The organism is Kribbella sp. NPDC050241 (assembly GCF_044459685.1).
Classification (GTDB): Bacteria; Actinomycetota; Actinomycetes; order Propionibacteriales; family Kribbellaceae; genus Kribbella.
This window is the reverse complement of the sequence record NZ_JBITJE010000017.1, coordinates 1-114,601: the sequence shown is the minus strand read 5'-3', so window position 1 is coordinate 114,601 and position 114,601 is coordinate 1. Positions and strand designations below refer to the sequence as shown.

Sequence of the window (114,601 nt, the reverse complement as noted above, 5' to 3'; positions counted from 1 at the left end):
TCGTTGTTCATTCGTCGAATGCACGCGGAACTCGGGGGTACCGAAAGTGCTCACGGGGCAACAAGGGAATCTTGGAAGGAGCCCCGTGCGATCTGTCCATGTGCTTGTGCGCAAGCGCGAAGTCACACTCTTCCTCCTGATCGGTGGGAGCATCGCGGTGCTCGGCCACGCGTTGCTGATGATGCTGATCGGGCTCGGCATAGTGCCCGGGGTGGCGAACGCGATTCAGATCGTGGTGACGCTGCAGCTCAGCTTCGTGGCCCACGACGCCCTGACCTGGCGCTGGCTAGGGGGCCAGCGGCGGGGCCGCTGGCTGAGCCGGTGGTGGCGTTTTCAGGCCGCCCGTAGTGCCAGTGCGGTTTTGAGCCTGGCCTTGTTTCCGGTGTTGTCGCCTGTGGTCGGAACGACCGTGGCGTACTGGGGCCTCCTCGCCTGCGGGACAGTCGTCAACTTCTGCACCGACCGGTTCTGGTCGTTCACCCACCGAACCGGAGGCGACCGGGGTGGTGGACCTGTGGACGTTCCTGCCGCTCATCGCGGCGCACGTAGTCGTCCTGCCGTCCGGGTGTCGGCCGGTCTGGCGGTCCTGATCGTCGTGGTCGGGACGGCTGCCGTTTTCGTCGACGCGTTCCTTGTTGTGGTGTCGCTGTTCATGCTGCTCGTCGCGGTGACCACGTTGGCGTTCCAGCTGTACAAGTGGTGGCGGCCGCAGAACAACGATCCTGGACAGTATGGCGAACCGGACGCTCCTGAGCTGCCGGGTGTGATCCTGGTGCCGATGCGCGACGAGGAGGCGGTCGCGGGCCGGACGCTGGAGCGATTGGCCAACCTGGACCATCCCGAGTACCGGGTGATGCCGATCATCGATCACCCGGACGACCCTGGCACTGCGGCGATCGCGCACGCCAAGGCAGCCGAGTATCCGGGTCGGGTGCTGGTGGCGCGGTATCCGGAGGACACCGACGTCCACAACAAGCCGATCGGCTTGAACGCCGCGGTTCGGCTGCTCGAGGAAATGGAGATCGACTACGAGTGGATCGGTATCGCCGACGCCGAAGACCTGTTCCACCCCGGGTTGCTGCGCATGGTCGATTACCGGTTCCGCCGCACCGGCGCGGGCATCGTGCAGTGCGGGGTGCAGTTGATGAACTTCAGCGCCCACCCGAGCCAGGTACCGATGCCTGCTGGTCGGTTGCCGCGGCTGCGGCGCTGGCTGCGGGCCAACGCGTCCGGCTGGTGGCGGGCTGCGAACGTGCTGGAGTACTACAAGTGGTTCCAGTCCCGGCTCAAGCTGCAGGCCGTCGTCAAGGTGATGCCGTTGGGCGGGAACACCGTGTTCTTCCGGCGTCAGTTCCTCGACGCGCTGCGTGCGCGCCACGGTGCCTCCTGGGACGAGGACTGCCTGACCGAGGACTGCAAGATCGGCATCGCCGCGTCCGTGCTCGGATTCGCCGTCGACGTGGTCTACGTCGACGACCTGGTCACCCGCGAGGAGACTCCGGACACGCTCGGCGGACTGCTGCGGCAGAGGGTGCGGTGGATGCAGGGCTTCACCCAGGTCTTCACCGAGCGTGAGTGGCTCGAGCTGCCCCGCCTGTGGCAGCGGGTGCTGGCTGTGTACGTCCTGGGTTTCCAGTACTTCCAGGCCTTCGCCATCGTCTTTGCGCCGTTCGCCCTGGCTCTCGCGCTGGCCCACAAGTCCCCGGTCGCGGTGGCGTTGCTGGCCAGCGTGCCGCTGGGGATCAGCCTGCTCACGACCGCCCTGGACCTGCTGATGCTGCACCAGTTCGGCCGGACCTTCGAGCAGAAGGTGCGGTTACGCGACTACCTCGGCGTGGCCATCGGCGCCTACCCATACCAGGTAGTGCTGTCGGTGGCTGGGCTGTGGGCGCTGTTGCGGCACCTGCGGGGACGCACCAATTGGGTGAAGACCGCCCACTCCGGCGCGCACCTGACCAGCGTGCCCGGCGCCACCCACGGCGGCCAGGCCGCGGCGGCGCTGCCGGAGGAGGCCGCATGACCGGCGCAACCACGCTGGACGTCCCCGATCTCACCCCCGACGGCGGCGGAGACGCGCGAGCGCCGTCATTGCGGCGCCGGATCCGGCGCGGCGCTCAGGCGTGGATCGGGCGGCATCTGATCAGTCTGGTGATCGTGCTGCCGCTCCTGTCGGTCGTCGGGGCGGTGCATGGCATTGGCATGGCCACGTTTCCGCGGTTCGTCGATGACCCTGGGACCTACCTGTCGCAGGCGTGGTCGTTGCAGTACGAGCACCGGCTGTCGCCGTACTCCTATTTCTATGACCACGCCCCGGCGGGGTGGATCCAGATCGCGGCCTGGTCGGCGCTGACTAACGGCTTCAACCGATACGACTCGTCGATCGGGTTCGGCAACGAGTGCATGCTGATCGCCAAGGTGGTCAGCACCGCACTGCTGTTCGTGCTCGGCCGCCGGCTCGGTTTCGGCCGGGTCGCGGCCACCGGCGCCGCGCTGCTGTTCGGGCTGTGCCCCTTGGCCCTGGTCTACGGCAGGTGGACGTTCCTGGACAACCTGGTCACTCCGTGGCTGTTGCTGGCGTTCGTGCTGGCCTACTCGCCACGGCGCAGCATCGCCGCCGCGGTCGGCGCCACGCTGGCGTTCGGGATGGCCGCGCTGACCAAGGAAACCGCCCTGGTGGTGCTGCCGGCCTTCGCTTGGGCGCTGCTGCAGAACCTGGACCGGCGAAACCGGGCCCACCTGCTGGTCACATCGACCTTCGCCGGCATCCTGCTGATGGCGCTGTATCCCCTGATGGCCCTGTTCAAGGGCGAACTGTTGCCGGGACCTGGACACAACAGTCTCGTCGGCACGGCGGTGTGGCAGCTGGCCGACCGGGCCGCCAGCGGTTCGGTCCTGGACCCGCACAGCGCCACCGCCGACCAACTGCACGGCTGGCTGCAATACGACCGGTGGCTGCTGCTGCTCGGCCTGGCCGCGATCCCGGTCGCGTTCCTGGTACGCCGGCTGCGGCCCGTGGCGCTGGTCCTGGTCATCCAGTGGCTGGTCATGGTCCGCGGCGGATACGTACCGTTCATGCACGTCATCAACCTGCTGCCGTGGAGCGCGCTGCTGATCGCCGGCGCCGTTAGTACCGTCGCCGGAACTCCAGCGCTGGTACCGACCGGGTGGTTGCGGGCACGGGCATCGAGCGGCGCCGCTCACGGCGTACGAATCGCTGCCGCTGGGCTGCTGGCACTCGGCCTGATCGGTGTCACGACCGCGTCCTGGACGCCGCGACTGCAGCAGATGATGACCGTCAGCCAGGAACAGCCGCTGCGCTCGGCCACCACCTGGCTGGCCGGCAACGTCGCGCGCAACAACGTCGTCGTGGTGCACGACAGCATCTGGACCGATCTCGTCCACCGCTACGGCTTCAACCCCCACCCGATCATGATCTACAAGCTCGACAGCGACCCCGCGGTACGCGACAACCTCACGCGCATCGACTACCTGGTCCTGCCCGACTGGTACTACACCATCGGCGACGCGCCGCAGAAGTACCCCACCCTGATGGAGGCTCGCAAGCACGCGGTCGTGGTGGCGTCCTTCGGCACCGGTCCCGACCGGGTCCGGATCTACCGGGTCAGCGATCGCTGGAAACCGACGTGACCGGCCGCTACCGCCGACTGATCACCGGCGATCTCCGCTCAGGACGACGCAGAGGTCCAGGGATTGCTGGAAGGTGGAGGGTGGGGCGCCTGGTCACCGGGGCGGTCACTGTCGCCATGGTCGGCGCCGGGTGCGGCCACCAGCCCGACACATCACTGCACCCCGACCCACCGAACACCCACTACGCACAGCTGCGCCACCCGTTCAAGAACGCGACGCTGTACGTCGACACCAAGACCGCCGCCGCACGCTGGCAAGCCGTGCACCGCGCGGACTGGCTCGACCCGATCACCAGCCAACCGCAAGCCCGCTGGCTCAACGGCCCCAAGGACCTGGCCAAGGTGCCACGCCTGGTCAGCCACGCCCGGGATCGCGGCGAACTGCCGGTCTTCGTCGCCTACTACATCCCCAACCGCGGCTGCACCGATTTCAAGCAGGGCGCACCGGACACTACGGCGTACAACGCGTATGTCCGCGACCTGGTCGACGCCCTCGGCCCAGTCCACTCCGTGATTGTGCTCGAACCCGACGCGACCGCCGCCGATTGCTACAACCTCGGCCGCGGCAAACTCCTGACCCATGCTGTCCAGGCACTGTCCAAGGCCGGGCACTCGGTCTACCTCGACGCCGGGCATGCCCGCTGGCGCTCCACTGGCGAGATGGCTACTCGGCTCCTGCAATCCGGGATCGCCCACGCCGAGGGCTTCGCAGTCAACGTCGCCAACCGCCAAACCACCAACGAGAGCTACCGATGGGGCCTGGAACTGTCCGACCTGACCGGCGACCGCGACTTCGTCATCGACACCTCCCGCAACGGCACCGGACCGCCACCCGACGACCCAAAGCGTGACGACGAATGGTGCAACCCAGCCCGACAGGCACTCGGCGCCGCGCCGCAAACCACCCACCAGCCACACCTCGCCGCGTTCCTCTGGATCAAAGCCCCAGGCGAATCGGACGGGGAATGCGGCGGCGAACAGACCTATCTGTTCTCGCCCACACAGGCTCGCAACCTCATCGCCGCCACCCGACGGTTGACCCAGGCGCAACGCGCCGCCGCCGCAACTGCGTCCGTAGCAGGTCCCTAGCCGCCACCACCCAGCCTTGATCGGTTGCCGCGGCAGTTGTCCTTCCGCCATTGGTGGATTTGAACCTGCGGAGTGTTGCTTGACCCGCATGGTGGTGGGTACCGGCGCTCTACCAAATGCTCGAGACACCGGGTGCGGGTCTCGAGCCCGCACGCGTGTCACGGGCTCCCTGCTGGGCCACGGCCCACCTGCACCCGAAAGGCAGACCGCGATGTCGATGCACGCATTCGACCCCTGGACCTACCGAGCGACTTCCGGCTACACCGAGGGCAACGACCTGAACGGATACAAGATCGCCGCCACCGACGGCGACATCGGCAAGGTCGACGGAGCCACCGACCAGCCCGGCACCGCCGGGCTGGTGGTCGACACCGGGCCGTGGATCTTCGGCCGCAAGGTGCTGCTGCCGGCTGGCGTGGTCGAGCGGGTCGACCACGACGACGAGAAGGTCTACGTCGACCGCACCAAGGACCAGATCAAGGCCGCCCCCGAGTACGACCCGGACACCGGAGCCGATGACGACTACCGCACCCGGCTCGGCGGCTACTACGACGACACCTACCGCACCGGTATGTAGTCGGCTGCGCGTAAACGGCCGTTCGGCGGCCGGTGCCGCGGTCCCGCCCAACACGGTCCCGCGCCCACGGCCGCCGAACACACCCGCCAGATCGCCCGCCGCCCGGCGCTCAGCCCACAGCGCTCTCGGGACATGCGACGACCAGCTCCGCACCGAAGACACTCACGCCGGAGGCACGCATTGACCGACCAAACGTCGATCCGCAACAACACCGACTCGTGGAGCGACGACGAGATCACCCAACTGTGCGAACTCGCCGAATGCTCCACAACCGCACACATCATCGCGCTCAACCTAGGTCGCAGCGAGGACGTCGTGCAATCCAAAGCGCACGAGCTCGGGCTATCGCTGGACCCCTGACCGAAACCGCGCCACGGCACTGGCGCTTGCGGATTCCGCGTTTCGGCTCGGGTACCGAGCAGAGGTCGGCTGGGTCCTTTCTCGAGCAGGAACCAGCGTCGGGGACGCGGATCCTTCCGGCCAGCCAAGTAGTTCTGGGGCCTACGGGGGAGTTGGCCGGGAGGATTTGCGGTTGACCGTTAGTCAGTCTTTGCGGGGCGTAGCGTTGGATGCAGCTGGTTACGTGTCCCCCCCGATGCGGGCCAGTCAGGCTGACCCCGCGCCATCCCCCCGGCCGGTGGCCCCCACCAAGACGGCGCCTGTCGTGATCGCGCGGGCACCATCCGGAGGCGCGAAGGACGCCGAAGCGGTCCGGCAGCTTCCAGCAGGTCCTCGTCATCACCAACGGCGACAAGCCCGGCGACACGATCACCGTCACCGACCTCGAAGGCCAGATCCTCATCGAGCACACCCGCCCCGCACCCGCCACCGGCTACGTCGGCAACGCCAGACCACCCGGACCGCACACCAACAAACCCCGACCGTCACCGAAGTCCTGAGACATCAACTGTCACCGATGTCCTGAGGCAGAACTGTCACCCATGTCCTGAGATATCACAGACGTCTGACGCGCAGCAGTTGCAGGCAATCGAACATAGGTTCCCTTGAGCTCAGGACCTGGGATTGCGCGGTGACCTGCGGGTCTGCGTCCTGGACGATGTCGACGACGCAGGCGGCGCCGGACCGGGAGATGACCTGATCATGCCTCCGGAAACCGACGGTGGCCCAGATCACAACGGCGTCGTGTCGAGCGCCTGGAGGTCGGGGATCAGGGCGGCGATCCGGTCGAGCTGATCGTGCTGCGAGCGGAGATCCAGAGCAGCCAAGCGGATGACGAGATGCCGGGCGCCGGCGGCGACGTAGCGGCCGAGGCCGTCGAGGATCTGCTCGGCGGAGCCGCCGACGACAGCCTGGATCTTCTCGAGTTCCGCCAGCGGCATTCCGTAGTTGGCGCGGGCATAGTCGTCGAGCGATCCACGAGGGCTTTCGCCAACCCGAACCGACACGAACAGGGCCGGGGTGATTTGCTCGGCCAGACGCCCGGAGTCGGCCGCCGCCTTCCGCACGCTCAGCAGGCCGGAGGCGTAGTCGGACGGGGCGGGCGGGTACGGCAGCCACCCGTCGTACAGTCGGCCGGTGCGGTCGAGCGCGGCCGGGGTCGCGCCGCCGAGCCAAATCGGCGGGCCGTCAGCCCGATATGGCCGGGTCGCCGCCGGCAGGTCGTCGTACCGAAGGATCTCGCCATGGAACGACGTGGCGCCGGCCCACAACGCCCGCCACAGCGCAACGGTCTCGTCCAGCCGCGCGAACCGGTGCGCCCACGGGACCTCGGACAGCGTGTAGAACGGTCGCCCGAAGCGGCCGGGGAACCCGGCACCGACCGCCACCGCAAGCCGGCCGCCGGACAGCAGGTCGATCGAAGCCAGCGACTGCGCGACCTGGACCGGGCGGCGCAGGAACGGCAGCAGCGCGCCGGTCCCCAGCGTCACGCGCTCGGTGGCGGGCGCGAGCGCGGCCAGCATGGTCAGGGCCTCGATCCGCGGGCTGATCAGGGAGTCGTTGACGAAGAGCGAGGAGAAGCCCGACCGCTCGGCCTCGATGCCGAAGGCAACCAAGTCGCGGGGGTCGCCGTCCGCGCCCCACTGGGCTTTTCCGGTCGGGAGAAGTACGCCGATGTCCATGCCCCCGAGGCTCCAGTGCTGCGACACTGACCTCAATTCCCCCGGAGGAATATCGTGACTGGGATCACTTCGGAGTCAGATGTCCATCCGGCGCCGGCGTCCGTTCGACGCAGCGACGACAGCAGGTCACAACCACAACCCCGCGGAGCCACCACCATGCGTACCCTGATGGCCACTGCGTGGGCCTCAGTTACGCATCTTTCTGCCCTAGATCCTTTGATGACGCAGCGGTTATCGATGCTTCGGGATTTGGTTACGACTGTCGAAACAGGTTCAGAGCCGAATAGTATGCGTGTGGCATCTCAGGCTGGAGACCTACGGCCTAGCTGACCGAGGTTGTCCACGAGAGCCTAGCGGCCGGGTCCGGCGGTCAAAGGCTATGACTGGGTGGATCGCACAAGCTCGATCACGGAGGCGGCAAGCGGTGCCTCGCCGCCGAGAGACACGGTCGCGCGACGGCCGCGCGAGGCAGTGACCAATCCTGCTGCGACGAGCAGAGCCACAGCACGGTGCGCGGTGCTCGGCGCCACGCCGTACCGCTCAGCCAGAGACTTCTCGGTCGGCAGGGGATCGCCGGGGGAGAGGATGCCGGAGTCGATCGCGCCGCAGGTCTGCGGCGATCGGTTCGTATGGTTGGAGGTCTTTGTCCGAGGCACTTGGTGTTTGAGGCGTTGTCGACCGTGCGGCCGGCTCGGATGCCGTTGGCCTCGGTGGCACTCGAGTTGGCGTTGATCCGGCGGCGCGCTGGTCGGCCTCTGACCACCAGGCGGTGTAGACCCGCAGGGTCGTGGTCCCGCCGCCGGAGTGGCCGAGTCGTCCGGCGGCGGCGCGTACGTTGTAGCCGGCGTTGATCAGCTCGGTCGCGTTGTAGTGGCGGTGATTCTTGAGCGTGCTGTGGATCCCTAGGCGTTTCGCGAGCCTCGCATAGCGTTTGCTGAGTGTGTCTGGGTGGTGGGGCACGGTCCCGTCGGGAACGGGGGAGTAGATGAATCCGTTGGGGTTGAACGGGATGCCCGCAGCAGCGGCTCGCGCTCGGGCTCTTTGCACCTGTTCGTCTAGGATCGCGTCGGGTTCAGGGTCGAGGATGATTCGGCGCTGTTGATGGGTCTTGGTGTCCTTCTCCTCCAGTCCGCCGTCGTCGTTGATGAAGATCGACCGCTCGACATTCAGTACGGATGTTGCGCCTTGCGTGCGCTCGCGGTCGCTCCAGCGCAGTGCGCACATCTCGCCGCGGCGGATGCCTGTGGTGGTCTTGATCGACAGGAATGATCCCCAGTCTTTGTCTTCTTCCCAGGCCGCAGTGATCAGTCTTCCGACTTCGTCGACAGTCGGTGGCTGTGGATTCGGGGCTGGGAGCCCTGGCTTGTCTGCGTGTTCGGCTGGGTTCACCGAGATCCACTTCCAGACGACGGCGCGGTCGAGGGCGCCGCTCAGGATCCAGTGAATCTGCCGGACGGATGAGTCGGCGAGGCCCTTGCACACGTGGGGCTTGCACATCCGCCGGCATCGCCGGCATCCGTCCGGGTTGTTGCGGGGGCAGCGGTTGCCTTCGTGCTCATCACAATGGTGTGGCCGGGTCGTTCGGTGCTCGATGTCTTTCTTGCGGCCCCGGCAATGGATGCGGCACCGTCGCAGCTCGGAGTAGAAGGTGTCGAGTGTCTCGACATCGAGCCGCGTCAGTTGGGTTGCGCCGAGCAACGGCTTGATATGGGTGTTGTACTTCGAGAGGTAGCCGCGCCTCGTTTGAGTGTCGACGTCGAGAACCTTGAAGTACTTCTCCATGAGCTGGTCAACCGTCGCCCGTGTCTTTGGATTGCGCTTCTCGTCGACCTGGTTGAGGAGCCGGGTCCGCGTCTTGTCAGCTTCCTTCTCCTGCCGTGGGCCGACCGGAACTACCTCGTTGAGGTAGAGATCGTCCTTCGTGACGGGGTCGACGCCGGCGTACACCCGCACCTGAAGGGAGCCGGAGGGCAGGCGGCGAATGGAGCCGCGCTGACGGCTCGGCTTCCTCGATTGACCTGCCATGCACTGACCGCAACATGATGTTCATGGCATGAACCATGGCACGCGACTGCTTTGGGTCCACCACGCAGGAGGCCGAACGGCTTCCTGACCTGCGGTTTTACCTAGTAGGGCGGGCGGGACTCGAACCCGCGACCCAGGGATTATGAGTCCCCTGCTCTAACCAGCTGAGCTACCGCCCCGTGCTCGGCAGATGGTATCTGGTGGGTGTGGGGGAGTGGGGAAACCAGGGGTGCGTCAGGGGTTTGACTGAGGGGTAGGTGGGGCGGACCAGGCATGATGGAGGCAGGTCCGACGAAGGGAACACCGATGGGCTGGTTCATTTTCCTCATCCTTGTAGTGGGCGCGATCGCGGCGTACAAGTATCGGGTGCCGCTGCTGGCCAAGTTGACCGGTCAGCCGCAGGACCGGATTCAGCGCGCCATCGACCGCAAGAAGGGCAAATAACGCTGACTCCTGAGGAGTGCCGGGTGCAGATTGTGCTCTGAGGAGACGCGACCGCACGCCGGGCCTGCAGGCATGCAGAAAGCCGGTCCCATGGAGGGACCGGCTTCTTGTACTACGCCCGCGATCTGACATCTGACAGGTGGTTGCGGGTTGCGTCGATTCGCTCGGAGCTCTTCAGACTGTTGGTTCGTAGGGTGCCGGCGGTACGTCGTACCGAGACGCCGGCACGGCCACGGCAGTGTTCCTGCTGATCGTGACCAGCGCCATCAGCGTGTGTTCGAACCAACCGAACAGTGCCCACACGAACAGTGACCACACGGCCGTCCCAGCTGCTACGGCGAGCGCGACTGTGATCGAGTTCGCTCCGTCGTCCAGGACTGCCGCGAGCACACTGACCGCGCCGGTGGTGATCGCCAGCGCGATCAGGATCCATTTGATCACGCTGATCGCAGTCGCAACTCGTGCCCCCTGCGCCGCTGAATTCGACATCGGTTCCCCCTCTCATCCGCCCGAGCCCCCTCGGACATGCGCTCACGGTACGTCCGAGGCCGATGCCAGCCAACAGGCGAACCTGTCCACGATCGAGGGACGGAGATGTGATGCCGCATTGGGCGAGGAAGGTAGGCCGCGAGGGCACCGAGCAATGAAAAAAGCCGGCTTCTGGGGGAGGCCGGCTGGTGGGTTGCTCCCGCGACTGGACTCGAACCAGTAACCTGCCGGTTAACAGCCGGCTGCTCTGCCAATTGAGCTACGCGGGATCGGGATCGAACCTGTCCCCGAACCCCGAGGACCTGAGTAGGTTAGCAGGACGGGGCCGAACTACAAAAACGGGATTCGGCCTGCCCGGGCTTGCCTTCTGGGTCAGATTCCGAACTCGTCCCGGACCGACTTCAGGGCCTCTTCGGCGGCATCCAGTACGCCGGGTTGGTCCGGCTCCAAGCCCTTGTCCAGAACGAAGTTCCAGGTGACCGGGACGTCGGCGGTGGCCGGGTTGCGGCGGCCGATGATGCGTACGCCGCGCTTGCCGACGAGGGGGACGTGGCGCTGGATCACGATGCTCGCGTCGACCCGTTCGCGGAGCAGTTGCCCGAAGCGGCCTGGGTCGTCGACCTGGAGGTCGGTGGCGCGTAGCGGCGTACCGAAGGCGGTGGTCTCGTAGACATGCAGGACCGAGGCGTCGGAGTCCCAGCCGGCGCGCTCGATCTTCTCCCAGCCGACGCGACGGACGGACTCCGGCGAGTCGGTCGGCAGGTAGACGGCCGCGCGGGTGCCCGCGACCCATGTGCCGTTGGTCAGGCGGACGGCGGCCAGGATGTCTTCCTTGCCGACGGGTGAGTGCCGGGACGCGATGGTCACCGCCTCGGTCAGCTCACGGGGCCAGGAACTACGCCTGAGTCTCACCTGCTCATCATCCCAGCCGCCACCAACCCAGCCCGCACCGCCCACGTCCACGGAGGCGTTCAGGCGGCGTAGTCGCGGAGATGGTGGTGGGCTCGGCGGCGCAGCTGGCGGAGGGCTTCTCGTTCGAGGACGCGGATCCGGTCCGGAGGGAGGCTGAGTTGGGTGGCGGTTTCCTCGATGGTGCTCGGGATATGGCCTCTCAGCCCATAGCGGTGATGGAGAACGGCTTGATGCAGATCGTCAAGGAACTCCAGGTGGTAGGCGATGTCCCGGCGCAGGCCGGCGTGCAGTACGACGGACTCGTCGTCGATCACGGGTTCGGAGTCGTCCAGATCGAGGGTCTCCGGATGGATCCGCCACGCCTGGGCGCGTTCCACCCGAGCCACCGACAGACCGGTCTCCGTTGCGAGCTCCCGAGTGGTGGGATCGCGGCCGAGCGTCTGCGTGAGCTCATGCCGGATCGATGCCAGCCGGCCGGAGTCGGTATACGCCTGGGCAGGCATCCGCACCAGCCGTGAGCGGTCGGAGATCGCCCGGCCGATCGCCTGGCGGATCCACCAGATCGCGTACGTCGAGAAGCGGTGGCCGAGGCGGTGGTCGAACCGCTCGACCGCCCGCATCAGCCCGATGTTCCCCTCCTGAATCAGGTCGAGCAGCGAGATGCCTTTCCCGGTGTACCGCCGGGCCAGCGACACGACCAGCCGCAGGTTGCACTCGATCATCCGCCGCCACGACTGCTTGCCGAGCGCGACCACCTGCTGCAGGTCGGCCAGATCGTGCCGGCCGTGCTCGCCGGCCAGCCGCTCCGCCGCGAGCAGCCCGGCCTCGATCCAGTACGAGAGCTCCTTCACCTCCTCCAGAGTCAGTAGTTCGTGGTTCCCGATGTCGCGCAGGTAGGCGACCAGTGCGGTCCGGTCAGCCGGCTCGCAGTCCAGTTCAGCCATCCGTTCCCCTCTCTCCTGCCAAGAGCTGCTGCCCAAGAGCTCCTGCCCAAGAGAGTGCCGCGATTTCGCCGCGCTGAACGGATCAACTTTCCGTCGGTGGATAACTACCGGGCGTCACAACCCCCGCCTGTGGATGACGGCAGCCTCCACCTGAGCAAGCGCCGTATGATGCCCGCCAAAGGGAGTTCAGGACCAGGCCGGGTACGACGCCGCCACCTCGGCGTACCGGTCGGACCAGTTGGGCAACTCGGCCCCGGCCAGCCGCGCGTCGAGCCGATCGAAGAAGGCGTGCGTCCCAGGGATGAAGCCGCGCGCGTTGGTGACGGACAGCCCGGTGTGGGTGAAGGTCAGCAGGGTCCCGTCGCCGTCCACGGACAGTTCGTACCGCACGACACTGTCCTCGACGATGCGCTGGTGCCACTCGTGTTCGAACACATGCGGCGGATCCCAGACGAGGATGCGCCCGGTGAGGCGCTTGGCGTCGGGCGCGGCCGGCGGCTCGTCCGGCATCATCTCGATGATGCCGCCGGTGCGCCCGTCGATCACGGTCTCGCCGAACCAAGCCTTGCGCTCGAGCGGGTCGGTGAACGCGGCCCACACAGCGTCGATCGGATATGGCAGATGACGCCGGAACGTCATCGTGGCGCGGTCGCCGTCGATGATCAGGTCGCCGTAGTGGTCCTGCGTGGTCATTCGGTGGGCTCCTTCTGGTTTCGGGCCAAGTGGTTCTCGAGGGCGTCGAGGTGCCGCGGCCAGTACCTGCGGTAGCGGCTGATCCAGTTCTCGATCTCGATCAGGCGATCGGCGCGCAGCGCATAGATCCGGCGCTGGCCGTCCGGCCGGACCTCGACCAGTCCGACCTCGCGGAGGATCCGCAGATGCCTGGAGACCGCGGGCTGGGTGAGCTTGTGCAGGTGCGCGACCAACTCACCGGCCGGCCGCTCGCGTTCGGACAGCAGGTCCAGCAGTTCTCGCCGGCTCGGCTCGGCGATCGCCTCGAAGACGTCCATGACCAGAAGTATTACAAGAAGCGTATATACACTTCAAGTGATATGTCTCCGACCGCGCAACTAACGGGCTGAAATGGTCCGTCCTGAGGTCTACCGTTGGCCGGGTGCGAGTGGCTACCTGGAACGTGAACTCGGTCAAGCAGCGGTTGCCCCGGTTACTGGGGTGGCTGGACGAACGGCAACCGGATGTGGTGTGCCTGCAGGAGACGAAACTGGCGAACGACGCGTTCACCTCGTTGCTCGGTGACGAGCTAGCCGGCCGCGGCTACGAGACGGCGCTGTACGGCGAGGTGCAGTGGAACGGCGTGGCCCTGCTCTCCAAGGTCGGCCTGGAGGATGTGGTGACCGGCGTCGCCGGTGCGCCAGGCTTCCCCGATCCCGAGGCCCGCGCGGTCGCGGCGACCTGTGGTGGCATCCGGATCCACTCGCTCTACGTGCCGAACGGGCGCACTCCGGACTCCGATCATTACCACTACAAGCTCGCCTGGCTGGCTGCTCTCCGCGACGTGGTCGCCGCCGGACCGGCCGACCAGATCGTCTGTGGTGACATGAACATCGCCCCGACCGACGCCGATGTCTTCGACCCAGCGGCGTACGTCGGGCAGACCCACGTGACGCCACCGGAGCGACAGGCGCTGACGGACCTGATGAGCGCCAAAGACCTGCACGATGTCGTCCGCGATCGCTGGCCGGACAACCGCGTCTTCAGCTATTGGGACTACCGCGCCGGCATGTTCCACCAGGACCTCGGCATGCGGATCGACCTGATGCTCGCGACCGATCCGGTCGCCGGCCGGGTGAAGGCAGCGTGGATCGATCGCAAGGCGCGCAAAGGCACCGGTCCGAGCGACCACGCGCCGGTGATCATCGACCTGGACGTCGCGCCCGATGGCGATATCGGCCCGGTCGTGCCACCGCCGTCTGCGCCGCGGACCGGCCGCAAGTCCACCACCAAGCTTCCCCAGAACCGCTGATGCGTCGCCTGGTCGCGGCCATCGCGCTGATGGCAGTCCTCGCCGCGTGCAGCGGGGAGAAGAAGCAACCACCGGCAGCGCCCGCGGTGGCCTGGTCGAAGGTCGACGTCGGCGCGGAGCCCGTCGCGCTCCGGGCGTACGGCGACCAGCTGCTGATCGGCCTGCGGAATCGCGGAGCCGAGGTCGTCCCGGGTCTCGTCCTCCTCGACCAGGGGAAACAGACCCCGATCGCGATCAAGCCGAACCCGGCGAGCCCGTACGCCTACGAAGCGGTCTGGTACTCGATCGCGTACGACGGGAAGCAACTCCTCGCACTGGGCGGCGCATCAGGTGGTGCGCATTCGAACACCCGCTGGACCGTCTGGACAGGCTCGGTCGCCGGTGGCCTGATCGAGCGCCCGCAGGTGTTCTGGACCTTCGGCGGGCAGGACGCGGGCGATCTGTTCTCGGCCGTCATCACCTCCTCCGGCGGCCGGGCCCTGCTCGGTTCCTGGGGCGGGGTCGAGACCGGCAACGACGCGACCGTCTGGCTGCCGCAGGGCGACGCCAAGTGGAACCGGCTGAGCTCGGCGAAGACCGCCCTGCAGAGTACGCCGTCCCTCCTCGTCGGGCCGGGCTTCGGGACGACGCTCGGCAAGAGCGTCGTGTTCGTCGGCTCCCAGGTGCGGCTCGCGCCGAACGTGGTCGCGCAGGAGGCCGCGGTCTGGCGATCGGCCGACCTGAACCAGGGCTGGACCAGGATCGTCCTGCCGGATCCCGGCAACCGCAGTCAGGCCAACACCGCGACCTGCAGCAAGGACTGCGTGATCTCCGGCTACGTGGACGGGAAGCTGGCGATCTGGCGGCTCGGCGCCGACGGTACGGCGCAACGGCTCCAGGGTGTGCCGTCGATCCCGGTCGGCGACAAGGACAAACTGCCGCCGCCGATCGTCGACGGCGACAAGATCGTCCAGATCGTTGCTCAGGACAACAAGGTGAAGGTGGTCACCGGGAGCGGCGGCAGCTGGACGGTCCAGGAGTCGAGCGGTCCGCAGGGCCTGGTGACCGACGCAGCGATCACCCAGGATCACAAGGTCTATCTCATCGCCGGTACGACGTTGTGGGAGACCACGCTCAGCTGAGCAGCCCCCGGACGTACGCCGCCTGACCGATGTGCTCGAGGTCGTCGCCGATCACGCTCACCAGCCGCACGCCCATCGTCACCGGCGGCGTCCAGTTCCGGTCGACGATCTTGTCGAGATCGTCGTCGGTGACGAGCCGCAGGAACTCCAGCGTCCGCGCGTGCACGGCGTCGTAATACCCGGCCAGGAGCTCGGCCGACAGTTGCACCTGGCCGACCTGCTCGGAGGTGTGCCCGTAGCCGGTGTCGGCGGGATCGAACGGCAGCCCGAGGCGCTCGTGCCACCCGTCGGCGGTCAGGACCTGCTCGTATCCACCGACGCCGGCGAGGTGGTCGTCCTGGATCCGGGTCAGGTGCCAGACCAGCCAGGCGATCGAGTTGGCCGTGTCGCCCGGCCGGGTCGCGAGAGTCTTCTCGTCCAGCCCGTCGACCACCGCGTGCACTTCCTCCTGGATCCGGCTGTACGCGTCGATCAGCAGTTCTCTTGTGTTCATGGACAGCCACCGTAGTCCCCACTCCCGACAGTTCTAAGGTGGGTCGCAGCAAGTCCGGACAAATGAGGAGCAACTGTGGAATACCGCACTCTGGGCGCCAGTGGAGCGATCGTCTCGACCTACGCGCTCGGCACCATGACGTTCGGCAACGAGACCGACGAGGCCGGCGCGCACGCGCAGCTGGACCGGTACGTGGCCGCCGGCGGCAACTTCATCGACACCGCGGACGTCTACACCGGCGGTGTCTCGGAGGAGATCGTCGGCAGCTGGCTGGCGAAGAGCAGCGCACGGGACGACGTGGTGGTCGCCACCAAGGGCCGGTTCCCGACCGGCGACACCCCGAACGACGTGGGCACCTCCCGCCGGCACCTGCGCCGCGCGCTCGACGCCTCCCTGAACCGGCTCGGCGTCGACCACATCGACCTGTACCAGTTGCACGCCTGGGACCCGGTCACTCCGCTCGACGAGACGCTCGGTTTCCTCGAGGACGCCGTACGCGCAGGCAAGATCGGGTACGGCGGTTTGTCCAACTTCACCGGGTGGCAGTTGCAGAAGGCCTGCGACCTGATCGACCGCCGGGGCTGGTCGCGACTCGTCACGCTGCAGCCGCAGTACAACCTGCTGGTGCGGGAGATCGAGTGGGAGATCGTCCCCGCCGCGCAGGAGAACGGGCTCGGCCTGCTGCCGTGGTCGCCGCTCGGCGGTGGCTGGCTGACCGGGAAGTACTCGTTCGACGAGGAGCCGACCGGCGCGACCCGCCTCGGCGAGAACCCGGACCGCGGTGTCGAGTCGTGGCGCCGGCGCAGCACCAACCAGCGCGTCCGCGACGTGGTCGACGCGGTTCGCGACATCGCGACCGCTCGTGGCAACTCGATGGCGCAGGTCGCCCTTGCCTGGCTGGTCGACCGGCCCGCCGTCACCTCGGTGATCCTCGGTGCCCGGACGATCGAGCAGCTCGACGACAACCTGGCCGCGGCCGACCTGCACCTGACCGCGGAGGAGACCGAGAAGCTCAACCAGGCCAGCGATCCGGGCGCGGCGGATTACCCGTACGGCGGTCCGGGCGTCGCGCAGCGGGGTCGTCCGATCACGGGTGGGCGCGCCTGAACGGCGATCGCTCCACAGCCTTGCGGAGAGCGGCGTACGACGCGACCAGCGCGCGCCGCTCTGCCGCGAGGAGCGGGTCGTCGCGGTCGCATCCTGCCCGGACCCACCGATCGGACAGGGCCATTGCCTCGACACGGTGCACAGCTGCGGGCCGGACCGCCTCCGGATCGGCGTCGTACGCGTAGGAATAGAGGTCGACCAGAGCGGCCTCCAGTTGGTCGGCGATGACCGATTCGTCGTGCTGCTGCGCGCGATGGACGCGCCACCACTCGACCTCCAGCCGCGCCGCCCGTGCCGGGTCGAGCGGCAACTCGCCGTCCTGGGCGATGAGTTCGTAGAAGCGGCGCATGTACGCGCAGGCCGCGTCCGGCTGGTTGTCGGGGTACGGTGCCCATAACTGGTTGGCGCGCAGTACGTACCACGCTCCGGCCAGGGTCCGGCGGGGTGACATACCGAACGCGGCGGCGACCATCCCGACGGAGGCGCTGAGGAAACTCCGCCACTCATGGCGGTAGTACGCGGCCCAGGCGTCGGTCTCGCGATTGCCGACAACCACTGGGTCGAAGGACCGTGGACCTGTCGCAGGCATGACCCCCTCCTCCACAGGAGACCCCGATGAACGATGGTAGTCCCGTGGCCGGCGTCGTCGCCCGGATGCAGCAGCGGCTGGACGAGCTGCCGGACGACCTGGCCCACCGCCGGATCTTCCTCAGCACCTACCTCCGTACTACCCGAGCCGTTGGTGACGCCATCGATCTGGCGAGCTTCGAGGACCCGGCCTGGGTCGAGGACTGGGACGTGAAGTTCGCCGAGCTCTACCTGGATGCGCACGATGCCGCCTTGACGCCAGGCGCTCGAGTGTCGCGCCCGTGGCGGCTGGCCTTCGACGCGCCGGCCGACATCCCTGCGTTGCGTCACGTCCTGCTCGGCATCAACGCGCACGTCAACTACGACCTCCCGCAGGCACTCCTCGCGGTGATCAGCGACGCCGACTTCACCGATCCGTACCTGACGGAGCGAAGACGCCGCGACCATGAACGGATCGACGGTGTATTGGCCCAACGCGTCAGCGCGGAGGACGACGAGCTCGGTGGTGCGCGGAGTCTGCTCGATCAGGTGCTGACACCGCTCAACCGGCTGTCCTCGCGGCGGTTCCTGCGTGAGTCCCGTCAGAAGGTCTGGCACAACACCGTCGAGCTGCAGCACGCACGCAAACAAGGACCAGACGCCTACGCGACCCGTCTGGCGGAGCTCGAACTGCTCAGCGCCGCCAAGATCGCCGACCTACTACGTCCCGGACAAGTCCTGCTGCGTCTGGCCGTCACCGGCTTCGGTGTGACGCTGCCGCCACCGGTCTAGCCCGGCAGTACTCCGGACCACACCACTCCGAGCGCCAGACATCCCAACGTCACCAGGCCGAACACGCCGACCCACATCAGCGCCGGTACGCCGGTCAGCCGTCGCAGCTGATCCGCATCGGAGCTACGGCCTTGCCCGTAGCGGCGGGAGCGCTGCAACTCGAGTACGGCGCGAGGCGCGGCCAGCAGCAGGAACCAGGTCAGCAGATAGGCGAAGGCGGACTGGACCGACGGTGAGCCCCACCATGAGATGCCGAAGACAAGGGCGCCGAAGACAACGACCGACCAGAGGCCGTAAAGGTTGCGGATCTGCAGCAGCAGAATCAGCAACGCGACCAGGAGTCCCCAGAGCATCGCAACGGCGTACCCGCGGCTCAGGACGAAGGCAGCGGCGAGGCCGAAGAGGGCCGGTCCGGGGTAGCCGGCCAGCAGTACGGCGATCATGCCCGGACCGGTCGGGTGGCCGCGTGACACGGTGACTCCAGAGGTGTCGGAGTGCAGTCTGATCCCGGACAGCTTCCGTCCGACCAGTGCGGCGATCAGTCCATGCGCACCCTCGTGCGCGATCGTCACGACCTGGCGGGTCGACCGCCACAGCGGCCGGAAGCCGATCAGCACCAGTGCGACGACACCGGTCCCGATCACCAGTCGCAGCGACGGATCCGGCTGCGCCGACGTGATGCTGTCCCAGAACTCAGTCACCCGCCCATCCTTGCAGCACAGTGGTCAACTCCCGGCCGGGCGGGACGTTGACATCGCCAGATGAGCGGACGACGGTTGAGAGATCGCGGCCCGGGGAGGGGCCGCCGCATTGGGGGCGACATGTCACAGCCACGCAGCATGAAGGCCACGGGCAAGAAGGCGGCGGCGAAGAAGACCGCCGCACGCAAGAGCAGCGCCCGGCAGGAGCCGGCGAAGACTGCGACGGGGGCGAAGCGGGCCGCCCGTGCCTCCGTCGCGAAGAGGACCCGGGCAGCTGCGAGCTCCAGCAGGACGCAACGCGCCGCGACCACAGTCGCCGCGCAGGCGGCCGCCGTACCGCTGCCGGACTTCCTCGGTTCGGCCGGCACGTTGACCCTCGCGCAGCGCACACAGCTGGTCGAGCAGGCGTTGCTGCTGCTGGAGCAGAACTACGTGCACCTGCCGCTGAAGGTCGCGATGCACGCGGTGAATCCGTTGCAGCGGTTGCGAGTGATGCGGGCGCGGATGGAACGGCAGACCGCGGCCACGATGGGACCGGAGTGGATCTTCCACCGGGAGATGTCGAGCATCTTCCACTCGGTCCGCGACCTGCACACCAACTACCTGTTGCCGGTCCCGTTCGCCGGCAAGATCGCGTATCTGCCGTTCATGATCGAGAAGTGCTACGACGCCGACGTCGAGCACTACCTGATCACCCGGACGGTGACCGGCTACTCGGCTCCGCAGTTCGGGCCGGGCGCCGAGGTGACGCACTGGAACGGTACGCCGATCGCCCGTGCGGTCGCGCTGAACGGCGCCCAGTTCGCCGGCAGCAACGACGCGGCCAACCTCGCCCGCGGTCTCGAATCCCTGACCCTGCGGCCGCTGGTGATCCAGTCGCCGCCGGACGAGGACTGGGTGACGCTGTCGTACGTCGGTCTGGACGGCTCGGCGCAGGAGTTGCGCGAGCAGTGGAAGGTCACCACCAACCTGCCGCCGATGACAGACCTGGACGCGATCAGCGAGACGTCGGCCTCGATGGGGCTGGACCTGGATTCCGACGAGAAGGCCCGGGCGAAGAAGGCGCTCTACGTCCGCGATGTGGTCGAGCTGGAAGGCGGTCAGAGTTCGGCCGAACTGCGGACACCGGCGGCCGTCACCGGCGCCGATCTGCCGACCACGATGCCGGGCGTCTTCCGCGCCCGCGAGGTGGTCACGTCGTCCGGAACGTTCGGGCACGTTCGGATCTTCACGTTCAGCGTGCAGGACCCGGTCGCGTTCCGGAACGAGTTCGTCCGGCTCGCCGCCGCGCTGCCGCAGAACGGCCTGATCGTGGACGTCCGCGACAACGGCGGCGGGCACATCTTCGCCAGCGAGTTCACCCTGCAGACGATGACGCCGCGGCGGATCGCGCCGGAGCCGGTGCAGTTCATCAGTACGCCGGTCAACCTCAGGATCTGCCGCCGGCACAAGGACAATCCGCTCGGCATCGATCTCGGTCCGTGGTTCGACTCGCTCGACCTGGCCACCGAGACGGGCGCCGCGTACTCGGCCGCGAAGCCGATCACGCCCGAGGACGGGGCGAACGACATCGGCCAGACGTACCACGGCCCGGTGGTGCTGGTCACCGACGCGCGGGTGTACTCGGCGACCGACATCTTCGCCGCCGGGTTCGCCGACCACGAGATCGGCCCGATCCTCGGCGTCGACGACAACACCGGTGCCGGCGGCGCGAACGTGTGGACCCACGGCCTGCTCGCCGCGTTGCTCAACGAACCACCCCCACCGGACGAGACCTCGCCGTACATCGCCCTGCCCAACGGTGCGAACCTGCGGGTCGCGATCCGCCGGACGTTGCGGGTGGGTGCGCTGTCCGGCACGCCGGTCGAGGACCTCGGGGTCAAACCGACGGTGGTGCACAAGATGACCGAGGCGGATCTGCTCGAAGGCAACGTCGACCTGCTGAACAAGGCCGGTTCGTTGCTCGCGGCGCTGCCGCACCGGCGTCTCGACGTGAAGACGACCTTCAGCGGTACGACGCTCACGGTCGCCCTGGAGGTGGACGAGCTGGACCGCGTCGACCTGTACCTCGACGATCGCCCGATCAGCTCCGAGGATCTGACCGGCCCGGAGCTCAGCATCGACATCCTGGAGGTCACCCACGGCCAGCTCCTGCGGGCCGACGGATACCAAGCCGGTGCTCTGGTCGCCTCCCGCCGGACGAAGGTCTGAACGCTGTAGTTTCAACGCATGCAGACGCTGCGCCTGACCGCCGAGGAAGAAGGAATGCTCGGCGGTCAGGACGGTGACGGCGTCGCGCTCGCGATGCGCGTGATCGTGAGCCTGGCCCGGATCGCGGACGCGCCGCGACTGGTCGAGATCACCTCCGCGCACGTCGACTCGTGCCTGCACCACGGCCAGGTCAGCCTGGACTTCGCCCATCGCCTGGTCGACCTCGGTGCGAAGGTCCGCGTCCCGACCACACTGAACGTCGGCTCGATGGACCTCATCCATCCGGAACTGGTTCGTGACCGCGACCTCGCGGCGTCCGGTCGAGAGCTCATGTCGGCGTACGTCGCCCTCGGGTGCACACCGACGTTCACCTGTGCGCCGTACCAGCTGCCGAACCGGCCCGGACTCGGCGAGCACGTCGCGTGGGCCGAGTCGAACGCGATCGTGTTCGCCAACTCCGTCCTCGGTGCCCGGACCGATCGGTACGGCGACTTCCTCGACATCTGCGCTGCGATCACCGGACGGGCGCCGTACTCCGGGCTGCAAACGACCGAGGCGCGGCGGGGGACCGTGACGTTCGACTGCCGTCCGTTGGGTGATCGGTTTCTGCGGTCCGAGCTCGCGTATCCGTTGCTCGGGCATCATGTCGGGTCGGTCGTCGGCGGCGAGATCCCTGTGCTGGTCGGGATTCCGGCGTCTGCGGGCGAGGATGAGCTGAAGGCGTTCGGTGCGGCCGCCGCGTCGGCCGGGGGAGTGGCTCTGTTCCATGCGGTCGGGGTGACTCCGGAGGCTCCGACTCTCGATGAGGCGCTCGAGCTGCCGGTGCGCGAGATCGATCTCGACATGATGCGGCAGACGCGGCGAATGTTGTCGACCTTCTCGTCGGGTGAACTCGATGCGGTCAGCGTCGGCACACCCCACGCGTCGTACGCCGAGTGCGCCCGGCTCGCTGAGTTGCTGACGGACGGGCCTCCGTTGAAGATCGCGTTCTATCTGTCGACCGGTCGTGCCACGCGGGCGCTGGCCGAGGAGAGCGGCGTACTGCGGACGCTCGAGGCTGCTGGAGTCACAGTCGTTGTGGACACCTGCACCTACGTGACGGCGATCCTGTCGCCGGCGTGGAAGAACGTGATGACGAACTCTGGCAAGTGGGCGCACTACGCGCCGGGCAACATCAACGTGTCCGCCGTCCTCGGTTCGCTGGAGGAATGCGTGGCGTCCGCCCGCGCCGGTCGCGTGATGCTGGAAGACGCATGATCACGGCTCGCACACTCAATCCCGGCATCGCGACAGGTGAGGTGATCCGACTGACAGCACCCCTGTCCTTCTGGGGCGGCACCGACGAGAACGGCCGCATCATCGACGCACACCATCCCCAGTGCGGCGTCGTACTGGCCGGCCGCGTCCTGGTGATGGAGTCGGGTCGCGGCTCGAGCTCCGCCTCCAGCGTCCTCGCCGAACAGATCCGCGCCCACACCGCACCGGCCGCCATCATCCTCGCCCGCCCCGACACGATCATCGCCCTCGGCGCCCTGATAGCCCACGAACTCTACGACCTCACCACCCCCGTAGTCGTCGTGGACGGACCGCTCCCCGCCAGTGGTCGCTTACGGGTGGACGCCGGCCCGGCCGGCGCCACGATCAGCCCGCTCATGCATGAGTACGGCGGTTGCGGTGAAGAGGAGTGCGCAGGCGGTGAGGGCTAGGGGGAGGGTGGTGAGGCGGGCGATGGTGGCGATGGCTAGGCCGCAGGTGATCTCGCCGAGGTATTCGAGTTGGGCGAGGAACGAGTGGGTGGTGGCGCGGATGTCGGCGGTGGTGCGGGCGTTGACCCAGACTGTGCCGATCACCTGGGTCAGCGGTTTGACGATGCCGGAGATCAGTACGACGGCGATCGCGCCGACGACCGGATCGCGGGCGAACGCGAGCAGGAGCGTGCCGAGTACGCCGGCTGCAGCCGCGAGGGCGTAGTCGTTGCGGGCGTGGGCGCCGTCGATGCGATGGCCGGCCAGGCGCAGGGTGAGCGCGCCGACGAGCAGCCCGGCAACGCCGAGGCCGGTGAACCAGATGGTCGGGTCCGGGTCGCTGGGTAGGCCGAGATCGATCAGCTGGACCTGGAACAGCCGTCCGACCGACCACGCGCCGTTCACGAGGAAGGTCGCCGCGAAGATCAGGCGGATCGCGCGACTGCGCCGTACGAGAGTGACGCCGCGCCGGAAGATGGTCCAGGACGCCGACCAGCGGGCGGTCCGCACCGGCACGAAGTGGTGCTCGGTGAACCTCAGCGCAACGTAGAGCGCCAGCGAGAGCATCGCAGCGCCGGCGATGACGACGGTCAGATCGCGGCGAGTCGCCCAGGCGAGCAGACCGAGCACGATCAGACCGGTTGCGGCCCCGGTCAGCTGTGCCCGGGCGGCGTGGGCGAGTACGGCGGTGATCCGGTCCGGCTGGTCGAGCTCGTCGGTGATCCAGGCGACGTCGGATCCACTCGCGAACGTCCACGAGATGCCCCAGAGCACTTGCGTCGCGAGGAGCGCGGGGAACGAGTCGACGAGCCCGGTGGTGACCATCGCCGTACCCATCAGGACCTGCGAGATCACCAGTGACCACTTGCGGCTGATGGTGTCGGCGACCACGCCGGCCGGCACCTCGCAGACCAGCGCGAACCCACTCTGCGCCGCGCCGATCAGCACGAGCTGGGCCGGGGAGAGGCCGGCGTCCACGACCAGGTAGACGCTCGTGACCAGCCACCACCCGTTGTGCAGCACGGCCCGCAGCCAGGTCCAGCGGAGGAAGACCGTCACCATGCCCGCAGCGTCTCCCGCCCGATCGCGCGGGTCTAACGGATTTCTCCCACGGATGTGAGTTGGTTCATATCCTTCGCAACTATAAGCAAGTTGCGATAATTTGGAACGGTGGCGAAGCACGGCCGATGCGGCCGGGATCACAGTCGAAAACGAATGACCGTTCTTGATTTTCGGGCGGCCATCGACGCAGGGTGGAATCTCAGAGAACGAGCGTTCGGTTTGAGGTGGGGGTCGATGTGGCGCAACTGACTCTGGAACGGGTGGAGCACCGATCGGTGCCGGTCGCGGTGAAGCCGCACGGGATCTGGCGGATCGTGCGGGAGGTCGCACTGCTGGCCGTGCTGTTCGGGGTGTACAACCTCGGGCGGTTCCTGTCGGCGGACCACACGGGGTCGGCGTTCCGGCACGCCGACGACTTGATCCGGTGGGAGGCGTGGCTCGGCCTGCCGAGTGAGGCCGCGGTGCAGCAGCACGCCTTGCGGATCGACGGCCTGGCCGACGTGGCCAACGCGTTCTACGCGAGCGTGCACTTCCCGCTGACCGCGGTGGTTCTGTTGTGGCTGATGATCCGGCGGCCGGCCGAGTACGGGAAGGCGCGCTGGGCGCTGGCGTCGCTGACCGGGCTGGCGTTGATCGGCCACATGTTCTTCCCACTCGCGCCGCCGCGGATGATGCCGGGCTGGGTGGACACCGGCGTACTGCTCGGGCAGTCCGTCTACGGACCGAGCACGGATTCCGGGGTGGCGAACCAGTTCGCGGCGATGCCGAGTCTGCATGTCGGATGGTCGTTGATGGTCGCCGTCTTCCTGATCCGGGCGACGCGGTCACGCTGGCGCTGGTTGTGGACCGCGCATCCGGTGCTCACGTTCACGGTCGTCGTCGTGACCGCCAACCATTACTGGCTCGACGGGTTGATCGCGACCGCGTTGGCCGTGCCGCTGCTGCTGATCTTCGACAGCCGGCGGGTGCGCATCCCCGCCGATGTCGGTGAGCTTGCTCAGCGTTTGAGCGACGAGCCCGCGGTGGCGAGCTCCTCGTCGGCCCGGACCAGGTAGGGCTCGCGGTCGAGGACGAGCCGGGCCGCTGCTGCGCGGAGGTCGAACCACAGGCCGATCAGCTCGAGCCGTCCTTCGTCCTCGGCCTTGCGCACGCAGGCGAAGCTGCGCAGGTTCGCGAGCTGTACGCCGACGTTCGCGACGGACAGCTTGTCCGCCGGGGATAGCTTCACCCCGGTGGCCGGGTCGACGATGTCCGGCAGCCCGACCGCGCGTCGTAGCGACGGTTCGAGGTGGCGCAGCCAGTTCTGCAGGCCGGTGCCGGCTGGGGCGGTCGCCTCCAGCGCGGCCGCGGCGGCACCGCAGTGCGAATGACCACAGACCACAATCGATCTCACCCCGAGTACGTCGACGGCGTACTCGATCGCGGCGTCGACCGAGCTGCTGTTCGATCCCTTGGGGGGAACGAGATTGCCGACGTTCCGGACGCAGAACTGGTCGCCGGGGCCGGTGGCGGTGATCAGGTTCGGCACGATCCGCGAGTCCGCGCAGGTGATGAACAGCTGTGCCGGGCGCTGGCCGTCGGCCGCGAGCTTCGCCAGCATCGGCCGGATCGGGTCGGCCGACGCCTCGAACTCACGGATGCCGTCCAGCATCGAGACCCGTTGGTCCGGCTCGGGGATGACCTGGGGCTGCCAGGGCAACAACCTTCGCGCCGGGTCCGAACGCATCGCGGCCCGGAACGCCACCCGGTTCAGCTCGACCGAACCACCGCGCGCGATGTGTCCGCGCCGCCAGTCCTCGATCGCCTCGTACGCCGCATGGTCGAGATGGTGGACGTCGAGATCGACCCGAACCCGCGCACCTTCCGGGATCGACCGGAGCGTGCGGACCAAGGACGCAACGCCGAGGAACACCAGCGTGCCGCGGATCCGGATTGTCCACAGCCCGTCCTCCTCGATCGTGGTGACAGTGGCCCGCGCCAGCCGATAGAGCACTCGCACGATCGCCAGCGCCAGGCCGATGAGCACGCCGTCGGCCAGTCCGAGTACGGCGACGGCCGCGGCGGTCACGACGTACACGAGGAGTTCGTCGTGTTTGCGCAAGGTGCGGATGTGAGCGAGCTGGACCAGCCGCAAGCCGGTGACGAGCAAGACACCGGCCAGGGCGGCCATCGGGATCAGCTCGAGCATCGCGCCGGCCGCCAGCACGAACGCCGCGATCCAGACACCGTGCAGGATCGCGGAGGCGCGGCTACGTGCGCCGGCTGCGACGTTGGTGGAACTGCGTACGATCACGCCTGTCACTGGCATGCCGCCGAGTGCACCGGACACCGCGTTCGCGGCGCCTTGACCGATCAACTCGCGGTCGAGGTTGCTGCGCGTGCCGCGATGAAGCTTGTCCACGGCAACTGCCGAGAGCAGCGACTCGACACTGGCGACGAGGGCAACGGTCAGCACCGCCGTGATGATCTCGATCGGAGTGCCGTCGGGCACCGCGGGCAGCACCAACTCTTTCAGTGGCTGCTCCGGCAGGTCGACGCGGGTGACGTCGGTCAGGAACGCCGCGGCCAACGCGGTGACCGCGACGACGGCCACCAATGGCGCCGGAATCACCTCGACCTTGGGCAGTCTGGGCCAGGTGAGCAGGATGGCGACGGTCAGTACGCCGACCAGCACCGAATGGGGGTGATGGGCAACGAGTTGGGCGGGAAGCGCCGCCAGGTTGGCGATCAGGGAACTCTGCGCCTTCCCGCCGAGTACGACGTGCAACTGCTGGACGGCGATCGTGACGCCGATGCCGGCGAGCATGCCGTGTACGACAGCGGGGGACAGGGAGAGCGCGAGCCGCCCGACCCGGGTGACGCCCAGCAGGATCTGCAGCAGTCCGGCGGCGCAGGTGATCCCGGCGGTCGCGGCCCAGCCGAACTGGCCGACCAGGCCCGCGACGACGACGGTCAGACCCGCGGCCGGACCGCTGACCTGCAACGGTGATCCGCCGAGCGCCCCTGCGACCACGCCACCGACGACAGCCGCGACCAGGCCGGCGATGAGCGGGGCGCCGGATGCGGCGGCGATCCCGAGCGAGAGCGGTATCGCGATGAGGAAGACCACCAGCGAGGCCGGTAGGTCATGGTGAAGGACTGACCTCCAGGTCGTGCGCTCAGGCACAGGACCGGAAGCCGGCGGGGGATGGGGAGTTGACATGGTCGGCACGGGTCCTCCGGCGTCGGTGCTCTGGGCAACTTGCTCTGGGCATCAGGCGTCGAAACAAAGAGTGTCGATCTGGTGACCCATAGTACTGGCCTGTTCAAGCCCGGAACAGGGACGAATGCGAGTTCGTTGCCGACGGCCCCGACGTGCGGAAAGGTGACGATTGCTCAGGGCATCGATGTCTCCGGGAACAGCACCCGGCGCGCGTGGTCGGTGTCGAGGTACTCGCGGACGGCGACGATCGCTCCGTCCCGGACAGTGAAGACCGCGCCGCATCGGTTGGCGTACGCCTCGCCTGATCTGGCCGTCGCCTGCGCGGTCCATTCGGCGAAGACCTGGTCGCCGTCGGCGAGGGCGTTCGTCAGCCTGATGGTCACCGGCGCTCCGGGCTCGAACAACTTGCCCGCCACCGCGCCGAGGAACTCGTCGACCACCGTCTCGCGACCCTTCCACTCACCGGACAGCGGCAGGTCGCCCGGGTAGGTCCACACCACGTCGGGCGCGAAGCTCGCGCGGATGGTGGCCAGGTCGCCGGCGGCAACAGCCTCGACGTACCTCGTCACGACGGCCTTCGGGTCGTTCATCGGTGTCTCCTCGGTGAAAAGTGTCAGTACGGCGTTACCGCGGATCCGGCGGTCGCGCAGGTCGTCGAGGATGTCGCCGGTCCTGGACCAGTCCTCGATGCGGCCGAGCTCGGGGTGCAGCCGTCCGGCCGCGACCAGCCGGACGAGCGTGGCCAGGTCCGCGCCGTCGTCGCCGTCGGTGTAGTGGAAGTGCTCGATCGTCCCGTTCTCGGGTCCGTCGAACATGGTGAAGAAGTCAAGGCTGGCCGGCCGCCGACTGGCTTGTCCGAACCAGATCAGCCGTCCGCCTGCGCGCACCTTCGACAGAGCGACCGGCAGGCTGTCACCTCCGATGGACTCGAGGACGAGATCGAACGGTCCGTCCGCGGCCGAAGCCTCGGGCACGATCGTCTCGGCGCCGAGTTCGAGCAATCGCGCACCGCGAACCGGCGAGGAGACGACAGCCGTGATCGATGCGCCGGCCGCCGCGGCGAGCTCGGTGAAGTAGTGGCCGACACCGCCGGAGGCGCCGGTCAGCAGGATCCGCCGTCCGATCACGGCACCCGCCGTACGCAGAAGACGGAGCGCCGTCAGCCCGGCGAGCGGAAGTGCCGCCGCCTGTTCGAGCGACACCGCGTCCGGCAGTACGGCGAGCTGCGTGAGCGGCGCGGTCACACGCTCAGCCCAGCCGGAGTGTGGCACGTGCGCCACCACTCGGGTGCCGACAGGCGGACCAGCGGGAATCGTCCGGATCACCCGGCCTGCGACGTCCTTGCCGGGGCGCCAGCCGTCTCGCGGGTTCTCCAGCTGGAAGGTCTCACCGCGGTTCAGGGAGTACGCCGCGACCTCGATCAGGACCTCGCCGGGACCGGGCTCGACCTCGTCGACCTCGGCCACCACGACCTTGCCGGGTCCGACAGGTAGTACAGCTCTCATCTGCGTTGCCTCTCGTGCTTAGACTCGACCTCGACGCTACGAACCGTTCGTGGCGGGCGGAAGACAGCACTTATTACTGCTCTAGGCACCTCATGGATACCGACCAGGTCAGAGGCAAGTGGGACGCCACGAAAGGCGCCTGCCCAACACGTCAGGTGCTGGGCCGGATCGGCGACACCTGGACGGTGCTGGTGATCAGCACGCTGGAGAAGCACGGCACACTGCGGTCCGGGCAACTCAAGCTGCTGATCGAGAGCGTCACGCAGAAGATGCTCACCCAGACCCTGCGCCACCTGGAGCGCGACGGCATCGTCCAGCGGACGGTCGTCGCCACGGTGCCGGTGACCGTGACCTATACGCTGACTCCGCTCGGGCTGAGCCTGGCCGCGGCCGTCGCGACGATGCGGACCTGGGCCTACGACCACATGGACGAGATCGCCGCCGCCCGCGACGAGTACGACGCCGAAAGCTAGGGAGTCACGTGGATCTGCAATTGTCCGGCAAGACCGCGGTGGTCACCGGTGCCAGCAAGGGAATCGGGCTCGCGTGTGCCGAGGCACTCGCGTGGGAGGGCGTCACGGTGACCGGGATCTCCCGTGATCCCGCCAACCTGGCGAAGGCCCAGGCGGAGCTCGCCGCCAAGGGCCTGACGTACGCCGTGGAAGCGGTCGACCTCACCGATCCGGACGCGACCGACGCTGTGTTCGAGCGGATCGGCGTACCCGACATCCTGATCAACTGCGCGGGAGCGGCCCGCCGTACTCCGGTTGACGAGCTGGACAGCAAGGCGCTGCACGCCGCGATGGAGGCGAAGTACTTCACGTACATGCACGCGACCGACGCGGTCATCCGCGGTATGGCCGAGCGTGGCAGCGGTGCCATCGTGAACGTGGTCGGCCAGGGTGGCCGGCAGGCGAACCCGCTGCACATCGGTGGCGGCGCGGCCAACGCGGCCTTGATGCTTGCCTCGGTCGGCTACGCCAAGGCGTACGCCGGTCAGGGTGTTCGGGTCAACGTGATCAACCCGGGCACGACCCGCACCGGCCGCGTCGACGAGGGCCTGGAGGCGGCGGTCCGGGCGAGCGGCCGGTCGAAGGAGGAGTTGCTCGGCGAGATGGTCGCCGACACCCCGCTCGGCCGGATCGGCGAACCCGAGGAGGTGGCTCGGGTCGCGGTCTTCCTCGCGTCGCCCGCCGCCAGCTACGTCACCGGCGCGATCATCCCGATGGACGGCGGCGTCACGTCCGCCATCTGATCTCGCCGTCGTGACGGTGAGTTCCGGGTCAGTCCGAGAAGTGGGTGACCGGGCGGTCCAGCGGTACGCCGTCCAGCGTCACGTCGACGCGTTCGTTGAAGAACGCGATGAGGCCGGCGACCGGCAGCAGCGGCGCGGTGGGGAAGTCGTAGGACCAGGCCAGGTCGCGGCCGTCGACCGACCAGTACCCCGTGGTGCGGCCCTTGTACGGGCACGCGGTCCGGGTTTCGCTGGCGGTGAGGTGCCCGAAGTTCACCTCGGTCCGCGGGAAGTAGTAGCGCGGCGGCAGACCGGTCTCGAACACGATCACCGTCGATCGCGACTCGGCCAGCACCTTGCCGTCGTACTCGACCTTCACCTGGCGGCCGGAGCGGATCGCGTCGCACCGGGCGTACGGGTTGCGCGGGTGGACGAAGACCTCCTCGTCCTCCTCGAACCAGCTGTCCAGCGCATCCCATTGGAACCGGACCCGGTCCTTCGCGATCCCGTCGTCGTACACCCACGCCTTGCCCGACCCAGCTGTGTGCACCCGCGCGACCCCGTGCTCGAACTCCTTCGTCTCACCGGTGTCGGTCAGTACGCCGTCCGCCACGTCGGCGACCGGGATGTAGTACTGCGGGTACGGCGGGAACTCCCACAGGTAGATCCCGTCCTGGGTGTCGAGTACGACGCGCCCGTCGAGCGTCGCGCGGATCCGCCGCGGGACCGGGACAGTCTGACCGGGTGGGACCAGGGGAGCCGGGTAGTCGTTCATGCCTCCAGTAAAGGTCGCGGGGCCGACCTGAGGGAAGGCCGGCCCCGCGGTGGGGTGGGTCAGACAGTGATCCAGTCGATGTCGGCGATGTAGCCGCTCGGGTTGCTGACCTTGATGGAGTTGGCTCCGGCGGTCAGCTTCATCGGGAGGTAGGTCACCTGCGGCGTACCCCAGTCGTTGTCGCCGAGGCCGTGGTAGTTGACCCAGTAGGAGTCGGCGTCGTTGACGGTGAGCATGCTCTGCCGGCTGGTGTCGCCGTCGGTGTACGCGATCTTCACCAGATAGGTACCGGTGGTCGGGACGGTGATGTTGTTCAGCGTCACTGTGGCGTCGTACCCGATGTTGCCGATCTTCGAGCCGCCGGAGCACAGGTTGCAGCCGGAGATACCTGCGTTCCCGGTCAGCGTGCTGGTCGATGCCTCGGCCTCGTACCGGACTGGCCCACCCGACTTCGAGGTGAACATGGTGACCGGCGCGCTCGCATCCGACGTACGGCCGCCGGACACGCCCTTCACAATGAAGGCGTACTGCGTCTGCGGCAGCAGCCCGGTCACCACAGCGCTCGTGGTCGAGCTGGTCGCCACCTGCTTGCCGTTGGCGTACACCTTGTACGACGATGCGCCGGTGCTCGGCCGCCAGTTCAGGCTGACCGTCGTACGGCTCACGTCGGTCGCGGTGAGGTCGGCCGGCTTGCTCGGCGCGTCATTCTTCTCCGGCGTGATCTTGTACAGCTTCGAGCCGTGCGCAGGCAGTCCCGCGCTGACCTGGCCGGAGACGTTCCGGGTGTTCTGGTTCGCCCAGATGTCGCGGACGGTCGCCTCGCCGGTCAGACCGAGCTGGTCGAAGTTCCCGGTCACCGTGGCCGGGCTGTCGGCCAGGTTGAAGAGGGCGACGGTGACGCTGCCGTCCGCGTTCTTGGCGTACCAGGTCTGCTGCAACTGGTCCTGGTTCAGCGGCCGGGCCGGGTTGCCGGACTGGTTGATCGCGATGACCTCGCGGTTCGTCAGCAGCTTCAGGCCGTACGCGTCCAGCTTGGTCATGTCGTCACCGACGAACAGCGGTGCGGCGTTGATCGCCCAGAACGTCATGTAGCTCTGCCGCTCGGCGTCGCTGAGGCCGTCCATCTCTCCGACGCCGACGTTGATCGCGTCCAGGTTGTTCCAGTGACCTGGTCCGGCGTCGTCGATCCACTGCGGCAGATCCCACCAGCGGGCCTTCACCGAGCTGTCCCAGCGGACGATCGTGTCGCAGTAGCACTCCACGTCGGTGTCGATCCGCCAGCCGTTCGAGTTCTGCTTCCAGACATCGGCGTACCGGTGGCTGAGCGACCACGACAGCGTGTACATCATCGGGCGCCCGGCGTTCTGGACCGCACGCCACCAGGCCTCGATGTCCTCGGTGTTGTTGTGGTTCGGGTCGTCCGGCGCGCCCTTCCACGAGCCCGGGCCGACGCCGTCCATCTTGATGAAGTCGACGCCCCAGTCCGCAAAGAGCTTCGCGATCGAGTCGGCGTACTTCTGCGCGCACGGGCTCGCGTAGTTGATCTTGTACGCCTGGTCCCAGCCGTTCGTGGTGCGCAGGTCCGGGTACACGATGTCGCGGGTGAAGCAGCCGGGTGCGTTGTAGATCGGCGTGTTGCCGTCGCGGTAGACGTCGAAGCCGAGGCCGACCACGGTGTAGATGCCGAACTTCAGTCCGAGTTTGTGGATGTCGTCGCCGACCGCCTTCATGCCCCGCGGGAACCGCTGCGCGTTCGCCACCGGCCGGCCGTACTCGTCACCGCCGAGCTGCCAGCCCGCGTCGATGTTGATGTACTCGTAGCCGTACGGCTTGAGCTTGGTCGCCAGTGCGTGAGCCTGGGTGAGGATGTTCTTCTCACTGATGAAGCTGCCGGGACCGTCCGGGTTCACGCCCGGGTAGTTGGTGGACTGCAGGCTCCAACTGCTCCAGCCCATGTAGGGCTTGGCCGCGACCTGCGGGTACTTCGCCGGGACCGGCTCCTTGGCCTGGACGGCGGTCGGGACAGCAGAGCCCTTGACTGCATCGGCCGGGGCGGTCGCGGCGGCCGTCGACACCAGGGCGACGGTGGCGAGCACGGCAGCGGCGGTACGACGTCTGAGATTCAGCACGGTGGTCCTCCGGATGACCGGGGAGAGAGCGGACGCGGCCGAGCCTAGGGTTGGTTAATTTACATCGTCAAGTATTCATCGCCGATGACTGTGCGTGGTCTCCGGCGAGGCGTTGCTCGAGGTGTTCACGGGCGGCCGGCCATTCGCTGCCGGTGATCGAGAACATCGCCGAATCGCGGAGGCGGCCGTCCTCGCCCGGAGCCCAGGACGGCGACCAGTTCGCAGTACGCCCTCGAAATGTGCGCCGACGGATTCGATCGCCGCCCGGCTCCGCGCGTTGCGAGCGTCCGTCTTCAGGTCGACGCGGGCGACGTTCCAGACCTCGAAGGCATGCCGGAACAGCAGGTACTTCGCCTCCGTGTTGATCCCGGTGCCTTGGGCTGAACCCGCCAGCCAGGTGAAGCCGACCTCGATGGCCCGCAGTCGTTCACCGTCCGGCCACAGCCGAGGATCCCAGAACGACGTGGCTCCGACGACGCGGCCGGTGTCGACGGCGATCTGCGCGTACGGCGCCAGCTTGCCGGTGGCCGCCCGCTCGAGTTGCGCATCGATGTAGCCGGCCGCTTCTGTTGCCGTGGGCACCCAAGTGAACGCGTACGACGCCCGGTCCTGGTCGCCCGCGGCGCCAAGATCCTCCGCATGCCGAGGGGAGAGCGGCTCCAGCCGGACGCGCTCGCCCTCGAGCACCGGGCCTTCCAGTACGAATCCCACTACACCCCTCCTGGCCGGGACGAGGTGTCATCGTCGCAGTCGGCCGGTGGCGTGGAGCTGGATTTACCACGATCCGGGACAGGGCCGGGAGGCAGCTTCCCGGCCCGGTCCCGGTCGACTAGTGGTGCTGCGGACGGCGGCGTGGACGCAGTGGCCGGCTGTGCGGGTCGGTGCGTCCGTGCTCGCGCCGGCTGAAGACGAACGGGCGCGACGGACGCTCCGCGGCCGGGTGAACAGTCGGCCGGGACAGCTGGATCGGCGCCTGCTCGAGATTGACGCGGATCGGGCGCTGGTGCCAGGGCGAGCGGGTCCGGACCACGACCAGGCGGAACCCGCCGTCGCGGCGCAGCCGGAGACCGATCGCGATGGTCGCGATGGCCGGCACCAGACCGGCCAGCAGCAGGCCGTTGCGGGCGCCCCAGTGTTGGGCGATGAAGCCGACCGTGGGTCCGCCGATCGCGCCGCCCCCGATGAACACCAGGTTGTAGATCCCGGACACGCGCCCGCGCAGGCCGTCCGGAGTGGTCAGTTGGACCATCGACTGCGCCGCCGTGAGGAACATCAGCGTCGCCATGCCCATCGCCGACAGCAGCGGGATGAAGGTCCACAGCGAGGGCTGGATCGAGGCGACCATCTCGGTGATGGCCAGGATCGACGCGATGCCGACCAGGTTCCGCAGTCGGGGAGTCCGGATCCGTCGGGCGGACAGCAACGCTCCGCTCAGCGCTCCCGCGGCCACCACGGAGTTCAGTACGCCGTACCCGGTCGCGCCGGTGTGGAAGACCCGGTCCGCGAAGGCGGTCAGCGTGACCGGCAGGCTGATCGTGAACATGCCGTAGATGCCGACCAGGGCGATCGCCCACCGGACTGCCGGCTCGTGGAAGGCGTACCTGACGCCATCGCGCAGGCCGTCCCGCATCCGCAGACCCGCGCTGGCTCGCCGCGCCGCGACCAGGCCTGGCATCTCGGACTCCCGCATCCGGAGCAGCGCGGAGATCGAACCGAAGAACGTCACCGCGTTGAGCGCGAAGGACCAGCCGGTACCGAGGGTGCCGAGCAGGATGCCGCCGAGTGCCGGCCCGATCAGGCTGCCCAGCTGGAACGTCGACGACACCATGCTGATCGCGTTGCGGACCCGGTCCTTGCCGACCAGTTCGGTGACGAACGACTGCCTGGTCGGATTGTCGACCGCGGTGGCCAGACCGAGGATGAAGGCCATCATGTAGACCTGCCAGACGTGCACCTGGCCGGTGAACGCGAGCACGGCCAGAGTGCCGGCCAGGCTCCCCATCGTGGCCTGGGTGACGAGCAGGATCTTCCGCTTCGGGAAGCGGTCGGCGATCACGCCGCCGTACAGGCCGAACAGGAGGGTGGGCAGGAACTGCAGCGCGGTGGTGATGCCGACCGCGGTGGCGCTGCCGGTCAGCGTGAGGACCAGCCAGTCCTGGGCGATGCGCTGGATCCAGCCGCCGGTCGAGCTGACCAGCAGTCCGCTGACCAGGAGGCGGAAGTTGCGGACCTGCAGAGCGCTGAAGGTGTCCCGGAATCCGGGCCGGCGCTGCGTGGCCGGGATCTCGCCGGAGGCGGGCTTCGAGGTGGTGCGGTGGGTGTGGAAGTCGGGGACGGAAGGGACAGTACCGGTGGCCCGGGTGGTCAAGAGTGTTCCTAAGCGACGTGGACTGGTCAGGGGAGGACATGTCTATCCTCAGGGTTCGGTACTGGATTTCGACAGCGAATTACTCCTATTAGTCTTATAGCGTCACGTAATGGGAGGGATGTCGATGTACGACCCGGACCAGCTCCGCACGTTCCTGGCGGTGGCGCAGTCGCTCAGCTTCACGCAGGCCGCGGAGAGGCTGGGTATCCGGCAGCCGACCGTGAGTCAACATGTCCGCAAACTCGAGGCGGCGGTTGGGCGACCACTGTTCCTGCGCGACACGCGGACAGTCACTCTGACCGCGGACGGCGAGGCGATGGCCGGGTTCGCCCGGACCATCCTGGCCGCGCACGAGGAGGCGGCCGGGTACTTCACCGGCTCGGAGTTGCGTGGCCGGCTGCGGTTCGGGGTCACCGACGACCTGGCGCTGACCCCGCTGCCGAAGATCCTGCGTGACTTCCGCCAGCTCTACCCGCGGATCGACCTCGAGCTGACCGTGGCCCAGAGCCCCAATCTGCTCCGCCGGGTCGAGTCCGGCCACCTCGACCTGGCGTACGTCAAGCACGGCGCCGGCGGTGGCTACGAGCCGAACGGACGCCTGGTACGCCGGGATCCCCTGGTCTGGGCCGGGATCGCGGGGACGCGGATCGCGCCGGACGGCCCGGTGCCACTCGTCGCGTACCAGGCGCCCAGCCTGAGCCGCTCTCTCGGTGTGCAGACGCTCGAACAGGCGGGCCGGACCTGCCGGATCACCTGCATCGTCCGCGGCGTGAACGGCGTCCTCGCGGCCGTCCGGGCCGGGCTGGGGCTCGCGATCTTCGCGCGGTCGCTGATGCCGGCGGACCTGGTCGAGCCGCCGCCGAGCGCCGGGCTGCCGGAGTTGCCGTCGATCGACCTGGTCCTGATCACCAACCCGCGCGCTTCCAAGGAACCGGCCGAGGCACTCACGGCCGCGATCCTCGGAAGCAACGCACCGCTGAAGCCGGACGCCGCCTAGTGCCTCAGGCGCGGTTGAACGTCACGTGCGTGACTCCGCTGGGCGAGGTGGTGGTCTCGATCTTGTAGTCCTTCTCGACGCCCTCCAGTCCGTCCCAGAGGCGTACGCCCCGGCCGAGCAGGACCGGCACCACCACGACGTGCATGTGGTCGATCAGCCGGGCAGCAAGGAAATCGCGGATCACGGTAGGCCCTCCGCCGATGCGCACGTCCTGGTCGCCGGCAGCCTTGCGGGCAGTCTCGAGCGCCTCGGCGGGTGAGGTGTCGAGGAAGTGGAACGTCGTACCGCCCTCCATCTCGATCGACGGTCGGGTGTGATGGGTGAGGACGAAGACCGGCGTGTGGAACGGCGGGTTGGGACCCCAGGCGCCCTTCCACTCGGGGTCCTCGTGCCATCCGGGGTGGCCCCACTTCCCGGCGCCCATGATCTCCGCGCCGATGCCCGGGTCGTGCCGCTGGACGAAGGCGTCGTCGACGCCCGCGCTGCCGCCCGCCTCCCACCACTGGGTGGCGAACATCCATTGGTGCAGCCTGTCCCCGGCGTGACCGAAGTGCGCATCGGGGCCTTGGTCCGCTCCGGTGCCGAAGCCGTCGAGTGAGATGGAGAAGTTGTGGACGCGGGCGAGTGACATGGCGGGTGGGTCCTTTCCGTCTCTCGGTCGAGCTCGGTCGGATCAGCTCGGTCTGTGCATCGATCATCGCGGTCCCACGTCATGACGTCGAATGCCAATATTGCGGCCTTTTCATAGATAAACTTGATCTATGCTCAACGTCACCCACCTCAAGGTGCTGGAGGCGGTCGCCCGTCACGGATCGGTGACCGGGGCCGCGAACGAACTGCACTACTCCCAGCCGTCGGTCAGCCACCACCTGGGCCGACTGGAAGCCGCCACCGGAGCCAAGCTCATCCAGCGAGTGGGCCGCGGGATCCGGCTCACCCCGGAAGGGGAACTTCTGGCCCAACGGGCGACAGAGATCCTGGGGCGACTGGACGCCGCGTCTGTCGAGCTGGAGGCGCGGGTCGGACTTCGGGCTGGGCGGGTACGACTGGCCGGTTTCCAAACGGTCCTCAGCACGCTGGTGCCGAGGGCAGCCACCGAACTGTCCCGAACCCACCCGGGCATCGAGTTGAATCTCGTCGACGCCCACCCGGCCGATGGGCTCGAGATGCTGCGGGCCGGGCATGTCGACGTCGCCTTGATCTTCCGGCACACCGGCACTCCGTTCGAGGAGGAAGGATTCCGGCTCACCCACCTGCTGGACGATCCCCTCTACCTCGTCAGTGACCAACCCGATCAGCGTCTCGAGGACCACCGTGACTCCGCCTGGGTCGGCGGGTGCGAGCACTGCCGAGCCGCCACGACGACGGCCTGCGAAGGCGCCGGCTTCTCACCACGCATCGCCTTCTCCTGCGACGACACCGTCGTCTCCCAGGCGGTGGTAGCCGCCGGCATGGGGGTTGCCATCCTCAACGGACTCGCACTGGAGGCACACCAGGCTCCGGGCATCCACGCCACACCGATCGCCGGCTTCGCCCGCTCGATCTACGCCGCCACGTACGGCGACCCGCCAGACCCGCCCGCCACGACCGCGCTGATCGAGATCCTGTCCTCGCTGCCTTAGGTGAGGGCGTCGCCGCGGATCATCAGCGTGATGACGCTGACCGCGGCGACCGCGATCGTGACCAGGAACGGCGCGTTCCGCCACAACAGGATCACAGCCAGCAGTCCCGCGACCACGACCAGCGCGATCCACCCGACCACCCCGACCGGACCGGCGGGCGCGATCACGAGCAGCCCGGTCGCCAACGCGAGCGGCAGGGGCGCGAGCAGTCGCGCGTAGCGCCCGAGTCGTTGCGGCCAGCCCCTGACTCCGGTCGCCAGATCGTCCGCCATATCAGGTACGACGTTTGCCAAATGGGCACCGACGCCGAGAAGCGCGGTCGCGACAGTTGCCCACCAGGGTGCCCAGGTGCCCGCCGTGCCGAGCGTCACGAACGACGGCAGTGCGCCGAACGCGACGGCGTACGGGAGCCAGGAGATCGCGGTGGACTTGAGACCGAGGTTGTACGCCCAGGCGCAGGCGACGAAGAGCAAATGCATCAGGCCGGCCGCGATGCCGTTGGCCAGCGACACCGGGATCGTGACGACCAGCGCGATGCCCGCGGCCACCTCGAGGGTCCGGCGACTCACCAGTCCGCGCACCACAGGCTTGTCCTGGCGGTTAACAATGGTGTCGCGGGCGGCATCAATCGCGTCATTGCTCCAGCCGATCGAGAGGTGGCCGGTGAGGATCGTTGCGGCGACGAGGAGACAACCGGCCGGATTCCGCCCGGCCGACCAGGCGGTGGCGGTGACGAACGCGGTGACGGCGATGGTCGGACCGGGATGGCAGGCAAGCGCCAGACCTCGCACCGTCCGCAGAACGCTCACGCACGTAACGATGCCACGATGACGCGGATCGCAGCCGTCCGGCCCGCGTTGCCGCCGTACCGCTATCCGCAGGCGGAGCTGACCGACGCCTTCGCCTCGATCTGCCTCCCGGACGGCCGGGGTACGGCGTTGCTGCGGCGGCTGCACGCGAATGCGGGAGTGTCGTTCCGGCATCTCGCGTTGCCGCTGGAGCAGTACGGCGTACTGAAGGACTTCGGCGAGGCGAACGACGCGTGGATCGCGGCGGCCGTGGATCTTGGCGCGGAGGCGGTCGCGGGAGCAGTGAAGGACGCGGGGCTGACGTTGGACGACGTGGACGTGCTGATGTTCACGACCGTGACCGGCGTGGCGGCGCCGTCGATCGACGCGCGGGTCGCGTTGCGGCTGGGGCTGCGGGAGGACGTGAAGCGGCTGCCGCTGTTCGGGCTCGGCTGTGTGGGTGGGGCGGCCGGGATCGCCCGTTTGCATGACTATTTGAAGGCTTGGCCCACGCATGTCGCCGTACTGCTGTCAGTGGAGTTGTGTTCGCTGACGTTGCAGCGGGAGGACGCCTCCCTGCCGAACCTCGTCGGTGGGGCGCTGTTCGGGGACGGCGCGGCGGCCGTGGTGTTGACCGGGTCGGAGCATCCGGCGGCGTCCGGGCCGTCCGTGGTGGCGACGCGGAGCAGGTTGTATCCGGACTCCGAGCGAGTGATGGGCTGGGACGTCGGGGCCAGTGGGTTCCGGATCGTGCTCGGCGCGGACGTGCCTGAGGTCGTCCGGCAGTACCTCGGTGATGATGTGCGCGGCTTCCTCGGGGACCACGGGCTGACGGTGCCGGACGTCGGGACGTGGGTCAGCCACCCGGGCGGGCCGAAGGTGCTGGAGGCGGTGTCCGAGACGCTCGACCTGCGGCCGGGTGCTCTGGACCTGACCTGGAAATCGCTCGATGCGGTCGGCAACTTGTCGTCATCGTCGGTGTTGCACGTGCTCGGTGACACGCTGCGGCTGGATCCTTCTCCACAGGGCCCCGGGTTGTTGCTCGCGATGGGGCCCGGGTTCTGTTCTGAGCTCGTCCTGCTGGAGTGGTGATGTACACCTTCTACGTCGTCTTCGTGTTGCTGGTCGCCGCCGAGCGGCTGGTGGAGCTGGTCGTGTCGGTGCGGAACGCGCGCTGGAGCTTCGCGCAGGGCGGAGTGGAGTACGGGCGCGCGCACTATCCGTACATGGTCGCGCTGCACACGGCGCTGCTCGGCGGGTGCCTGGCCGAGGGGGCGCACCGGCCGTTCATCCCATGGCTGGGGTGGACGATGGTCGTGGTGGTGCTGTTGTCGCAAGGGCTGCGGTGGTGGTGCATCACGGTGCTCGGTCATCAGTGGAACACCCGGGTGATCGTCGTACCAGGGCTGCATTTGGTTGCCCGCGGCCCGTATCGGTGGATCCGGCACCCGAACTACGTGGCGGTGGTTGCCGAGGGCATCGCGCTGCCGCTGGTCCACACGGCCTGGCTGACGGCGGTGGTCTTCACGGTGCTGAACATCCCGCTGCTCGCGATCCGGATCCGCTCCGAAGAGGCCGCCCTGAACTCCAACTTGGTCAAGTGATCGATCTCCTCGTCGCCGGTTGCGGTCCCGCCGGGGCGGCGACGGCGATCCGTGCCGCGCTGGCCGGTCTGTCCGTGGTGGTCGTCGAGCCACGTGCCGTACCGATCGACAAGGCGTGCGGGGAGGGCATCGCCCACAGTGCTGCTTCGTATCTGTCCCGCCTCGGAGTCGAGCTGGACGGCCGGCCGTTCTACGGCATTCGGTATCTCGACGGACAGCACCAGGTCGACGCCCGCTTCCACGCGGGCCCCGGGCTCGGCGTACGCCGTACGACGCTGCACGAGGCTCTCATGAAGCGAGTGGCCGACCTGGGCATTCCCGTGGTCCAGACTCGCGTCGGCACCATCACCCAGAACATCACCTCGGTCACCGCCGCCGGCCACACCGCCCGCTACCTAGCCGCCGCCGACGGCCTCCACTCACCCATCCGCCGCCAACTGGACCTCGGTTCGACCTCTGTGGGAGATGTTCGCCGCGGACTGCGCAGGCACTTTCACGTTTCACCGTGGACTGATCTGGTGGAGGTGTACTGGTCGCGTCTGGGGGAGGCCTACGTGACACCGGTCGCGGCCGACTTGGTCGGCGTCGCCGTCCTCACCTCCGCCCGCGGCACCTTCGACTCTCACCTCAGCGCCTTCCTTGCCCTCCAACGACGGCTGACAGGTGCCTGCCCCGCAAACGACGTCATGGGTGCCGGCCCGCTCCGCCAAAGAGTCCGCGGCCGCGTCGCCGGTCGCGTCCTGCTCGTGGGCGACGCAGCCGGGTACGTCGACGCGCTCACCGGCGAGGGAATCGCGGTCGCCCTGCGCACCTCGGCGGAACTGGTGGACTGTGTTCTCAAGGACCGGCCCGAGGACTACGAAGCGGCCTGGCGCCGGGTCTCCTGGGAGTGCCGCCTGCTCACCGGCTCGTTGCTCTGGGCCCGGAACAGATCGTTGCTCGCTCCCCGCATCGTTCCCGCCGCGGCGCTGCTTCCCGGTGTCTACGCGCACATCGTGAACCGGTTGTCCTAGTGTCCCGAACCTCCGACTCAGGACACTGAGCAAGATGTGTGGCCCGGCGATCGCTCAGACAACCGCCGGGCCCCACGATGGCCCGAGCTTCCTGGTGAAAAGCTCGGACCCGGCCTTTCCAGCCGCCTGGTGAACGGCTGGACCGGCTGCTGAGTACGACTCAACCAGCCGGATGTTGCCCAACCATTGCCAGAATATGAAGCCTTGTTACACAGGGATGTGGCGAACCTCTCAGTGCTTTCGGGAACTCAGTGCTCGGTCCGTACGGCCGCGATCTGCAACTGCAGTGCCAGGCGTTCGCGCGGATCTGAGAGATCCAGCTCCGCGATCTCGCCGATCCGCTTCATCCGGTGCCGCAAGGTGTTCGTGTGCAGGTGCAGCTGCCGCGCCGCGCGCTGCGGCTGACCCGGGTACTCGAGCCAGGCCTGCAACGTCTCCACGAATCCGGTGCTGTGCTCGATGTCGTGCCGCAGCAGTGTCGCGAGCGGTCCGTCCATCTTGGTCGTGTCCAGCGAGGTGACGGCTCGGTGAACAGTCAGCACATGCCACGCCTCTTCCACCCGCAACGCCGGTCCGGGCGCGAGTCCCCGTCGTACCAGGCCGAGCAGCTCGACCGCCTCGGCCCGTGAGCTCGGCAGGTCGGCCGGACCACGGGCTGGGCCGCCTGCTGCGGCGACAGTGCCGGGCGTGGCCTTCGCCTGATCGGTCACCAGCTTGCTCAGCCAGGTCCACGACCCCGGTCCGTCGTTGTCGGTGACGACGGCGAGCACTGTGCCGTCCAGGTCGGCCAACTGCGGCTCGCTCCACCCATACCGACGACCGGTCGACTCCCACAGGTCGAGCTGCTGCGGTACGTCGTACCCGTCGGGCGACCCGAGTGCGACAACCCGCCAGGGCTGCGGTGGCAGCCGTACGTCGACCGGATTGTCGGGGGAGAACTGCCGGAGGATGGTCCGCAGCCTGTCGATGGCACTCCGTCGCGCGACATCAGCCTGAGCGCGCAGTCGCAGCAGATGCAGGGCCAGCACCGAGGCAGCGTTGCTCAGCTCGGTGGTGACCTCCTCACTCACCGGACCGTCCACCACAGCCCAGATCGACCCCAGCCACTCGCCACCGGCCCGCACGGGTACGACGAGACGCGGGCGGATGCCGTTCGGTCCGTCGGGCACCAGGAACGGTTCGCTGGAGCGCGCCAGCCGGCGGAAGATGCCTCGAGCCCGGAAGTGTGCGATCACCTCGGCCGGGACACGGCGGCCGACGATGGTGGAGACCCGGGTGGGGTCGGTGAAGTCCTGCCCGGAGGAGTACGCCAGCACGCGCGACTGGTTGTCCTCGATGGTCACAGGCGCGTCCACGATCGCCGCAGCGGCGTCTGCCAGTGCGAAGAGCTCCTGATGTACTCCGGCGTCCCCAGCGGCGGGGGAGTCGGGCGCAGCGGCTCTGTCGATCACACCGCGGAGCAGCCACACCACGTGCGCCCAGGTCACGCTCGGCTGCAGTGCGACGAGCGTGAGCTGCCACCGCTCGGCAGCCGCGACCACGGCGGGTTGGTGGGCGAGCGTCGTACGCACGACGATGCCAGAGGCGTTACCGGCCGCGCACCGCTCGATCAGCTCGACGGCGTCCTCCGCGTCGCGCAGGCCGAGGCCTAGCACCAGGTCACCGGGCTGACCGGTCGCCGGCTCCTGCGGATCGGCCAGGAAGACATCCCGGACCTCTCCGTCACCCTTGCCGGTGACCACCACCTCGAACAGGGCTGGTCCGACGGCGACGACGAGGTCAGGCGCGGTGATCATGAGGTTATTGTGCTCTGCGCACAGTCATTTGTCCCGTCTGTGGTGTGATCGCACCATGACAGCGGAGGGTTGACGACGCACCATCGATACATGGTCGCTGCTGGTTCTGCTGCTGGTGTCATTCACACCGTTCCCGATCGCGTCGCTGTCGTCGGCGCGGGCATGGTCGGACTCGCCACCGCCTGGTTCCTCCAGGAAGCCGGCGTCGAGGTCACCGTGCTCGATCGCGAGGGCGTCGCCGCGGGTGCCTCCTGGGGCAACGCCGGCTGGCTCACGCCCGGCCTGGCCACCCCGTTGCCGGAGCCGGCCGTCCTCAAGTACGGCGTCCGCGCGGTGCTGAGCCCGTCCTCACCGGTGTACGTACCGCCGACGGCGAGCCCGCGGCTCCTCAATTTCCTCACCCGCTTCGCTCGCAACAGCACCGCCGGACGGTGGAAGACCGCGATGGAGTCGCTGGTCCCGATCAACCGGCAGGCCCTGAACGCCTTCGACCTGCTCGGCAAGGCCGGCGTCGAGGCGGAGACGTACGAGGCCAAGTCGTTCCTGGCCGCGTACCGGACCGAGGCCGAGCGCAGCGTGCTGCTCGAGGAGATCGAGCAGATCCACGCCGCCGGTCAGGGCATCGAGTTCGAGGCGATCACCGGTGACGACGCCCGCGAGATCGAGCCGTCGCTGTCCGACGAGATCGGCGCCGCGATCCGGCTGCACGGGCAGCGCTTCATCAACCCGGGCGAGTACGTCCAGCTACTGGCCGACTCGGTCACGGCGCGAGGCGGCCAGATCATCAGCGGCGTCGTGGTGAAGGACATCGTGGACGAGATCCGCGGCGTACGGCTCATCACCGGCGACGGCGAGACCGACCCGTTCGACGCCGTGGTGATGGCGACCGGCGCGTGGCTGAACGACCTGGCCCGGGACTTCGGCGTACGCACCGTCGTGCAGGCGGGGCGTGGCTACAGCTTCAGCGTGCCGATCGCCCATGTGCCGGCCGGTCCGATGTACTTCCCGGCGCAGCGCATCGCCTGTACGCCGCTGGGCGACCGGCTGCGCGTGGCCGGGATGATGGAGTTCCGCAAGCCGGAGGCGAAGCTCGACCCGCGCCGGATCGACGCCATCGTCGAGGCGGCCCGTCCGCTGCTGCGCGACGCCGACCTGGATGCCCGCACCTTCGAGTGGGTCGGCCCGCGCCCCTGCACGCCGGACGGTCTGCCGCTGATCGGTGCGACCGCGTCACCGCGCGTCTTCGCCGCCGGCGGACACGGCATGTGGGGCATCACGCTCGGTCCGATCACCGGTCAGCTGCTGGCCGAGACCATCACCACCGGCCGCACCCCGGACGAACTGCGTCCCTTCAACCCGCTCCGCTGAGGAGCGACGTCGCGAGAGGGCGATCACCGGTTCTCGGCATCGCCCACCCCGGCTGACCGACGCCTCGGCACCAGGTGACCCTCCCGGACGGCAGACCACCCCGTCCACGAGCTCCACTGCCGGTCACCTCCGCCGCCCCGGTCAGCCCCAAGAGCGGGCCCTGGCTGAGATTCCCCTGCCCAGGGCCCGCTCTTCGTTTTCTGTCGGTCCTGCGTGTCAAAGTGTTCTCCTCGACGACGAGGAGGGCCTCTCATGGTGCTGCGTTGGTACACGGTGGTGGTCGATTGTCACGACGTACGCAAGCAGGCCGCCTGGTGGGCGGAGGCGCTCGCCTGGAAGACGATCTACGACACCGACACCGAGTGCGTGAACATCCCCGGCTGGGTGGACGAGGACGCCATGAGCAACACCCCGTGGGAGCGGATCGGGCCGGGCATGGTGTTCGTCCCCGTGCCAGAGGGCAAGACGGTGAAGAATCGCCTGCACCTCGACCTCGCGCCTCACACGAGCCAGGACCGCGATGCCGAGATCGCCCGCCTGGAAGCCCTTGGCGCCAGTCGCGTCAATGTCGGCCAGCCCGACGAGCCCAGCTGGACGGTCCTCGCCGATCCCGAAGGCAACGAGTTCTGTGTCCTCAGCTCCCGCGACTTCTGAGCCCCGCGGCTAGTGGACTCGGCTGCGTACTCCGGAGCCCAGGAGTGCGCCGAGGCCGATCGCTCCGATGCCGCCGATCAGAAGTCTCGGCCCCACCAGTAGCCCAGCACCGGGGCCACCGCCGCGAGCGCACCGAGAGCAACCGCCGAGCCACGCATGGCTGGATTCTCGCGGCCGAGCGGACCCCTCGACCGGCCGTTGCAGCAACCGGCCGCCAGATGGTTGCCGAACGGCCGCCCACGGAGCACCATCGGCTGAACGCACGACGAGGTGAGAGGCAGCCCGGATGTCCGACGATCGCCCTGCAAGTCCGGACCGCGGTTCGACGAGCGGCTCGTGGCAGTACACCCAGGAGCCTGTCCCACCCGGAGGCGGCAGCGACCTCCACACGTTCGAACTCAACCAACCCACCACCCCGCAGCCCACCAACCCTCAGCGTGCAGCGCCGAACCCCGGCCCCAGGGCTGGTGCAGATCCCCGGAGGCAGTCGTTCACGCAGTCTTCGACCGACTCGACCCTGAGGCGGCTGGCGGTCGTGGCCCGGATCCTCTGGCTCTCGGCAGGTGGTGCGTTGTGTGTCGCCGCGATCGTCGGACTCTTCGTCGGCGTAGGCGAAGCCGAGTTGCTGATCGTGCTCGCGGGTGGGGTCGTGCTCGCGATCATGCCGGCGGTCGTGGATCGGATCCGCTCGATGAAGGCGGGCCACTTCGAGATCCAGCTGATCGAGCAGATCGCCGACAACGCGCGCAAGAGTGCGGAGATGCTGCGACGACTCGGAATGGAGCACGAGCTCGACGCCTACGCGACGATCTACACCGAGATGCGTGGCGCTGAACTGACCGAGGTCCGGGGCGCGATGCTCGACCGGATCGTGCAGCGGGTGTCGAACGCGTCCGCGGTCGAGAAGTTCGACCGGGGCGAGGTGAAGGACATGTTCACGCTGGGCTCGCCGATCGTCCGCGTGCTGGCCCTCGGACTCATGGAGGGCGATCTGTCACTGATCGACAGCGAGGTACTGGTCGAGGCCCTCAAACGACCGCTGACCGGGAACGAGCACTACCACGCGCTGAAGCTGGTGCTGGGCGGTTGGGGCCATTTCTCGGCCGCCGAACGCGCCAAGCTGAAGGACGCGATCGACTCCAACCAGCAGATCCAGTACGGGCCGGGACGGCGCGAGCTGGCAGAAAGAATCCGGAAGCTCTGAGCGAGCTCCCGGATTCTTTGAACTGTTTGAATCAGTGCGTGTGCGGTTCCGTGCCGTGCTCCGCCTCGTGGGCAGCGATCTGGGCCCGGACCTCTTCCATGTCGACCGCACGCAGCTGGCCGATCAGGTCTTCCAGGTTGGCGGCCGGAAGCGCGCCGGGCTGGGAGTACAGGACGACGCCGTCACGCACGGCCATCAGGGTCGGGATCGACCTGATGTCGAACGCTTGAGCCAGCTCGACCTGCGCTTCCGTGTCGACCTTGCCGAACGTGACGTCCGTGTGCTGCTCGGACGACTTCTCGAACACGGGACCGAACATCTTGCACGGGCCACACCACTCTGCCCAGAAATCAACCAGGATCAGGCCGTCGCTACCGACCACCTCGTTGAAGTTGTCCTGGGTCAGCTCGACCGTTGCCACTACGACCTCCGAAATTAGACGACTACGAGTCCTTCAACACCGCCCCGCCTCGCAGTGTTCCCGGGCAGTACGGCATACCAGGTGAGTGACCTCGTACGCCGTACGGATTGCCCGCTATGCGGATGCCGGACTGTGACCTGGGACACGCCGAATCAGATCGGAATGTCCACGAAGGGTGACGCGTAGTCCTTGACCTCGTCCAGGATCGACGCGGCGGCCTCCGGTGTGAGGTCGGCCCGCTCCCGCTCGGCGACGACCATCTGCTGCAGCAGCCGGGTCTCGCCGGCCGTGGCCAGGCCGGTGATCTCCGGGTGGCCGTTCAGCAGCCAGGCGGTCGCAGCCGTGATGTAGCGCTGCTCGTCGAACGGCCGGTACCAGGTGTCGTACGACTTCTCCTCGCCCTCACGCCAGTTGCGCCGGGCAATCATCTTGATCGTCATCAGCGCCGCGTCGGAGGCCTTGATCGCCTCCACCAGCGCCGCATAGTCGGCCGCGTACTGCGGGTCCGTCGAGAGGCGATAGTTGAGAGGTGTGAGAACGCTGTCGAAGTCGAACCGGCGCAGGCCCTCGGTGTGCACCGACGGCGCCTGGGCGGTGTGGCCGGTGATGCCGATGGCCCGGACCATGCCCTCGTCCTTGGCGCGGATCGCCGCCTCCAGCGAGCCACCCTTCCCGGTGACGAGATCGAGGTTCTCCAGATCGCAGACGGCGTGCATCTGGATCAGATCGACATGGTCGGTCTGCAGTCGCTCCAGCGACCGGTTGATCTCGCTCCAGGCCTCCTCGAAGGTGCGGCGGCCGGTCTTGGTGGCGAGGAAGATGCGGTCGCGGATCTCCGGCATCCGCGGGCCGAGCCGCAGCTCGGCGTCACCGTAGTCCGCGGCGACGTCGAAGTGGTTGAGGCCGGCGTCCAGGGCCTCCTGGATCGAGGCGTCGGCTCGATCCTGGTCGACCCCGCCGAGCGAGGCCGCGCCGTAGATGAGCACCGAGCTCTCGTGCCCGAGTCTGCCCAGTCGGCGTGTTTCCATCCTGGTCCTCCAGGGGTAGCAGGGATACATCGGACCCTATGCCCGGAGTATGCCGTTTTGACCCCTCGCCACGGGAGAGTTTTCCACAGGCTGGACCCACTGATCAGTTACTATCTGTGATCACTTGTCCTGTTCTTTACCATGTTGTTCGCACGGATCTTCGAACCTGTCCGCGGCGTGTGGCATGGTGTGCGCTGCCCGATCGACCGGAACGGGCATGAGAGAGGAGCTATGACGACGGTGCCGAAGGTGTCACTCTTTTCCGATGAGTGTGACACTGCCCGCGAGTTGGGTAACAGTATGACTGCGGGGAGCGATGGAGCATCCGGATCCTGGTCTCAGGTCTCCCGGACGACAGTCGCTTGCCGTATTCTCCCGGCTACTGTCCGCGTAACTGCTGTCTGAGGGGCGGGTAGCGATGAGTTGGTGGCGAACGTTGCTGAATCTGCCGCCAAGAGGTGAGCATTGGTCGGACCAGCGGCGTACGAAGAAGCCGGGCAAGGGACGGCCGCAGAACACCGCACCGGAGTGGTGGGACCACCCGGATGGTCCGGTGTCACCCACCCCTCGCCAGGCACAGGGCGTAGCGGCGCAGTACTCGACTCCGCAGCAGGCTCCGCCGCCGGCCGGCGGTGTGATGGCACCACCGCGTCGTCCCTCCTCTCGTCCGTCTGAGCCTTCGCAACCGGGACAGCGCCCACCCGAACGTTTGAAACAGCGATCGTCTCATGGTGCGCATACCCCACCGGTCCCGGGCCGTGAGGTGTACGAGCCCGGCCAGGCGCCATGGTCGACCGAGTCCGAGTCGTCGTTCTCCACGTGGGCCCGCCGGTTCTTCCGCGGCCTGGTGGTCGTCGTACTGCTGCTGGCTGCCATCAGTGGCGTTCGTTCGTGGATCAGTCCGAACCGGGCGCCCGAGACGGTGGTCAGCGGGCAGAGCAACTTCCCGTCCGACGAGGCCCGCGCGGTCGCGACTCGCTACGCCGTGTCATACCTGAACTGGGACGAGGAGGAACCGGATGCGCGGCCGGCCCAGATCGGGCTTGACCTGGCCGCCGGTCTGGACAGTCGCGCCGGCTGGAACGGCCGCGGCAAGCAGACCGCGGACCGTGCCTACCCGGGCGAGGTCACGGTCGACTCCGGTGGCGTTACCGCAGTGGTCGACGTACGAGTGGAAGTTCGTCCGTATGTGAAGAAGGGGAAGGTGTGGACCGCGGGGGCGGCCACGTGGGAGCGGCTGTCCGTTCCGGTTGCCCGGACCGCATCGCGAGTGGTGGCCAGTGGGCCGCCGACGTTCGTGCCGGATGTGCGCGTGCCGCTGCCGGACAACATGCCCGAGGCCAGCGCTCCGGACGACGACCTGACCGCGGCCACGCTGAAGGATGCCGAGGCCTTCTTCGGCGCGTACGCGGAGTCGGACAACAAGGTGTCGGCGGTGACCGCGCCAGGCTCCACCATCCGTAGCCTGAACGGCGCAGTGAAGTTCGGTGAGCTGAAGGATTGGCAGGTCTATACCGGTAACGACGACGAGCGGCGGGCGACCGCTGCCGTCACCTGGGACGGGGCGGGTGACACCACCCTCGACCAGACGTACACGCTCACGTTGAGGCGTACTGTCGCCACGGACGGAGCACAACGATGGCAAGTGGCTGCCGTCGGATGAATCCAGCGACAGGCCATCGGATCACCAAGGCAACAAGGGAGACACCGCAATGACGACTCACGAACTGGCCGCGAGCGTGGTGCAGCTCGCCGCGCCCCTGGCCGATCCCAATGTCCCCACGGGTGCGGACTTCAAGGACTGGGTGCTGGTCATCGCGGGGAACATCTTCATCGCCATCCTCGTGCTGCGGGCTATCGGGCACTACTTCAAGCGCGAGTGGGGCGAGCTGTTCGGGCACATTGCGGCCGGGGTCCTGGTCGGCGGGCTGATCTACGCCAACAACCAGACCATCAATGTGCTGAAGGGCTTTTGGGGATTGCTGTCCGGAGGTAGCTGAATGCGCGTCGGCCGTACCCTGACCCACCACTTCGAGATCGAGACCCGGCAGTACGACCTGCTCGGCATCGACCTGGGAGAAGGCGCCCGGCGACGGATGATCATCTTCGGAGCGGTCATCATCGTTCTCTGGGTCGCACTGCTCATCCCGTTCATCGGGGTGCCGAAGAAGCCCACCGTCAGCCTGTACGTCGTTCCGCCGTTCGTGATCACCGCGTTCGGCTGGCGCCCCGGTAAGTTCCACGAACGCCGCCGCCGCGTGACCGAGTGGGCGCTGGCCGTCCGCTACGCGTTGCGCGCCCACCGCCCGATCATCGGTCTCGGCGCCCGGGCCGCCGACAAGACGGAGTACTTGCCATGGCGTGAGCGCGTCGCGACCCAGAAGGTGGCCAACCTGGCGAAGGCCAGAGTGACGCCGGAGTGGGACCGCGAGGTCGTGGTGGAGCTGGACCCGATGGTCCGCGCGGGTGCGGACATCACTGTGAACCAGCGTGCCCGATTGCTCGGGGCGGACCACGTGCAACGGGTCAGTCGCAGGAACTCGTCAGGGAAGGGCCAACGATGAAGATCGCTGACAAACTCCTGAACCTGGTCGGCGTCGGCCGCGAGCGTGGTCTACCGCCGCCTCGCCTGGTGGCCATCGCCGACGGCCTGCTGGTGACCGAGCGCAGTGCGGAGGCGTGGTTCCTGATCTCGGTGGCGAACACCGACCTGGCCACCGAGGCAGAGCAGGACGCCGCCTTGGACGCTGCGGTCAGCGCCGCTGCGACCATCCTGGGTGACCGGCTCAGCCACCTGAAGGTGGTCTGGGGCCGCTCCACGGGCCAGGACTACATCGACTCCATGGCCGGCCACTACCGGCTCGGCGACCACGAGGCCTGGGCGCAGACGCGCGCCGACCGCATCGACGAGATGCGGATGCCTGAGCGGTACGTCGCTCTGGGCGTCCACCTCAGCGACCGCGACCCGCGGGCGACCGCGCAGGTGCGCGGTTCGATCAGCGACGCCCTCGGTACGACGTCCTGGCGGGTCAGCGCCCGTGAGCTCGCGCACCTGGACGATCGGGTCCGCAAGCTCGCCCGGCAGCTCGGTTCCACCGTCTGGCGGGCGCACACCGCGCCGGCCGAGGTGATCTCCTGGCTGGTCAGCCGCGAGATGCACCGCGGAGCCGTCGCCGCGCCCCGCCGCGGTCTGATCACCGGTGCCGCGCTTGCCCGGCTCACCTCCGGTCGAGTCGTGCCGTACACCGATCACCTGCGCATCTACGACACCCGCGGGCAGATCGCGGCGTACACGACCGTGCTGGCGATGACGGACTTCCCCGAGGAGCTCGAGACGCCGGGTGCGGGGGAGTGGTTGCGCACGCTGTCCGAGATCAAGGCGATCGACGACGACGGTGACGAGATCGACGTCACCGTCGAGGCGTCCGTCCGGTTCCGGGTGCTGACCAAGAAGACCGCGCGGAGCCTGGTCGACGAGACGCGCAAGAGCGCCAAGGAACAGCGCCGGTCCGCCGCGAAGGGCACTGCGGAGGAGACCGCGGACGAGATCGTCGAGACCGAACGCATCATGCGGGAGGTGAAGCGAGACATCAACCGCAGTGGCCTGACCCTGGTCGAGGACCACCCTCGCCTGCTGGTCAGCGCGGACACCCGCGAGGACCTCGAGGCGTACGTCGACGCCGTCATCGCGCACTACGCCGACCGCGGTATCACCGTGGCCCCGGGCGCGGACGAGCAGCGCGACCTGTGGCTGGAATCCTTGCCAGGCGACCAGTTGCGCGTCCCCGACCTCGGACATGTGCGTGAATCGACCGCCTTCTTCGGCTCCTGGTTCTGGGGCGGTGCGTCGATCGGTGACGCCACTGGTCCTGCCATCGGCTATCTGACCGGGTCGACGCCCGGTCTGGTGCGTTTCGACGCGGCCGCGGGTTCTGCTCTCGGTGACGCGACGACGACGCTGTTCCTGGGCCGGTCCGGTCGAGGCAAGACCACCGCCGCCATGATGGGTGGTCTCGACTCCGCCTTCGCCGGTGCCTGGGTGCCACTGCTCGACCTGAAGGGCGACGCGGCCGGCGTGTCCGCAGTCGCCGCGGAGTACGGCGTACCGACTGCTGTCATCGAGATCACGGCACAGTTCTCCGGTGCTGCGGACCTGCTGCGCGTGCTGCCCGTCGACGACGCATTGCTGCAGGCTCCGTCTCAGCTGATGTTGTTGCTGCCGCCGCATCTGCGTGGTGCGGCCGAGGCTCCGGTCGTTGCTGCGACCCGTGCGGAGATCCAGTCGCCCGATCCCTCGTCATGGGGTGTCATCCAGCGCCTGTGCAACTCCGAGTCGGAGACGACGCGGACCGTTGGCTTTGCGTTGCGTGACTTGGTGGAGACCGGCCTTGGTTCAGTCGTCGCCGGTCCGCCGTCCGGTCTGTCGTCCCTGACGACGAACCCTGGTCTCTGGGTCGTTCAGATGCCCGGCCTCACGCTGCCCTCACCGGAGTCGGCGCCGGAGTCCTGGTCCCCGATCGAACGTGTCGGTATGGCGTGTCTGCGCGGTTGCCTGGCGTGGATGGTCCGGACGACCGGCCGTCGCGAGTTCCGCGGCCGGTCCAAGGTCGTCATCGTGCCTGAGGTTCACCTGCTCACGAAGACCCCTGACGGCGCGTCCTTCCTGGACTACATCGCCCGTGTCGGCCGTGCGCTCGGCGCGTCCCTGGTGCTGGACACCCAGGACCCCGCGTCGATCCTGAAGCTTCCGGGTCTGGTCGAGCAGATCACCACGCTGTTCGCCTTCAGCCTGCGTTCCCGCGAGCAGGTCGACTCGCTGCTCGAGCTACTCGGTCGCCCGCAGACACCGCCGTACCAGACGCTCGTCCGCGGCATCAACACCGCCGCCAACGGCAAGAGCATCCGCCACGGCCACTGCATCATGCGCGACCGCTGGGACGAGGTAGCCACCGTCCAGATCGACATCCCCAGCGAACGCGTGGCCGCCCTCCTCCGCACCACCCCCGAGTCCGAACACGACGTCCAGCCGGCCCAGCCCGTCATCGTGGCGTATGAGCCCGAAGACCCCTTCGCCGAAGACGAAGAAGAGACCTTCGAACCAGCCGCCACCGCCACAGCCCAAGCCGACGCCCACACTCACCTCGCCGACGAGCCGGCTGCCCCCACCGAGCCGCGCCCGGCCCAACAGCCGGCCCCGGCCTACTCTCCCAACGGCTCACCGGACCCGGCCTACACACCCGCGGCCCACACCCACAACGGCTCAGCCCACCCTGCAACGCCCCCCGGGCACGCGCCAAACGGCTCAGCCTCAGCCGACCCCACATACACACCAAACGGCTCAGCGGGCCCTGAGTACACACAAAACGGCTCAGCCGACTCCGCGTACGCACCAAACGGCTCGGCCGGTCCTGAGTACACACAGAACGGCTCGGCCGACCCGGCCCCCGCACCAGAGGCACCACCTGCCTCCACGTCGGCATCAACCGAGCCCAACCAATCAGCCCCGGCCTCAACCGGCCACCCCCCGATGGCGCCAGCCGAGCCCCAGCACACCTCAGCCGACCCATCCACCGCCTCCCAGCCAGTAGCCCAGCAAAACGGCCACCCGCCCACCTCCAACGGCCACGACCACCACCACCCCACCCGGTACGAATCCCCCATCGGCCCCGACGAGGTCTACGACCAAGAGGCAGACGAAGCCGCCTACAACGAGGCCATGTACCAACCCGCCCCCAACGGCACCTCCGACAACGACCCCCAGCGATCCCCCTCCGGCAACAAGGAGCACGTCGCATGAAATGGCAGCGCCGAGCCCGCACGGCGCTAACCGTCCTCGCCATCTCCCTGATCGTCACCAGCCAGGTCGCGCTCGCGGCCGACCCCAAGCCGGGCCCCACCAACCCCGCAGGATTCGGTGACCTGCTCCCGACGCCTGACCTGACGCACGGCGACACGAGGACGCTGTTCGAGCAGTACGGTCCGATGACGTACGGACTGGACTTCGAGACCAGCATCCGCGACCCTCTGCAGGCGGTCTTCAACGGCTACGCCTACATGGTGATGATGTACATCATCGCCATCACCCGTGCGGCGATCTCGGTCGGCTGGTGGCTGTTCTCGTTCACCGATGTCAAGCCGCTGACCGACGCCACCGCGACGACGATCGGGGCCTCGAGCAATCAACTCGTCGGTTGGTTGCTTCCTTCGGCGCTCGCCTTCGGTGCCGTCGCGGCTTATACGCAACGCAGGGCGAGCGGCAGCGCGATGGGCCAGCTGGTCTGGGTGCTGGTCGCCGGCGTGCTGAGCGTCAGTTTCGCGGTGGCGCCGGCGATGTGGCTGCGCGGAATCGACGGAGCCCGCCAACTGGGCGCGGCAACCATCATGACGAGCTCTGCCGACGCGATGGGGCCGACGATGCAGAGCCCGATACCTTGGCCCGAGCCCGGCTTCACCGGGCCTCCGAAAGACACCCTGCTGAGAAAGTCCGCAGACGCCACGTGGCGCGGTTTTGCCGTGACACCGTGGTGCATTGCGGAATTCGGGTCGGTGGAGGCCTGCGGCCGGTACGGGAAAGGCATGCTCGACGCGGGCACGGATGGGGACGCGCGCTCGAAGTACATCGATTCCGTCATCAAGCCGGCCGAAGGCGGCGATGACGCCGCGACGGTGAAATGGGTCAAGGGCGAGAACCCGTTCGGGCGAATTTCGGTGGTCATGCTCGCCGCGATTGCGGCGACGTTGTTCGCATTCCTGACCATCTCGTTGGCATTCACGGCGTTGATGGCGTTCATCGGGTGTTTGCTGTTGCTGGTCGTCGGGGTCTTCTTCGCGTGCCTGTGGATCATTCCCGGCAAGCCCAGACAGTGGGGCTTGAACTGGTTCGAGGCCCTGATAGGTCTGGTGATCCAGTCGTTCCTCGCGATGCTGGTGTTCGGGACGACCTTGACCTTGGTCACCGTGATCTTCAGCCTGACCGGCGTGCTCGGGTGGCTGCCGGTCACCGGACTGGCCATTGCGGTCTTGATCGCCGCGTTCAGGTTGCGCCGACTGCTCGACAACCTCACGTCGCTGATGCGGCCGGGATCCGGGAGCATCCTCCTCGGCGGTCTCGCCCGTAAGGGTGCCCTCGGGGCGTTCAGGCGACTAGCAGGTGCGGTGGGCGGCCGTGGGGCAGCCCCGGCCATGACAGAGCGGCGAGAACGCAGCGGAGGCACCGGGGCAACCGGCCCGCAGAGAGTTTCCTCGGTGCGGGTCTACCGGCAGGCGCCCGCCTTGAATGCTCTGCCGCGTGGAGGCGCGAGCGGCTCGCCGTACGAGTTGACTCAAGGTTCTGACCGGCGGCGGACCGACGCAGCAGCAGGTCCGGCCGGACCTGCTGGTGGACAGGGCGCGGCCGGTACCGGCGGACGGCTTGCTGCCGCGGCACATCCGACACGAAGCACCTCTGCACTCAATCTCGCCCGCTCCCGCGATCAGGGCAAGGATGTCGACAAGCGCCGGACCATCACGGTGACCGCCGCGGGAGTCGCGGCCACGGGCAGTTCATCGACCAGCCGCGCATCGAGGCGCGCGGCGTCGGACGCACCGAAGGGGCGGCATTCTCGGCAGACAGCGATGCCTGCGAACGAGCTCAGGCATCAGCAGCCGCGTGTCCACACGCATTCTGCGAGTCTGCGGGAGGGACCACCCAAGGGGCAGCGATCGCGGCGCAAGCCACCGACCTCTCAACAGCGGAGATTCCGGGAGTACTCCACTGTCACGAAGGACGGCGTGACAATGCACGTGCCGCGCAGGTGATGCTTGATGGCTCGGAGATCACGATCGCCTCACGCCCGCCGCGAAGGTAGCGGCCGGCCACGTCACAATGCCCCGGACCCGAGTCCGCCGGATGACATTGACGGCGGGCACCCGTCAGATCGGCGGCCGGATGCGCCCGACGGCTGGCGCTCGCTGATGAGCACGGATTACGACTATCCGGAGGAGATGGACGAGCTCAGCGGTCGCGAGCGTCGTCGTGCGAAGAAGAGCTGGCGGCGCGACGATCATGCGCAGCGTATGGCGTGGCTGCGCAGCCAACGACAGGCCGAGCCAACCAGCCCGGCGGTCATCGTCGTCCTGGTCGTCATCCTGGCCATCGTGATTCTCGGTCTGGGCGGTGGTCTGCCGCGCCTCTTCGGCGACCAGGACACGGATGGAGGATCTCCGGTTGGGTTGCTGACACCGGGAAGCACAGTCGTCCTGCCGACGGCTCCGTCCAACAATCAGTCGAGCCAAGCTGCTCCGACCGCGACGACATCGGCCCTGACGACCCCGCCACCTGAGACCCGGCGCCCATCTGCGAATGCGACAGCCTTGGCCACTGGTGTAGTTGGCGCCTGGGCTCGGGTGTTCTACACCCGCGACCCGAGCACCGAGGACTATGCCGCGCTGGTCGGCAAGGCCTCGAAGTACATGACCGAGGAAGTGGCCGCGAGCTTCACGTCGGCGGGCGATCCCACCTACGACGCCCTGAAGGCGGACGGTGGAAAGTCGACGGTCGTCTCTGCTCCGGTGAGTGCGCCGGCGGCCAACGCGGAGGCGCCGGTCGACACACCGGATCGCATCACGCGCTTCGTGAAGGTCACGATCAATGTCACGGGCAAGCATGCTCAGCGCATCGACGTACCCCTGCTTGTCACGCTCGCGAACCAGAACGGCCAGTGGGTCATCAGTGACGTGTCTGGCGGTACGGGGCCATGACGGTGGGGGATCGCGATGTTCGACGAACGTGATGTCGGTCGGGGTTTCCTGGCAGTCGCGAGCAAAAGTGTGTACGTCAAGGGCGCGGTTGCGCTCGCGGTCGTCGGGGTCGTGAGTCTGTTGATGGTCGCGCCTTTCGGCGGAACGACTCAGCCGCAGGCGGCGTGCCTTCCGCTGCCACCGGGACAAGCCGGCGGCCGCGTTCCAGCAGGCTGGATTCGCAAATCCCAGCAAGACTTCGCCAAGCTGATCGACCAGGCCGCGATCGAGCGTGGTCTGCCCGGCAAGGCGACTCTGATCGCGTTGATGACGGCTCTGGTCGAATCGAACCTGCAGAACTTGTCGTACGGCGACGCAGACTCCGTTGGGCTGTTCCAGCAGCGTCCGGCAGCCGGATGGGGAACAGTCGCAGAGATCATGGATCCGCACTATTCAGCCAATGCGTTCTTCGGCGGCTCCGCAGCTCCGAGCCCTCCTGGCTTGGTCGACATCAACGGCTGGCCGACGATGCCTCTTGGCGACGTCGCTCAAGCTGTTCAGGTCTCGGCGTTCCCCGACCGCTATGCGCTGCGGGAGCAGGAGGCGCGACAGATCGCGTCGGAGGCGGGCATCGACCTGACCCGTGCGGGGAATCCGTATGCCGGTCGATCAGGCGCACCTCCTCCGGGTTCGGCGAATGAAGGCGTGCTGGACGATGACGACTGCGGTGGGCAAGGTGGCGGTCTGGTCGAGAACGGACCGATCAACGGGGTCTGGCCCGAGCAGAAGGCAAGCGTCACCGACCCGAGTGGCACCGGCGGCCTGGTCACACCGCGGACGGCGGCCTGGACCGCCGAGGCCCGCAAGAACCTTGGAACTCTCAGTATGAGTTGCTGGGACGCCCACGTCTGGAACCCGACCAGCGACCATCCGCGGGGGAAAGCCTGCGACGTCATGGTCGGGGCCGACGCCAGGAAGTCCGCCCCGGCTCGAGTCCGCGGCGACCAGATCGCCAACTGGGCGGTCAAGACCGCGGCGCAGACTGGGGTGCACTATGTGATCTGGTACGGCAAGATCTGGTCAGCCCGCCGCGGAACGTGGATCCCGTACAACGGCGGCGGCGTCTACAACCCCACCGACGCCACCGGCGGCCACTTCGACCACGTTCACGTGTCCGTGTTCTGACACGGACCTCACGCCTCACCCATGCAGAAGGAGAATCTCGGATGACCGGCCCCGGTGACCCACCTGAGGACAGCGCTTGGGAATCCGGCCAACTCGAGCCCAGGCAGCCGCCGGGGCCCGGTGGTCCACCAGCCGTGCCCCCGAATTCACAGTGGATCCAACTGCCTCCGGACGCGGCTGGAACCGGTGCCGATGCCGGTTCCCCACGCGCCCGGGTCGACGTTTCCATCGCGACTCTCCTGCTGTCGGCGTTGCCTTGGTACTTCTGGAGCTTCGCCATCGTCTCGTGGATCGTTGGGCTGCTCGGCTTCGGCTGGGGATGGATCATTGTTGTTGCCTGGATGCTGTCCGGAGCGGTTGTCTTCGTTCGGCCTGTCGAAGACATGCTTGCTCGCTACTTGTTCCGACTTCGGCAGCCGACTCTCGTGGAGGAGCAGCGGCTGCAGATGGCCTGGCGACAGGTCATCGAACGAGCCGGTGTGCCGCAGGACAGGTACACGCTGTGGATTCAGGATTCCGAAGAGGTCAACGCAACACCGACGCCGGGACACGTTGTCGGTGTGAGCCGCTGGGCGCTCTACACACTGCCTCCGGCGCACCTCGAAGCGGCGCTGGCTCATGAACTCGGTCATCACCTGGGCGGACGGGACTGGTTGAGCCTGCTCAGCTTCTGGTACTCGATTCCGGCGCGGTGCGCACTGATCGGAGTACGGGCACTCGGCCGGTTGATGCTCGCGGTTCCCGCCGTCGGATGTGTGGTCGTTGCCTTCGTGTTGCTGGCGTACTCCGGAGTCCTCTTCGCCGTCCTGCTGCTCGATGACAGCTTGCTGCTGCCGCTGCTGTTCCTCACGCCCTTCGTCGCGCCGCCGATCCTTGCGTGGCTCAGCCGACGCGACGTCATCCGCGCCGATCGCCGCGCTGCCGAGCTCGGCTACGGTGCGACGCTCATCCAGGTTCTCTATGGCTGGCAGTTCCAGCACCAGCAGATGCTGGGTCGCGACGGCAGCCGACGGCGGCAGTTGATGTCGAGCTACCCATCTCTCACCGACCGCGCGCACGCCCTGGAACGCTTCCTGCAGTCGAACTGATCTGATGCGTCTCCGCTGAGCCGGGGAGGGTGGTGGATCAGGACTGGGTGAACCTGACTTCATGGGTGGCGTTGGGGGCGGTGAAAGTCAGGAGGTTGTGGGCTTCTGACTCGATCGCGGTGCGGGCGGAGCGAGTCAGTTTGATGATCGGCTCGATGTCCAGGAGGGCTGACTTCTTGGACTTGGTTTGCTTCCAGAGGGCGGTGGCTTGGCCGTTGTGGAGGAGGGAGCCTCGGGTCAGGACTTCCTGGAGGGTTAGTTGTTGGCGGGTGGGGGTGTCTATCCAGCGGGTTCGGTCGGCGTGGGAGAGGAGGAGGTTGTCGAATTCGGGGAGGAAGCGAGTGGGGGCGGGAGTGTCTTCGGCGGGGAGGCTGATGGTGGGGAGGTCGTAGAGGGTTCGGCCGGTGGTGGCGTCGGTGTAGGTGCGGAGGTCCAGGCGGTCGAAGATCTCGGCGAGGCGGGTGAGGCCGGACCAGGTCTGGGCGTCGGCGACCGAGGCGGGGCCGTACGCGGCCAGGTAGCGCAGGACGAGCCGCTCGAGGGACGGGACCGGGTCGGTGGAGGCGGCGGGGTCGACGGGGGAGTCGAGCCAGAGGTCGGCGGTGGACATGGCGGGGTTGCCGCCCTTGCCCCAGATGCCGCGTGGCGGGGTCTGGATGGTGGGGAGCAGGCAGCGTACGGCGTGGGCCAGTGCGGCGGGTTCGCGGTCGGGCCAGAGCGGGCCGAGGTGTTCACGCAGTTGTACGGCGGTCGCCGGGCCGGCGGTCATGCGGTCGATGCCGGCTCGCAGTACGGCGTCGATGTCAAGCCCCTCGAGGCGGTGCCGGCCGTACGTCATGTTCTGGAACACCTCGCGCTCGAGCCGCGGCTGGATCAGCGGGCGGAACGCGAGAAAGTCGCGGCTCGACATCAGGTGGATCGTCGCCCGCATCATCGAACCGCGGACGGCCTGCCGCTCCTCCAGCAGCTTGGCGAGTTCCTCCGGCTGGAAGGACTGCAGTCGCGTCCACAGTCCGACGTACGGCGCGAGTGGTGACTGCGCCTGCATACCGACGAGGTGCTCGATCGCCTCCAGGGCGGTCGCGTCCCGGCGTTCGAGCAGCCACTGCCGCTCCAGGGTGGCGCGACTCAGGGCCTGCAGGCTCAGCTTGGTCATGGCGGGATCCTCTCCTGTGCGTCGGGTTCGACGCTACGAGAAGAAGCGGCCAGGTTCGGTCCTCTACTCGAGCCGCTCGCCAGTGAGACCTGGTGTTCGGGGCGATACGACGATCCCCGATCGTCAGCGTCAGGTGGCGACTGTCAGGCCAAGGCCGGCCACGAAGCTGGTGAGGAGTCGCTGGCCGAGAGGCCACAGACCGAGATCGCTGTCGGAATTGATGTGGCCTTGGCGGCCCGTGGTGACAAGAGGGACGGCCCAGTCGACGGCGAGGCGGGCCGCGGCTTCCACGGTGCAGTACGGGTCGTCGTCGCTGGCGACCAGTACGGCGGGGAGGCGTAGGGGACTGGGCTCGAGGCGGGCGAAGGTCGAGAGAAGCGTGGTCGGGAATGTGGGTGCGCGTTGGTCCGGTGGCGCGACCATGAAGACTCCACGCACGTGGGGTGCTGCACTCGTGGTCAGCCAGTGAGCGGTGGCGTAGCAGCCGAGGCTGTGCGTGACGAGGACAACGTCGTCGTCGGCGACCTGACCGGCCGCGTGGTCGATCGCGGCGGTCCAGTCGTCACGGTCGGGATGCGTCCAGGATGCCGGCGCGATGCGGGTCGAGTTGGCGAGCCAGCCGGATTCCCAGGCGGACTGCCAGTGGTTGTGATCGGAGCCGTTCAGGCCGGGGACGATGATGAAATGCATGAGACAGCTCCCAAGAGGTGATCAGAGATGTCACCATCATGAGGCTGGTCATTGGCAGGGAGGTGTGTCAGCTGATGGATCAAAGGCAGATGAGCGAATCGAACACGAATTCATTGGATGCGATCGACCGGGAGATCCTGGCGATCCTGCAGACCGACGGGCGGTTGAGTGGTGCCGACATCGGGCGGCAGGTGAATCTGTCGCAGCCGGCGGTGTCGGCGCGGATTCAGCGGCTCGAGCGGTCCGGCGTGATCACCGGCTATCAAGCGATCGTGGATCCGGCCCGGATCGGGCTCAACATCCACGCGGCGGTGCGGGTCCGGACGCTGCATGCGCGGATCCCGGAGGCGCTCGAGCTGTTCGCCGGTCTCCCGGAGATCACCGCGACGTACCGGCTGACCGGTGAGGACTGTTTCCTCCTCGACGTCCACACGCCTGACGCCGGCCGCCTGGAGCAGGTGGTCGACGCGATCGGGCGTCTCGGGCCGGTCAGCACCTCGCTCGTCCTGCGCAACTACCCGACCAAACCTTTCGCTATCGGGTGAAGGCGGCAGCCCGGCCGGGCCTGCGGGCGGTCGACAGGTTTTCCCTTGCGGGCGCGGAACGACGGGGAGTATCGCTTCCCAGCAGGCAGTGAGGCGAACTAGGGTCTCGACGGATTGTAGTTGTTGCATCACGCAACACGAACGGGTTCGTCGACTGTGGGAGGGAACATATGACGAAACGCCGCAAGGCGGTCGTGGCCGTCACCGCCGGACTGGCCACCATCTCGCTCGGGCTGTCCGTCACCAGCGCCGCGGGGGCCGCGCCGGAGACCACGACCCTGGGCAACCTGAAGCTGATCAAGACCAAGACGTCGCTGCTCGGCAAGCACTACTGGTACCAGCAGACCTTCAAGGGCCTGCCCGTCGTCAATGGGTACTACGCCAAGCACGAGACCAAGGCCGGCGGTGTCGAGATCGCCGACGGACGGGACGCCATTCCGGTCGATCTGGACGTGTCGACGAAGGTGCCTGCGGCAACAGCCACCAGCAGCGCGAACAGCGTCGTCAGCGCTCGCGCCGCCCGGGCCCGGATCGCCGGGCCGCACAAGGACGCCGTACCGGCGCCGACCGCCACCCAAGGCGCGGCTCAGCTTGCCGTCGTCGGCGGCAAGGACGCGCGGGTGGTGTGGAAGGTGACCAGCAAGTCGGCCGAGGGCGTCAGCCAGTCCCTGGTCGACGCCAAGAGCGGCACCGTGGTCGAGTCGAAGGTGATCAGCCAGAACGTCGACGGCCATGGCTCGGTGTTCGACCCGAACCCGGTGGTCAGCGAGAAGAACGAGAAGCTGACCGACCAGAACGACAAGAACCAGGACGCCCTGTTCCTGGCGCAGAAGAACGTGATCCTGCGGAACCTGGACGGCTCCGGCAAGCTCAACGGCACCTACGTGAACATCACCGAGGCCAAGGGCGGAGTCGCAGAGAACACGAACAACAACTTCGTCTACCAGCGCGCGAACAACAAGTTCGAGCAGGTGATGGCGTACTACCACGTCAACCAGACGCAGGAGTACATCCACCAGCTGGGCTTCACCGAGGTGAACAACGAGTCGCAGGACTTCTCGATCAACACGTTCGCCGGTGACAACTCGTTCTACTCCCCGGACGACGACATGATCACGATGGGCGAAGGCGGCGTCGACGACGCCGAGGACGCCGAGGTGATCTGGCACGAGTACGGTCACGCGATCCAGGACGACGTGGTGCCGGGATTCGGCTCGAACGTGCCGGCCGGGTCGATCGGTGAGGGCTTCGGCGACTACTGGGCCGTCACCATGTCCGAGCCGGTCAGCAAGGGCTTCGAGCTGCCCTGCGTGATGGACTGGGACGCGACGTCGTACACCAGTACCGAGCCGCACTGCCTGCGTCGTACCGACACCGGCAAGACCACCGACGACATCGTCGGCGAGGTGCACGACGACGGTGAGATCTGGTCGAACGCACTGTGGGACATCAACCGGGCCCTCGGCCGGACCAAGGCCAACAAGGTGATCCTCGAGGCGACGTTCTTCTACGACCCGGACACCTCGTTCGCCGCCGCGGCCCAGGACACCGTCCAGGCTGCCCGGCTGCTCTACGGGAAACCCGCCGCGCAGCAGGTGACCGACGCCTTCAAGGCGCGCAAGATCCTCTGACGGTCGCTCCAGGGTGTGCGCCCACGACTACTGTGGGCGCATGACCTGGAGTACGGCGGACATCCCCGACCTGACCGGACGACGCGCGCTGGTCACCGGCGCCACCAGCGGCCTTGGCTACGAGACGGCGCTCGAACTGCTGAGACACGGCGCCGAGGTGCTCATCGGCGCGCGCAATCCGGAGAAGGCCGCCAAGGTCTCCCAAGCCCTTGCCGACACATCCGGCCGGCAGCCCACAGTCGTCGAGCTGGACCTGGCCGATCTGGCGAGTGTCGAGCAGGCGGCCGGCAAGCTCTCCGCGACCTACAACACGCTCGACCTGCTCGTGAACAACGCCGGCGTGATGGCGACGCCGTACCTGCAGACCAAGGACGGTTTCGAGCTCCAGATCGGCACCAACCACCTCGGGCACTTCGCCCTCACCGGCCGGCTGCTGCCGTTGCTGCTCAAGGCGCCCGCGGCCCGGGTCGTGACGGTCAGCTCGTTCGTGCATACGACTGTCCGCGGGGTCGCGGAGGCGGACTTCCGGCGACCCGCCAGCGGCTACTCCAAGTGGGACGCGTACGGGAAGTCGAAGCTCGCGAACGTGCTCTTCATGCTCGAGCTCGACCGCCGCGCCCGCGCTGCCGGCGTGAAGCTGCTCAGCGCCGGCGCACATCCCGGCTACGCGTCCACCCACCTGCAGGCCTACGGCCCGGAACTCGCGGGGCAGCGGTTCATGGCCAAACTGATGGCCATCGGGAACACGCTGTTCGCGCAGTCCGCCGCCGCAGGTGCCTGGCCGAGCCTGTACGCCGCGACCAACCCTGACCTGCGCCCCGGCGCGTACGTCGGCCCAGGTTTCCTCGGGTTCCGCGGCAAACCGGCGATCGCGCTCCCCACCCGCACCGCGCAGGACCCCGACCTGGCCAAGCGGCTGTGGGAGTGGTCGATCGAGGCAACCGGAGTGGATCCGGCACTCACCGTGCCGAGGTAGTGACACAGCGGCAGCTTTCTGGTTACCCTCCGGTAATTCTCGATGATAGTCCGGACGCCGGAGGTCTCACGTGCGCAGACTCGCAGCCGCCCTCGCTGTCGCCCTTGCCGTTGCGCTGGCCCTGATCACCGTCGGTCCGCGTGCCGAGGCCGATCAGTCCGCGGCAGGCTTCAGTACGTCGTACCAGCGCATCCCCGGGGCGGGCGGGACCGGGATCGGCGCCGTCGTGCTGACGCCGACCGGCCAGGGCGACGGGCCGTTCCCGCTCGTGGTGATGCCGTCGAGCTGGGGCGTGCCGAACGTCGAGTACGTCGGTCAGGGCGCGAAGCTGGCCAGGTCCGGGTTCCAGGTCATTGCGTATTCGAGTCGCGGCTTCTGGGATTCCGGCGGTGGCATCGACATCGCCGGCCCGCCGACCGTCGCCGACGTCAGCAAGGTGATCGACTGGGCCGATCAGCACACGCCGGCCGACACCGGCCGCGTCGCGGCGGTCGGGATCTCGTACGGCGCCGGCACCTCGCTGCTCGCGAGTGCGCAGGACCCGAGGATCAAGGCGGTCGGCGCGATGAGCGGCTGGGCCGACCTGATTGCGTCGCTCGATCCCAACGACACGGTCGCGCTCCAGTCCGTCGCCGGTCTGCTTGCCCTCGGCAACATCACCGGCCGTCCGGGTCCGGAGATGGCGTCGCTGCAGACCAAGTTCGTCACCGGGAACTTCGACGGCGCGATCGCCGAGGCCAAGCAGTTGGCGCCGGTCAGGTCGGCCGCGACGATGGTCGACCGGATCAACGCGAACGCCCCGGCGGTGTTCCTGGCCAACGCGTTCGAGGACTCGATCTTCCCGCCCTCGCAGTACACCGACTTCTTCACCCGGCTGACCGGCCCGAAGCGGCTGCTGCTCGCGCACGGCGACCATGCGACCCCTGAGGTGCCCGGCGCGATCGGCCTGCCCAACGAGACCTGGGACGAGCTCGCGGCCTGGCTGCGGCACTACATCGCCGGCGCGGACAACGGCGCGGTCGCCGAGGCGCCGGTGCAGCTGAAGTCGCAACGCGGCGTGTGGCGTGGGTACCCGAGCTGGGCCGCCGTCGGACAGCCGCGTACGGCGTACCTCACCAAGCCGACCGGGTTGTCGCGCACCGGCAGTCTGCAGTCGCAGGCCTCGACGGGGTGGACCAGCAACATCGCCGCTGGTGTGCCGACCCTCGTGGACAGCGGCGTGGTGCTCGTTTCCGGCGCGCTGCAAGGGCTTCTGTCGATCCCGACCGCAGTCGCGACTCCGCTCGTGGACAGGTCGTTCGCGGGCGTCTGGTCCGGCCCGGTCTACACCAGTGGCGCCGTGGTCAACGGCACGCCGAAGCTGCATCTGACGGTCAAGCCGTCCGGTCCGAGCACCTCGCTCTTCGCCTACCTGTACGACGTCAACGCGCTCGGCGTCGGCTCGCTGATCACGCACAAGCCGTTGACCCTGCGCGGCGCGACCCCAGGCAAGGCGGTGCCGATCGACGTGCGACTCGAGGCGACCAGTTGGGAGGTCCCGGCCGGCAATCACCTGGTTCTCGTGGTGGACACGGTCGACCCGCGCTACCTCGGCCGGAGCACTCTCGGTACGTCGGTCACCTTCAGCTCCCCGGCGAGCGACCCGTCCTGGATCAGCATCTCGTGATCCTCTGACCGGGCAAGCTCACAGTGCTGAATCGTCAACCCAACACGGATCCGCGCCTTGACGACGGTCCCGGCCGCTGACTCGGGCGGGTTCGGGATGCGAAGTCGTCGCGTCTCACCGATCCTGGTAGCTACTGCCAACCATGGGAGGTGACAGTGCGATGGCCGCTCCCAGCCATGCGCTCGCGCCCACCTCGGTGAGCAGGTTCCGGCCACCACGCTTCGGGCTCGGCGGTTCGCGTCTCGGCGAACCGCCAGGGCGGGACGGTGACGCGGCCGCGGTCGCCACCGTGGACGCGGCGTACCAGGCCGGCATCCGGTTCTTCGACACCTCTCCGGCGTACGGAGAGTCGGAGCGACGCCTTGGTACGGCGCTGCAACGGCGGCCGCGTGGTGAGTTCCTCGTGTCCACCAAGGTGGCGGGTGAGGAGGCTGGTGCGTCGGTGCGGGCGAGTGTGAAACGGCTCGGGTTCGCAGTCGACATGGTGCTCGTCCGAGATCCCGACGAGGCCGCGATCGAGGCGGCGTACCCGGTGCTGGACGAGTTGCGGCGTAGGGGAGAGATCAAGGCAATCGGAGTGACCTCGGGGGACTGGCGGCTGCTCGATGGACTGGTGCGCGATGTGGACCTGGATTGTGTGCTGGTGTCCGGGCAGTACTCGCTCCTCGATCAGTCCGCGGCGCCGCTCCTGGATCGTTGCCTGGCTCGCGGTATCTCGGTGATCCTGTCCGGCATCCTGACCCGGCCGATCCTGCAGAGCGAGAAGTCCAGCGATCCCGTCGCGATCCGGGCCCGGCGGATCTCCGCGGTCTGCGAGCGGTACGGCGTTTCGTTGCCGCAGGCAGCACTCGCCTTCCCGGCAAGGCATGCCGCGGTCACGTCCGTGCTGATCGCCGCGGCCAGCCCGGCCGAGATCCGCGCCGACGCGGCCCTGGTGCGGCAGCCGGTGCCGGCCGCCTTGTGGCAGGATCCGGAATTGCTGCGATTGGTATCCTGACGGCAGGTTCCGCGGTCTGCGGTTCCCCGGTCGAGTGGCGTCGTACCCGGTCCACGACAAGACGGCGCCCGCCCCAGGAGGGGCCACTCCGATGCATGCCATCGACATTCTCGAGATCGCCGGCGCGGTCACCATTCTGGTCGCCTTCGCGGCCGCCCAGGCAGGCAAGCTCCGTCAGCGGACGCTCGCGTACCAACTGCTCAACCTGCTCGGCTCAGGGGTGCTCGCGGTGATCGCCGCGGTCGAGTCCTCGTGGGGTTTCCTGCTCCTCGAGGGCAGCTGGGCCGTGATCAGCCTCATCGGTCTGCTCACCTTCAACCGAGGCCGCGAGCCGGCCACGCACTGAGCCACACGCACTGAGCAGGCCACGCACCGACGCCGGCCACTGAAATGCCGGGTCAGAACTTGTCGCCGGGGTTCGTCGGCGGCGTCCCCGAACTCGGTGTACCCGTGGGGCTTCCGCTCGTCGGGGTCTGGCTCGTGGTCGGCGTCGGTCCGGTCGATCCGGTGTTCGGCGGCGGGGTGGTCGGGGTGACCGTCACCGTCACCGTGTTGCTCGGCGTCGGGATGACCGGCTCCGGCTCCAGCGGCTCGGCGTTGCGGAACAGCAGCCAGGCCAGGAACACGGCCAGCGCCATGATGAGCGCCATCGTCACCAGCGCGAAGATCAGCGCCCAGCGCGACGCCGGGCGCAGGATGTTCGGCCACGGCAGCGGCCAGATCCGGAACAGGCCCGGCCGGCGGCGGCCCTCCCAGTAGTGCCGGAAGTCCGGTCCGCGGACCCGTCCGTTCTGCGGGACCCGGTCCATCAGTACGGCGGACAGCACGTCCTCGCCGCGGCGCTCCGCGATCAGCCGCTCGTCCGACGCCGCGCTGGTCCCGTCGTCGGTCCGGATCGGGCCGAGCGCGACCCACAGCGCCAGGTCGTCGTCGTCCGAGTCGTTGTGCGCGAGTACGGCGTCGTCCGGCAACTCGTCGACGGCGTTCACGAACCGGTCCCGGGCAGCCGCGTCGTCCGCAGAGCCCTCGGTCATCATCGCGACCACCGCGCTCCGGCCGTCGTCGGCGCTTGCGGTGTACAGGTAGCCGGCCGCGTTCGCGCCGAGGCGGCCGCGCAGCCAGTACTCGCCGACCCGCGGCGGATCCTCCGGCAGCAGCGGCAGTGCCTCCGGGATCACCCGCGCAGGCGCGTCGTCCGGCGTGTCCGCCGTACGCACCTCAGCCTGTGATTCCGTCGCAGTCATCACCTCCAATCCCACCACATCCCTGGTAGCACTGTCGCCACCGGGAGAACTCACCCGCTGTGACGGCCCCGGTCGAGGCTTGTGAATTTGGGTCGATGGGGAGGATGGGGAAAGGACCTGGTGGGCCGTCGGCCCGGCGGACCCGGGGATCTGATGGAATGGCCGGAGTTGTGAGTGCGCCACAGCAGCGACGCGGCGCGGAGATGACCAAGGTCCGAGCGCGGACCCCGGAAGGACAGGCATGACCGAAACCACTGTGCCAGCTGGATCGGTGGCCCAGCAGTCCCGGCTGATCGGCGAGGCCGTCACCGAGGTCAAGCGGGTGATCGTGGGCCAGGAGCACATGGTCGAGACGCTGATGGTCTCGTTGCTCGCCAAGGGCCACTGCCTGCTCGAGGGCGTGCCCGGCGTCGCCAAGACGCTGGCGGTGCGGACCTTCGCGTCGGTGGTCGGCGGCACGTTCGCCCGGATCCAGTTCACCCCCGACCTGGTCCCGTCCGACATCGTCGGCACCCGGATCTACCGGCAGACCCGGGAAGCCTTCGACATCGAACTCGGCCCGACGTTCGTGAACTTCGTGCTCGCCGACGAGGTGAACCGGGCCCCGGCCAAGGTGCAGTCCGCGATGCTGGAGCTGATGGCCGAGCGGCAGGTGTCGATCGGCGGCCAGACCTTCCCGATGCCGAAGCCGTTCATCGTGATCGCCACCCAGAACCCGATCGAGTCCGAGGGCGTCTACCCGCTGCCCGAGGCGCAGCGGGACCGGTTCCTGGTCAAGATCGACGTACCCCACCCGCGCGGGCACGAGGAGTTCGAGATCCTTCGCCGGATGAGCGTCGACCCGCCGGAGCCCCGGCAGGTGCTGAAGCCGGAGACGATCCTGGAGCTGCAGCGGTCCGCGGATCAGGTCTTCGTCCACAACCTGGTCGCGGAGTACGCCGTCCGCCTGGTGATGGCGACCCGGACACCGTCCGACTTCCACCTGCCCGACCTGGAGCCGATCATCGAGCTCGGTGTCAGCCCGCGAGCCACCCTCGGCATGATCGCGGCCGGGCGGGGACTCGCGCTGATCCACGGGCGGGACTACCTGCTGCCGAGCGACATCCAGACCGTCGCGCTGGACGTGATGGGTCACCGGCTCGGCCTGACCTTCGACGCGGTCGCGGACAACATCGACCCGCGCGCAGTGATCGAGCGCATCCTGGCCACCGTCCCGCCGCCGCAGCCGGTCTGGCGCGACGGCAACGACGGCACCGGCCGCCCGGAGTTCGTCTAGTGGCCAACCGTCCGGATCCGCGGGCTGCGATGACGATCTCGCAGCTCGCTCCCGAGCGTGCACTCCGGCGGCTGGAGCTGACCGTCGTACGGCGGCTCGAGGGGTACCTGCACGGGGAGCACCTCGGCCTGCTGCCGGGGCCTGGCACCGAGCTGGCCGAGGCCCGGGAGTACCAGATCGGGGACGACGTACGACGGATGGACTGGGCCGTCACCGCCCGTACGACGATTCCGCACGTGCGGGACCTGATCGCGGACCGGGAGCTGGAGACGTGGGCCCTGGTGGACCTGTCCGGGTCGATGGACTTCGGGACGTCGCAGCTGGAGAAGCGGGAGCTGGCCGTCGCGGCCGTCGCCACGGTCGGGTTCCTCACCCACCGACTGGGTGACCGGTTCGGTGGCCTGATGCTGCGTGACTCCGCCCTCCGGCGCTGGCCGGCCCGGTCCGGGCGACTGGCACTGTATGGCCTGCTCCGGGCGCTGCTGACCGAGCAGATGGGCGACCAGGAAGCACATCGCAGCGACCTGGCCGCAGCACTCGAATCGATGGCCCGGACCCAACGCAAGCGCGGTCTGCGGGTGGTCGTGTCCGACTTCCTGACCCCTCAGGACGGTGAGGTCGACAGCCGGCTGGAGCCGTCCTGGGAGCGCGCGATGCGCAAGCTCACCGCGCAGCACCAGGTGCTCGCGGTGGAGATCGTCGACCCGCGCGAGCTCGAACTGCCGAACATCGGCGTGGTCACGATCGGTGACCCCGAGACGGGCGAGGTACGGGAGATCGACACCCGCCGGCGCAAGATCCGGGAAGCGTTCGGGCTGGCCGCACTCGCGCAACGGGAACGAACCCGGATCGCCCTGCGTAGGGTAGGTGCGGGGCACTTGGTCCTGCGGACCGACCGGGACTGGGTCGCCGACACCGTGCGGTTCGTGCTCGCCTACCGGCGAGTGGCGCCCCGCCTGCACCAACCGCCGAAGGGAGTGGCTCGCTGATGGAGTTCCTGTCTCCGGCCAGACTGTGGTTCCTGCTCATCATCCCGGTCGTGCTCGCGGCGTACATCTTCCTGCAGCACCGCCGCTCGCAGTACGCGCTGCGCTTCACCAACATCGCCCTGCTGGACCGGGTCGCGCCGCGCCGGCCGCAGTGGCGGCGGCACCTGGCCGTCGGGCTGGCGCTGCTGTCCGCGCTGTCGTGCATCGTGGCGTTCGCGCAGCCCAAGGACAAGGTCAAGGTGCCGCGCGAACGGGCCACCATCGTGGTCGCGGTCGACGTGTCGCTGTCGATGATGGCGACCGACATCGAGCCGAACCGGCTGGAGGCGGCGAAGAAGTCGGCGAAGAACTTCATCAACCAGTTGCCGGGCAAGTTCAACGTTGCCCTGGTCAACTTCGCCGGTACGGCGTCCATCATCGTTCCGCCGACCACCGACCGGGCGACGGTACTGCGTTCCGTCGACGGCCTGGAACTGGCCGAGTCGACGGCGACCGGCGAGGGCATCTTCACCTCACTGCAGGCACTCACCCAGGTCCCACCGGACCCTGACCACCCGAACGACCCGGCCCCGGCCCGGATCGTGCTGCTGTCCGACGGGAAGCGGACAGTCGGCCGGACGGCGCAGGAGGGTGCGCAGGCCGCGAAGGCGAAGAACACCCCGGTGTACACGATCTGCTTCGGCACCGACTCCGGTTTCATCGAGATGGACGGCATCCGCCAGCGGGTCCCACCGGACCGGGCCGAGCTGCGCAGCGTCGCCGAGATCAGCGGCGGCGAGGCGTACACCGCGGAGTCCGCGGGTGAGCTCGAGGACGTCTACAAGGACATCGGCTCCTCGGTCGGGTACGACGAGGTGGACAAGGAAGTCACTGCCCGCTTCGCCGGCATCGCCATGCTCTTCACCCTGGCCGCCGCCGGTGCTTGCATCGCCCTGGCCTCGCGGTTCCCGTAACCCCGACCAGAAGCGCGACACGGCCGTGATGTAGTTGACACGGCGAGGTTGCTGGTGTTGGAGGGGGCGGTGGTGCAAGATGTACGCAGTTGGTCTGCTGGGATCGAGTAGTTGTTCGAGAACGCTGGGGAAGGCGCCCCTCGAGCACAGGAGGTCCCGGTGGCGACGACTCGTGGCGTTCTTTACGTCCACACGGTGCCGTCAGCGTTGTGCCCGCATGTCGAGTGGGCCGCGGGCGGCATACTCGGCGTGCCTGTGAAACTTGACTGGACGCCGCAGCCCGCAGCTCAGGGCACCTATCGGGCCGAGCTGTCATGGCAGGCCGAGGCAGGGACGGCGGCCAAGCTGGCGTCCGCGCTGCGTGGATGGCAGAAGCTCCGGTTCGAGGTGACCGAGGAGCCCAGCAACGGCGTCGAGGGGGAGCGGTACTCGTTCACGCCCGACCTCGGTGTCTTCCACGCGACGACCGGCGTCCACGGCGACATCATGGTGCCCGAGGAGCGGCTGAAGGCCGCGATGCTGAAGGCCGCCAGCGGTGAAGCCGACCTGACCGAGGAGGTCGAACGCTTGCTCGGTCGCCCCTGGGACGACGAGCTCGAGCCCTTCCGGTATGCCGGCGACGGGGCACCGGTCCGATGGCTCCATCAGGTCGTCTGAACGGAACCTGAGAACTTCAGAAGAAAGCCATGAACGGCAGGACATCCCCGAACTTTTCGATGAGACTGAGCATCAGACATCCCACTAGGGTGGGAGGGGCCGTGGCCGCTGGGCCACCGGGTGTCGGGACACCCCCGGTTGTCGACAACAGCGGCCGCACCACGTGAAGGGCGCGGACCTCAGGGTCCGCGCCCTTCCTACGTGCTACAGCGGGATGTTGCCGTGGGCACCACGAGTGCGGCCGGTGGCTTCGGCGTCGGCGATCGCAGTGGCCAGGGCGGTGCGGGTCTTGGCGGGGTCGACGACCTCGTCGACGACGCCGATCTCGCGGGCGCGGTCGATGCCTCCGGCCAGCTTCTCGTGTTCGGCGGCGAGTTCGGCCTCGACCTGCGGGCGCAGCCCAGGGTCGACCTCGGCCAGCTTGCGCCGGTGCAGCACCCGGATCGCGGCGACCGCGCCCATCACGGCCACCTCCGCGCGCGGCCAGGCGAACACGCGCGTGGCGCCCAGAGATCGCGCGTTCATCGCGATGTAGGCACCGCCGTACGTCTTCCGGGTCACCAGCGTCACCCGCGGTACGACGGCCTCTGCAAACGCGTGCAGGAGCTTCGCACCACGCCGTACGACGCCGTCCCACTCCTGGCCGACACCGGGCAGGTACCCGGGCACGTCGACCAGAACCACCAGCGGTACGCCGAACGCGTCGCACATCCGGACGAATCGGGCCGCCTTCTCCGCCGATAGCGCGTCGAGGCAACCACCCAGCCGGAGCGGGTTGTTCGCGATCACACCGACGGTGCGACCGCCGAGCCGACCAAGTGTGGTGACGATGTTCGGTGCCCAGCGCTGGTGCAGTTCGACCGAGGAGTCCTCGTCGAGCACCCCTCCGACCAGCGGATGGACGTCGTACGCGCGCTTGGCCGACTCCGGCAGCAGCCCGGACAGGTCGGTGTCGGGAACGCTGGGCGCCACCGTTCCTTGGTTCGCGAGCAGGTCGGTGACCCGGCGGGCTCGCTCGATCGCCGCTGCCTCAGAGTCGGTCGTGATGTGGACGACGCCGGACCGGCGGCCGTGCGGCTCGGGCCCGCCGAGGCGGAGCATGTCCACGTCCTCACCGGTGACGGAACGGACCACATCCGGCCCGGTCACGAAGATCCGGCCCTCCGGCCCGAGGATGACGATGTCGGTCAGTGCCGGCCCGTACGCCGCTCCGCCCGCGGCCGGACCGAGGACGACGGAGATCTGCGGGATCTTCCCTGATGCCTGTGTCATCGCGTAGAAGATCTTCCCGACCGCATGCAGGCTGAGCACGCCCTCGGCCAGTCGGGCGCCGCCGGAGTGCCACAGGCCGATGATCGGCACCTGCTCCTGCCGGGCGACCTCGTACGCCCGGACCACGACGTCACAGCCCTCGTCGCCCATCGCGCCACCCATCACGGTGGCGTCGGAGCAGAAGGCGATCACGGGTGCGCCCTCGACGGTCCCACGCGCCGCGACCATCCCGGACAGGTTGTCCGGGGTGATCAGCGCCAGGCTGCCGGGGTCGAGCAGGGCGGTCAGTCGGGTGACCGGATTGCGTGGGTCCTGCTCGCGGGGCAGCTTGACGGGCTTGGGTACTACGGGGGCGGTGGTCATAGGTCCTCCGGGGTGAGAAGGAAACTGCGGCGTCGCCCGGCGTACGGCGTACCGTTCTCCGGGCGACTGGCGGCTGGGCTACACCGTCTTGAAGGCGATGGCGGCGTTGTGACCGCCGAAGCCGAACGAGTTGTTCAGCGCCGCGAGGTCCCCGTCGGCCAGCTTGCGCTGTTCGGTCGCGACGTCCAGCTCGATCCGGTCGTCGAGCTTGTCCACGTTGATGGTCGGCGGCACCAGCCGGTAGTGCAGCGCGAGCACGGTCGCGATCGACTCGACCGCACCGGCCGCGCCGAGCAGGTGACCGATCATCGACTTCGGCGCGGTCGCCACCGCGTGGTCGGCATCGTTGCCGAGCGCCAACCGGATCGCCAGCGACTCCGCGATGTCGCCCTGCGGGGTCGAGGTGGCGTGCGCGTTGATGTGGAAGATGTCGGCCGGGCTCAGGTCGCCCTCGACCAGCGCCCGCTCCATCGCCCGCCGCGCACCGGACCCGGTCGGGTCGGGCTGCGCGATGTCGTGGCCGTCGGCGGAGATGCCCGCGCCGGCCAGCTCGGCGTAGATCTTGGCGCCCCGCGCCTTGGCGTGCTCGTACGACTCCAGCACCAGGACCCCGGCGCCCTCACCGAGCAGGAATCCGTCGCGGTCCACGTCCCACGGCCGCGAGGCCCGCTCCGGCTCGTCGTTGCGCTTGCTCAACGCCATCATCTGCCCGAACGCCGCCAGCGGCAGGGCCATGATCGCGCCCTCGGTTCCACCGGCCAGTACGACGTCCGCGCGGCCGAGCCGGATCTGGTCCAGGCCGAGCGCGATCGCTTCGTTGCCGGAGGCACAGGCCGAGACCGGGGTGTGTACGCCGGCCTTGGCGCCGAACTCGAGGCTCACGTACGCCGCGGACGAGTTCGGCATCAGCATCGGGATCGCCAGCGGCGACACCCGGCGCGGGTTGTTCTTCAGGGCGTCGTAGTTCGACAGCGTGGTGTGCAGGCCACCGATGCCGGAAGCGACCGCTACCCCGAGCCGCTCCCTGTCCAGCCCGGAGTCCTCCAGGCCGGCGTCGGCCCACGCCTCACGGGCGGCGACCACGGCCAGCTGGGCGTTGCGGTCCAGGCGCCGGGCCTTCACCCGCTCGAGCACCTCGGTCGGCTCGACCGCGGCCGGAGCGGCGATCTGGACCGCGAGGTTCTGCACCCACTCGTCGGTCAGCCGCCGGGCGCCGGAGCGACCGGCCAGCAGGCCTTCCCAGGTACCGGCCACGTCGCCGGCGAGCGGCGTGGTGGCTCCGAGCCCGGTGATCACGACTCGGGTCTTCGACATCTTTTACCTCATCCTTTGCGAGATCTGGGGGACAGGAGCGAGGGGTGGGTGGTGCGGGTGCCAATGTGGGGGCCACTGTGTGGGCCGGTGTGTGGTGCTCATCGGACAGGTGGTCCGATGAGCACCGGCCAGCACACGGAAACGGCGGGTGGTCAGCCGTTCTGGGCGCGCTCGATGAACGCGACCGCGTCGCCGACGGTCTTGAGGTTCTTCACCTCGTCGTCGGGGATCTTCACGTCGAACTTCTCCTCGGCGGCCACCACGACCTCCACCATGGAGAGCGAGTCGACGTCGAGGTCGTCGGTGAAGGACTTGTCCAGCTGGACGTCCTCGACCGGGATGCCGGCGATCTCGTTCACGATCTCGGCGAGGTTGGAACGGATCTCTTCGGTGCTGGCCATCTTCTCGGTTTCCCTTTCGGATCTGCTGGGGCTACTTCAGCCGGGCCGGCCACCTGAGCCGCCCGGACAACTATGGGGTACTACGGCACCCGGATGACCTGGCCGGCGTACACCAGGCCGGCGCCGAAGCCGATGACGAGCGCGAGGTCGCCGCTCCTGGCCTCTCCGGAGTCGCGCATCGCGGTGATCGCCAGTGGGATCGAGGCGGCCGAGGTGTTGCCCTGCCGTTCGATGTCGCGGGCAACCTTCACGTGCGCGGGCAGCTTGAGTGCCCGCCGCATCGCGTCGGTGATCCGCATGTTCGCCTGATGTGGCACGAACAGGTCGAGGTCCTCGGCCTTCACGCCGGCCGCGTCGAGCGCCTGCTGGGCCGTCTTGGCCATCTCGAACGACGCCCAGCGGAACACCGGGTTGCCGTCCATCGTGAGGTGCGGCCACTGGTAGCTGCCGAACACCTCCTGCCACGACTCCCGCTGGCTGATCACCCGGTGCTGGGTGCCGTCGGAACCCCACACCACCGGGCCGATGCCGGGCTCGTCGGTCGGACCGACGATCGCGGCGCCCGCTCCGTCGGCGAAGATGAACGCCGTACCACGGTCGGTCCGGTCGGTGATGTCGCTGAGTCGCTCGACCCCGATCGCCAGCACATACTTCGCGCTGCCACCGCGGACCAGGTCGTTGGCCATCGCGATGCCGTAGCAGAAGCCCGCGCAGGCGGCGGAGATGTCGAACGCGGCCGCGGTCGGCGCGCCCACCTCGACCGCGATCTGGGTCGCGATCGCCGGGGTCTGGTACAGGTGCGTGACGGTCGCGACGATGACGCAGCCGATCTGGGCCGGCTCGATCCCGGCGTCCTTCAACGCGTCCCTGGCGGCGTTGACCGACATCATCAGGACGGTCTCGTCGTCGCTGGCCCAGCGGCGTTCCTTGATCCCGGACCGGGTCTGGATCCACTCGTCACTGGAGTCGATCTGCTCCAGGATCTCGGAGTTCGGTACGACGCGGCGCGGCCGGTACGACCCGATGCCGAGAACACCGGCGTACGTCGATCCTGTCGACGGCGTGATCGTGGTCATGAGGACGCTCCGTTCGGGTGGAGGCGGACCAGCGGCTGCCCGGGGGCGACCGGGTCGCCTTCTTCGACGAGCCACTCGACCACGATGCCGCCGTGCGGCGCCTTGACGTCGAGCTCGTCGCGCAGGCTCTTCACCTTCGCGACGACCTCGCCGGCTTCGACCGTGTCACCGGACTCCCGCAGTACCTGCCCGGAGCGGGTGAAGATGCCCTTCATCGGGGCGACCAACAGCCGCCAGGTCGGCGACGCGTCGATCTCGGACGGGCTGCCGTGCTTGTCCACGAACGCGCGGGCGTCGTCGAGCTGGTCGGGGGTCTTCAGCGCGAACGTCTCGACGCCCTTCAGCGCCCGCCTCGCGATACCGGTCAGTGTGCCGGCCGGCGGCAGCTCCAGGATGCCGGTCACCTCGAGGTCGGCCATCGTCTGCATGCACAGGTCCCAGCGGACCGGCGCGTTGACCTGGGTGACGAGCCGGCGCAGGACGTCCTGGCCGTCGTGCACGACCTGGCCGTCGCGGTTCGAGATCAGGCGGGTCCGCGGGTCGTGGGTGCTGATCGCGGTCGCGTACCCGGCCAGGGTGTGGACCGCGGGCTCCATGTGCTTGGTGTGGAACGCACCGGCCACCGACAGCGGGATCAGCCGGCTCTTGGCCGGCGGGTCCGCGGCGAGCGCGGCCAGCTCCTCGACCGTGCCGGCGGCGACGATCTGGCCGGGGCCGTTGTCGTTCGCGGGAGTCAGGCCGTGCTCGGCCAGCTTGGCCAGGACCTCGTCCCGGTCGCCACCCAGTACGGCGGTCATCGAGGTAGCGGTCTGTGCGGCCGCGGCGGCCATCGCCTTGCCGCGCTCGCGGACCAGAACCATTGCCTGCTCGGCCGTGAGTACGCCGGTGCCGGCCGCCGCCGCGATCTCGCCGACACTGTGCCCGGCGACGGCGCCGACCTTGGTGAAGGCGTCGGCGGGTTGCGGGAACACGGCCAGCGCGGCCAGCAGGCTGGACGCGACCAGCAGCGGCTGCGCGATCGCGGTGTCCCGGATCGTGTCGGCGTCGGCCTGCGTGCCGTAGTGGCCGAGGTCGAGGCCGGCCACCGCGGAGAGCCAATGGAGCCGGCTCTCGAACACCGGATCGGCCAGCCACGGCTCGAGGAAACCTGGGGTCTGGGCACCCTGACCGGGCGCGACGATGACGAGCACGTGACAACTCTCCCTGAGCCGGGCCGTCCGTGTCCCTGGAAGGGGCACGAATTCTACCGGGCCGACTTTGTAGGAATCCTACAAAACGTAGCTTCCGGGCTCGGGATTGAGCAGGCGGCCCAAGGCCAGTGCGACACGAAGTGTGAAAGCGTCTCGCGGGTTCAGCGGATGGTAGCCCGTGAGCTCTGCCACACGCTTCAGCCGATAGCGGACGGTATTGGCGTGGATGAACATCGCCCGGGCGGTCGCCTCGATCGAACCACCCGAGTCCAGGTACGTCGAAACGGTGTCGAGGAGTACACCATCCCCTACTGTGAGCGGGCCGTAGACGTCGGTGGCCAGTTGCCGGCGGGCATGACCGTCTCCGGAGAGTGACCGTTCGGGGAGCAGCTCGTCGGCCAGGACCGGGCGAGGCGCGGCCGGCCAGGCAGGCGCCGCGCGGAGTCCGGCGACGGCCGCGCGGGCCGACGTCACGGCCGCCATCAGATCTTTCACGACCGGCCCGACGACGATCGGTCCGGGTCCGAACCAGTGGGCCAGCCTTTGTACGATCTCGACAGGTTTGCTAGTACCACCGAGTACCACCACCAGCCGGTCGCCCTGCATCGCACACAGAGCGTCAGCGCCGGCCTCGCGTGCGGCGTACCGGACCGCGTCGGCGACGTTGGCGTTCCCCTCGCTGGCCGGAGCGCGGCCGACGACCACGGCGATCTCGGCGGATCCCGACGTACCGGACGATCCGGTCCAGCCGAGGGCGGAGGCGCGGGAGCGGACCGAGTCGTCGGCCTCGCCGCGGATCACCGCGTCGACGACCAGGGCCTCCAGCCGGTCGTCCCAGGCGCCGCGCAACTCCGCAGCCTGCGCGTAGACGGTGGCCGCCGCGAACGCGACCTCGCGGGCGTAGCGCTGCATCGCCTCGCGCACCACCGGTACGTCGTCGGGCGGCAGCAGGTCGCCGATGGTGGTCTCGATCATCTCGATCGTGGTGCGGACCAGGTCGACGGTCTGGTGCAGTGAGATGACCCGGGTGAACTCCCTCGGCGCGGAGCCGAAGATCCGGGTCGGCATCGAGGGGTGCGCCTCGGGATCGCGGAACCAGTCGACGAACGTCGTGATGCCGGACTGCGCGACCAGCCCGATCCACGACCGGTCCTGTGCCGACAGCGTGCCGAACCACGGCAGTTGCTCGTCCATCGCCGCCATCGCCGCGGTGGCGAGCGCGCCGGTCTGGTTCTGCAACCGATCAGCCCGCGCGAGATGCGCCTTGGAACTCCGCTTCGCCACGTCCAGACCATAGCTCCCACGTCTTCGGCATGATGGGCCTATGACGGACAACGCGGGTGTGGCGGATGCGGTCGCGGCGCTGCGGGCGATCGGGTACTACCTGGAGCGCGACCAGCAGCCGACCCATCGGGTCAAGGCGTACCGGCGGGCGGCGGACACGATCGCCGCGTTGCCGCCCGCCGAGGTTCGCGCCCGTCGCCGGGCCGGCACGCTGACCGAGCTGGCCGGGATCGGGCCGAAGACCGAGGCCGTGATCGTGGAGGCGATGGACGGCGCCGCACCGTCGTACCTGGTCAAGCTCGAGGAGGCGGCCGGTGACCTGACGACTGCCGGCCGGGCGCTGCGCGCGGAGCTGAAGGCGGACCTGCACCTGCACTCGGAGTGGTCCGACGGCGGCAGCCCGATCGAGGAGATGGCGCGTACGGCGCACCGCCTCGGGCACAAGTACATGGCGCTGACCGACCACTCGCCACGACTCACCGTCGCCAACGGACTGTCCCGGGAACGGCGGCTGGAGCAGATGGAGGTCGTTGCCGAGCTCAACAAGAAGCTGAAGGACGAGCTGGACGGGTTCACGATCCTGAACGGGATCGAGGTGGACATCAACGAGGACGGCTCGGTGGACTGCGACAGCGAGATCCTGGCCCGGCTCGACGTGGTCGTCGCGAGCGTGCATTCCAAGCTGCGGATGGCATCCGAGCCGATGACCGAGCGGATGGTCCGCGCGGTCGCGAACCCGCACGTCGACATCCTGGGCCACTGCACCGGCCGCTTGGTCACCGGCGGCCGCGGTACCCGGCCGGAGTCCGAGTTCGACGCCGAGGTGGTCTTCGAGGCATGCCGTCAGTTCGGTACGGCGGTCGAGATCAACTCCCGCCCCGAACGCCTCGACCCACCCAAACGCCTACTGACCCTCGCCGTCGAGATGGACTGCGTCTTCTCCGTCGACACCGACGCCCACGCCCCCGGCCAGCTCGACTGGCAACCCTACGGCTGCGAGCGCGCGGAGGAATGCGGTGTACCCGCCGACCGAGTCATCAACACCTGGGACCAGCCCGCGCTGCTGGACTGGACTCACTCCTGAGCGACGGGCATCCGGCGTAGATTGCTGGGTATGAGCGATCTGGAGAAGGACCCGGCGGAGGTGCTCTCGACCGGGGACGGCGAGGGGCCTGTGGTCGAGTTGCTCGAGGGCCGCGAGGTGGTGCTGGGGCGGTCGACGAAGGTACGGCGACTGCTGCCGAACAAGAACCGCCGGATGGTGGGTGCGTGGTGCTTCGTGGACCACTACGGGCCGGACGACATCACCCACCGGGTCGACTCGTACGACGTGCCGGGGGAGCGGGGGATGCTGGTTCCGCCGCATCCGCACACGAGTCTGCAGACGGTCAGCTGGCTGTTCGAGGGGGAGATCGAGCACCGCGACAGCGTCGGATCGCATGCGTACGTCCGGCCCGGTGAGCTCAACATCATGACCGCCGGCAACGGCATCGCCCACTCCGAGGTGTCGACGCCGACCGCGCCGCCCACCCTGCACGGCGCGCAGCTGTGGGTCGCGCTGCCCGACTCGGTGCGGTCCACGACCCCGGCGGCGTTCAACGCGTACGCCGACCTACCCGAGCTCGAGCTCGACGGTGCCCGGGTCACCGTGATGATCGGCACCGTCGCCGGTGTCACCTCGCCGGCCCCGGCGTACACGCCGCTCGTCGGCGCGGACGTCACCGTCGAGCCCGGTCGCACACTGACCTTGCCGCTCACACCATCCAACGAGTACGCCGTACTGATCGTGGACGGATCGCTCGCGGTCGGGGACCTGACGCCCGGCTTCGGCGAGATGGTCTACCTCGGTGCCGGCCGGGAGTCGGTCAACGTGGTTGCCTCTGACAACGGTGTTCGCTTCCTGCTGCTCGGTGGCGAGCCGTTCGAGGAGCAACTGGTGATGTGGTGGAACTTCATCGGCCGTTCGCACGAGGAGATCGTCGCCGCCCGGGACGCCTGGCAGGCCGCGATCGGGGCCAGTGGCAACGACCGCTTCCCGATGGTGCCCGGGTACGACGGCGATCCGTTGCCGGCCCCGGCGTTGCCCGCTATCGCGCTGAAACCAAGGCCGCGGGCGCGCTGACCTGACGACGGCGGCGGTAGTACGCCCAGGTCAGGAGCAGAACCGACGGACCCCACAGTTGCAGCGGCGCGTAGCAGCTGATCATCAGCACGGCCGCGCCAGTGCTGCCGAACGGGATGAAGCTGTCGCTGAAGACGTCCCGGAAGCCGTAGGTCCAGATCGCGATCAGTGAGAGCCCGCCGAGGATCGCCGGGACGATCGCGGCGTACGGCGCGACCCGGCGACCGCCGATGAACGGGATCCAGTCCGGCGCGACCTCGCCCCACCGCTTCACCAGACCGAAGGTGATCAGCGCGACCCCCTCGGCGAAGATGGTCAGGCAGACGACGTACAAGTGCTCCCCGAAGCCGCGCAGGTGGGCCGGCTGGCCTGAATCGTCGAGCATCCCCATCGACGAGCCGGCGACCAGACCGAGACGCCACAGCCCGGACGGCAGTGTCATGAACGGGATCGCGTGGGCCAGGCCGTACGCCCAGCGGGGAACAGGTCGCTCGGTTGTTTGCTTCACGCTTCGAGCATCCGGCCGCGGGCCGTCCGGGGACCTCACCCGCGGGAGTGAACCGGCTCCCTCCGGAGAACCTTTCAGAGCAGGTCGTGGTCGCGGGCGTACGCCGCCGCGGCGGTCCGGGACGGTACGTCGAGCTTGGTGAAGATGTTGGTCAGATGCCGTGCGACAGTCTTGTCGCTGAGCACCAGCTGCTGCGCGATCTCCGCGTTGCTACGCCCCGCCGCGACCAAGCGCAGTACCTCGATCTCGCGGGCGGTGAGACCGCCCGCGCCGTCGCGGTGCAGCAGCCTCTCGACCTCCTGCCGGGTCGGAACCGCGCCGAGCTCACCGAGGCTTCGCCACGCGGACGTGAGCTCCGTCAGTGCCGACTCCTCGTCCTCGAGGAGCCGGAACGACCGCCCGATCAGCACCTTCGTCCGTGCGATCTCGTACGGCGCCTGAAGCGTGCTCCACAACCGCAACGCCTCCCGGGCCTGCGGCAAGGCCTCATCCGGATCGCCCCGCTCCAGTGCGACCAGGGCCAGGGAGTACGCCGCCGCCGCGCGCAACCCGGCACACCCGAAGCCGGCGGCGATCCCGGCCAGTTCCTCCGCGGCCGAGGCGGCTTCGTCGACAGCTCCACCGGCCACCAGCACCTCGACGGCTGGTGCGAGCAGGCGCGACCGGTACACCGGTCCCATGGTCTCCGCGAGCAACCGCCGTACTGCCGCGACAGCCGCGGAGGTGCGGCCCCGGGCGAGCAGCAGCACGGCCCGGCCCGGCTGAGGGTCGTAACCGAATCCGCCGGCCTCGTTGTAGGACCTCTCCGCGGCGGCCAGGTCGCCGAGAATCCGGTGGACGTCTCCACGCTCGCTCAGCGCGAGTCCGGCCGCGGCCTGGGCGCCCGACGACGCATAGCGCCGGCATGCGTCGTCGAACTCCTGCACCGCCTCGCCGTAGGCGCCGTGCAACCGCAGGATCTGCCCCCGATGGACGGCGCATTGGCCGGTGAACGGCACCAGATCCGGCTGGGTGTCGCACCACCGGGTGAGTGCGGCTGTCCACGCGGCCGCGCGGGAGTAGTCCTGCACCTCCTGACAGCCTTCGATCATCGCGCAGTACACGTTGCCCGCGAAGATCGGCGACAGCTCACCGGCCGCGACCCCCACCATGGCTTCGTCGAGCATCGCGAGGCCCTCCGGCACGCGACCGGAGTACATCAGCATCCGGCCCTGGCAGACGAGGCCCTGGGCGAGCAGATCGGGCTCGCCGAACCGGCGGGCCACCTCGGTGATCTCGGCTCCGACGCGCAACGCGCCCGCGAAGTCGCCCTGGTCGAGGCGGCGGTAGAAGTCGTGGACGAGGAGGTACCCGCGCTCGACCACGTCGCCCTGGTCCGCGAGCAGCCGCTCCGCCCGCGCGGCCCAGCCGAGGCCGATCGCGACCTCGCCGCGGGTGTTCAGCACCAGCGCCAGCCAGAAGGCGAGCCGGACCGCGCCCAGAACGTTGCCATCGTCAACTTCCCGCCGGTACGCGCGCTGCAGCGAGCGGACACAGGCATCGTCGTCCCCGACCAGGTACGCGGCGGTGGCCAGCGTGAGCAGATCGCCGGCGCCCAGGTCGGCGGCGGACGACAGCCGGTCGTACGCCGTCGCCCAGTCCCGCCGGTCGAACGCCGCCCGGGCGCGCTCCAGATCCTCGACTATGCCCATCGCAGTCCCCTCCCCGCGAGGATGAACCCTCCGGTCACGCCGGGGCAAGACTCCGGTCCGTGCCGGCCCGCGCCGCGATCCGTTTGGCCAGGAACGCCGCGTCCCGCCCGACACCTGGCAGGGTCATGGACGCGAAAGCGTACTGGAAGCACAGGCCGCAGAAGAACAGGCCGGGTGCGTCCGCGGCGACCCCGCGTAGTTCCCGGGGCCAGCCGTCAGCACCGATCACCGCTCCGTCGATCCAGTCGAACACCTGCCGGAAGCCGGTGCACCAGATCACGTTCGTCACTCCCAGCACCTGGCCGTCGCCCAGCACCGGCAGCCCGGCCTCGACACCGGTGACCTTGTCGTGGAGCCGCTCGACCCCTCGTGCGAGCAGGTCCGCCCGCTTGACCCGGATCATCGGGCCTCCGTGGAAGCGTCCGTGCTGCATGATCGCATCGGAGTTCGGCAGCCTTCGGGTGACCAGATGCCGCCCGACGAACAGGAACACCGGCCAGAACAGCCGCTCACCCGGCTCACCCGGCTTGACCGGGAGCTGACCGGGGTCGCGCCCGACCAGAACGGTCCGGTGTGTCTGCGCCACCTCGTACGCGATGTCGGTGCCCGAGTGTGATCCGCCGACAACCAGGACCGGTCCTGGCTTCAGTTGTCCCGGCCGGCGGTACTCGCTGGAGTGCAGTTGCCGGATCGCCGGGTCCAGGTCGACGGCGAAGTCCGGCAGGCTGGGCGTCCGTCCGAACGTGCCGGTCGCCACGACGACGTTGTCGGCCACGATCCGCTCGTCGCCGATCACCACGGTCCAGCGGCCGTCGTGGCGTTCGAGGCGGTCCACCCGGGTACTGTTCCGGACCGGCAACGAGAAGTGAGCGGCGTACGACTCGAGGTAGTCGGCGACCTCGTCCTTGCCTGGATACGACCAGGGCTTGCCCGGGAACGGGAGCCCGGGCAGGCCGTCGTACTTGGTCGGTGTGTAGAGCCGGAGGGTGTCCCACTGGGCCCGCCACTGGTCGCCGACCCGGGCGTTGCCGTCCAGGATGACGAAGGACCGGCCGAGTTTCTGCAGGTGGTACCCGGTCGCGAGGCCGGCCTGCCCGGCGCCGATGACAACCGTTTCGATCGTGCTGTTCATGCGAGTCTCCGCTCGTTCTCCAACGACGCTGTCGGGACGACGCCACGCCGAAGCGGGCGGAAGCGCAGCCACCACAGCAGCATCAGCGCGGACGTCACGACGTAGAAGCCGTGCAGGGCCCAGATCGGACCCGCCGGCAGATGCACCACGTAGATGCTGTGGACGGCGTTGCCGACGTTGGCCAGGACGAGGTTCGCCGGACTGTACGACTCCAGGTCGTGGGTCCGGAGCGCCTTGACCACCATCGGCAGCACGCTCGACGCGAAGAGGATGGTGGACACCGTCCCCGCGAGAAGAGCAACGCTTGCGCCAGTCATGTCACCGACGGTAGGGATCGCGCCTCGTCCACCGCGTCGGACGGAATACGCAACTCCCGCGGCGTTGGGCCTACGAGGTTTGTCGTAGCGGCGTGCTCGGCCGGAGCGTGACCCAGTAGCGACGGGTCAGGCCGAGCCAGGTGTCGCGGACGTCTTCCAGGACGCCGCCGTTGCGCTCGATCGTCTTCGCGGACGCCACGTTGTCGTCGTCGCAGGTGATCAGCACCCGGTCGATCCCGCGCGTCCGCGCCCGGCCGAGGACCTGGCCGAGCGCCCACGAGGCCAGACCGCGACGCCGGGCCGACGGCCGGATGCCGTATCCGATGTGCCCGCCGCCCTCGAGCAGTTTGGCGTTCAGTGCGTGCCGGAGCGAGATCGCACCGAGGTAGTTGCCATCCTCAACGATCCACCAGTACGTCGCGTGCACCCGGTCCGGCCCGATCGGGAGGGAATCGTCGCTCTGCTCCCGCAGCCGCTCGATCCAGGCGACGAACCCCTCGACCGTGGTGAGATCCTCGGCCTCCCACACGCCGGCGCCGTCCTGGGACGCGGTGCCCCACTCGCGCGACGACTCCAGCCAGGAGTCACGGAGGTCGACGGTCGGCTCGATCAGTTCAGGCATGGCTCCGAGGGTAGGACAACGAGAGCCGCCTCTCCCGGGAATTTCGGGAGAGGCGGCTCTGGTGGACTGAGCCCGGCGTCAGGCGCCGGCGCCCTCCTGCTTCACGCCGGCGACCGCGGTCGGGTCGTCGATCCGGTACTTGCGGGCCGCCTCGGCGGCGACCTCCGGCTTCACGTCGCCCCGCTTGGCCAGGATCTCCAGTGCGGCCACGACGATCGACTCGGCGTCCACCTGGAAGTGGCGCCTGGCCGCCGCCCGGGTGTCGGCCAGACCCCAGCCGTCGGTGCCGAGCGAGGTGTAGTCGTTCGGGACCCAGCGGGAGATCTGGTCCTGCACCGCGCGCATGTAGTCGCTGACCGCGACCACCGGGCCCTTGGTGTCCTTCAACTGCTCGGTGATGAACGGCACCCGCTCCGGCTCCTCCGGGTGGAGCAGGTTGTGCTCCTCGGCGGCGACGGCGTCGCGGCGCAGCTCGTTCCACGACGTCACCGACCAGATGTCGGCGGCCACGGAGTACTGCTCGGCCAGGATGTCCTGGGCCTTGCGCACCCACGGCAGCGCGACGCCGGACGCGAGCAGTTGCACCCGCGGTACGTCGTCGCCCTCGGCGGTCTCGTACTCGTGGAAGCGGTACATGCCCTTCAGCAGTGCCGCGACGTCGAGGTTCTCCGGCTCGGCTGGTTGGGCGACCGGCTCGTTGTACACGGTGAGGTAGTAGAAGATGTCCTCACCGAACGGCTTGTCCTTGTCCAGGCCGTAGCCGTACATCCGGCGCAGCCCGTCCTTGACGATGTGCGCGACCTCGTAGGCGAAGCCCGGGTCGTAGTGCACCGCCGCCGGGTTGGTCGACGCGAGCAGCGGCGAGTGACCGTCCGCGTGCTGCAGCCCCTCACCGGTCAGCGTCGTACGCCCGGCCGTCGCGCCGATCAGGAAGCCCCGGCCGAGCTGGTCGCCGAAGGCCCACTGGAAGTCGCCGGTCCGCTGGAACCCGAACATCGAGTAGAAGATGTAGAACGGGATCATCGGTTCGCCGTGCGTCGCGTACGCCGTACCGGCCGCGATCACCGAGCCCATCGCGCCGGCCTCGCTGATGCCCTCGTGCAGCAGCTGGCCCTGCTCGGACTCCTTCCACGACAGCAGCAGGTTGCGGTCGACGGCCTCGTAGTTCTGCCCGTGCGGCGAGTAGATCTTGGCCGTCGGGAACATCGAGTCCATGCCGAACGTGCGGTACTCGTCCGGGGCGATCGGGACGATCCGGTGCCCGATCTCCGGGTCCTTCATCAGGTCCCGGAACAGCCGGACCAGGGCCATCGTGGTCGCGATGGGGGTGTTGTTGCCCTTGCTGAGCGGCTTGTACACCTCGTCGGCCGGCAGCTTCAGCGAGGTCTTCGGCGCCACCCGCCGCTGCGGCAGCGAGCCGCCGAGCTGCTTGCGCCGCTCCATCATGTACTGGTACTCCGCCGAGTCGGTGCCCGGGTGGAAGTACGGCGGGTTGTACGCGTCCTCGAGGTCCTTGTCCTCGATCGGCAGGTACAGCCGGTCGCGGAACGCCTTCAGGTCGTCCGAGGTCAGCTTCTTCATCTGGTGGGTCGCGTTGCGGCCCTCCAGCGCCTCGATCGTCCAGCCCTTGATGGTCTGGGCCAGGATCACCGTCGGCTGCCCGACGTGCTCGGTGGCGCTCTTGAACGCGGCGTACACCTTGCGGTAGTCGTGGCCGCCGCGGGGCAGCTTGCGCAGGTCGTCGTCGGACAGCGTGCTGACCATCTGCTGCAGCCGCTGGTCGCCGCCGAAGAAGTTGTTCCGGATGTACTCACCGGACTCGACCGAGTAGGTCTGGAACTGGCCGTCCGGCGTGGTGTTCATCTTGTTCACCAGCGCGCCGTCGTGGTCCTGCGCCAGCAGCGCGTCCCACTCGCGGCCCCAGATCACCTTGATCACGTTCCAGCCGGCGCCGCGGAAGAACGCCTCCAGCTCCTGGATGACCTTGCCGTTGCCGCGGACCGGTCCGTCCAGCTGCTGCAGGTTGCAGTTGATCACGAAGGTGAGGTTGTCCAGCTCCTCGCGGGCGGCCAGGCCGATCGCGCCGAGCGACTCCGGCTCACCCATCTCGCCGTCACCGAGGAAGGTCCAGACGTGCTGCTGGCTGGTGTCCTTGATGCCGCGGTGGTGCAGGTACCGGTTGAAGCGGGCCTGGTAGATCGAGTTCAGCGCGGCCAGCCCCATCGAGACGGTCGGGAACTCCCAGAAGTCCGGCATCAACCGGGGGTGCGGGTACGACGACAGTCCGTTGTGCGGACCGCGGGAGACTTCCTGGCGGAAGCCGTCCAGCTGGTCGGCGCTCAACCGGCCCTCGAGGAAGGCCCGCGCGTACATCCCGGGGGAGGCGTGGCCCTGGATGAAGATCTGGTCACCGCCGCCGGGGTGGTCCTTGCCGCGGAAGAAGTGGTTGAAACCGACCTCGTACAGGCTGGCCGCGGACTGGTAGGTGGCGATGTGGCCGCCGACCTCGAGGCCCTTGCGGTTGGCCTTGCTCACCATCACCGCGGCGTTCCAGCGGATGAAGGCCCGGATCCGGCGCTCGATGTGCTCGTCGCCGGGGAACCACGGTTCCCGCTCGGGCGGGATCGAGTTGATGTAGTCGGTGCTCCGCAGCGCGGGCACCCCCACCTGTCGCTCCCGGGCCCGCTCGATCAGCTTGAGCATGAGGTAGCGTGCTCGCGCCTTGCCCCGTTCGTCCAGGACCGCGTCGAGCGATTCGACCCACTCACGTGTCTCGTCGGGGTCGATGTCGGGGAGCTGGGTGGGCATCCCCTCGGTGATGATGGCTGGTGGTTCGTGTCCGGAAGCCACGGTGTCCTGCCGTTCTCTCTGGTTGTCTTCACCGCAATCCTGTCACCTGTTCGGAATGCGTTCTACTTCGCCTTCCACAGGGGCACGATTCCGGTCGTGCACGCGTGATCTGAGCGGACACGGACTGTACCCACCACGCGGATACCGGACACGTCACGGATCCCTCGTGCATACTTGCGCGACGCGGTACGTCACGATGGACTATCGCTACTGACGCCTACCCCCGGGCAAGCGGGGACCACGGAGGAGGACACGTGAGCGCGACCGCGGACCACGCGGACGGCAACAGCGGTGTGCCGAACATGGCGTCCCGGCTCGGCCTCGAGGCCGGCTGGGTCGTGCAGGAGATCGGGTACGACGAGGACTGCGACGACGAGTTCCGCAACGCGATCAAAGCGATCACCGGCGAGGAGTTCGTCGACGAGGACACCGACGAGGTCGTGGACGTCGTACTGCTCTGGTTCCGCGAGGAGGACGGCGACCTGGTCGACGCGTTCTTCGACATCCTCACCGACCTGAAGGCCGGCGGGGTCGTGTGGCTGCTGACGCCGAAGGTCGGCCGTGACGGGTACGTCGAGACCAGTGACATCGCCGAGGCGGCTCCGGTCGCCGGGCTGTCCACCACCAGCACCCTGAGCGTGACCGACGACTGGTCGGCCACCAAGCTCGTGGTGCCGAAATCCGGCCGCCGGGGATGACGCGAGGGTGACCCCTGCCGTCGGCAGCCGGGCCCCGGACTTCACAGCCCGCAACCAGCACGGCGAACAGGTCCGGCTGAGCGACTACGCCGGCCGGAGCGACGTCGTACTGGTCTTCTATCCGTACGCCTTCAGTGGGGTCTGCACGAGCGAGTTGGCTGCGCTACGTGACCGGCCGGACCTGCTGTCGGCGGCGGAGTTCCTGGCGATCTCGTGCGACCCGATGTTCACCTTGCGGGCGTACGCCGACGCCCAGAAGCTCGAGTTCGGTCTGCTCACCGACTTCTGGCCACACGGCGCGATCGCCTCGTCGTACGGCGTCTTCGATCCCGAGCGTGGTTGTGCGCTGCGGGGCACGTTCGTGGTGGACAGGGCAGGGATCGTCCGGTGGTCGGTCGTGAACCCGATCCCGGAGGCCCGCGACCTCGACGACTACTCCCGGGCGTTGGCAACTCTGGGCCACGACCTCGGGTAGACTGCGCCGGTCGTTTGATCCACAGCGGGCGGATAGCTCAGCGGTAGAGCGCTTCCCTTACAAGGAAGATGTCGGGGGTTCGATCCCCTCTTCGCCCACCTCGATCTTTACGCTCCGTTATCTTACGCATTCCGCTCCAGACCAGTAACGTGCCCCTGGATCCCGAGGGGGCTCGGGGACAACTGGAGGGGAATACATGTCTCAGCACGCGCCAAACAGCCGTGTCCGGAAACTCGTGCAGAACCGCCACGTACGCCGTTACGCCGCACCCGCGGTGCTCACGGCCGCGTTGGTCGGGGTCGCCGTGATTCCGTCGGCTACCGCCGCGTCGACCGTGCCGGCCAACAGCGTCGGCTCGGCACAGATCATCAACGGCGGCGTCTGGGGTGGCGACATCCACGACAACACGATCGCGGAAACCAAGCTCGGATGGGACCTGCGCCAGAAGATCGCGAAGAGCGGCGGTCAGGGCCCGGCCGGGCCCGCTGGACCTGCCGGACCTGCCGGACCTGCTGGTAAGCCCGGCGACCCGGCGACCGACGTGCTCGGCAAGGAAGGTGTCTCGGACACCCTCGGCCCGAAGGTGATCGCGAACATCGGCGGCTCGTTCAAGACGCAGAAGACGAAGGTCGGGGAGATCACCCTGCAGCCGGGCAAGTGGCTGCTGAACGCGTCGGCGTTCTTCGCGCGCACGGAGGCCGGCGTCGCCGGCACCCGGCCGCAGCTGGCGCTGCGCGTGGGGGCTTCGGAGACGGCGTTCGGGGACGACTACGGCACGATCCTGGGTGCGGAGATCTCGCCGGCGAAGGACCGTGAGCTGACTGGCTCGACCGTGAAGGTCGTGAAGGTCTCCGAGGCGACGAAGGTCGAGGTCTTCGGGTTCGGCTACAACGACGACGGCAGCTCCGCCGGCGGCGGTCAGATCACCGTGACTGCTGACGTAGTTGCGGTTCGCATCGGCTGAACTCTTCGCTCAGCGAACGTTCCACCGGGCGTCCCCGGTCCGCTCTGCGGGCCGGGGACGACCTGTTTCCGGTGATCGGACACTCTGCCGAAACGGCGTATCCGCAGGCAGTGAGGGTCGTTGTCCTGGGTGGCGGCGGTCGGCGGGATTTCTTAACTCATCGATCGCCGGAACGGACTCCTCCAGGGCCGGTCTCGACTGGTAGGGTTCACGGCTGTCGGTCGGCGCGATGACGCACCGGGTGTGCCCGGTCACGGCTTCGTTCCGGCAGGCGGAAAACGGGGCTTTTCTGTCGGTGAGAGTGAGACGGGTCTGCCCTGAGCCCGGCTCCGTCCAGTTGGGGAGGCACGTGTCCGTGGGTCGCCAACTGGCTGGCACCACCGGTGTTCCCCGGCCTGCCCGCGCACTCGCTGATCCCCTCCCGACCCACCCCGTGCAGGTGGTGGCACGCACGTGGTGAGAAGCGGTGTGGACCGGCCGGCGATCAGCACCGGACCGGCCCTGATGATCCCGGCCGGATACCCCAGAGACCTGCCCAGTGCGCTGCTCCGCGCGGCCCGCGACTTCGGTGGCGCCGGCGTGGTCGAGATCGGCCCCGACGGCCGCGAGACGAAGCTCGACTTCCCGACCCTGCTCGAACTCGCCGCCCGCATCCTGGCCGGCCTGCGGGCGAACGGCGTACGCGCCGGCGACCCGGCGGTCGTGCACTGCACCGAACCGGTCGGCTTCTTCGCGGCGTTCTGGGCCTGCACACTGGGCGGCATCCGTCCGTTGCTGATGGCCCCGAGTCCTGAGGGCGACCGGTCCGAGGAGGGCCGTGAGCGGCTCCGCAAGCTGACCGACCTGCTCGGCTGGACCGTGCTGATCGGCCGCCCGTCCGACCTCCCTGACGACCTCGGCCTGCCGGTCCTCGACCCTGACGCTCTCGCGGGTCATGAGCCGACGTCGGAGTTCCACCGACCGGCTGCGGACGACGTCGCCGTACTGATGATGTCGTCGGGCACCAGCACCGGCGCACCGAAGATCGTGCAGCTGACGCACCGCGGACTGGTCGAGTTCGCCGCCGGTACGCCGGCCATGCTGCCGGTGCGGCCCGGACAGACGACGCTGAACTGGCTGCCGCTGACCCAGAGCGGTGCGTTCCTGCTGTACCACCTGCTGCCCGTGTTCACCGGCTGCACCAACGTGCACGTGAACACCGACTGGGTGCTGGCCGATCCGCTGCGCTGGCTGGACCTGATGGACCAGCACCGGGTCAACCACTCCTGGTCTCCGAACTTCGGCTATCGCCTGGCCACGCAGGCGATCGCGGGCGAGCCGGACCGGCACTGGGACCTGTCCGCACTGCGCAGTCTGGTCAGCGGTGGCGAGCAGATCACCGTTCCGGTGATGTCGGAGTTCCTGCGGCTGACGAACCGGTTCGGCGTCGTACCGGAGACCTTCGTGGCGGCGTGGGGGATGACCGAGACGGTCACCGGGATCACGTTCGCGCGGCCAGGGCTGACACCGAACGTGCACCGCGTCCGGATCCCACCGACCGGCGTGATCGAGTGGGTCGATCAGCGGCCCGCGACCGGGAAGGTCGCAGTCGCCCGGCCGGGTAAGACGCGAGCCGAGGCGCCGGGCGTGCTGAGCCTGGTGTCGGTGGGTGCGCCGGCTCCGGGGACGACGGTGCGGATTGTGGCTCCCAACGGTGCGGTGCTGCCGGAGGGCCGGATCGGTCAACTGCAGGTTGCGTCCGCGCGGGTGACACCGGGATACCTGGGCAACCTGGAGGCGGACCGGGCGGCGTTCCCGATCGGCAACTGGCCAGCGCGGAAGTGGCTGGCGACCGGGGATCAGGCGTTCATCACCGGCGGGCAGGTGGTCATCACCGGCCGGGACAGCGAACGCATCATCATGTCCGGGAAGCTCTACTACGCGCACGACATCGAATCGGTCGCTGCGACGGTGGTCGGTGCCGAGCAGGGCCTCGTCGCGGCGTGTGGGATCGCGGACGGGGCGAGTGGGACCGACCGGCTGGTCGTGTTCTACGCGCTCACGCCGGAGTCGATCCCGGGGATGGATCAGGCGATCCGGAGTCTCGTCCTGGCCCGGCTGGGGCTCGAGGCCGAGGTGATCGGCGTACCGCGGCGGGACTTCCCGACCACACCCGGCGGCAAGATCCTGCGCCCGCTGCTCAAGCAACGCTGGATCGACGGCACGCTGGAAACCCCGCCCCACCCGTACGTCGAACCGGCCGGCGCCAACTCGTACTCCGGCCCCGCCGGCGAGGGCCCGCACGCCAACGCCGCCGACACCCTCATCTCAGCCGAAGAAGACCCAGCCGAACGCACCACCGAACTCCCGGTCGTCCGCCTCGCCTGGAAGCGCACCCTCCAACAATCCATCCCCACCCCACCCCAACGCCCGACCCTCGGCACCCCCACCTCGCCGGTTACCGCCGACCCAACCGCCGACGCGCCCACCGAGCCAGAGCCCGCCCCGATCCCGGACGCCGAACAAACCGCAGAGCTCCAACGAATCCCCGCCACCGACGAGCCGCCTCCGCCCGCACAGGCCAAGTCGCCCAACCCCACCGAGCACCCAGCCGAGGCACCCGCAGCTGAAGCCCGGCCCCAGCCGGAGCCCACCGCCGAGCTGGAGCCCGCCACCGAGCGCGAGCCCGCCACCGAGCGCGAGCCCGCCACCGAGCGCGAGCCCACCGAGGAAGCGTCCCAGCAGGCGGCCGAGCCGCGGCCGGAGTCCGTCGCGGCCGTGGAGCCGACGCAGCCCGTCGAGGAAACACCTGACGAGCCTGCCGCGGACGCACATCCGCAGCCGGAGCCCACTGCAGAGGCAGCCGAGCCCACCGCAGAGACCGAGGCAGCCGAGCCCACCGCGGAAGCGGCCGAGGAGCCTGCCCCGGATGCGCCCCCGGAGCTGACCGCAGAGACCCAGCCGACCGACCCCGCCGAAGAAGCAGCCGACGAGCCTGCGGCCGAAGTACAGCCGCAGCCGGAGCCCACCGCAGAGACCGACGCAGCCGAGCCCACCGCGGAAGCGGCCGACGAGCCTGCTGCCGAAGCACAGGCCGAGCTGGAGCCCTCCGCAGAGTCCGAGTCGACCGAGTCCGCCGAGGAAACGGTTGAGGAGCTTTCGGCCGAAGCACAGGCCGAGCTGGAGCCTTCCGCAGAGTCTGACCCGACCGAGTCCGCCGAGGAAACGGTTGAGGAGCCTGGAGCCGAAGCACAGGCCGAACCGGAGCCCTCCGCAGAGCCCGACACGACCGAGTCCGCCGAGGAAACGGCTGAGGAGCCTGCAGCCGAAGCACAGGCCGAACCGCAGCCCTCCGCACAGTCCGAGCCGGCCGAGCCCGCCGAGGAAACGGTTGAGGAGCCTGCGGCCGAAGCACAGGCCGAGCCGGAGACCACCGCACAGTCCGACCCGGCCGAGTCCGCCGAGGAAACGGTTGAGGAGCCTGCGGCCGAAGCACAGGCCGAGCCGGAGACCACCGCAGAGCCCGACCCGGCCGAGTCCGCCGAGGAAACGGTTGAGGAGCTTTCGGCCGAAGCACAGGCCGAGCCGGAGACCACCGCAGAGTCCGAGCCGATCGAGCCCTCCGAGGAAACGGTTGAGGAGCCCGCGGCCGAAACGCGCTCGGATCTGGCTTCGGAGACTGAGCCGATCGGGCCTGCTGAGGAAGCGCCTGAAGAGCCTGCGGCCGAAGCACCGGTTCGGTCTGAGCTCCCGGCGGCGCGGTTCATCGCGCGGTACACGATCACGCAGGCCCCGGCCCTCGACGTACCAGCCGAAGACCCCACCCCCGAACCAGCCGCCAAGGCAACCGACCCCGACCAGCCCCAGCCCGCCGCCGAAGTCGCCGCCGACGAGCAGCATCCCGAGGCCGAGCTGGAACCAGCCGCCGAGTCCGAGCGCACGGCCGATGAGCAGCAGTCTGAGGCCGAGCCAGTCGCCGAAGCTGAGTCCGAGGCGGCCGGTGACGAGCAGGAGCCTGAGACCGAGCTAGTTGCTGGAGGTGAGGCCGAGCCTGGTGCGGAGGCCGTTGCCGTAGAGCAGCGCGAGGCTGAGGCGACGCAAGTGGCCGAGGCCGAGTCGACCGAGACCGTCGACCAGCCGGCCGCCGATGCGACCTCCGAGGAGATCGCAGAGGCTGAGCAGGCTGAATCCACCGAGGAGCTAGCCGCCGAAGCCGAGCTGGTCGAGGAGGTACCCGCGGAGGCTGCCCGGGAGCAGGAGGCTGCACAGGAGCAGGAGGCTGCGCGGGAGCAGTCCGCGGTGGGTGCGCCAGCGGAGACCGTCGCGGTGGCATCCGTGGAGGCTGTGTCTGCGGCACAGCCGGTTGTGGACGGAGCTGCCGAGCAGGTCGCGTCCGAGTCCGCGGCAGGCTCTGAACTGGAGCCGGGCGACGCGGGCGAGCAGGTCGCGGAGGCCGGGCAGGAGTCGGAAGCTGCGCCTGAGCTGGTTGCGTCCGCCGAGCAGGAGCCCGAACGCACGACTGCGCAGGCTCACGCAGAACCTGCGCCGCAGTCCGTGACCGCGCAGGAGGCCGTGCAGGGAGCTGAGGCGGCGCCGCAGGTCTCGCAGGAGGGTGAGTCTGCGGTCGTGCCTGAGGGGGCGCGGCGGGCGCGGCAGGAGCGGGGTCCTCGGCGGGTTGTGGAGCCGGTGGCTGTGGTTGGGTTGGCGGGGCGGTTTCCGGGCGCGGAGACCCTGGAGCAGTTCTGGGACAACCTCGTCGGTGGGGTGGAGAGCCTCCGGCGGTTCACGAACGAGGAGGTGAGCCAGGCCGGCGGGCATGTGGACGACGAGCTGGTCGCCGTCAGCGGTGTGCTCGACCACGTGGAGTCGTTCGACGCGAAGTTCTTCGGCCTCAGCGACCGTGAGGCCGAGTTGATGGATCCGGCGCAGCGGCTGTTCCTCGAGGTCTGCTACCAGGCGCTCGAGCACGGCGGGTACGCGGGTACCACCGGCCGCGTCGGTGTGTTCGCGGGCTCCGGCATGAACCTGTACACCCAGCAGCACCAGTCCCGCGATTCTCTCGCCACCCGCGTCGCCTACCGCCTCGGCCTCACCGGTCCAGCCATCGGCGTACAGTCCGCCTGGTCCTCGTCCCTCGTCGCGGTGCACCTGGCCTGCCAGGCGTTGCGCTCCGGCGACGCGGACCTCGCACTCGCCGGTGCGGCCGCCGTACAGGTGCCTCAGGCAACGGGCTACCACTCGGCACCGGAGTCGATCCTGTCGCCGCGCGGTCAGGTCCGTGCGTTCGATGCGGCCGCCGACGGCACGGTCGGTGGGAACGGCGTCGCCGCCGTACTGCTGAAGCGCCTCGACCAAGCCATTGCCGACGGGGACACCGTGTACGCCGTGATCCGCGGCACCGCGGTCAGCAACGAGGACGCGCCTTCGGGCAACCAGGTCGAGCTGATCGAGCGTGCGCTGGAGCGGTCCGGGTTCGCGGCGGACTCGCTCAGCTACATCGAGGCGAACGCGATCGGCAGCGCCGCCGCGGACTCCGCCGAGGTGAAGTCGCTGACGACCGCGCTGCGCAGGCACACCGACAAGGTCGGCTTCTGCACGATCGGCTCGGTGAAGCCGAACATCGGCCACCTCGACAGTGCCGCGGGCATGGCCGGCCTGATCAAGACCATCCTGATGCTGCAGCACCGGATGCTGGTCCCGACGATCAACTACACCGAGCCGAACGCGGAGCTCGGGCTCGACGGCAGTCCGTTCGTGATCGGAACCGAGGCGCACGACTGGGAGGCCGGTACGACGTTGCGCGCGGGCGTCAGCGCTCTCGACGCCGGCGGTACCAACGCGCACGTCATCCTGGAGGAGGCGCCGCGGCAGATCCGTCGCGGCGACGACGGACCGGTGGTGCTGCCGCTCTCCGCGCCCGATCCGGACGCTCTGGCAGACCTGGTCGAGTTGTTCCGCACCGACCTCGGCCACGGCACCGGACACCGCCTGATCGACCTCGCTGGTACGGCGGCCCTCGGCCGACCGCCACACCGGCACCGCATCGCGGTAGCGGGCGCGTCCGAGGCCGAGCTGGTCGACGCACTCGGCTCAGCTCAGGCAACCGAGGTCCCACGCGGTGGACCGGGTCCACTGGGCTACGCATTCACCGGACAGGGCGCTGCGCGGCGTGGGATGGCCGCTGCGCTTGCTGGTCGCTTCCCGGTCTTCCGCTCGGTGCTGGACGAGTGCGACCGCGTGTACGCCGAGGAGACCGGTGGCAGCCTGCTGGAGCTGTTGCTGACACCTGCCAGCGCGTCTGAGGGCGTCTGGCCGACAGAGACCGCGCAGCCCGCACTGTTCGCGTTCGAGCTTGCCCTTGCGCGGCTCTGGCAGTCGTTCGGTGTGCAGCCCGCGTTGGTGGTCGGTCACAGCGTGGGGGAGTACGCCGCTCTGTGCGTGGCCGGTGCCCTGTCGCTGGCGGACGGCGTACGGCTGACTGCTAAGCGCGGCGAGCTCATGCAGCGTGGCACCGTGCCCGGCGCGATGGTTGCTGTGCGTGCGGACGCGGACCGGGTTCGCGAGCTGACGCAGACGCCGGGCGTGGAGATTGCCGCGGGCAACGGTCCGCAGTCGTTCGTGCTGACCGGGTCCGAGGTGATCGTCGGGCAGCTCGCGGAGCAGCTGGACCGGCTGGAGGTCGCGTACCAGCGGCTGGACGTGGATCGGGCGTTCCACAGTTCGTTGGTGGACCCGATCCTGAAGGACTTCGCGGCGATCGTCCAGGAGATCACGCTGAAGCCGCTGCGGACGCCAATGGTGTCGAGCTGGTCCGGCGATCTGCTCGAGTCCGGGACGGTGCTGGACGGCGACTACCTGGTCGGCCAGTTGCGGCAGCCGGTGCTGTTCGGTGACGCTGTCGAGGCGGTCACGGCCGCCGGTTGCCGGCGCTTCCTGGAACTCGGGCCCGACGCCGTACTGAGTCCGGCCGGGCGCCGGATCGCGCCGAACAGCACGTGGATCCCGGCGCAGCGGCTGGGGCAGGATCCGGTGCTTGCGACGATGAACGGGCTGGCCGAGCTGTACGAGCAGGGCACCGAGATCGCGTGGTCGAAGGTGTACTCCGATGGCGGTCGCGTGCCGTTGCCGACGTACCCGTTCCGGCGTGTGCATCACCTGGTCGACACGTCGGCGGCCGGGCTTGCTGGTGATGGTGCGGGGCGGCCGGCCCGCGTGCAGCCGAGTCCGTTCGAGCGCGCGGCTCGGGCGCAGGCGGTTGTCTTCGAGCCGTCGAGTGCGGCGGTGAAGCGGATCCCGCTGGATCCGCCGGCCGAGCCGGAGGTTGCTGAGAGCAACGATCCGGTGGAGGAGCAGTCGCCGTTCGCGTTGCCGGCCGAGACGCATCAGATCGACGCGGACTACCTGGCGCAGGCCGGGGTGCTGTCCGGTGACGAGATGTCGGCCGAGCGGTACCGCGACTCGCTGGACCTGATCCTGGATCTGACGTGTGAGGCGCTGAACCTCGATCCGTACGACTTGACCGTCGACCACACGTTCGCCGAGCTCGGCGCCAGGCCGGACTCGATGGCGCCGGTCATCACCGAGATCAACTCGCGCTTCGAGGTGACGCTCACCCCCGAGGACCTGTTCAGCGCCTACACCACTCCGCACAAGCTCGCCACGGCCGTCGCCACGCAGGCCCCGGAAGCCCCGGAGACGGAGCAGGCGGCCGATGCAGCCCAGCCGGAGAACACCGCCGCAGCACTCGAAGCGTCCGAGGACGTCGCGGTGGAAGCCGTCGCCGAGAAGGCGGAAGACGTCGCAGCGAAGGCTTCTGCTGAGGAAGCGGAGGTCGAGCCTCCTGCTGAAGAGCTCGAGGAGACGGCTCAGGCCGACCCGTTGGAGGGTGCGCCGGTTCGCGATGCGCGGACCGCCTTGGCTGATCTGGGCAGCGGCTTGGCGGAGTTGGCGGCGAAGGTCGATCAGGCTGCGGCGGCTACCAGTGAGGCTGAGCTGCCGGGCAACGGGATGGCCGTGCTCATGTCGCAGCAGCTCCGCGTGGCCGGTCAGTTGGTGGACGGCGTCACCAAGCTGATGCGCGAACAGCTCGCCCTCCTCGAGGCCGCGACTTCAGAAGACCCAACAACCTCTGAACACTTCCCCGACCCATCGACTCCGGCCGAGCCGGAAGGCGTGCAGGACGTGGACGATGGCGCCGAGGCCGTCGATGCTGTGCAGGCTGATGCACTCGCGGCGGACCCCACGAACGCTCCAGATGTCAACGCGGAAATACAGGCCGAGGCTCGCACGAGCGAGGATGTTGAGCGGTTGCGACGGGACCTGGGCTACTGGGAGATGGCGCTGGCGGGCGCTGAGCCGCTGGTACTGGTTGCGGATGGGGTTCGGCCGGCCGCGTCGGGCGCTGTCGGGTCGGTGAAGAAGGAGTTCGAGGAGGAGCTCGGGGACGCGGTGTTCGTGTTCAGCCGGGGCCGGAAGGTCTCCCCGCTGATGACGATGCTGGCGGCTGTCGGGACGGTGCTCGGGCGCTTCGCGGCGCAGGACGACGTGACGATCGGAACCGCGCTGATCCGGCCCCAGGGCGACACCTCGACGGCGGCCCGGCGCGCGCTCCCGATCCGGATCGACCTGTCCGGCGAACCCGACCTCGGCGAGCTCGCGCACCGGGTGCGCGACGTGACGGCGGGCGCGTTCGACCACGCCGGCACGGACCTCGCCGTACTCGAGCGTGACCCGCTCTTCCAGGTGCTGGTCGAGTTCGAGGACGGCGACGACGAGCTGCCCGAACCGCTCGACATCCGCCTGCGGCTGACCCACCACGGCGCCGGCATCACGTGTACGGCGGACTACCGCTCCGGATTGTTCGAGCAGCGCACCATCGACCGCCTCGTCGCGTACCTCGAAGCGGTCCTGCGTCGCGCCACCACCCAGCCGAACCTGCGCCTGCCCGACCTGATGTTCCCGATCGAGTCCGACCTCGAGGCCCTGCGCGAGCTGGAAGGCGACACCGCTCCGGCCGGCCCGATCGGTCGGGTACGACGAGATGCCGTCGTCGCCGGCGAGCTCAGCGGACTGCACACCCTCTTCGAGCAGCAGGTCGCCCGAACCCCGGACGCGATCGCGCTGATCCAGGGCGAGCGTGAACTGACGTACGCCGAGCTCGATCGCAGGGCCAACGCGCTGGCGTGGCGGCTCGTCGACCTCGGCGTGAAGCCCGGCCAACGGGTCGCCGTACGTGTTGCCCGAGGCCCCGAACTGGTCGTCGCGGTGCTCGCCGTACTGAAGTCCGGCGCGGCGTACCTGCCGCTGGATCCGGGCGTACCCGAGTCGCGCTGGGCGTTCATGGTGGCGGACTCGTCGGCGGTCGCGCTGGTCGGTGACGACGCAGCGCTGGCAGACCGGCTCGGTCTGCGACTGGTCCCTGTCGCCACGTCGAACGGCGATGCGCGGGCGCGGCAGGCGCCGCCGGTGCGGGCCGCCGCGGATGATGTTGCCTACTGCATCTACACGTCCGGCTCGACCGGGAACCCGAAGGGCGTCGTCGTCCCGCATCGCGGCCCGGTCAACCTGATCCGCCATTACCTGCGGACCCGGAGTTCGCTGCGAACGTTGCAGTGGACCTCGTTCGGGTTCGACGTTCACGTGCAGGAGATGTTCACCGCGCTCGCGTCCGGCTCGGCGCTGGTGCTGATCGGCGAGGACGACCGGTACGACCCGGACGCGGTGATCGCGGCGCTGCGGGATCACGACGTCGAGCGGCTGTTCATGGCGTTCAGCCCGTTGACGGCGTTGCTCGCGACCATGCGGCGGCTGCCCGAGTTGCCCGCGCTGCGGGAGATCGTCGCGGGCGGCGAGGCGATGGTGCTGACGCACAAGGTGCGCGACTTCCTCGAGGCGCATCCGGAGTGCCGGCTGTTCAACGAGTACGGCCAGGTCGAGGCGTCGATCGTGACCACGATCCACGAGGTCGACCCGGCTGTGGACCGGCCGTCGATCGGGCGTCCGGTCGAGGGCGTCGTCGTACGCCTGCTGGACCAGGTGCTGCGGCCAGTACCGGTCGGTGCGGTTGGCGAGATCCACCTCGGCGGCCCAGCCGTTGCCCAGGGCTACATCGGGCGCGCGGAGGAGACCGAGCACGCGTTCGTGCCGGATCCGGGCCATCCGGGGGCGCGGCTGTACCGCAGCCGGGACCTGGGGCGCTGGCGGGCGGACGGGACGCTGGAGTACCTCGGCCGCGCCGACGACCAGGTCAAGATCCGCGGTCACCGCGTCGAGCCCGGCGAAACCGAACACGTCCTGGCGGATCAGCCGGGTGTGGTCGACGCCGTCGTGGTCGCCTGTGCGGACCCGGCCGGCGACACCTGCCTCCTCGGGTACGTCGTTCTCGAGGACAGCGATCCGGCAGTCCTGGCCCGCCTGATGCTCGACCTGACCAAGGAACTCCCGATCTATCTGGTCCCGGCCGACCTGATCCCGATCGAGGAACTCCCGCTCGACGACAACGGCCGGCTGGACCGGACCCGCCTTCCCGAACCCGAGTGGCTCACGCCGTAGAGGACTGTTCTGCACCGTGGACGGGGGTTGTCGGGGACAGCCCTCCCGCAGCCACCGGCCTCCGTCCGCGGTGCAGAACCCGCGACGATCCTCATCCCTCCTGAGGATCGATCGCACTCCTCGCCCGGCGGCGGAACAGCGATGAGGCGCTGATCACGCAGACGAGCAGGGAGTAGACCGCCAGCGCGGACCCGACGCTTCCGGTCGTCGGTCCGACGCTGCCGGCACCGGTTCCGTTCCCGCCGGAACCCATACCGTCTCCGCCGGACCCGACCGCCACCACGGCGGTGACCACGATCAGAGCGATCAGTGGACCGGTCCAGCCGAGCACACCCATCCGGAGCGCGTGGCCGTCGTCGGCCTGCGCCCCGATGGGTGGAGCCGACCCTGCCACGGCTGCGGCGGTCCCCGGGCCGGCGAGGGCCCGTCCGCGCAGCGAGCCGTGCAGGGCAGCGACGCCGCACGCGGCGGCGACGTTCATCAGTAGCAAGCGTCCGGCGACGTCCTCGAGCGCCACGGCCCCCGGACCGACCGTGCCGTACACGATCGCGTACACGTCGACCGGCACAGTGACCGCGGCGGCCAGGACAGCGGCGACCTGGAACAGTCGCGGCCGTCCGACAGCTGCCCGCAGTACGTCGTACCTGGAAGTGGTCCGGACCAACAGCGCGGTGAAGAAGAGAGCGAAGAGGAGGAGCACCGCGACGTCCATCGGGGACCGAGTCTCTCTGGTCGAGCGTTGCCCTGGACAACGCTGGCGGACGTTGCTGACCTGACCTGACCTGCCTTGACACCGTGCTGTTCGCGAGGGCGGCGGAGAGTTTCCTCCCCGCCGCTCACGCGTTCGGCTGGTCCTGGCCCCCCATCGACCAACCGCTGCCGACCGGTCCAGGCCCCCTGACCAGTCTTGGATGACGTGCCCCCACCCCATCCATCCGTTGCATCGCGTGGGACGGCCCAGTCGTTACACAGATTCGGGCAATTGGGTTAAAACTGCGCAAAGGTGCGCATGAGACCCTGTTCCGCGCGTGCATATGTGTGCGTGACGCGGGAGAGGTGTACGGCGGTCAGCCGACGGCGGCCCAGGCCTGATGGGCGGCACCGAGGAGGCCGGCGTTGTCGAGTTGGGCGGGCTCGACCGCCAGATCGGTGATGAAGGGGAGTTGCGCGAGCCGCTTCACCCATGCCTGCACCGGGTCGAACAGCACCGGCCCCGCCTTCGACACCCCGCCCCCGATGACGACCGTGGTCAGATCGACCGTCACCGCCGTCGCGACGATCCCCGCGGCCAGCGCCTGCGCCCCGTCGTCGAACGCGGCCAGCGCGAGCTCGTCCCCGGCTGCCGCGTCGGCGGCGAGTACGGCGGCATCCGTGTCCTCGTCGATCCGCCAGCCGCGACGCTTGGCCCGGGCAACCATCCGCGGGCCGCTCGCGTACGCCTCCACGCATCCGTACGACCCGCACGCGCACGCCTCGCCGTCCAGGTCCACGACCATGTGGCCGATGTGCGCGGCGTTGCCCGACTGACCGATGACAGGCTTGCCGTCGACAACCAGTCCGCCGCCGACACCGGTCGACACCACGATCCCCAGGAGCGTGTCGGCGTCGCGTCCGGCGCCCGTCCAGAACTCACCCAGCGCGAAGCAGTGCCCGTCGACCCCGAGCGTCACGGGTACGTCGCCGACCAGCTCCCGGACCCGCTCGACCAGCGGGAAGTTCCGCCAGCCGGTGATGTTGACCGGTGACACCAGCCCGTGCTCCTGGTCCAGTGGCCCGGCCGAACCGATCCCGACCGCGACCGGCGTCGCGTCACCGCGAACCCGCTCGATCAGCTCGCCGAGCGCCGCGAACACCACGTCCGCGTCGCCGGGTGGAGTGAGGATCCGGTCCCCGGTGAGGATCTCACCGTCCGCAGACACGAGTGCGGCGGCCATCTTCGTGCCGCCGATGTCGATGCCCAGGACGGTGTCCTGCTTCATTGGTTCGTCACTCATGGTCCCCCCGTCAGTGCCGATGCAGGTGGTCAGGTCGGGAGACAACGTTATCCGTAGTCGGCCCGGACAGACAGGGGTCAATTGCAGGAATCCCCGCAAACCCGCAGGAAGGCGCCGGGTAAATGCCTTGACATAGCCTGACAACGATCGCCCTAGACCGCCGAGAAGACGCTAATTATTAGCTGTCCGTGACGGCATCGGCCGGGCTCCGGCGGCCGGGAGTGGCGGCGCGGACCTCGGGGAGGAGAGGGTAGGGGGATGAGTGATCAAATGGATCGTGATGCCGCCGGCGCGCTGATCGTCGGCTTCAGCGGGACCACCGCCCCCGACGAGTTGCGCCGCGCGGTCGCCGCCGGTCTCGGCGGCGTCATCCTGTTCACCCGCAACGTCGGCGACGCCGATCAGGTGGCCGCCCTGACCGCGTCGCTGCGGGCCGAGCGGCCCGACCTGATCATCGCGATCGATCACGAGGGCGGCGAGTTCAGCCATCTCGCGCCGGCCAACCCCTGGCCGCTGGCCTCACCGCGCGTACTCGGCGATCTCGACGACGTCGATCTGACCCGTGCGTCCGCCCGGGACGCCGCGGCGACGCTGGCGAGCCTGGGCATCGACCTGATGCTGGCGCCGTCGGTCGACGTGAACAGCAACCCGGCGAACCCGATCATCTCCACCCGCTCGTTCGGTACGACGGCCGACGTGGTCTCCCGGCACGGCGTCGCGTTCGTCGAGGGCGTCCACGAGGCCGGCATCGCCGCCTGCCCGAAGCACTTCCCGGGCCACGGCGACGTCGCGGTCGACTCCCACGTCGGCCTGCCCAGCGTCGACCGCTCGATCGAGGAGGTCAACGCCGTCGAGCTCGCGCCGTTCCGGGCGACGATCGCGGCAGGCGCCGACGTGGTGATGAGCGCCCATATCGTCTTCTCCGCGTACGACGACCAGCCGGCCACCCTGTCGCGCCGGCTGCTGACCGGCCTGCTGCGGGAGGAACTCGGCTTCACCGGCGTCATCACCACCGACGCACTGGAGATGCAGGCGATCACCAGGACCCGGTCGATCGAGGACGCCGCGGTCGCGTCGATCGGCGCCGGCGCCGACCTGGCCATGATCGCTGTCGGCTCCGCGGACCCGCGAGCCCTGACCGCCCGCGTGGTCGATGCCATTGGCAACGGAACGCTCGACGCCGAGCGCGTCGCCGACGCGGCCGCCCGGGGCCGTACGCTGGCGGCAAGTCTGGCCCAGCGCACTCGGCGGCCCGGTCTCGACGGTGCCCCGATCCGCGAGGTCGCCGCCCGCGTGGTGGCCGGCCAGAACATCCCGTTGCTCGGCTCCGCGCCGTACGTCGTTGATCTGACGCAAGGGCTGCATCCGGCCTGGAACCCTTATTTCAGTGGGCTTCCCGAGGTCTTCGGCCGTGTCGCGCCGGGCTCGGACGGCGTCGTACTCCGCGGCGAGCATCGGCTCACCGACGCCGACTCGCCGGCCGGCGACGCGATCAAGACGGCGGCCGCAGCCGCCGCCGGCCGTCCGCTCGTCATCGCCGTCCAGGACGCCGGGCGTACGCCGTGGATGCGCGACGCGCTGACCCACTTGGTGGAAGGGCACAAGGACGACGTCTTCGTGCTCTGCACGGGTATCCCCGAGGACCGCGCCCTCGTCCCCGAAGGCATCCGCTCCGCCACCACCTCAGGCCGCAACGTCATCGTCCTCGAGGCAGTCGCGAAGGCGCTCACGCAGGCTTGAGGTTCAGATCCAGGGCATGTTGTTCGACGTAGTTGAGGGCGTGGCGGACGGCGCCGACGGAGACGATCGCGTCGCCGAGGGACGAGACGGCGACGCGAGGCGGCGTACTGGTGAAGCCGGCCAGGTGCCGCTCGATGTCGGGCAGCAACGCCGCGGCGGCCTGGGCGACCGCGCCGCCGAGGACGACGAGTTCGGGGTTGAACAGGATCCCGAGCGTCGCCACCACCCGGGCAGTCCGGCCGGCCACGTGCTGAAGGATGCCCAGGGCAACTTCATCGCCGGAGCCGGCGGCGGTGAAGACCTGTTCCGCGGTGATCGGGCCGTCACCGCCGAGCGTTCGCAGTACGGTGTCGATGGCCGGGTCGGCGACCGCCGCGGTGCCCCGATCGCGCGCGATCCGGGCGATGCCATGCGTGTCACCGACGCCCTCGACGAGCTTGAGGTAGACCATCTCGCCCGCACCACCACGACTGCCGTGCAGCAGCCGGCCCGAATCCATCAGGCCGGAACCGAACCGCTCACCGGCGAGCAGTACGGCGAGGTCGTCGACGTCACGCCCTTCGCCGCGCCACTGTTCCCCCAGCGCGGCGAGGTTGGCGTCGTTCTCGAGCCGCACCGGCCAGCCGTGCAACTCTGTCAGCCGCTTCGCCAGGCCGGCGTCGAACCGCCGCCAGAACTCGTCGTCGACCAGGATGTTCCCGTCGCGGTCGACCGGCGCCGCGACTCCGACTCCCGCAGCGAGCACCTGTGTGTCGCAGACTCCCGCGCTCGCCAGGGCTTCGACGATCGTCTCGTGCACGATCTCGGTCCGCTCACCGGCCGTCTTCACATCGGACACCGAGCGGCCGGCCTTGGCGACCGTCTCGCCGCGCAGGTCTGCGAGCAGCACCGTGGTCTTGGCGTCGCCGATGTCGATCCCGAGCACATACCCGCCGCGGCTGTTGAACTCGAACCGCCGTGACGGCCGGCCCACGGCGGTGTCGTCGCGGCCGGGGTCGAGCTCGACCACCCAGCCCATCGAGATGAGGTCGTTGCAGACCGCGTGCACGGTCGCCCGGGTCAGGCCGGTGGCCTGGATCAGACCGGTTCCCGTCATCACCCCCGCGTTCGAGAGCACGCCGAGGAGCTTGCCCGCGTTCACGCGGCGCAACAGCGGCGGCGTCGCCGTGGCTTGAGTCACTGCCATTCAAAGCCCCTTGACCAGCTCGAACATCCCGGCGCAGAATACTGCAGGATCTAAATTTAGACTCTATATTAACCAGTGACAACTATCTGCAGACGACTTCAGTGAGGCGCTGATGACGAGCAAGCAGTTGACGAACGATGCCGACTGGTGGCGGCAGGCGGTCGTCTACCAGATCTATCCGCGGAGCTTCGCCGACTCCGACGGCGACGGTCTCGGCGACCTGCAGGGCATCGTCAGCCGCGTGCCGTACCTCGAGACCCTCGGCATCGACGCGGTCTGGCTGAGCCCGTTCTACCCGTCCGCGCTGGCCGACGGCGGGTACGACGTCGACGACTACCGCGCCGTGGACCCGCGGCTCGGCACCCTCGCGGACTTCGACCAACTGGTCGACGCGCTGCACGCGGTGAACATCAAGCTGATCGTCGACATCGTGCCGAACCACACCTCGGACCGGCATACCTGGTTCACCGAGGCGCTGGCCGCGCCGAAGGGCTCGCCCGCGCGGGAGCGGTACATCTTCCGGGAGGGCGACGGCGACCAGCCGCCGTCGGACTGGGATTCGGTATTCGGCGGCTCTGCCTGGGCGCGGACCGACGACGGCCAGTGGTACCTGCACATGTTCGCGGCCGAGCAACCGGATCTGAACTGGGAGCACCCGGAGGTTCGGGCGGACTTCCTCCAGACGCTGAGATTCTGGTCGGACCGTGGTGTCGACGGCTTCCGGGTGGACGTCGCGCACGCGCTGATGAAGGACCTGGCGGAGCCGATGCCGTCGCAGGCCACGCTGCCTCGAGTGTCCGAGTCGTACGGTCTGCACCCGTTGTGGGACCGCGACGGCGTACACGACATCTACCGCGAGTGGCGGCAGGTCCTGAACGAGTACGACCCGCCCCGGTCCGCCGTGGCCGAGGCCTTCGTCCCGGCATCGCGCCGCGCGCGGTACGCGAGTGCCGACGGGCTCGGGCAGGCGTTCAACTTCGACCTGCTGCAGGCCGACTGGGAGTACGACAAGTTCCGCCAGGTGATCGAGGAGAACCTCGCACTGGCCGACCAGAACGGCTCGTCCTCGACCTGGGTGTTCTCGAACCACGACGTAGTCCGGCACGCGACCCGCTACGGCCTGCCGAAGGATCCGTCCGGCCTGTGGCAGGACGGCAAGGCCTGGCTGCTGAGCAACGGCACCGAGCCGACCGTCGACGTGGAGCTGGGCTTGCGCCGAGCCCGCGCCGCGGTGCTGCTGATGCTGGCGCTGCCCGGATCGGCGTACCTATATCAGGGGGAGGAGCTCGGGCTCCAGGAGGTCGGCGAGCTGCCGGCGGCGAATCTGCAGGACCCGGCGTACTTCCGCTCCAAGGGTGCGGAGAAGGGCCGTGACGGGTGCCGGGTGCCGATCCCGTGGACCGTCGGTGGGTTGTCGTTCGGCTTCGGCTCGGGTGGGTCGCACCTGCTGCAGCCGAAGTGGTTCGGTGGGTACTCCGTCGAGGCGCAGGAGGGCGACGTCAGTTCGACGCTGAGCCTCTACCGCAAGGCCCTCGCAGTACGCCGGGGACTGCAGACGGGCAACTCGCTCACCTGGGTCGACGGCACCGACTGGGTCCTCCACTTCACCCGTCCCGGCGGCTGGCAGTCGATCACCAACTTCGGTGCGGCGCCGGTCGAGCTGCCGGACGCCGCGGTCGTGCTGTCGAGTGGTCCGCTGGAAGGCGACAAGCTCCCGAGTGACACCACAGCCTGGCTGATCTGATGCGGCAGGATGGGGGCCGTGACTCCGACGCTTGCTGACGTGATCGCCGTACTCGACCGGCTCTACAACCCTGCCTGGGCGGAGTCCTGGGACGCGGTCGGTCTGGTCACAGGCGATCCGGAGCAGCAGGTACGACGGATCCTGTTCGCCGTCGACCCGATGCGGGTGGTGGTGGACGAGGCGATCGGAGGCGACTTCGATGTCCTCGTCACGCACCACCCGCTGCTGTTGCGCGGCGTGAACAGCGTGGCGGCGACGACGCCGAAGGGCCGGGTCGTGCACGACCTGATCCGGAGCGGTACGGCGTTGCATGTCTGCCACACCAACGCGGACAACGCGAACCCGGGTGTGAGCGACGCACTGGCCGCGGCCCTGGGCCTACAGGACACGCGTCCGCTCAAGGCGATGCCGTCCGACCCGATGGACAAGCTGGTCGTGTTCGTGCCGGTCGACGAGACGCAAACCATGCTCGACGCCCTGGCGAAGGCGGGCGCCGGCCAGATCGGCGACTACGAGCGCGCCGCCTGGAGTAGCACCGGCGAGGGGACCTTCCGCCCGCTCGAGGGCGCGAACCCCACGATCGGGCAGGTCGGCGACATCGAGGTCGTGCCGGAGAACCGGCTCGAGCTGATTCTGCCGCGACACAAGCGGCGGGCTGTCGTCGAGGCGCTGAAGGCGGCGCACTCCTACGAGGAGCCGGCCTTCGACATCTACGAGCTTGCAGCACTGCCGAGCGAGCGCGGTGGCGGCCGCGTCGGCGCGCTCTCGGCACCGCTGCCACTGAGGGACTTCGCCCGGCTGGTCGCCGATCACCTCCCGCGCACTGAGCACGGCGTACGGGTGTCGGGGGACCCGGAGCGGACGATCGAGACGGTCGCCGTCGTCGGGGGAGCGGGGGACTCGGAGTTCGAGCGGGTCCGGGCCGCCGGCGTCGACGCGTACGTGACGGCCGATCTCCGGCATCACCCCGCGACCGAGGCACAGGCGTACGACGAAGGCCCGGCGCTGGTCGATGTCGCGCACTGGGCCAGCGAGTGGCCCTGGCTGCGCGACGCCGAACGACTCCTCCTCGAAGGGTTGGCAGCACAAGGCAGTACCGTGGACACTCACATCTCGACGCTCTGCACGGACGCCTGGACCCTGCGGTTCTGAGTGCAGCTGAAACACAACTGAAGGAGCCGACTCTGAACGCCGAGCCCGCCGTCCAACGCCGGTTGCTGGACCTGCAGGATCTCGACCTGCAGCTGGATCAGGTCGCGCACAAGCGCAAATCGCTGCCCGAGCACAAGGCACTTGCCGACCTCACCGCGGAGAAGTCCGTGGTCGACCGCGACCTGGTCACCGCCGACACCGAGGTCAGCGACCTGCAGCGCGAGCAGAAGAAGGCCGACAGCGACGTCGACCAGGTGCGGCAGCGCAAGGCCCGCAACCAGCAGCGGCTGGACTCCGGTCAGGTCACGTCGGCCAAGGACCTGGAGAACCTGCAGCACGAGGTCGGGTCGCTGGACCGGCGGATCTCCGACCTGGAGGACGCCGAGCTCGAGGTGATGGAGAAGCTGGAGGCCGCCGAGGCGGTCCAGCTCGATCTGCGCACCCGCGCCGAGGCGTTCGCCGGCCGTCAGTCCGAGCTGGAGACCAGCCGCGACGCCGCGCTGAAGGAGCTCGACGAGCAGCGTGCCGGGCTCGGGGACCAGCGCGCCGGGGTGGCGGCCGAGCTTCCGGATGCCCTGATCACGCAGTACCAGCGGCTCCGCGAGCACAACGGCGGAATCGGCGCCGCGCCGCTGGTCGGCAAGCGCTGCATGGGCTGCCGGATGGAGCTGGCGCCGTCCGACCTGAACGGCATCAAGACCGCCCCGGCGGACGCCGTACTGCGCTGTGAGGAGTGCGGACGGATCCTGGTCCGGACCGCGGAGAGCAGCGCATGAGCGAGCGGAGCGAGCTCATCGTCAAGCACAGTGCGTCTTGTGCCTCATCCGCGCCCGGAGCGAAGCGAGGACGTGGATGAGTTACAAGCACGTCATTGTCGAAGCCGATGGTGGGTCGCGCGGGAATCCGGGACCGGCGGCGTACGGCGCGCTGGTCCGGGATCCGGCGACCGGCGAGGTGATCGCGCAGGACGGCAAGACGCTGGGGATCGCGACCAACAACGTCGCCGAGTACTCCGGACTGATCGCGGGGCTCCAGCTGGCCGCGGAGTACGCGCCGGACGCCTCGATCGAGGTGCGGATGGACTCCAAGCTGGTGATCGAGCAGATGGCCGGCCGGTGGAAGATCAAGCACCCGGACCTGCAGCCGCTGGCGATCAAGGCGCAAGGCCTGGCGCCGTTCGGGACCGAGTGGACCTGGGTGCCCCGGGCCCAGAACTCCGCCGCCGACGCGCTGGCGAACAACGCGCTGGACGGCGTACCGATCCCGCTGAAGCCGGAGGTCGGCGGACCCGGGCCGACGGCAGTCAAGGAACCGTCGGATCTCCAGAAAGCCTTGCAGGGTTGGGGTCCGCAGGCCGAGCCGCCGACGCAGCTCATCTTCCTGCGGCACGGCGAGACGCCGCACACCGTCGAGAAGCGGTTCTCGGGATCCGGCGGCGACGACCCCGCGCTCAGTGACACCGGTCGGGCGCAGGCCCAGGCGGCCGCTGAGTACCTGTCCCGGATCGGTGGTGTCGACGCTCTCGTGACTTCGCCGATGGTGCGCGCGCGGCAGACGGCCGACGCGGTCGCGGGCAAGCTCGGGCTCGAGCCGGTGGTGGACAACGGCTGGGTGGAGTGCTCGTTCGGCGACTGGGACGGGCACACGTTCGCCGAGGTGCAGCAGAAGTGGCCGGATGCGATGAACGCGTGGCTGGGCTCGACCTCTGTCGCGCCGCCCGGTGGGGAGTCGTTCGACGCGTGCGCGCGCCGGGCCCGGTCGGCGCGGGACGGGCTGCTGACTCGCTACCCGGGCAAGACCGTTGTCGTCGTCACCCATGTCACGCCGATCAAACTGATGGTCCGGTCGGTGCTGCAGGCACCGATGGCGTCGGTGTTCCGGATGGAGCTGCGCCCCGCGACCATGACCGAGATCCACTGGTACGCCGACGGCCTCGCGTCACTCCGCTCCTTCAATGTGCAACCCTCGTTAGTCTGACCCCACGCACACGTCGTGCGCTGAGAAGGACGGAGGGCCCCACGTGCCGCTTCAGAGGGTTCACTTTGCCGAGGACGTGCCCGAGGTGTTCCGGGCGTCGCTGCAGGACATCCGGCGTGAGCTCGAGGTGCCGACGGAGTTCCCGGACGACGTGGTCGCGGCAGCACTGCACGCGGCGAAGAACCCGCGGCTGCCCGAGCTGGACCGGACCGATCTCGAGTTCGTCACGATCGATCCGCCGGACTCGATGGACCTCGACCAGGCCCTGCACATCGAGCGCACCGGCGACGGCTACACGGTCCACTACGCGATCGCCGACGTCGCTGCCTTCGTCCAGCCCGGCGACCCGATCGACCTCGAGGCGCGCCGCCGCGGCGAGACGCTCTATGCGCCGGACAAGCGGACCCCGCTGCACCCGCCGGAGCTGTCCGAAGGCGCGGCGTCGCTGCTGCCGGACGGAGTGCGTCCCGCGTTGCTCTGGACGATCACGGTCGACGCGACGGGCGAGGGGACCGGCGTCACCTGCGAGCGCGCGCTGGTGATGTCCCGGGCCAAGCTGAACTACGCCGGCGTGCAGAAGGACCTCGACGCCGGCAACGCGTCGGAGTCGCTGCAACTGCTTCGCGAGGTCGGGACACTGCGTGAGCAGCGTGAGCTCGAGCGCGGCGGAGTCAACCTGCCCATCCCGGACCAGGAGGTCGTCACCTCCAACCATGGTTGGGGTCTGGAGTTCCGCGCACCGCTGCCGGTCGAGGGCTGGAACGCGCAGATCTCGCTGCTCACCGGCATGGCCGCTGCGGAGCTGATGATGAAGGGCAAGATCGGCATCCTGCGGACGCTGCCCGAATCGCACGACAGCCTGCGCCACAAGCTCGAGCACACTGCCAAAGCGCTGGGGATCACCTGGCCGGACGGGACGTCGTACGCGCAGTTCATTCATGGGCTGCAGCCGAAGGTGCCTGCGCACGCGGCGATGCTGGCTGCCTGCACCGTGCTTTTCCGGGGCGCCGGGTACGTCGCGTTCGCGGGCGGTGTGCCGGAGCGGCCGCAGCATGCTGCGATGAAGGCGGAGTACGCGCACGTCACCGCGCCGCTGCGCCGGCTGGTGGACCGGTGGACCGGCGAGATCTGTGTGGCGCTGTCCGCCGGCACCGAGGTGCCGGCCTGGGTGCGCGAGTCGATGGACGAGATCCCGAAGACGATGGACGAGGCGGACCGCCGGGCGAACGCGTACGAACGCTCGATCGTCAGCATGGTCGAGGCCGGTCTGGTGGCCGACCGGATCGGGACGGAGTTCGAGGGCGTGATCACCGACGTTGACGAGCGCGACACCACCCGCGGCGTCGTCGCCCTCTCGACGGTCGCGATCGAAGGCCGCGTCACCGGTAGCGCGCCACTGCCGCTCGGTCAGGCGATCCGCGTGAAGCTGGTCGAGGCCGACATCGCCAAGCGCACCGTCGCCTTCGAGCTAGCCCCGTAGGTAGTCCTCGACGGCCGCTGTCGTGCGGTCCAGGTCTTCGGTCGCGAGCAGGTCGATGAGCGCGCCGCGCAGCAACGCGAGTACGCCGGTACGGCGTGCCTCCGCGGCCGGGCTACCGGGATCGGGCTGACTCCCCTTGAGCAGTTCGAGCCAGTCGTCGACGGTCGAGCGGCCGTAGTCCGCCCACGGGCCGTCCGGCGCGACCAGCGAACGCCCGTACGCCTCCACCCAGAACTTCATCAACGGCCGGCGCTCGGGCTCGGCCAGCCACGTCCACAACTCTCGCGCGACCACGGTCAGGCCTGGCGGTTCGTCGTACCTGGCCTCGAGCTGGCGGAGTAGTTCGAGTTCGTCGACGCGGGCTCGGGCGAGCAGGGCGCGGATCAGGCCGTCCTTGCTGCCGAACAGGAACAGCAGCACCCGCGGGCTGGACTCGATCGCGGTGGCCAGCGGGCGCAGGGACAGGTCGGCCAGTCCGTGGCTGAGCGAGTAGGCGTAGGCGCGCTCCAGTAGTTCCTGCTGACGCGCGGAGGGGGCTGGCTTCGTCGACGGCACGGAGCTAGTATCACCTACTGAAACAGTCGTGTCAGTAGATTGGGTGGACTGGATGAGCCGGACGAAGGCGATCAGGAAGCTGGGCAAGCCGGGAGATCTCGGGTGGGTGGTGCAGGCGCATGCGGAGATCTATGCGGCGGAGTACGGCTGGGGTCTGGAGTACGAGGCGCTGATCACGCGGATCGTGGCGGCGTACGCGAGCGAGCACGACGACGATCACGAGGCCGCGTGGATCGCCGAGGTGGAGGGGGAACGGGCCGGCAGCATCTTCTGTGTCCGTGGGCCGGACGAGACCACCGCCCAACTCCGCCTGCTCCTGGTGACGCCGGACGCTCGCGGTCTCAAGCTTGGCGCCGAACTGGTCGACACGTGCCTCGCCTTCGCGCGCGCGGCCGGCTACAAGAGGATGGTGCTGTGGACCAACGATCCGTTGGTGGCGGCGCGTCACATCTACCTGGCCCGCGGCTTCCGCCTCACCGGCTCCGAGCCGCATGACTCCTGGGGTCTGGAGCTCGTTGGCCAGACCTACGAGCTGGACCTGGGCTGAGCTCAGTCCGCGCAGGTCGGCGCGCCGGTCGCCGCGGTCCGGTAGAGGGCGTGCGAGAGAAACGTCGTGACGTAGCCGTTCATGACGGCCAGTGCGTGGCGCGGGCCAACACTGCCCAGCGGCAGGAACTTCCGCAGCGGCAGCGCCAGGTAGTAGGCGCCGTAGTCGGTGAAGTTGAAGTGCCGCGTCCCCGGGATGGTCGCGCACCACGCCGTCCCTGTGCTTGCCTTGAGCAACGACAGGGCACGGTCCCGGCCGTCGTCGTTCTTCGCGTCCGGGCCGCAGACGCTGGTGATGCACGAGTCGTCCGCGCCGAGCAGCATGATCGGCGCGTGCACGCCCTTCGTCACCACCTCGCCGAACTGGAGTCCGTCCAGGTCGACCGCGGCGCCACACCGCCGATCGGTGCGGCATGCCTCCAGTGAGGCCGCGCCGCCGAACGAGTGGCCGACGTACGACGTACCGATCCCGGTCTCGACGCTGTTCGGCAACTGCTTGCCGAGGGTGGTAGCGGCGAAGCGGGCGTCGGCGGCCCAGGTGGTGACGAGGTGGTCGCCGGCCTCGAGCGCGCCGTCCGAGGTCTCGCCGAGATTCGGCGGGTTGGCGGCTGCGGTGCTCTTGACCGTCTGGCCGTCGAGGACGGTCAGGTTCGCGCTGTACGTCGGAGTCACGCCGGCGACCAGGTAGCCGTGGCTGGCGAGCTCCTCGGCGAGGCTGGCATACATCGGTGCGGACAGCCCCATGCCCGGCATCAGCACGACGACCGGAAAGCGCCCGGGGGCGATGGTCGCGCGGTCCAGCGCGTGGTCCTGCAGGCCGTTGAACGGGCCCTGGAACACCGCGATCGGTGACTTCAGGTGCAGCCCGTTCCACAGGCCTGGCGCGTACTCCACATGGCGTCCGGTGGTGCTCTTGGCCACCGGGTACCAGAGCCACACCGAGAGCTTCCGCGGGCCTTCACCGTACGGATCGCGGCGGACCGTGTCGGTCCACTCGAACGTCCGGCGACCGACCTGGAAGGTCCCGGTCGGGTCGGGCAGGGACACCGGGTCAGACCGCTTCACCAGCACCCAGCCGACGTACCCGCTGCCGCCGAGCAGAGCGAACAGCACCAGGATCACGATCCCCGTGCGCATCCGTCGCATCCCTCTGCGGGCCATATCCCAAGCGTCTCACCCAGAGCCTCGATCCGTGGATCCTGGCTCGCGGTGTCGAACCCGGCAGATCCGCTCCGACGTGACCGATATCAGTGCTGATCGATCGAGGAGTGGCGATGAACCTTCCGGATGTCGCGTCCCGGGACGAGTGGCTGGTCGCGCGCAAGGCGCTACTGGCGGAGGAGAAGGAGTTCACCCGGCAACGGGACGCGTTGAACTCGCGACGTCGGCAGTTGCCGATGGTGCTGGTGGACAAGCCGTACGTCTTCACCGGGCCGGACGGCGAGCTCGGGCTGGGGGAGTTGTTCGAGGGCCGGCCGCAGTTGGTCGTGTACCACTTCATGTTCCAGCCGGAGTGGGAGGGCGGCTGCCGCAACTGCACCGGTTTCGTCGACGACATCGGTTCGCTCGACAACCTGCACCGGTTGAACACGACGTTCGCGCTGGTGTCTCGGGCGCCGTACGACAAGCTGGCCGCGTACAAGGCCGAGCATGGGTGGACCTTCCCGTGGTACTCGTCGTACGGGAGCGACTTCAACTACGACTACCACGTGACGCTGGACGACTCGGTGGTGCCGTTCGAGTACAACTACCGCACCAAGGCCGAGTGGGACCTGCTGCCGAACAACGAGCACGTGCAGAGCGAGCAGCCGTTCGACCTGCACGGTCTGAGCTGCTTCCTGAAGATCGGTGACGACGTCCATCACACGTACTCCACCTACGGTCGCGGGCCGGACGCGATGACGTTCACCGTCACCGCGGTCGACCTGACCGTGTTGGGTCGGCAGGA

100 protein-coding genes, 3 tRNA genes and 1 riboswitch are annotated in these 114,601 nt (G+C 68.7%); of the genes, 57 read left to right on the top strand and 46 right to left on the bottom strand.

The genetic code is table 11. The features are described from left to right. Positions 1-85: 85 nt before the first annotated feature. The 5 genes from ACIBG5_RS41195 to ACIBG5_RS41175 all read left to right on the top strand — a co-directional run bounded on the left by ACIBG5_RS41195 (position 86) and on the right by ACIBG5_RS41175 (position 5,673). On the top strand, positions 86-2,020 hold the full coding sequence (locus ACIBG5_RS41195; RefSeq protein WP_396397518.1) for a glycosyltransferase: 1,935 nt from the start codon (positions 86-88) through the stop codon (positions 2,018-2,020). After that, entirely contained in the window at positions 2,017-3,648 is a 1,632-nt protein-coding gene (locus tag ACIBG5_RS41190) for an ArnT family glycosyltransferase (RefSeq protein WP_396397517.1), read from the top strand. The genes ACIBG5_RS41195 and ACIBG5_RS41190 overlap by 4 nt, the downstream gene beginning before the upstream one ends. An 80-nt stretch (positions 3,649-3,728) precedes the next feature. Continuing rightward, positions 3,729-4,736 (top strand): glycoside hydrolase family 6 protein, encoded by a 1,008-nt coding sequence (locus ACIBG5_RS41185; RefSeq protein ID WP_396397515.1) that lies wholly within the window; start codon positions 3,729-3,731, stop codon positions 4,734-4,736. 211 nt (positions 4,737-4,947) lie between these two features. Beyond that, the gene (locus ACIBG5_RS41180) at positions 4,948-5,313 is read left to right on the top strand and encodes a PRC-barrel domain-containing protein (RefSeq protein ID WP_396397513.1); all 366 of its coding nucleotides are present in this window, start codon (positions 4,948-4,950) and stop codon (positions 5,311-5,313) included. Between the two features lie 180 nt (positions 5,314-5,493). Further along, positions 5,494-5,673, top strand: coding sequence for a hypothetical protein (locus ACIBG5_RS41175; protein WP_396397511.1), 180 nt, complete (start codon positions 5,494-5,496; stop codon positions 5,671-5,673). Positions 5,674-6,443: 770 nt separating this feature from the next. Here the strand turns inward: ACIBG5_RS41175 and ACIBG5_RS41170 are convergent. The 4 genes from ACIBG5_RS41170 to ACIBG5_RS41155 form a co-directional block, all read right to left on the bottom strand. Then, positions 6,444-7,394: an LLM class flavin-dependent oxidoreductase gene (locus tag ACIBG5_RS41170; protein ID WP_396397510.1), complete on the bottom strand. Its 951-nt coding sequence runs from the start codon at positions 7,392-7,394 to the stop codon at positions 6,444-6,446. 377 nt (positions 7,395-7,771) lie between these two features. Then, positions 7,772-8,050 carry a winged helix-turn-helix domain-containing protein gene (locus ACIBG5_RS41165; protein WP_396397508.1) on the bottom strand — a complete coding sequence of 93 codons (279 nt, stop codon included), beginning with the start codon at positions 8,048-8,050 and terminating at the stop codon, positions 7,772-7,774. Then, entirely contained in the window at positions 7,935-9,419 is a 1,485-nt protein-coding gene (locus ACIBG5_RS41160) for a tyrosine-type recombinase/integrase (protein WP_396397507.1), read from the bottom strand. Before ACIBG5_RS41160 ends, ACIBG5_RS41165 begins: the two co-directional genes overlap by 116 nt. 105 nt (positions 9,420-9,524) lie before the next feature. Beyond that, positions 9,525-9,598, bottom strand: a tRNA-Ile gene (locus ACIBG5_RS41155). A gap of 127 nt (positions 9,599-9,725) precedes the next feature. Between ACIBG5_RS41155 and ACIBG5_RS41150 the strand changes: the two genes are divergently transcribed. Next, complete coding sequence (locus tag ACIBG5_RS41150) at positions 9,726-9,863, top strand: hypothetical protein (RefSeq protein ID WP_360453030.1); 138 nt, start codon at positions 9,726-9,728, stop codon at positions 9,861-9,863. 174 nt (positions 9,864-10,037) lie between these two features. Here the strand turns inward: ACIBG5_RS41150 and ACIBG5_RS41145 are convergent, their stop codons facing one another. The 6 genes from ACIBG5_RS41145 to ACIBG5_RS41120 form a co-directional block, all read right to left on the bottom strand. Next, complete coding sequence (locus tag ACIBG5_RS41145) at positions 10,038-10,352, bottom strand: hypothetical protein (RefSeq protein WP_396397506.1); 315 nt, start codon at positions 10,350-10,352, stop codon at positions 10,038-10,040. A 196-nt stretch (positions 10,353-10,548) separates the two neighbouring features. Then, positions 10,549-10,621 (bottom strand) — tRNA-Asn (locus ACIBG5_RS41140). Between the two features lie 103 nt (positions 10,622-10,724). Then, entirely contained in the window at positions 10,725-11,264 is a 540-nt protein-coding gene (locus ACIBG5_RS41135; protein WP_396397504.1) for a hypothetical protein, read from the bottom strand. A gap of 59 nt (positions 11,265-11,323) precedes the next feature. Next, complete coding sequence (locus tag ACIBG5_RS41130) at positions 11,324-12,208, bottom strand: RNA polymerase sigma factor RpoD/SigA (protein WP_396397503.1); 885 nt, start codon at positions 12,206-12,208, stop codon at positions 11,324-11,326. 186 nt (positions 12,209-12,394) lie between these two features. Beyond that, positions 12,395-12,901: an SRPBCC family protein gene (locus ACIBG5_RS41125; protein ID WP_396397502.1), complete on the bottom strand. Its 507-nt coding sequence runs from the start codon at positions 12,899-12,901 to the stop codon at positions 12,395-12,397. Then, positions 12,898-13,218 (bottom strand): ArsR/SmtB family transcription factor, encoded by a 321-nt coding sequence (locus ACIBG5_RS41120; RefSeq protein WP_393383043.1) that lies wholly within the window; start codon positions 13,216-13,218, stop codon positions 12,898-12,900. Before ACIBG5_RS41120 ends, ACIBG5_RS41125 begins: the two co-directional genes overlap by 4 nt. A 110-nt stretch (positions 13,219-13,328) precedes the next feature. Here ACIBG5_RS41120 and ACIBG5_RS41115 point away from each other — a divergent pair, with 110 nt between their 5' ends. Continuing rightward, positions 13,329-14,192, top strand: coding sequence for an exodeoxyribonuclease III (locus ACIBG5_RS41115; RefSeq protein ID WP_396397540.1), 864 nt, complete (start codon positions 13,329-13,331; stop codon positions 14,190-14,192). Next, positions 14,192-15,313 carry a hypothetical protein gene (locus ACIBG5_RS41110; RefSeq protein WP_396397501.1) on the top strand — a complete coding sequence of 374 codons (1,122 nt, stop codon included), beginning with the start codon at positions 14,192-14,194 and terminating at the stop codon, positions 15,311-15,313. Before ACIBG5_RS41115 ends, ACIBG5_RS41110 begins: the two co-directional genes overlap by 1 nt. On the opposite strand, the gene ACIBG5_RS41105 is transcribed toward ACIBG5_RS41110, so the two are convergent. Then, the gene (locus ACIBG5_RS41105) at positions 15,306-15,806 is read right to left on the bottom strand and encodes a DinB family protein (RefSeq protein WP_396397500.1); all 501 of its coding nucleotides are present in this window, start codon (positions 15,804-15,806) and stop codon (positions 15,306-15,308) included. The genes ACIBG5_RS41110 and ACIBG5_RS41105 overlap by 8 nt on opposite strands. 75 nt (positions 15,807-15,881) lie before the next feature. Between ACIBG5_RS41105 and ACIBG5_RS41100 the strand changes: the two genes are divergently transcribed. Then, on the top strand, positions 15,882-16,913 hold the full coding sequence (locus tag ACIBG5_RS41100) for an aldo/keto reductase (protein ID WP_396397499.1): 1,032 nt from the start codon (positions 15,882-15,884) through the stop codon (positions 16,911-16,913). Here ACIBG5_RS41100 and ACIBG5_RS41095 read toward each other — a convergent pair. Beyond that, positions 16,894-17,502 (bottom strand): hypothetical protein, encoded by a 609-nt coding sequence (locus ACIBG5_RS41095; protein ID WP_396397497.1) that lies wholly within the window; start codon positions 17,500-17,502, stop codon positions 16,894-16,896. The genes ACIBG5_RS41100 and ACIBG5_RS41095 overlap by 20 nt on opposite strands. A gap of 26 nt (positions 17,503-17,528) precedes the next feature. On the opposite strand from ACIBG5_RS41095, the gene ACIBG5_RS41090 reads away from it, so the two are divergent. Continuing rightward, a complete protein-coding gene (locus tag ACIBG5_RS41090) occupies positions 17,529-18,272 on the top strand; it encodes a DUF5995 family protein (protein WP_396397495.1) in 744 nt (247 codons plus the stop codon). Here ACIBG5_RS41090 and ACIBG5_RS41085 read toward each other — a convergent pair. Beyond that, positions 18,269-18,973, bottom strand: a complete 705-nt coding sequence (locus tag ACIBG5_RS41085) for a M50 family metallopeptidase (RefSeq protein WP_396397493.1) — start codon at positions 18,971-18,973, stop codon at positions 18,269-18,271. The two genes, ACIBG5_RS41090 and ACIBG5_RS41085, sit on opposite strands and share 4 nt — an antisense overlap. A 138-nt stretch (positions 18,974-19,111) precedes the next feature. Here ACIBG5_RS41085 and ACIBG5_RS41080 point away from each other — a divergent pair, with 138 nt between their 5' ends. Genes ACIBG5_RS41080 through ACIBG5_RS41070 form a run of 3 tightly spaced genes read left to right on the top strand, consistent with a single transcriptional unit; the run spans position 19,112 to position 22,890 of the window. Next, on the top strand, positions 19,112-21,184 hold the full coding sequence (locus tag ACIBG5_RS41080) for a S41 family peptidase (protein ID WP_396397492.1): 2,073 nt from the start codon (positions 19,112-19,114) through the stop codon (positions 21,182-21,184). A gap of 18 nt (positions 21,185-21,202) precedes the next feature. Continuing rightward, positions 21,203-22,441 (top strand): aconitase X, encoded by a 1,239-nt coding sequence (locus ACIBG5_RS41075; RefSeq protein ID WP_396397491.1) that lies wholly within the window; start codon positions 21,203-21,205, stop codon positions 22,439-22,441. Continuing rightward, positions 22,438-22,890 carry an aconitase X swivel domain-containing protein gene (locus ACIBG5_RS41070; RefSeq protein WP_396397490.1) on the top strand — a complete coding sequence of 151 codons (453 nt, stop codon included), beginning with the start codon at positions 22,438-22,440 and terminating at the stop codon, positions 22,888-22,890. Before ACIBG5_RS41075 ends, ACIBG5_RS41070 begins: the two co-directional genes overlap by 4 nt. On the opposite strand, the gene ACIBG5_RS41065 is transcribed toward ACIBG5_RS41070, so the two are convergent. Next, positions 22,792-23,991, bottom strand: coding sequence for an MFS transporter (locus ACIBG5_RS41065; protein ID WP_396397489.1), 1,200 nt, complete (start codon positions 23,989-23,991; stop codon positions 22,792-22,794). The genes ACIBG5_RS41070 and ACIBG5_RS41065 overlap by 99 nt on opposite strands. 236 nt (positions 23,992-24,227) lie before the next feature. Between ACIBG5_RS41065 and ACIBG5_RS41060 the strand changes: the two genes are divergently transcribed. Then, a complete protein-coding gene (locus ACIBG5_RS41060; protein WP_396397488.1) occupies positions 24,228-25,046 on the top strand; it encodes a phosphatase PAP2 family protein in 819 nt (272 codons plus the stop codon). Here the strand turns inward: ACIBG5_RS41060 and ACIBG5_RS41055 are convergent. Further along, positions 24,989-27,193: a bifunctional SulP family inorganic anion transporter/carbonic anhydrase gene (locus ACIBG5_RS41055; protein WP_396397486.1), complete on the bottom strand. Its 2,205-nt coding sequence runs from the start codon at positions 27,191-27,193 to the stop codon at positions 24,989-24,991. The genes ACIBG5_RS41060 and ACIBG5_RS41055 overlap by 58 nt on opposite strands. A 173-nt stretch (positions 27,194-27,366) precedes the next feature. After that, on the bottom strand, positions 27,367-28,698 hold the full coding sequence (locus ACIBG5_RS41050; protein ID WP_396397485.1) for a nuclear transport factor 2 family protein: 1,332 nt from the start codon (positions 28,696-28,698) through the stop codon (positions 27,367-27,369). A 92-nt stretch (positions 28,699-28,790) separates the two neighbouring features. Between ACIBG5_RS41050 and ACIBG5_RS41045 the strand changes: the two genes are divergently transcribed. After that, positions 28,791-29,171 carry a winged helix-turn-helix transcriptional regulator gene (locus ACIBG5_RS41045; protein ID WP_396397483.1) on the top strand — a complete coding sequence of 127 codons (381 nt, stop codon included), beginning with the start codon at positions 28,791-28,793 and terminating at the stop codon, positions 29,169-29,171. 8 nt (positions 29,172-29,179) lie between these two features. After that, the gene (locus tag ACIBG5_RS41040; RefSeq protein ID WP_396397482.1) at positions 29,180-29,953 is read left to right on the top strand and encodes an SDR family NAD(P)-dependent oxidoreductase; all 774 of its coding nucleotides are present in this window, start codon (positions 29,180-29,182) and stop codon (positions 29,951-29,953) included. 28 nt (positions 29,954-29,981) lie between these two features. Here the strand turns inward: ACIBG5_RS41040 and ACIBG5_RS41035 are convergent, their stop codons facing one another. From ACIBG5_RS41035 to ACIBG5_RS41020, 4 genes are all read right to left on the bottom strand, one after another. Continuing rightward, on the bottom strand, positions 29,982-30,707 hold the full coding sequence (locus ACIBG5_RS41035) for a DUF427 domain-containing protein (RefSeq protein WP_396397480.1): 726 nt from the start codon (positions 30,705-30,707) through the stop codon (positions 29,982-29,984). A gap of 59 nt (positions 30,708-30,766) precedes the next feature. Continuing rightward, positions 30,767-32,836 carry a fibronectin type III domain-containing protein gene (locus ACIBG5_RS41030; RefSeq protein WP_396397478.1) on the bottom strand — a complete coding sequence of 690 codons (2,070 nt, stop codon included), beginning with the start codon at positions 32,834-32,836 and terminating at the stop codon, positions 30,767-30,769. 75 nt (positions 32,837-32,911) lie between these two features. After that, positions 32,912-33,547, bottom strand: a complete 636-nt coding sequence (locus ACIBG5_RS41025) for a GNAT family N-acetyltransferase (protein ID WP_396397476.1) — start codon at positions 33,545-33,547, stop codon at positions 32,912-32,914. A gap of 118 nt (positions 33,548-33,665) precedes the next feature. Next, positions 33,666-35,204 (bottom strand): MFS transporter, encoded by a 1,539-nt coding sequence (locus tag ACIBG5_RS41020; RefSeq protein WP_396397474.1) that lies wholly within the window; start codon positions 35,202-35,204, stop codon positions 33,666-33,668. Positions 35,205-35,313: 109 nt separating this feature from the next. Between ACIBG5_RS41020 and ACIBG5_RS41015 the strand changes: the two genes are divergently transcribed. After that, positions 35,314-36,201 carry a LysR substrate-binding domain-containing protein gene (locus tag ACIBG5_RS41015; RefSeq protein WP_393383082.1) on the top strand — a complete coding sequence of 296 codons (888 nt, stop codon included), beginning with the start codon at positions 35,314-35,316 and terminating at the stop codon, positions 36,199-36,201. Between the two features lie 4 nt (positions 36,202-36,205). On the opposite strand, the gene ACIBG5_RS41010 is transcribed toward ACIBG5_RS41015, so the two are convergent. Continuing rightward, positions 36,206-36,832 (bottom strand): dihydrofolate reductase family protein, encoded by a 627-nt coding sequence (locus ACIBG5_RS41010; protein WP_396397473.1) that lies wholly within the window; start codon positions 36,830-36,832, stop codon positions 36,206-36,208. 130 nt (positions 36,833-36,962) lie between these two features. Between ACIBG5_RS41010 and ACIBG5_RS41005 the strand changes: the two genes are divergently transcribed. Beyond that, positions 36,963-37,823 carry a LysR family transcriptional regulator gene (locus ACIBG5_RS41005; RefSeq protein ID WP_396397471.1) on the top strand — a complete coding sequence of 287 codons (861 nt, stop codon included), beginning with the start codon at positions 36,963-36,965 and terminating at the stop codon, positions 37,821-37,823. Here ACIBG5_RS41005 and ACIBG5_RS41000 read toward each other — a convergent pair. Then, positions 37,820-38,632: a UbiA family prenyltransferase gene (locus ACIBG5_RS41000; RefSeq protein WP_396397469.1), complete on the bottom strand. Its 813-nt coding sequence runs from the start codon at positions 38,630-38,632 to the stop codon at positions 37,820-37,822. The two genes, ACIBG5_RS41005 and ACIBG5_RS41000, sit on opposite strands and share 4 nt — an antisense overlap. Positions 38,633-38,650: 18 nt before the next feature. Between ACIBG5_RS41000 and ACIBG5_RS40995 the strand changes: the two genes are divergently transcribed. The 3 genes from ACIBG5_RS40995 to ACIBG5_RS40985 are packed head-to-tail and all read left to right on the top strand — an operon-like array spanning position 38,651 to position 41,228. Next, positions 38,651-39,703, top strand: coding sequence for a type III polyketide synthase (locus ACIBG5_RS40995; protein ID WP_396397468.1), 1,053 nt, complete (start codon positions 38,651-38,653; stop codon positions 39,701-39,703). Then, on the top strand, positions 39,703-40,215 hold the full coding sequence (locus tag ACIBG5_RS40990; protein ID WP_396397467.1) for an isoprenylcysteine carboxyl methyltransferase family protein: 513 nt from the start codon (positions 39,703-39,705) through the stop codon (positions 40,213-40,215). The genes ACIBG5_RS40995 and ACIBG5_RS40990 overlap by 1 nt, the downstream gene beginning before the upstream one ends. Next, the gene (locus ACIBG5_RS40985) at positions 40,212-41,228 is read left to right on the top strand and encodes an NAD(P)/FAD-dependent oxidoreductase (RefSeq protein ID WP_396397466.1); all 1,017 of its coding nucleotides are present in this window, start codon (positions 40,212-40,214) and stop codon (positions 41,226-41,228) included. Before ACIBG5_RS40990 ends, ACIBG5_RS40985 begins: the two co-directional genes overlap by 4 nt. A gap of 248 nt (positions 41,229-41,476) precedes the next feature. Here the strand turns inward: ACIBG5_RS40985 and ACIBG5_RS40980 are convergent, their stop codons facing one another. Next, positions 41,477-43,024, bottom strand: a complete 1,548-nt coding sequence (locus ACIBG5_RS40980; protein ID WP_396397464.1) for a helix-turn-helix domain-containing protein — start codon at positions 43,022-43,024, stop codon at positions 41,477-41,479. Between the two features lie 90 nt (positions 43,025-43,114). Between ACIBG5_RS40980 and ACIBG5_RS40975 the strand changes: the two genes are divergently transcribed. Together ACIBG5_RS40975 and ACIBG5_RS40970 are read left to right on the top strand one after the other, a co-directional pair. After that, positions 43,115-44,392: an NAD(P)/FAD-dependent oxidoreductase gene (locus ACIBG5_RS40975; protein WP_396397463.1), complete on the top strand. Its 1,278-nt coding sequence runs from the start codon at positions 43,115-43,117 to the stop codon at positions 44,390-44,392. 252 nt (positions 44,393-44,644) lie between these two features. Beyond that, positions 44,645-45,046: a VOC family protein gene (locus ACIBG5_RS40970; RefSeq protein ID WP_396397461.1), complete on the top strand. Its 402-nt coding sequence runs from the start codon at positions 44,645-44,647 to the stop codon at positions 45,044-45,046. Positions 45,047-45,123: 77 nt separating this feature from the next. On the opposite strand, the gene ACIBG5_RS40965 is transcribed toward ACIBG5_RS40970, so the two are convergent. Then, entirely contained in the window at positions 45,124-45,297 is a 174-nt protein-coding gene (locus ACIBG5_RS40965; RefSeq protein ID WP_396397459.1) for a hypothetical protein, read from the bottom strand. 284 nt (positions 45,298-45,581) lie between these two features. Between ACIBG5_RS40965 and ACIBG5_RS40960 the strand changes: the two genes are divergently transcribed. Beyond that, positions 45,582-46,250, top strand: coding sequence for a hypothetical protein (locus ACIBG5_RS40960; RefSeq protein ID WP_396397457.1), 669 nt, complete (start codon positions 45,582-45,584; stop codon positions 46,248-46,250). Between the two features lie 31 nt (positions 46,251-46,281). Here the strand turns inward: ACIBG5_RS40960 and trxA are convergent, their stop codons facing one another. Together trxA and ACIBG5_RS40950 are read right to left on the bottom strand one after the other, a co-directional pair. Continuing rightward, the gene (trxA, locus tag ACIBG5_RS40955) at positions 46,282-46,671 is read right to left on the bottom strand and encodes a thioredoxin (RefSeq protein ID WP_396397456.1); all 390 of its coding nucleotides are present in this window, start codon (positions 46,669-46,671) and stop codon (positions 46,282-46,284) included. 152 nt (positions 46,672-46,823) lie between these two features. Further along, complete coding sequence (locus tag ACIBG5_RS40950; RefSeq protein WP_360453113.1) at positions 46,824-47,699, bottom strand: aldo/keto reductase; 876 nt, start codon at positions 47,697-47,699, stop codon at positions 46,824-46,826. A 763-nt stretch (positions 47,700-48,462) separates the two neighbouring features. Here ACIBG5_RS40950 and ACIBG5_RS40945 point away from each other — a divergent pair. From ACIBG5_RS40945 to ACIBG5_RS40910, 8 genes are all read left to right on the top strand, one after another. Further along, positions 48,463-49,362 (top strand): conjugal transfer protein, encoded by a 900-nt coding sequence (locus tag ACIBG5_RS40945; RefSeq protein ID WP_396397454.1) that lies wholly within the window; start codon positions 48,463-48,465, stop codon positions 49,360-49,362. Positions 49,363-49,411: 49 nt separating this feature from the next. After that, entirely contained in the window at positions 49,412-49,699 is a 288-nt protein-coding gene (locus ACIBG5_RS40940) for a hypothetical protein (RefSeq protein WP_131350394.1), read from the top strand. Next, positions 49,700-50,263: a hypothetical protein gene (locus tag ACIBG5_RS40935; protein WP_396397453.1), complete on the top strand. Its 564-nt coding sequence runs from the start codon at positions 49,700-49,702 to the stop codon at positions 50,261-50,263. It begins immediately after the preceding gene. Further along, the gene (locus ACIBG5_RS40930; RefSeq protein ID WP_396397451.1) at positions 50,260-53,496 is read left to right on the top strand and encodes an ATP-binding protein; all 3,237 of its coding nucleotides are present in this window, start codon (positions 50,260-50,262) and stop codon (positions 53,494-53,496) included. Before ACIBG5_RS40935 ends, ACIBG5_RS40930 begins: the two co-directional genes overlap by 4 nt. A 263-nt stretch (positions 53,497-53,759) precedes the next feature. After that, positions 53,760-55,496 (top strand): hypothetical protein, encoded by a 1,737-nt coding sequence (locus ACIBG5_RS40925; protein ID WP_396397449.1) that lies wholly within the window; start codon positions 53,760-53,762, stop codon positions 55,494-55,496. A 156-nt stretch (positions 55,497-55,652) separates the two neighbouring features. After that, complete coding sequence (locus ACIBG5_RS40920; protein ID WP_396397447.1) at positions 55,653-56,438, top strand: hypothetical protein; 786 nt, start codon at positions 55,653-55,655, stop codon at positions 56,436-56,438. A gap of 15 nt (positions 56,439-56,453) precedes the next feature. Then, positions 56,454-57,602 (top strand): hypothetical protein, encoded by a 1,149-nt coding sequence (locus ACIBG5_RS40915; protein WP_396397445.1) that lies wholly within the window; start codon positions 56,454-56,456, stop codon positions 57,600-57,602. 134 nt (positions 57,603-57,736) lie between these two features. Further along, positions 57,737-58,690, top strand: coding sequence for a M48 family metalloprotease (locus tag ACIBG5_RS40910; RefSeq protein ID WP_396397443.1), 954 nt, complete (start codon positions 57,737-57,739; stop codon positions 58,688-58,690). 37 nt (positions 58,691-58,727) lie between these two features. Here the strand turns inward: ACIBG5_RS40910 and ACIBG5_RS40905 are convergent, their stop codons facing one another. After that, positions 58,728-59,846: a winged helix DNA-binding domain-containing protein gene (locus tag ACIBG5_RS40905; protein ID WP_396397442.1), complete on the bottom strand. Its 1,119-nt coding sequence runs from the start codon at positions 59,844-59,846 to the stop codon at positions 58,728-58,730. Between the two features lie 129 nt (positions 59,847-59,975). Beyond that, complete coding sequence (locus tag ACIBG5_RS40900; RefSeq protein WP_396397441.1) at positions 59,976-60,536, bottom strand: RBBP9/YdeN family alpha/beta hydrolase; 561 nt, start codon at positions 60,534-60,536, stop codon at positions 59,976-59,978. 89 nt (positions 60,537-60,625) lie between these two features. Between ACIBG5_RS40900 and ACIBG5_RS40895 the strand changes: the two genes are divergently transcribed. From ACIBG5_RS40895 to ACIBG5_RS40870, 6 genes are all read left to right on the top strand, one after another. Next, positions 60,626-61,081 (top strand): Lrp/AsnC family transcriptional regulator, encoded by a 456-nt coding sequence (locus tag ACIBG5_RS40895; protein ID WP_396397440.1) that lies wholly within the window; start codon positions 60,626-60,628, stop codon positions 61,079-61,081. A 170-nt stretch (positions 61,082-61,251) separates the two neighbouring features. Beyond that, positions 61,252-62,712, top strand: a complete 1,461-nt coding sequence (locus ACIBG5_RS40890; RefSeq protein WP_396397439.1) for a M4 family metallopeptidase — start codon at positions 61,252-61,254, stop codon at positions 62,710-62,712. Between the two features lie 40 nt (positions 62,713-62,752). Then, complete coding sequence (locus ACIBG5_RS40885) at positions 62,753-63,688, top strand: oxidoreductase (protein WP_396397437.1); 936 nt, start codon at positions 62,753-62,755, stop codon at positions 63,686-63,688. Positions 63,689-63,758: 70 nt separating this feature from the next. Next, complete coding sequence (locus ACIBG5_RS40880; RefSeq protein ID WP_396397436.1) at positions 63,759-65,354, top strand: CocE/NonD family hydrolase; 1,596 nt, start codon at positions 63,759-63,761, stop codon at positions 65,352-65,354. Positions 65,355-65,514: 160 nt separating this feature from the next. After that, positions 65,515-66,351, top strand: a complete 837-nt coding sequence (locus tag ACIBG5_RS40875; RefSeq protein ID WP_396397435.1) for an aldo/keto reductase — start codon at positions 65,515-65,517, stop codon at positions 66,349-66,351. A 3-nt stretch (positions 66,352-66,354) separates the two neighbouring features. Next, positions 66,355-66,422: riboswitch (guanidine-III (ykkC-III) riboswitch) on the top strand. A gap of 20 nt (positions 66,423-66,442) precedes the next feature. Continuing rightward, a complete protein-coding gene (locus ACIBG5_RS40870) occupies positions 66,443-66,697 on the top strand; it encodes a hypothetical protein (RefSeq protein ID WP_396397433.1) in 255 nt (84 codons plus the stop codon). Between the two features lie 52 nt (positions 66,698-66,749). Here the strand turns inward: ACIBG5_RS40870 and ACIBG5_RS40865 are convergent, their stop codons facing one another. Beyond that, complete coding sequence (locus ACIBG5_RS40865; protein ID WP_396397432.1) at positions 66,750-67,595, bottom strand: hypothetical protein; 846 nt, start codon at positions 67,593-67,595, stop codon at positions 66,750-66,752. 241 nt (positions 67,596-67,836) lie between these two features. Here ACIBG5_RS40865 and ACIBG5_RS40860 point away from each other — a divergent pair, with 241 nt between their 5' ends. The 4 genes from ACIBG5_RS40860 to ACIBG5_RS40845 all read left to right on the top strand — a co-directional run bounded on the left by ACIBG5_RS40860 (position 67,837) and on the right by ACIBG5_RS40845 (position 71,470). Beyond that, a complete protein-coding gene (locus ACIBG5_RS40860; protein ID WP_360453163.1) occupies positions 67,837-68,871 on the top strand; it encodes a MoxR family ATPase in 1,035 nt (344 codons plus the stop codon). Between the two features lie 29 nt (positions 68,872-68,900). Further along, on the top strand, positions 68,901-69,860 hold the full coding sequence (locus ACIBG5_RS40855; RefSeq protein ID WP_396397430.1) for a DUF58 domain-containing protein: 960 nt from the start codon (positions 68,901-68,903) through the stop codon (positions 69,858-69,860). Further along, on the top strand, positions 69,860-70,813 hold the full coding sequence (locus ACIBG5_RS40850) for a VWA domain-containing protein (RefSeq protein ID WP_360453169.1): 954 nt from the start codon (positions 69,860-69,862) through the stop codon (positions 70,811-70,813). Before ACIBG5_RS40855 ends, ACIBG5_RS40850 begins: the two co-directional genes overlap by 1 nt. A gap of 159 nt (positions 70,814-70,972) precedes the next feature. Next, positions 70,973-71,470 (top strand): DUF3145 domain-containing protein, encoded by a 498-nt coding sequence (locus tag ACIBG5_RS40845; protein WP_396397429.1) that lies wholly within the window; start codon positions 70,973-70,975, stop codon positions 71,468-71,470. A 204-nt stretch (positions 71,471-71,674) separates the two neighbouring features. Here ACIBG5_RS40845 and ACIBG5_RS40840 read toward each other — a convergent pair whose 3' ends face one another. From ACIBG5_RS40840 to ACIBG5_RS40815, 6 genes are all read right to left on the bottom strand, one after another. After that, positions 71,675-73,105 (bottom strand): acyl-CoA carboxylase subunit beta, encoded by a 1,431-nt coding sequence (locus ACIBG5_RS40840; RefSeq protein ID WP_396397428.1) that lies wholly within the window; start codon positions 73,103-73,105, stop codon positions 71,675-71,677. A 78-nt stretch (positions 73,106-73,183) separates the two neighbouring features. Beyond that, complete coding sequence (locus ACIBG5_RS40835; protein ID WP_396397426.1) at positions 73,184-74,419, bottom strand: beta-ketoacyl-[acyl-carrier-protein] synthase family protein; 1,236 nt, start codon at positions 74,417-74,419, stop codon at positions 73,184-73,186. A 152-nt stretch (positions 74,420-74,571) separates the two neighbouring features. Then, a complete protein-coding gene (locus ACIBG5_RS40830) occupies positions 74,572-74,820 on the bottom strand; it encodes an acyl carrier protein (RefSeq protein WP_130446978.1) in 249 nt (82 codons plus the stop codon). A gap of 80 nt (positions 74,821-74,900) precedes the next feature. After that, positions 74,901-75,896: a beta-ketoacyl-ACP synthase III gene (locus ACIBG5_RS40825; RefSeq protein WP_396397423.1), complete on the bottom strand. Its 996-nt coding sequence runs from the start codon at positions 75,894-75,896 to the stop codon at positions 74,901-74,903. Next, the gene (locus ACIBG5_RS40820) at positions 75,893-77,086 is read right to left on the bottom strand and encodes an acyltransferase domain-containing protein (RefSeq protein ID WP_396397421.1); all 1,194 of its coding nucleotides are present in this window, start codon (positions 77,084-77,086) and stop codon (positions 75,893-75,895) included. Before ACIBG5_RS40820 ends, ACIBG5_RS40825 begins: the two co-directional genes overlap by 4 nt. A 78-nt stretch (positions 77,087-77,164) precedes the next feature. Next, positions 77,165-78,370, bottom strand: a complete 1,206-nt coding sequence (locus tag ACIBG5_RS40815) for a PucR family transcriptional regulator (protein ID WP_396397419.1) — start codon at positions 78,368-78,370, stop codon at positions 77,165-77,167. Between the two features lie 40 nt (positions 78,371-78,410). On the opposite strand from ACIBG5_RS40815, the gene ACIBG5_RS40810 reads away from it, so the two are divergent. Together ACIBG5_RS40810 and ACIBG5_RS40805 are read left to right on the top strand one after the other, a co-directional pair. Beyond that, positions 78,411-79,454, top strand: coding sequence for a PHP domain-containing protein (locus tag ACIBG5_RS40810; protein ID WP_396397418.1), 1,044 nt, complete (start codon positions 78,411-78,413; stop codon positions 79,452-79,454). Between the two features lie 30 nt (positions 79,455-79,484). Further along, entirely contained in the window at positions 79,485-80,492 is a 1,008-nt protein-coding gene (locus ACIBG5_RS40805) for a pirin family protein (RefSeq protein ID WP_396397417.1), read from the top strand. Here ACIBG5_RS40805 and ACIBG5_RS40800 read toward each other — a convergent pair. From ACIBG5_RS40800 to aceE, 6 genes are all read right to left on the bottom strand, one after another. Next, the gene (locus ACIBG5_RS40800) at positions 80,458-81,000 is read right to left on the bottom strand and encodes a hypothetical protein (RefSeq protein WP_396397416.1); all 543 of its coding nucleotides are present in this window, start codon (positions 80,998-81,000) and stop codon (positions 80,458-80,460) included. The genes ACIBG5_RS40805 and ACIBG5_RS40800 overlap by 35 nt on opposite strands. Positions 81,001-81,074: 74 nt before the next feature. Next, on the bottom strand, positions 81,075-82,691 hold the full coding sequence (locus ACIBG5_RS40795; protein ID WP_396397414.1) for a LuxR C-terminal-related transcriptional regulator: 1,617 nt from the start codon (positions 82,689-82,691) through the stop codon (positions 81,075-81,077). A gap of 34 nt (positions 82,692-82,725) precedes the next feature. After that, complete coding sequence (locus tag ACIBG5_RS40790) at positions 82,726-83,823, bottom strand: flavin-containing monooxygenase (protein ID WP_396397412.1); 1,098 nt, start codon at positions 83,821-83,823, stop codon at positions 82,726-82,728. Next, on the bottom strand, positions 83,820-84,140 hold the full coding sequence (locus tag ACIBG5_RS40785; protein ID WP_360458323.1) for a hypothetical protein: 321 nt from the start codon (positions 84,138-84,140) through the stop codon (positions 83,820-83,822). Before ACIBG5_RS40785 ends, ACIBG5_RS40790 begins: the two co-directional genes overlap by 4 nt. A gap of 70 nt (positions 84,141-84,210) precedes the next feature. Next, on the bottom strand, positions 84,211-84,762 hold the full coding sequence (locus ACIBG5_RS40780) for a GNAT family N-acetyltransferase (protein ID WP_396397410.1): 552 nt from the start codon (positions 84,760-84,762) through the stop codon (positions 84,211-84,213). Between the two features lie 78 nt (positions 84,763-84,840). Next, positions 84,841-87,570, bottom strand: coding sequence for a pyruvate dehydrogenase (acetyl-transferring), homodimeric type (gene aceE / locus ACIBG5_RS40775; RefSeq protein WP_396397409.1), 2,730 nt, complete (start codon positions 87,568-87,570; stop codon positions 84,841-84,843). A 296-nt stretch (positions 87,571-87,866) separates the two neighbouring features. Between aceE and ACIBG5_RS40770 the strand changes: the two genes are divergently transcribed. The 5 genes from ACIBG5_RS40770 (at position 87,867) to ACIBG5_RS40750 (ending at position 100,279) form a co-directional block, all read left to right on the top strand. Next, positions 87,867-88,310, top strand: a complete 444-nt coding sequence (locus tag ACIBG5_RS40770) for a DUF3052 domain-containing protein (protein WP_396397408.1) — start codon at positions 87,867-87,869, stop codon at positions 88,308-88,310. Between the two features lie 7 nt (positions 88,311-88,317). Next, positions 88,318-88,785 carry a peroxiredoxin gene (locus ACIBG5_RS40765; protein WP_396397407.1) on the top strand — a complete coding sequence of 156 codons (468 nt, stop codon included), beginning with the start codon at positions 88,318-88,320 and terminating at the stop codon, positions 88,783-88,785. A gap of 26 nt (positions 88,786-88,811) precedes the next feature. Then, positions 88,812-88,883 (top strand) — tRNA-Val (locus ACIBG5_RS40760). 98 nt (positions 88,884-88,981) lie between these two features. Then, complete coding sequence (locus ACIBG5_RS40755) at positions 88,982-89,749, top strand: hypothetical protein (RefSeq protein ID WP_396397406.1); 768 nt, start codon at positions 88,982-88,984, stop codon at positions 89,747-89,749. A 453-nt stretch (positions 89,750-90,202) separates the two neighbouring features. Then, the gene (locus tag ACIBG5_RS40750) at positions 90,203-100,279 is read left to right on the top strand and encodes an amino acid adenylation domain-containing protein (protein ID WP_396397405.1); all 10,077 of its coding nucleotides are present in this window, start codon (positions 90,203-90,205) and stop codon (positions 100,277-100,279) included. Positions 100,280-100,370: 91 nt separating this feature from the next. Here the strand turns inward: ACIBG5_RS40750 and ACIBG5_RS40745 are convergent, their stop codons facing one another. Both ACIBG5_RS40745 and ACIBG5_RS40740 read right to left on the bottom strand, forming a co-directional pair. Continuing rightward, positions 100,371-100,991, bottom strand: a complete 621-nt coding sequence (locus tag ACIBG5_RS40745; RefSeq protein WP_396397404.1) for a hypothetical protein — start codon at positions 100,989-100,991, stop codon at positions 100,371-100,373. 355 nt (positions 100,992-101,346) lie between these two features. Then, entirely contained in the window at positions 101,347-102,273 is a 927-nt protein-coding gene (locus tag ACIBG5_RS40740; RefSeq protein WP_396397403.1) for an ROK family protein, read from the bottom strand. Positions 102,274-102,531: 258 nt separating this feature from the next. Here ACIBG5_RS40740 and nagZ point away from each other — a divergent pair, with 258 nt between their 5' ends. After that, the gene (nagZ, locus tag ACIBG5_RS40735; RefSeq protein WP_396397401.1) at positions 102,532-104,013 is read left to right on the top strand and encodes a beta-N-acetylhexosaminidase; all 1,482 of its coding nucleotides are present in this window, start codon (positions 102,532-102,534) and stop codon (positions 104,011-104,013) included. Here nagZ and ACIBG5_RS40730 read toward each other — a convergent pair. Continuing rightward, complete coding sequence (locus ACIBG5_RS40730) at positions 104,000-105,199, bottom strand: ROK family protein (protein ID WP_396397399.1); 1,200 nt, start codon at positions 105,197-105,199, stop codon at positions 104,000-104,002. The genes nagZ and ACIBG5_RS40730 overlap by 14 nt on opposite strands. Before the next feature lie 112 nt (positions 105,200-105,311). Between ACIBG5_RS40730 and ACIBG5_RS40725 the strand changes: the two genes are divergently transcribed. From ACIBG5_RS40725 to ACIBG5_RS40705, 5 genes are all read left to right on the top strand, one after another. Beyond that, positions 105,312-106,943, top strand: coding sequence for a glycoside hydrolase family 13 protein (locus tag ACIBG5_RS40725; RefSeq protein ID WP_396397398.1), 1,632 nt, complete (start codon positions 105,312-105,314; stop codon positions 106,941-106,943). 18 nt (positions 106,944-106,961) lie between these two features. Further along, positions 106,962-108,095, top strand: a complete 1,134-nt coding sequence (locus tag ACIBG5_RS40720; protein WP_396397396.1) for a Nif3-like dinuclear metal center hexameric protein — start codon at positions 106,962-106,964, stop codon at positions 108,093-108,095. A 62-nt stretch (positions 108,096-108,157) separates the two neighbouring features. Continuing rightward, positions 108,158-108,871, top strand: a complete 714-nt coding sequence (locus ACIBG5_RS40715; protein ID WP_396397394.1) for a zinc ribbon domain-containing protein — start codon at positions 108,158-108,160, stop codon at positions 108,869-108,871. A gap of 76 nt (positions 108,872-108,947) precedes the next feature. Beyond that, positions 108,948-110,072: a bifunctional RNase H/acid phosphatase gene (locus tag ACIBG5_RS40710; protein ID WP_396397392.1), complete on the top strand. Its 1,125-nt coding sequence runs from the start codon at positions 108,948-108,950 to the stop codon at positions 110,070-110,072. Between the two features lie 43 nt (positions 110,073-110,115). Then, positions 110,116-111,552, top strand: a complete 1,437-nt coding sequence (locus ACIBG5_RS40705; protein ID WP_396397391.1) for an RNB domain-containing ribonuclease — start codon at positions 110,116-110,118, stop codon at positions 111,550-111,552. Here ACIBG5_RS40705 and ACIBG5_RS40700 read toward each other — a convergent pair. Continuing rightward, positions 111,541-112,107 (bottom strand): TetR/AcrR family transcriptional regulator, encoded by a 567-nt coding sequence (locus tag ACIBG5_RS40700; RefSeq protein ID WP_360447869.1) that lies wholly within the window; start codon positions 112,105-112,107, stop codon positions 111,541-111,543. The genes ACIBG5_RS40705 and ACIBG5_RS40700 overlap by 12 nt on opposite strands. Positions 112,108-112,159: 52 nt before the next feature. Between ACIBG5_RS40700 and ACIBG5_RS40695 the strand changes: the two genes are divergently transcribed. Beyond that, entirely contained in the window at positions 112,160-112,654 is a 495-nt protein-coding gene (locus tag ACIBG5_RS40695; RefSeq protein WP_396397390.1) for a GNAT family N-acetyltransferase, read from the top strand. 2 nt (positions 112,655-112,656) lie between these two features. Here ACIBG5_RS40695 and ACIBG5_RS40690 read toward each other — a convergent pair whose 3' ends face one another. Continuing rightward, entirely contained in the window at positions 112,657-113,790 is a 1,134-nt protein-coding gene (locus tag ACIBG5_RS40690; RefSeq protein WP_396397388.1) for a hypothetical protein, read from the bottom strand. 137 nt (positions 113,791-113,927) lie between these two features. Here ACIBG5_RS40690 and ACIBG5_RS40685 point away from each other — a divergent pair. Beyond that, on the top strand, positions 113,928-114,601 hold a 674-nt coding region (locus tag ACIBG5_RS40685; protein ID WP_396397387.1), incomplete at its 3' end, for a DUF899 domain-containing protein.

Excerpts from the sequence above, each read along its gene's own strand:
- ACIBG5_RS41190 (WP_396397517.1), top strand. The coding sequence starts at position 2,017 with ATGACCGGCGCAACCACGCTGGACGTCCCCGATCTCACCCCCGACGGC.
- ACIBG5_RS41180 (WP_396397513.1), top strand. The coding sequence starts at position 4,948 with ATGTCGATGCACGCATTCGACCCCTGGACCTACCGAGCGACTTCCGGC.
- ACIBG5_RS41170 (WP_396397510.1), bottom strand. The coding sequence starts at position 7,394 with ATGGACATCGGCGTACTTCTCCCGACCGGAAAAGCCCAGTGGGGCGCG.
- ACIBG5_RS41160 (WP_396397507.1), bottom strand. The coding sequence starts at position 9,419 with ATGGCAGGTCAATCGAGGAAGCCGAGCCGTCAGCGCGGCTCCATTCGC.
- ACIBG5_RS41150 (WP_360453030.1), top strand. The coding sequence starts at position 9,726 with ATGGGCTGGTTCATTTTCCTCATCCTTGTAGTGGGCGCGATCGCGGCG.
- ACIBG5_RS41145 (WP_396397506.1), bottom strand. The coding sequence starts at position 10,352 with ATGTCGAATTCAGCGGCGCAGGGGGCACGAGTTGCGACTGCGATCAGC.
- ACIBG5_RS41130 (WP_396397503.1), bottom strand. The coding sequence starts at position 12,208 with ATGGCTGAACTGGACTGCGAGCCGGCTGACCGGACCGCACTGGTCGCC.
- ACIBG5_RS41125 (WP_396397502.1), bottom strand. The coding sequence starts at position 12,901 with ATGACCACGCAGGACCACTACGGCGACCTGATCATCGACGGCGACCGC.
- ACIBG5_RS41120 (WP_393383043.1), bottom strand. The coding sequence starts at position 13,218 with ATGGACGTCTTCGAGGCGATCGCCGAGCCGAGCCGGCGAGAACTGCTG.
- ACIBG5_RS41110 (WP_396397501.1), top strand. The coding sequence starts at position 14,192 with ATGCGTCGCCTGGTCGCGGCCATCGCGCTGATGGCAGTCCTCGCCGCG.
- ACIBG5_RS41105 (WP_396397500.1), bottom strand. The coding sequence starts at position 15,806 with ATGAACACAAGAGAACTGCTGATCGACGCGTACAGCCGGATCCAGGAG.
- ACIBG5_RS41095 (WP_396397497.1), bottom strand. The coding sequence starts at position 17,502 with ATGCCTGCGACAGGTCCACGGTCCTTCGACCCAGTGGTTGTCGGCAAT.
- ACIBG5_RS41090 (WP_396397495.1), top strand. The coding sequence starts at position 17,529 with ATGAACGATGGTAGTCCCGTGGCCGGCGTCGTCGCCCGGATGCAGCAG.
- ACIBG5_RS41080 (WP_396397492.1), top strand. The coding sequence starts at position 19,112 with ATGAAGGCCACGGGCAAGAAGGCGGCGGCGAAGAAGACCGCCGCACGC.
- ACIBG5_RS41075 (WP_396397491.1), top strand. The coding sequence starts at position 21,203 with ATGCAGACGCTGCGCCTGACCGCCGAGGAAGAAGGAATGCTCGGCGGT.
- ACIBG5_RS41070 (WP_396397490.1), top strand. The coding sequence starts at position 22,438 with ATGATCACGGCTCGCACACTCAATCCCGGCATCGCGACAGGTGAGGTG.
- ACIBG5_RS41065 (WP_396397489.1), bottom strand. The coding sequence starts at position 23,991 with ATGGTGACGGTCTTCCTCCGCTGGACCTGGCTGCGGGCCGTGCTGCAC.
- ACIBG5_RS41055 (WP_396397486.1), bottom strand. The coding sequence starts at position 27,193 with ATGTCAACTCCCCATCCCCCGCCGGCTTCCGGTCCTGTGCCTGAGCGC.
- ACIBG5_RS41050 (WP_396397485.1), bottom strand. The coding sequence starts at position 28,698 with ATGAGAGCTGTACTACCTGTCGGACCCGGCAAGGTCGTGGTGGCCGAG.
- ACIBG5_RS41045 (WP_396397483.1), top strand. The coding sequence starts at position 28,791 with ATGGATACCGACCAGGTCAGAGGCAAGTGGGACGCCACGAAAGGCGCC.
- ACIBG5_RS41035 (WP_396397480.1), bottom strand. The coding sequence starts at position 30,707 with ATGAACGACTACCCGGCTCCCCTGGTCCCACCCGGTCAGACTGTCCCG.
- ACIBG5_RS41015 (WP_393383082.1), top strand. The coding sequence starts at position 35,314 with ATGGGAGGGATGTCGATGTACGACCCGGACCAGCTCCGCACGTTCCTG.
- ACIBG5_RS41010 (WP_396397473.1), bottom strand. The coding sequence starts at position 36,832 with ATGTCACTCGCCCGCGTCCACAACTTCTCCATCTCACTCGACGGCTTC.
- ACIBG5_RS41005 (WP_396397471.1), top strand. The coding sequence starts at position 36,963 with ATGCTCAACGTCACCCACCTCAAGGTGCTGGAGGCGGTCGCCCGTCAC.
- ACIBG5_RS40995 (WP_396397468.1), top strand. The coding sequence starts at position 38,651 with ATGACGCGGATCGCAGCCGTCCGGCCCGCGTTGCCGCCGTACCGCTAT.
- ACIBG5_RS40990 (WP_396397467.1), top strand. The coding sequence starts at position 39,703 with ATGTACACCTTCTACGTCGTCTTCGTGTTGCTGGTCGCCGCCGAGCGG.
- ACIBG5_RS40980 (WP_396397464.1), bottom strand. The coding sequence starts at position 43,024 with ATGATCACCGCGCCTGACCTCGTCGTCGCCGTCGGACCAGCCCTGTTC.
- ACIBG5_RS40975 (WP_396397463.1), top strand. The coding sequence starts at position 43,115 with ATGGTCGCTGCTGGTTCTGCTGCTGGTGTCATTCACACCGTTCCCGAT.
- ACIBG5_RS40970 (WP_396397461.1), top strand. The coding sequence starts at position 44,645 with ATGGTGCTGCGTTGGTACACGGTGGTGGTCGATTGTCACGACGTACGC.
- ACIBG5_RS40965 (WP_396397459.1), bottom strand. The coding sequence starts at position 45,297 with ATGGTGCTCCGTGGGCGGCCGTTCGGCAACCATCTGGCGGCCGGTTGC.
- ACIBG5_RS40950 (WP_360453113.1), bottom strand. The coding sequence starts at position 47,699 with ATGGAAACACGCCGACTGGGCAGACTCGGGCACGAGAGCTCGGTGCTC.
- ACIBG5_RS40940 (WP_131350394.1), top strand. The coding sequence starts at position 49,412 with ATGACGACTCACGAACTGGCCGCGAGCGTGGTGCAGCTCGCCGCGCCC.
- ACIBG5_RS40935 (WP_396397453.1), top strand. The coding sequence starts at position 49,700 with ATGCGCGTCGGCCGTACCCTGACCCACCACTTCGAGATCGAGACCCGG.
- ACIBG5_RS40930 (WP_396397451.1), top strand. The coding sequence starts at position 50,260 with ATGAAGATCGCTGACAAACTCCTGAACCTGGTCGGCGTCGGCCGCGAG.
- ACIBG5_RS40925 (WP_396397449.1), top strand. The coding sequence starts at position 53,760 with ATGATGTACATCATCGCCATCACCCGTGCGGCGATCTCGGTCGGCTGG.
- ACIBG5_RS40920 (WP_396397447.1), top strand. The coding sequence starts at position 55,653 with ATGAGCACGGATTACGACTATCCGGAGGAGATGGACGAGCTCAGCGGT.
- ACIBG5_RS40915 (WP_396397445.1), top strand. The coding sequence starts at position 56,454 with ATGTTCGACGAACGTGATGTCGGTCGGGGTTTCCTGGCAGTCGCGAGC.
- ACIBG5_RS40905 (WP_396397442.1), bottom strand. The coding sequence starts at position 59,846 with ATGACCAAGCTGAGCCTGCAGGCCCTGAGTCGCGCCACCCTGGAGCGG.
- ACIBG5_RS40900 (WP_396397441.1), bottom strand. The coding sequence starts at position 60,536 with ATGCATTTCATCATCGTCCCCGGCCTGAACGGCTCCGATCACAACCAC.
- ACIBG5_RS40895 (WP_396397440.1), top strand. The coding sequence starts at position 60,626 with ATGAGCGAATCGAACACGAATTCATTGGATGCGATCGACCGGGAGATC.
- ACIBG5_RS40890 (WP_396397439.1), top strand. The coding sequence starts at position 61,252 with ATGACGAAACGCCGCAAGGCGGTCGTGGCCGTCACCGCCGGACTGGCC.
- ACIBG5_RS40885 (WP_396397437.1), top strand. The coding sequence starts at position 62,753 with ATGACCTGGAGTACGGCGGACATCCCCGACCTGACCGGACGACGCGCG.
- ACIBG5_RS40875 (WP_396397435.1), top strand. The coding sequence starts at position 65,515 with ATGGCCGCTCCCAGCCATGCGCTCGCGCCCACCTCGGTGAGCAGGTTC.
- ACIBG5_RS40870 (WP_396397433.1), top strand. The coding sequence starts at position 66,443 with ATGCATGCCATCGACATTCTCGAGATCGCCGGCGCGGTCACCATTCTG.
- ACIBG5_RS40865 (WP_396397432.1), bottom strand. The coding sequence starts at position 67,595 with ATGACTGCGACGGAATCACAGGCTGAGGTGCGTACGGCGGACACGCCG.
- ACIBG5_RS40860 (WP_360453163.1), top strand. The coding sequence starts at position 67,837 with ATGACCGAAACCACTGTGCCAGCTGGATCGGTGGCCCAGCAGTCCCGG.
- ACIBG5_RS40855 (WP_396397430.1), top strand. The coding sequence starts at position 68,901 with ATGACGATCTCGCAGCTCGCTCCCGAGCGTGCACTCCGGCGGCTGGAG.
- ACIBG5_RS40850 (WP_360453169.1), top strand. The coding sequence starts at position 69,860 with ATGGAGTTCCTGTCTCCGGCCAGACTGTGGTTCCTGCTCATCATCCCG.
- ACIBG5_RS40840 (WP_396397428.1), bottom strand. The coding sequence starts at position 73,105 with ATGACCACCGCCCCCGTAGTACCCAAGCCCGTCAAGCTGCCCCGCGAG.
- ACIBG5_RS40835 (WP_396397426.1), bottom strand. The coding sequence starts at position 74,419 with ATGTCGAAGACCCGAGTCGTGATCACCGGGCTCGGAGCCACCACGCCG.
- ACIBG5_RS40830 (WP_130446978.1), bottom strand. The coding sequence starts at position 74,820 with ATGGCCAGCACCGAAGAGATCCGTTCCAACCTCGCCGAGATCGTGAAC.
- ACIBG5_RS40825 (WP_396397423.1), bottom strand. The coding sequence starts at position 75,896 with ATGACCACGATCACGCCGTCGACAGGATCGACGTACGCCGGTGTTCTC.
- ACIBG5_RS40810 (WP_396397418.1), top strand. The coding sequence starts at position 78,411 with ATGACGGACAACGCGGGTGTGGCGGATGCGGTCGCGGCGCTGCGGGCG.
- ACIBG5_RS40805 (WP_396397417.1), top strand. The coding sequence starts at position 79,485 with ATGAGCGATCTGGAGAAGGACCCGGCGGAGGTGCTCTCGACCGGGGAC.
- ACIBG5_RS40795 (WP_396397414.1), bottom strand. The coding sequence starts at position 82,691 with ATGGGCATAGTCGAGGATCTGGAGCGCGCCCGGGCGGCGTTCGACCGG.
- ACIBG5_RS40790 (WP_396397412.1), bottom strand. The coding sequence starts at position 83,823 with ATGAACAGCACGATCGAAACGGTTGTCATCGGCGCCGGGCAGGCCGGC.
- ACIBG5_RS40785 (WP_360458323.1), bottom strand. The coding sequence starts at position 84,140 with ATGACTGGCGCAAGCGTTGCTCTTCTCGCGGGGACGGTGTCCACCATC.
- ACIBG5_RS40780 (WP_396397410.1), bottom strand. The coding sequence starts at position 84,762 with ATGCCTGAACTGATCGAGCCGACCGTCGACCTCCGTGACTCCTGGCTG.
- aceE (WP_396397409.1), bottom strand. The coding sequence starts at position 87,570 with ATGCCCACCCAGCTCCCCGACATCGACCCCGACGAGACACGTGAGTGG.
- ACIBG5_RS40755 (WP_396397406.1), top strand. The coding sequence starts at position 88,982 with ATGTCTCAGCACGCGCCAAACAGCCGTGTCCGGAAACTCGTGCAGAAC.
- ACIBG5_RS40745 (WP_396397404.1), bottom strand. The coding sequence starts at position 100,991 with ATGGACGTCGCGGTGCTCCTCCTCTTCGCTCTCTTCTTCACCGCGCTG.
- ACIBG5_RS40740 (WP_396397403.1), bottom strand. The coding sequence starts at position 102,273 with ATGAGTGACGAACCAATGAAGCAGGACACCGTCCTGGGCATCGACATC.
- nagZ (WP_396397401.1), top strand. The coding sequence starts at position 102,532 with ATGAGTGATCAAATGGATCGTGATGCCGCCGGCGCGCTGATCGTCGGC.
- ACIBG5_RS40730 (WP_396397399.1), bottom strand. The coding sequence starts at position 105,199 with ATGGCAGTGACTCAAGCCACGGCGACGCCGCCGCTGTTGCGCCGCGTG.
- ACIBG5_RS40725 (WP_396397398.1), top strand. The coding sequence starts at position 105,312 with ATGACGAGCAAGCAGTTGACGAACGATGCCGACTGGTGGCGGCAGGCG.
- ACIBG5_RS40710 (WP_396397392.1), top strand. The coding sequence starts at position 108,948 with ATGAGTTACAAGCACGTCATTGTCGAAGCCGATGGTGGGTCGCGCGGG.
- ACIBG5_RS40695 (WP_396397390.1), top strand. The coding sequence starts at position 112,160 with ATGAGCCGGACGAAGGCGATCAGGAAGCTGGGCAAGCCGGGAGATCTC.
- ACIBG5_RS40690 (WP_396397388.1), bottom strand. The coding sequence starts at position 113,790 with ATGCGCACGGGGATCGTGATCCTGGTGCTGTTCGCTCTGCTCGGCGGC.